Below are 113567 nucleotides of genomic sequence, written 5' to 3' on the forward strand. Positions count from 1 at the left end.
CCGCGGACCCGCGGCGAACGGGATGAACTGCCACCGGTCACGGGTCTTGGCGTTGTCCGGGCTGAACCGGTCGGGGTCGAAGGCCAGCGGGTGGTCCCACAACGTCGGGTCCCGGTGCACGGCACTGATGCCGATGGCCACGATGCTGCCGGCTTCGACGCGGTGGCCGTCCACCACGATGTCCTGCATCGCCGTCCGGCCGACACCCGCCGCCGGCGGGCACAGCCGCAGCGACTCGTTGAGCACCTGGGCGGTGTAGGTGAGCCGGGAAACGTCGTCGGGTGTCAGCTCCCGATCGCCGATCGCGGCGACCTCGGCCGCGACCCGGTCCTGCATCTCGGGATTACGCCCGAGTTGCCACAAGGCGTACGTCAGCGTCGTCGCCGTCGTGTCGTGGCCCGCCAGCATGAAGATGAGCAGGTCGTTGCAGATGTCGTCGTCGGAGAGCTTCTGGCCGGTGTCGGGGTCCGAGGCCGCCAGCAGCGCCTTGACCAGCGGCGCATCGCGGTCGGGGTTCGCGCGGCAGTCCTGCAGGACCGCCATGGTCATCTTGCGCATCCGGGCGACCGCGGCGCGCGCCCGACGGCGTCCCAGCGTCGGGAGCCACTGCGGCGCCTTGACCGGTCGCAGCGCGCGATCAGCCGTGTAGCGCGAGGCCACGTGCATGTTCTCGGCGATGGTGTTGCTGTGCTCGTTGATGTCGAGACCGAGAATCGAGTAGCCGAGGGACCGCATCGCGAGTCGGCGGCATTCGATGTCGAGGTCGACGTCACGAGCGTCGCGCCAGCGGTCGGCGCTCGCCTGCGCGGCCTGGGACATGTGTCCGCCGAAGCGGTCGACGTGCTGCTTGGTGAACACCGGCTGCAGCGCGCGCCGGCGCGGCGGCCAGGCCTTGTTGGGCAGGACGAACAGATTGTCGCCGACCACGTTGCGCACTTCTTCGTGGATCGTGGAGCGCTCGGCGAGGTTGTCGGTGCGGCCCAGCACGTCGCGGATCCCGGCCGGAGACGTGACGAGCACGATGGGCGGCGCGACGCGCTTGGGTACGACGGCGATGCGACTGACGGGCCCGCCGGCTTCGCTCAGCAGAACCAGCCCGGTGTGCAGTTGCCGGGTGGCGAACAACTGCCGTAACGGCAGCGGATTCTTCGGCGCGAGCGGCAGCGTGCCGACGTCGCGGGCGTCGATGGTTGCAGTCATGTCAATAAAGAATTATGCCGCGCCAGGGGCGCGCGGTCGAGTGATTCGGCCGGCCGTTATCGCTGTCGCGGGTATGAATCAGTCATGACCAATCACGTGAACCTCACCCCACAGGAAAACGAGCTGATCGCCGAGAGTCATCCCGAGGCGTTGGCCAGGATGGATTCGAAAGCACTCAAGGAACTGCAGCGCAGGCTTCGGCAAGCGCGGGAGAAGAACTTCAGCCTGTTGCGGCGGCAGGGCGCGGCTCGGGTGGAATCCGAGGGTGGCCGGGGCGCCGCGCAGCCTGCCAACGAAAAGCGTGGCGAGAAGGTCGATGTGTTCGACGAGGCGCTCGCGCGGGTGGGTGAGCGCCTCGAAGCGGTCGGCGACACCGAGTAGTCACCGGAAACGCGCCTCGGCGCGAAGCCTTAGTCCTGGGCTCGGCCGGCGAGTGACTTTTGGCCATAGCACCGGGCAGTCGACGCCCGTACCGTTGAAGGTGTCGGGATTTGCACCTTCGTCTGGAGCGGACATCATGACCGAATTATCTCCTCGCCCATACATTTTGGTCGGCATCGACGGATCAAGATCGTCGCTGGAGGCGTTGCTGTGGGCTATCGGCGAGGCGCAGTTGCGTAACCTGCCGCTGCGGCTGGTCCATGCCGTCGATTACGGCAACTTCGTGATGGGATTCAACCCGGGCGCGTCCGAGAGCTTCTTCAAGTTCGTGGAGACGTCGGGGCAGAACTTCCTCAACGAAGCCAGGGAGCGGGTGCAGGCGCTCGCGCCCGAGGTGGAGGTGTCCATCCACAACCTCGTCGGTCGTCCGGCACAGCTGCTCGAGGAACAGTCGAAGGACGCGTTCCTCACCGTTGTCGGGTCCAGTGGACTGCACGGATTCACCGGGCTGCTCGCCGGGTCGGTGGCGGTGTCGCTGACCGCGCACGGCCACAGCCCCGTTGTCGTGGTGCGCGCGCCGGGCCAACATGCCGGGGGACCCGTCGTCGTCGGCGTCAGCGGTGCCCCCGACAGTGAGGAGGCGATCGGCTGGGCCTTCCAGGAGGCATCGCTGCGCGGTGCGAAACTGCTCGCCGTTCTGGTATCGAGTTATGTCCCAGCCTATTTCGACTATGTTGAACCCACGTGGGAAGAGCTGCCGGGGCCGGCCCGTGAGGACCAGCAGGCGATGCTGCTGGCGGAACGGTTGGCCGGGTGGCAGGAGAAGTTCCCCGAAGTTCTGGTCCGCCGCGTGGTCGCGGCCGGCCACCCGGGACACGTCCTACTGGGCTATGCGCAGCGTGCGCAGTTGATCGTCACCGGAACCCGTGGACATGGAAACGTGGCCGGGTGGTTCCTCGGGTCGACGAGTCACCGGCTGGTTCAGCATGCCGAGTGCCCGGTGCTGGTTGCCCGGCCGCAGGCCCGATAGTCAGATCGTTGCTGAGGTGCAGGTGGCCGTTCGCGGCCACCTGCACCTCAGGTATTTCAGGCCCGTGCGACGAGCACAGAGGGGTTGTCGGAGTTCGCGTCGGCGTGTGAGCCAATAATTTTGACGAGCTTGGCAGCCTCGCGGGCACCGACAACGACGAGGCTGATCGGTTCGGACGTCGTCTGCAGGAACCGGACGAAACTCGTCGTGATGGGTACCGCCGTGATGTACACGTCGGGGTAGAGGTTCTGCCACACCGCACAACGGCGCAGCAGCTCCTGGCGGCCGCTCATTCCGGTCTCGGGCGGACAGACGCCGACCGCCACAACGGGCCGTCCACGCAGTTGCGCTTCGGCGACCGCCGCGGCGAACACATCGTGGTTCTCTTCCCAGTCATTGACCTCGACGACGATCGACCCCGCCGGCGACCGCCGGTGCGGTGCGTAACTGCGGACCACTGCCGCCGGACACGCTGCGCTCTCAGCCACGCCCGCGGCGGTGGATCCCAGCAGCGCTTTTGCGAAACGGCCGATCCCGACGGAGCCGACGCACACCATCGCGGCGTGGCGGGACTCGCTGATCAAAGTTGCCGTCGGGTCCCCGACTACGACGGCGGTCTCGACCTTGACGTGCGCGGCGGTGTCGTCGATGGCGGCGTGAGCCGCACGCAGGGAGGTCCTGGCGTATTCGATGACCATTCGATCCGAGCGTTGCGGTCCTTGTACGCAACTCACCAGCCGCAGCGGGACATCTCGGGCGACGGCTTCGGCGACCGCCCAGTGGGCGGCGTACACGGCAGCTGTCGAACCATCGATGCCGACCACGACAGAGTCACCACTGTGGATTTCGATCATCGTGTCTCCCTGCGCTTTTCGCGTGTTCCGTCGTGGTTTTTCTCGGCGTGCGGAACCGTAGATGTGTCAGCGAATCCTCACCCAGGTACGTAGCCGGGGTCGAGGGCACAAAGGCCTTTGGGGCGGCGCATGAGTCACCACGGATCGAAGGTTCCCGAGCAGTGGCGAGTGATCACTCAACGAGTGACTTTCGGCCATAGCAGCAGAGGAGCCGCGCTCGTACCGTCGTGGGCATCGGACAGTCAGAGCCATCGGAGGATATTGTGACCGAATTATCGCCCCGCCCTTACATTTTGGTCGGCATCGACGGATCGAGCTCATCGCTGATCGCCCTGACCTGGGCCGTCAACGAAGCGCAGTTGCGCAACCTTCCACTCCGGTTGGCGCACGCCGTCGACTTCGAGAGTTTTGCGATGGGGTTCAATCCGGGGGCCTCGGAGAGCTTCTTCAAGTATCTGGAGACCACCGGCCAGCGTTTCCTTGACGAGGCCCTGGATCGGGTCCAGACGTTGGACCCTGAGCTGGAGGTGACGTTGACCAGAAAGGCGGGCCGTCCAGCGCGGGTGTTGATCGACCTGTCGAAGGGCGCATTTCTGACCGTCGTGGGTTCAAGTGGACTGAACGCGTTCACCGGCCTGTTGGCCGGCTCGGTGGCCGTGGCGCTTACCGCGCACGGGCACAGCCCGGTGGTCGTGGTCCGCGCGCCGGGGGTACCGGTGACAGGTCCGGTTGTGGTCGGGATCAGTGGGGCTCCGGACAGTGAGGACGCGATTGGCTGGGCGTTCGAGGAAGCCGCCATGCGCGGGACAGGACTGACCGCGGTCCTGGTCTGGGGCTACTTGCCGGCGCATTTCTACGATGCCCAAGGTCCCTGGAATGACCTGACCGGCCAGGCGCGTGAGGAGCAGCAGGAGATGCTGCTGGCTGAGCGACTGGCTGGGTGGCAGGAGAAATTCCCCGAGGTGGCGGTCCGCCGCGTCGCCGCAATCGGCAATCCTGGGCACGTCCTGCTGAGCCATGCTCAGCGCGCCCAGCTGGTTGTCACGGGAAGTCATGGTCGTGGCGACGCCACCGGACTGCTGCTCGGTTCCACCAGCCACAAACTGATTCACCAGGCGAATTGCCCGGTACTCGTTGCTCGGCCGCATGCTCGCGAGTCCACCCGATGACGAGCGCAACTCGCGAGGTGCGTGAGCCCTTGGCACCGGAGCGGTTGCGATCGGTGGACGCGTACTGGCGGGCTGCCAACTATCTCACCGCCGGCCAGATCTACCTGATGGACAACCCGCTGCTGCGAACGCCTTTGGAACGCAAACACATCAAGCCCCGCCCATTGGGGCACTGGGGAACTTCGCCCGGGCTGAACTTCATCTACGCGCACTTGAATCGCGCCATCATCGACCATGATCTCGACGCGATGTATGTGATCGGCCCGGGGCACGGCGGGCCGGCATTGTTCGCAAATGCGTGGCTTGAGGGCAGCTACAGTCGGACGCGTCCTGATATTGCGCGCGACGCTGACGGCATGGCGACATTGTTCCGCGAATTCTCCTTTCCAGGTGGCGTGCCCAGTCATGTGGCACCCGAGGTCCCGGGCTCCATTCATGAGGGCGGCGAGCTGGGTTACTCATTGGCACACGCCTACGGTGCTGCGCTCGATAATCCGAACCTGTTGGTGGCGTGTGTGGTCGGTGACGGTGAAGCCGAAACCGGCCCGCTCGCTGCCAGCTGGCATTCCAACAAGTTCATCAACCCGGCGACCGACGGTGCGGTGCTGCCCATCCTGCACCTCAACGGGTACAAGATCGCCAATCCGACGGTCCTGGCGCGGATCACCGACGCCGAACTCGATTGTCTGCTACGGGGATACGGACACTATCCGGTCTACGTCAGCGGTGACGATCCGCAACAGTTGCATCAGGACATGGCCGCGGCGATGGATCGCGTCGTGGCGATGATCGACGAAATCCAGACTGCCGCGCGTGCCGCCGCATCCCCAGCAGCGCGCCCGCAGTGGCCCATGATCGTGTTGCGAACACCGAAAGGCTGGACCGGACCGCAGTGGGTCGACGGTCTGCCCGTGGAGGGCACGTGGCGCGCCCATCAGGTGCCCATCGCCGATGTGCGGACTGATCCGGAACATCGTCGACAGTTCATCGATTGGCTGGACTCATATCGCCCCGATGAGCTGTTCGACGAAATGGGTTGCCCCACAGCGCTGGTGACCGACAATGTTCCGTCACCCGACTACCAGATGGGACTGAACCCGAATGCCAACGGCGGCCTGCTGCTCACGCCACTGCATCTGCCCGGTGCCAAGGAATTCGCTGTGTCAACCGTCAAACCGGGGGACACCACCGCAGAGCCGACCAGGGTGCTCGGGCAGTATCTCCGCGAAGTGATGGTGCGTAACGCCTGTTACCGCAATTTCAGACTGTTCGGACCTGATGAGACGGCGTCGAATCGGCTCGGTGCAGTGTACGACGTCACTGACAAGCAGTGGAACTCAGCAGTTCTGCCGAGCGACGAGCATCTGGCTCGCGACGGGCGCGTGCTCGAAGTCCTGTCGGAGCATATGTGCCAGGGCTGGCTCGAAGGCTATCTGCTGACCGGGCGGCATGGTCTGCTCAACAGCTATGAGGCCTTCGCCCACGTCGTCGATTCGATGGTGAACCAGCATGCCAAGTGGCTCAAGGCGAGTCGCGAACTACCGTGGCGAGCACCGATCGCGTCCCTGAACTACCTGATCACGTCACACGTGTGGCGCCAGGACCACAACGGCTTCTCGCACCAGGATCCGGGTTTCATCGACCATGTTGCCAACAAGCGCGCCGATATCGCCCGCATCTACTTGCCGCCGGACGCCAACACGCTGCTGTCGGTAGCGGCGCACTGCCTCGCCAGCCGGAACTACATCAACGTGATCGTCGCCGGGAAGAACGACGCCCCGGTATGGCTCACCGCGGAGCAAGCTGCGGTGCACTGCGCACGCGGCGCGGACATCTTCGAGTGGGCCAGCACCGACAGGGGTTCAGAACCTGATGTGGTGCTGGCCTGTGGCGGCGACGTGCCCACCATCGAGGTGCTGGCTGCCGCGTCGATACTGCGAGAGCACCTGCCGGAGATAAAGATCCGCGTCGTCAACGTCGTCGACCTGTTCCGGCTGCAATCCGACTCCCAACATCCGCACGGCATGACCGATGCGGAGTACGACACGTTGTTCACCACCGACCGACCCGTGATCTTCGCCTACCACGGCTACCCGTCGCTGATTCACCGGTTGACCTACCGCCGAAGCAATCACCGGAACATGCATGTGCGCGGATATCTGGAAGAGGGTTCGACGACAACGCCTTTCGACATGCTGGTGCTGAACAAGATGGACCGCTTCCAGCTGGTGATCGACGCCATCGACCTGATGCCCGGACTCGATGGTCCCGCGGTACGCGCACTGCGCGCAGACATGGTTGCGGCTCATGATCGCCACCGTGAATGGATCCGGACGCACGGTGAGGATCTGCCCGAGGTCACGGACTGGCGTTGGGTGCCGATGAATGACTGATGTAGGACCGCGCCGGGCTGAGCGTAGACCCCAGACTCTCGGCCTGATCTCGAGAAGCCTGGTCAGGCCGCGGGTTCCGGGGTGCGGGCGGCCACATGCGTCGCCTCGGCCCGCTCCTTGATCCCGAGCAGCATTCCGCGCACGGTCAGCGATACCACCGGACCGGCCGCTTCGGTGACGAAGACTTGGCCAGGGTGGCGGAGTCCCGCCCTGGTGCGCACGAGCAGGCGGCATTGGTCATCCCAATGGGGTTCGAGATGGAATGACCACACCGCGTCCCACGGGAATTCCGGTGGCGTCCCACGCAGCACGATCGACCGCTTGTCGACGACGCTCGCAACACGCAGCAGGACACCGTCGCTCCGGCCGAGCCAGCCTGGCGGTGCCAGGCGTATCGGGTCGCCGGGTTCGAGTCGCTGCCATTCCGGGCGGATGGCATGGTCGCCGTGGTAGTCGCGACTGAGCAGGCCCTCAAGCCCCGCATAGGTATAGAAACCGGCGCGGTCTTCGCCGAGTTGCATCAGCCAGGGCCAGACCACACGCACCGGTGCGTCGATCAACACACCCTCGGTCGACTGCAGCGCCGGTGACCCCACGAGCTCGTCGCCCGGCAGTTGTCTTCTGTATTCTTCCTTCGTCGTACCCCAATTGCGGTAGTACCGGCGTGCCGCGTACAGCAGTACCGCACCGCCCGCCGCAGCTGCGGCGATATGTGTCCTCGTCATATGACGACTGTGCGCTCAGGGGGCTTAGGCGACTAGGGTCTAGGGTCCTCAGATTGACCGCCACCGGTGATCCACGCCGTGGCGTCCTCGACCTGAGCCGCGGGAAACTTGCGTATCTCCGCCGCGATGAAGTGGGACACCAGGTGCTGTGCAACGCCCGCGATCGGCGAATCAGTGACGATGGCAATCTTTTTCACGTGTTGGTGATGGTCATGGACAAATCGCAGGTGCGTCACCATCGCCCCGAAACTGTCCCATCCCGGAAAATGCGGAGCATCGATGATGAGGCCGGCAAGGTCGCCGCCCTGCGCGATCTTCGGGTCGACAGTTTGGGTGAGGGCGGCAAAATCGTCGGTACTCAACGGGGATTTCGGATGAATGGTGAGAATCGAATTGTCCGAGTCCCATTGTTGATCGATCATGGTTCACTCCTGTGCTGTCAGGCTGGGCGCAAAGTTGTTGTGCGGCAGCGGGTAATGGTGGTTCTAGCCGCTGAGCAACATGAGGTTGCCCAGCCGGCGGGTGTGCGTCGCAGCCGATGCGACAGTTACCAGGTGAGCGAGCCCGTGCTCGATGCCGCGGGCGAGGTCGTCCGCGACGAGCTCGGCGTCGTAGTCGCCGATGACGCCGAATGTCAGGCGGTCGGCGTAGCTCATGATGGCGATGCCCGTGCGCATGCCCATCGCAATCGGGGGCACCGGCACGAGCGCAGCGATCTGCCGACCCATCAAGCGCATTCGCCGGCTCGGGCCCGGGACGTTCGTCGTCACGGCAACGACGCCGTGTTGCGGAAGCCGGCCCAGTAGCCGTACGGCCGACGCCATGATCGGAAACGGAATGAGGTTGGCCGCGGCGACCACCAGAGAGCCGGCTTGGCGCTGCCCACTGCCTTTCGCCGTTGTCAGCCTCTTGTGGACCAGCCGGAGCTGTTCGAGCGGATCGGGCCGATCGACGGGGAGGTCCGGCAGCAGCACGGAAACCCGGTTGTCGGGCACGTGGAGTAGTTCGGCCGGACGAACGGAGACCGGCACCACGGTGCGGATCGGTCCGGCCGAAGGTTCCATATCATGCTGCAGCATCGCTGACCGGAAACCGTCGGTGATGGCTGCCAGGGCCACATCGTTGACCGTGACGCCGAACCGCTTGGCGACCATCTGGACGTCCTGTAACGAGACCTCGACCGCGCTGAACCGGCGCATGTCGCTGAGCTGCCCATTGAGGGGTTGATTCGATGTGGTGAGCACGCCGGCCACGAGTTGAGCAGCTCCGAATGCCATGCGCACCCCACTGCGCGCGGTCGATCTCACCATCCGCCACGCATCGGTGCCGAGCGTGATCGGATTGAAACCACGCAGCGATTGCCGACCTGACCCCGAAGGGAGGCAGGGGATTTCATCGCGCGCTGCCCACTGGTTGTCGCAGATGCCGGCGAGCATCGCTGTCGCCGCGACGCCGTCGGCGATGCAGTGGTGCAGCTTCACCACGATCGCCCAACGGCCATCGGCCAGGCCGTCCAGCATCCAGGCTTCCCACAGGGGACGCGACCGATCGAGCCGGCGCTCCATCAATTCCGCCACTGCGCGATGAACCGCCGGGTCATCTCCCGGAGCCGTCACGGTGAGCCTGCGAACGTGGTGAGTGATATCGAAATTGTGCGCCGGCACCCATTCTGGAGCGCTGAGGTCGAGCGGATACGAATGCAACACCTGCCGGCAGCGGGGGAGGGTGGCCGACCGCTCGTCGAGCACAGTCTGGAGTTCGGCGAAGTCCGGCGCCGGGCCTTCCATGATCGCCAGCACTGCGACAGCAAGATTGGCATGGCTGTCGGAATCCTCAGCCTGCAGGAAACCGGCATCGAGAGCGGTGAGCTGGTTGTCGTTCATCGGTGTCCTTTACGGGCCGGCCTGCCAATGGTGCGGTGTTCGCGAATGATGTTGCGCCTACCGGCAGTTCACGGGCAGAGCTGATGGACCGCGGTCGTAGGGACCTTCGGCACCTGCTGCACCCGCCGTGACCGGGCCTGTGGCCTTCCGGCTGTCTGCCAGAGGACTTTTGGCCCGTGTGGGCCTCAGCCCAGTGGCGCACCATCGATGGGCTGCCCGCTGAAGTCGTGATTCATAGGGAGGATTTCCCGATGGCCGTATCCACCGATGAGGACGTCCCGTCGTCAGAAGGTCTGGAAAGTGCTTCCCAAGGGCGGTTTCTCGCTCTGATCACCGCTGTCCTGATCGTGGCGGCGACGCTCATCGGTTGGATGTTCGGCGGCTTCTCGCTGGTCCGCCTGGTGCTGCCGGATGACGCGGTGGCGCCGGCGAAAGTTGCTACGGCACAACAACAGGCGCCGCCCACATCGCAACAACTGCACGCGTGGCTTGCGCAACTTGAATCACCGCTGGACGCGCTACTGATTCAGCGGGACAACATCGCCACCGCGGCTGCCAAGTCTGACATGGTGGGAATTCAGCGGGCCTGCGAAGCCGGCCAGATGGTCCTGCCTCAGCTACAGACGTTATTGCCGAGCCCGGAAGCGACACTGACCACCGCCCTGCGGCAGACTCTCGAGGATTTCGGCTCCGGATTCAGCGAGTGCCTGACCGGCATTCGGAGTCAGGACGTCGCAGACATCGAGATGGCCTCGGTCTATCTGTACCGCGCGAACAACGACCTCCGCACGCTGATGGCATTGATCGCGCGTGAACTGAATGACGTCGACTCCGGAAATCAGGACGTCGTACCGATCTGACGTTGCCGGGCGAGTCGAATGCCGTTGGAGCTCATCAGGAGTCGGCGGACACGGTGACGGATGGGGCTGATCGTCGATCTGGGGACCACCCGACCGCGGTGAGATACAGCCCGGCCAGCCCGGTGACGATCACGACGGCCTGCCACCACGGTGCGGCGGCCAGAACGTCGTGTCCCGTCGCCAGGTACGCCCCGGGGAACAGCATCAACGCCACGCCCTTGAGCACAGTCAACCATCCCAGCACCGATACGGTGGCGGCGGCAGCGCCGTGCCAATAGGGGTGCAGTGTGACGACGACCAGTCCCATCGGTAAAACGAATGCGCCTGTGATCCAGGGCCATACAGAGTTGTCACCGAACGTGTGCATCAGTGTCCTGACGTAGTCGGCCCGCGTGACGAGCGAGGCGGCCGCGATGACGAGGTACGGCCCGAGTACCCGAGCGAACATCCGGGTTCGGTGCTGAATGTGCGGTGTTGCGTTCACGATGCGAACTCCATTTCATCGAATCGAGGCGCGGGTCGCTGATCGGACCGGTGCCGGATCATCGATCCGGCACCGCGTCGTCGCCGGCACGTGAACCCGGCACCGGATCCTCGTCGTGCAGAAGGGAAACGACGTCCGTCAGCGCGCGGCGCGGCGTCGCGGGCAGAGGGTCTGCGTTGAGGGGTGCCCAGCCGACGCGGATGAGCATCTGCGGGAACAGTCCGTCGCCGAAAACGTCCGACCGGACGATGGCGCGGCACGCTGGATTTTCCAGTGCCTCCGTGACGGGGCAGGTGGACAGTCCCTGTGCGGTGGCGGTGAGCAGGACTGCGCTGGTTGCCTCGCCCGCCCGCAGCCGATCAATCGGAGCGTCGGTCGAGGTGCCGAGCGCCAACAGCGAACCGTTGTCATCGGTCGCCGTCGTGCCTGCGGCCTGGCCGAGCACGGGTCCGGCGAAGATGCGGCCGGGGAGGGCGGCGCTGTGGTCGGGAGTGGGTGTACTACGAGCAGGTACTCCGGCGACCGATGCGTAGCGCCCGCTCCAGACTGTCAGTTCGGTGAGGTAGTCCAGATCATGCACATGTTGTGAAACCGCCTGCCGCAGTGCGCTTGTGAGGACTTCGTTGAGTTTTACCCGGCGCAGGCCGATGCCGAGGCGCGCCGCGCGGGCGGTCATCAGAGCGATGTCCCCGAGCGGGACGGGCCAGCCGCTGTAGTACCGCCGGTCGGTTCGGCGCCGCGGAATCGCCGCGGCGAGAGCGATATCGGCCTGCTCTGGGACGCAGGGTGTCAATTCGATCGCGGCAAGATGATCAGGCTCGGCCGGGTTGGGGAACCTGCGCACGGTCGCCTGCCAGCCCAGCGCGTGGAAGGCCACGGTCGCGTGGTGCAGCGCCGCACCACAACTGATCAGCAGGTCGCGGCCGTCGGGGTCGGTGTGAATCAGGTGCAGTGACGATTCGGCGTACAAGTGCACACTGTTGGCGCCGATCCGCCACCGCCACGGTTGCGTGTTGTGCACCGAAGGAGCACGCGTTGCCAGCGCCATGGCCGCGCAAATCGTCTGATGGTCGGGGAACGTCTCGGGCATCTGATTCACCTCACTGGACCTGTGATCGAGGTCGACGCGGTGCGATTCAGATCGCGCACACTGCTCGTTTCTCATACAACGATCCTGCAGGTGATCGGGCACGATCGACAGAGCACTACGTCACTTGCTGAAGAGTTCTCTCCCAGACCACATGCCGGCGGAAGCGTGTCTATCGCCATTGGTAGCCAAAGACATTGGACCCTCATCCCGAGTCGCCCCGTCAGGGCAGCGGCGCCCACCACCGCAGGACGGTGCCACCGTCGACGCCGGGTTCGACGGTCATGTCACCGCCGGTTTCTTGCGCCCGTCGGCGAAGGTTCGCCAAGCCACTTTCGGTGATGCCTTCGGGCAATCCCTGGCCGTTGTCGCTGACCTCGATACGCAAATCGTTGTCGACGTTGACGGTGACGCCGACTGCGCTGGCCTTGCCATGACGGACCGCGTTGCTCACCGCTTCGCGGACGACGGCCTCGGCGTGATCGGCCAAGTCGGGCTCGATGACCGAGAGCGGGCCGTCGTAGCGGACCGTGGTGTGCAGTTCGTGGCTGGAGAAAGAGGCGACAGCGGCATCGAGTCGCTGTCGTAACCGGGTGGTGGAGGCGGTGCTGCCGTGCAGATCGAAGATCGCGGTGCGGATTTCGGTGATCACTTCCTGGAGGTCGTCGACGCAGTCGGTGATGCGGCGCTGCACATCGCTGGACTTGGCGCGCGGGATCGCGCCCTGGAGCGTCAGACCAACCGCGAACAGCCGCTGGATGACGTGGTCGTGCAAGTCGCGGGCGATGCGGTCGCGATCGGCCAGTACAGCCAGCTCACGCTTCTGACGCTGGCTGGCGGCAAGCTGCCAGGCGAGTGCGGCCTGGTCGGCGAACGCTGCCATCGTGTCCAGCTGATCCGCGGTGAATTCCTGGCGGCCCGCATTCCGCAGCACGACCAGGACTCCGATGACACTCTCGGTGGTGCGCAGTGGCAGCACCAGTGCTGACGCCACGTCGGCCGCTATCGCCTCAGGTAGCTCCGCTGCCCGGCAGATCGAGGGCGTTCGATCGTGAAAAGCCCGGCCGATGGGTCCGCCGGCCGCCGGCGCCTCCAGCGCTGATGCGCGGGCATCGCCGACGACGTCGATCACCTGGAGTTCGGTGATCTCGCTGGTCGGCGCATCGTCGTCCTCGGGAACCGCGATCAGCGTCGCGTCCGCGTCCGTCAGCGAACGTGCCTCCTCTGCGATCTGGCGGAACACCAGCGACGGTTCGGTGCCGGACAACAGGGCGGTACCGATATCGCGGGTGGCCTCGATCCAGGCCTGGCGTTGCTGCGACTGACGGTAGAGCCGGGCGTTGTCGATGGCGATGCCGGCCGCCGCGGCCAGGGCCTGTGCGAGCACTTCGTCGTCTTCGCTGAATGGCTGTCCGGACGCCTTCTCGGTCAGATACAGGTTGCCGAAGACTTCGTCGCGGATGCGCACCGGCACACCGAGGAACGTTCGCATGGGAGGGTGGTGCTCGGGAAAGCCCACCGAAGCAGGGTGGGTGCGAATGTCTTCCAGCCGAATGGGTTTCGGTTCGTCGATCAGGACGCCCAGCACGCCGCGCCCTTGGGGCAGCGGGCCGATCTTGCAACGGGTCTGCTCGTCGATGCCCTCGTAGACGAATTCGACGAGCTCGTGATCCGTGCCCCGGACCCCGAGGGCGCCGTACCGTGCGTCGATCAGCTCGATCGCGGTGCGCACGATGGTGCGCAGTGTCTCGTCCAGTTCGAGCCCGGACGTGACGGTGAGCATCGCCTCGACCAGACCGTCGAGCCGGTCACGGCCCTCGATGATCTGTTCGACGCGGTCCTGAACTTCACTGAGAAGTTCACGCAGCCGTAGTCCCGATAGCGGCGCTCGCAGCGGATGCTCAGCGCTGCTGTCTTGACGTCTCACATCGGTGATTCTGCCATCGCGGCAGTCGCGCGCCAGGAATTTGACGCCGGCGGCATATCAGTCGTCAGAGCGCCGCGGCCGGTCCAGCTTCGACACGAACACCGCGGCCTGCGTCCGTCGTTCCATACCCAGCTTGGCGAGCAGACGCGACACGTAGTTCTTGACCGTCTTCTCCGCCAGGAACATTCGTGCGGCGATCTGCTTGTTGGTCAATCCTTCGCCGAGCAGATCCAGCAGCACCCGTTCCTGATCGGTCAGCCCCGAAAGCGGGTCCGATCGCTCGGCTTCATTGCGGAGCTTCGCCATCAACGCCGCGGCGGCACGGTTGTCCAGCAGGGACCGTCCGGCGCCCACGGCCTTGATCGCCTCGGCGAGTTCCATGCCTTTGATGTCCTTGATGACATAGCCGCTCGCGCCGGCCAGGACCGCGTCGAGCATGGCCTCGTCAGAGGTGAACGACGTCAACATCAGGCACCGTAGGTCGGGTAGGCGCGACAGCAGATCGCGGCACAGTTCGATGCCGTTGCCGTCCGGCAGACGCACATCGAGGACGGCGACATCGGGCCTGAGCGCAGGAATCTGGGCCATGGCGTGCGCCACGGTTCCAGCCTCGCCGATGACTTCCAGATCCGGGTCCGCACTCAGCAGGTCGATGAGTCCGCGGCGCACGACTTCATGGTCATCGACGAGGAATACTGTGACCATTCGCGTGCCCTTCTGCACGCCGGCGGCGTGCTGGTAAACGTTGACGTCCTGCTCATGACGATAGGCCAGGCTTCGGCTACAAGCGCTGATTATTCTGGCAAATCAGCGCCGTGCAGTTCACCTGGGGCGAGGACGAGCGCGCCGTGCCCACGATCTCGCCCATCCCAGGCCGCCGATGCCTGCCGATCACCAGCAGTTGAATCGAATCAGACTGCCGATCAAGGTAATTCATCGTCGAACCACGGATTGCGACAGGATTGAACTCGACGTCCGGGTTGGACAGGCGGTGCCGGGCGAGACGTTTCTCGAGGCGCGCCCGCACGCTTTCGTCCGGTACTTTGTCGCGACCGTCCGACAGTGTGGTCGGCCGCGTTGCGAGCACCGTCAGGGGCGCTCCGCGCAGCCGGGCTTCGCTGATCCCGGCCTCGAGAACGGCGGCGCTGTCCGGGCTTTCATCGACTTCGACGACGACGTGGCGGGGCCCCATCGTCCCGTGATGGTTCCCGCTGCGAACGATCGCCACCGGACACGGCGCGGAAGTGGCCAATGTGGCCGAGGTGGAACCGAGCCGGTATCCCGTCGCATGCGCGATGCCGAGCGAGCCGAGACACAGCAGGTCAGCAGATCGACTGGCGTCCAGCAGGACCCGAGAGGGATGCCCCTGCAGTACTTCCCATTCCACCTTGACCGGCTTCTCGGTGGATTCGATGGCGACCAACGCGCGCCGCACGGAAACATCGGCGCACGCCAGATCTTGGGCTTCCTGCTGAGGATCGACATCACCGTGGCCGCGTGGCTCGACGACGTAGAGCAGGCGCAGGGGCACATCGCGACTGACGGCTTCATCTACCGCCCACAAGGCAGCGTCGACCGACCATCGCGAGCCGTCGATGCCGACCACGACGGCCGGCGACGGTGAAGCTGACTTGTACATCTCCGCACCCTCCTGACATCACCGAGCTGAGTATTCGTCGACGGTAGGTGCGGTGACCTCGTCCGCGGCAGAGCCATTGGTCCCTAGTGACCTGTCACAGTGACCTCTCGGGTCAGGTCGCTCGGCCGCAACCGTGGGCCCATGTGCCCTAGTGCACGGCTCTGGCGGCCTGCCATCGTCGACGACATGAAGAAGCAGCTGGCAACCGGTATCGCGCTTGCGGCCGCGTTGTGTGGAACGGCCCGACTGACGCAGAAGTGGGGTGCCGCCAGACGCAAATCCAGCGCTCCGCCCTCAATTCCGGTCATCAGGGCGATGTGGCCGGAAGCGGAAGACGTCCGCCAACTGGCGTCGCGGTGTCGGTGGCGGGACATCCTCCAGGGCTGGAGCAGTGCCGATACGGACCAACACCTGGGGCAGAGGGTGGCCGGTGAGCGTACTGATGATGTCGCGGGCCGCCGGGTGTTCCGTTAGATGGGTGAGCGTGCAACTGGCCAGGCCCGCGACGGTGGCCTCCAGCAGCACTGCCGACAACGTCTCGCCACACGTCAGGACGCCCTCGCGGGTATCGCCGAGCGCGGAGATCACCACCACGGTGGCCTGATCGTCGCCGGCGTGCTGACGCCGTTCGCGACCATGGGTCACCGGGAACGTGCGTCCGATGTCCACCCGGTCACTCTCTGGGGCCGACACCAGTGCACTGTGTGGGATGCCGGTCGTGCTGTCAAAAGGTGAAGTCCACCAGTCCAATTCGGCGTGATACGCGGCGTCATACATGCGTAGCGCGTCGGTGAGATGCGAGGCCTCGGCCAGTTGAGTTCGCTGTTGGGCAGCCAGGACGTCCATCCGGGCCGGGCGATTGCCCACTGCAAGCCGCAGCAGTTCGATCAGTGCCGGCTGGTCATCCACGGCGCCGAACGGAAGCCGGTCGGTGCGTCGGCACAGTATCGCGTCTGCTGCCTGTCGTTGCGCCGGAGTGACGCTGCCGGCCGGCTGGAAGTTGATGTCGGCGAGGAGCCGGTGGTTCTCCGGATCGGGAAAACGATCGACCGTGGTGGTCCAGCCGGCCGCGGCCATCGCCACCCGGAGATGATCCAATGCTGCGCCGCAACTCAACAGTGCCTGGCGCCCGGAACCGTCGGTAGTCACCAGCCAGTCGGTATCGAGATACAGCTTCAGCGTGGCGGATTCGAGAACCCATTTCCACGGCTGGCTGTTGTGGATCGATGGCGCTCTGCAGGCCAGAAGTACCGCTCGTTCGATTTCCGCAAGGGCAATGGTGGTTTTCGTCATGACGCGTCCTTCTCGGCAGCATCGAGGGTGCAACTCGAAGACTGCTACGGTCTGGACGCTTGGCCCAGGGTCGGAAGTCATCAGTACCGCAGCCGTTGGCCGTCGGGTCAGCCACAGCCTGCTCGACAGAGCACTTTGGGGCCTCTCGAAGGACCTTCGACACTATGCCCGGCTCGTGCGGCGAGGTCAGATGTCATCGGAGAGCTGCACGACAACTACGGCACAAGGACTTCCGATGAACATCCAAGCCCCGGTCGACCCGGTCGTGGTCGGCATCGACGGTTCCAAACATGCGCTGCACGCTGCGCGCTGGGCTGCACTCGAGGCGGCGAGCCGGGACACCACGTTGCGGCTGGTCTACGTCATCGACTCGGAAGCTGCGGATCGTCAGGAGAGCATCGACCGCGCGCAGCACGCATTGCACAAGGCATGGAAAGCGGTGACCGACACGCACATCGACGTCAAGCTCGAGACGGAGATTCTCTCGGGCAGTCCGATTGAATGCCTTGCCGAAGAGTCCCGGCGCGCAGCGGTGGTCTGCGTCGGCGACCGCGGAACGCACGATGCGCCGGATGCTCCGCGCGGCTCGACGGCTGTCGAGGTGGCCCGGAGCGCGCCAGGCTCGGTCGCGATCATCCGGCGTAAACACCGCGAGTTCGACCATCGCAAGTGGATCGTGGCCGTCCTGGACGAATCAGCCTCGGCCACGGCCGTGTTGGCCGCAGCCGAGGCTGATTCGGCATGGCGTGATGCACCGATTCTGATGTTGGAGCCCTGGTCGCATTCGGGTGCGCCGCTGGATGCCAGACATCCGGTGCACGCCGCCCTGGAGCGGTACCTGAGGGCCGCGGACAACAGCCACCTCGAGTCGGTCACCCTGGCGATGCCGGGGCATCTGAGCAACTTGCTGCGGCAGAGTGCGTGCATCGACCAGCTGGTCATCGTGCCGGGAGACGACCGGGAACTGGTTGCGGAACTGACCGGCCACGAAATGCGCAAAACCTTGAAAGGCTCGGACTGCACCCTGTTGTTCGTCCGGCCCTGCCCCCGCGCATCGGCTGGCAATGGAGTTGCCTGCCAACAGAGTTCGATCGAGCCGTTGATGGTGGGGCAGCCGTGACCCAGGTCCTGCACGAGCCGACCCGGTCCGGCCGTTCGGCGGCAGGTTGGGTCGACGAGGTCGCCGGGAAACTGGCCCGTCGCGAGGGGCGCAACGATAGTGCGCGCGACATGGAGATCCTGGGCTGGTGTCGGGAGGCCGCGACGCAGTTCGCGGACGCCCGCGTTCAAGCATTTGTCCCGCTACTGGTCGAACGCATCGTCGGCGACCGCATCCGGCGCGATCGGGTCGGTCGGGGTTGTGCTCCGGCGGTCATGGAATGCGCCGGTCGCGAGGTGTCGCGGTGACGAGGCCGCGGAGCCGGGTCCTTTCGATCACGTCGAGCAACCGCCGCAGCAGCGGCCGGAACAGGAAGTATCCGGCCGAGCTGACGACGCCGCCGAGGACCAAGCCGGCAAGGACATCGCTCGGATAGTGGGCGCCGACGTAGACGCGCGCGAACGCCATGAGAACCGCTGCCGCGGCGGCCACCATGCCGAGGTAGCGGTTCGCCAGCCACAACCCCGCTGCGACAGCTGCCGCGATCACGGCATGGATGCTGGGAAACCCGCCGTCGGTATTGCAGTGCAAGACGACGATGTCACGTAAGGCGTTGCAGGGACGGGTCTCATTGACGGACACGGCGATCGGGTCATAGACGAGCAGAGCGGCCAAAACGCCCAATGGCGTCCATAGCACAGCCGTCATCGCCATCGGGTTTTTGCTCGAGCGCGCAACCCACCACCCGCTCGTCAACAACGCGACGAAAAGGAGCACGCCGTCGTTGGCGTATGTGGCCATCAATGAATGCAGCCACGGGGTGTTGCGAGCGAAATCGTTGATGACGTGGAAGATTCGCGCATCGAGGTTCATGGCTGGCGCTCTCGGGCCGCTAGTCGGCATCCCGGACGGTCAGCAGCACCTTTCCGACGGTCTTGTCGGAGTCGAGCAGCCGGTGTGCCTCGGGGGCGTCGGTGATCGGCACCTCGGCCGCGACGACCGGCGCCACGGTACCGGCGTCGATCAGTGGCCACAGCTGCTGCCGCAGCGCGCCGATGATCTCGGCTTTGGAACCGGGACCTTCCTCGGGGCGGCGCCGCAGGTTCGTCACATGCACCGATCCTCGTTTGAACAGCAGCGTAGCGAGATTCAGTTCAGCGACGGCCCCGCCTTGCAGCCCGATGATCGTCAGGTGGCCGTTCTCGGCGAGGGCGTCCACGTTCTTGCCGAGGTAACTGCCGCCCATGATGTCGAGAATGACATCGGCGCCGGAGTATTCGGCGTTGACCACCGCGGGGAAGTCCTGGTCGCGGTAGTTGATCAACGTCTGCGCGCCGAGTTCGCGGCAGGCGTCGAGTTTGAACTGCGTGCCGGCCGTCACCGCCACGTTGGCGCCGAGTGCGCGGCCCACTTGTATTGCGTGCGTGCCGATTCCGCTGCCGCCGCCGTGGATCAGCAGCGTCTGCCCGCTCTTCAGGCCACCCGTCATCACCACGTTCGACCACACGGTGGCCGCGGTTTCCGGCAGCGCCGCCGCGGCCGTGACGCTCACGCCCTGAGGCACGGGTAGCACGTGGCTGGCGGCGACGTTGACACGTTCGGCGTACCCACCGCCGGCCAGCAGAGCACACACCGCGTCACCGGGTGCCCAATCCTGAACTCCGGCACCGACTTCGGCGATGTAACCGGAGACCTCGAGGCCCGGGATGTCGCTGGCGCCCGGCGGCGGCGGATAGAAGCCCATGCGCTGCATGACGTCGGCGCGGTTGACACCGGCCGCCACCACGTCGATGGCGACCTGACCGGGTCCAGGCGCGGGCAGGTCGTTGACCTCGGCCCACTCCATCACCTCGGGCTCACCGTGGCCGTTGAAAGTTGTCGCGTACATGCTTATTTGCCTCCGGGGATGGGGAATCGGGGAGCAGACGATCGTAAATCGATCCTAGAAGTGAGCCTCGTGCGGATGAGCGGCTACGCGCGCGGCGAAATCTCGATGGCGAACGAATTCTGCTGACGGCGGGTGAGCCAGACGCCGAACTCGCTGAGGGGCCCGAGGAGCCGGTACTTGCGGTTCATGACCTTCCGGACCTTTGGACTGTCGGCGAAGTCGAGGATGCGCGCCGTACCCTCGACGACCGGCGAACCCGGCGTGAGCTTTCCGCGAACATCGCAGGGCTGCAGCATCACCGACGGATTGCGGCGGATCCGCCTGACCTTGTAGGCCCCGACCTCCGAGAAGAAGTAGAGCTTGCCGTCGGCGGGGGCGATCCAGACTGGCGACGACACCGGGGTGCCGTCTTTGCGGTAGCTCGTGAACGAGACATAGTTCGACCGACCGACCAGGTCCCAATCCGGTGAATTCGCCATCAGCGCAGGGCCGTCCGAGATTCGCGGGGCGATCTGGCCTCGTTCATGAGGTTCTCCCTCTTCCTGCGCACATCGAGGCAATCGCCCCGTCTGACCGAATAGAGTTTCACCTCATGAAGGCGATGGCGCAACGTAGCTGGAACACCGGGGAACCGCTCGAGCTGATCGACCTCCCCACGCCGGAACCGCATCCGGGTGAGGTTCGGGTGCGCGTACAGAGCATCGGACTCAACCCCGCGGACTGCCAAATGCTCATCGCCCCGCCGATGCGGCTGCTCGGCAGGCTGCTCGGACCCAAGCCGCCGGTGGTCCTGGGCCTCGACTTCGCCGGAACCGTCGACGCGGTGGGCGCGAAGGTGAACGACTTCCGGCCCGGTGACCGCGTCGTCGGCAGCACGAACTTCTCGCGCGGCCAGCGAGGCTGCTTCGCGGATGCCGCGGTGGTGCGTACCGACCAGGTCTGTCATGTCCCGGACTCGGTGGACCTCGATACCGCCGTCGCACTGGCCATTCCGGGTGTCACGGCACATCGCACCGTGGTGGACATCGGCCGCGTCCGTCGCGTCGAGCCGGCGCAACGCCGGGTGCTCGTACTCGGCGCCTCTGGCGCGGTGGGGCAGCTCACCGTTCAGCTCGCGAAACACGAAGGCGCCGTCGTCGTCGGAGTGTGTTCGACGAAGAACGTTGAACTGGTCAAGGGGCTGGGCGCCGACGTCGCCCTGGACTACACCCGCGGTGATGTCCTCGAACAGGCCCGGCAGTACGGGCCGTTCCAGATCGTCGCCGACTGCGCCGACGCCTACTCGCGCCGAAAGTGCCTGTCCCTGCTGTCCGCGCAGGGCCGCTACGTCATGGTGTCGATGCACAATCTGGTCGACGCCGTGTACACGCTCATCCCGCCGTTTCAGGCACGGACGATCCTCGGGCGGCCGACTCGCGAACGACTCGCGCCCCTGATGGCCGCCGCGGAGGCCGGACAACTCACGGTGAACATCGCCCAACACCTGCCGTTGACCAGCTTGCAGAAAGCCGTCGATCTCAGCGAAAGCCACCGGATGACCGGAAAGCTGATCCTGCATCCCTGAGTGGAACACGTTGGATGCCAAGGCGTTCAACAGCCGGCATCCAGTACCGACGAGACTGAACTGGTGTGCCAAATTTCGCCAAGATGTGACACACAAGCTCAGTGTCGTCAGTGGAGAGCCGGCGCAGGTACATCAGGTACGGCCCGAGGAGACCGTCGACGTTGTGGTGGACGCGTTCTCGGATACGGGAGTTTCTTCTTGCACCGAGGTCTACCGTCTTGGCTAACCGCCCACCGGAGGAGACCGCGATGCCACTGAACCCCAAGGACTCGTTCAACGCGGTGCGGGACGTTGCGGCGCATTCGGTCGAGAAGGCGTCGGACATCGTCGACAACGCTGCGGATATCATCAGAGGTGATGTAACAGAAGGTATTTCCGGGATTGTCCAGAACTCCGTCGACATCGGCCGGCACGCGGTCGACAAGCTCAAAGAGGTCGTCACCGGAGACAGTGCCGATAGTGACGCCGAAGCGTGATCCGGTTTTCCAGCGAATAGCCGCGGGTCGGCGATAGGGTGCGGGCGGCGACGCGGCCCAGCGGCCATTGCAGGGTCGGCGCCATACCGACAATGGCCGACGAGTCCCTGGGAAGGACGGAAGATGAAGGTTCTGGTGACCGGGGGGACGGGCTTTGTCGGTGCGCATATCGTAACCGCGCTGATCCGTGACGGACACGATGTGCGGATGCTGGTTCGCCGGGCGGAGCAAGTACCGATATCTCTTGAACCGCTGGGTGTTTCGGTGCACGACATCGTCGTCGGTGATGTGCTGGACCCTGAGGTGGTAGCCGCCGGACTCGACGGTGTGGACGCCGTCGTGCACGCGGCTGCCGTGTTCAGCCTCGACGCGCGGCGAGCCGCCGAGATCACCCGAACCAATCTGCGCGCAACGGAATTGGTCGTGGGTGGTGCGGTGGAACGCGGTCTCGACCCCATCGTGCACATCTCGTCGACGGTGGCCCTCACGTGTCGCGACGGCGGCGGACCCGACCTGCCACTGGGTGACGTCGACCGGCCGTACGCCAGGTCGAAACGTGAATCAGAGGAACAGATTCGGGCGTTGCAGTCGACGGGTGCGCCCGTGGTGTCGGTGTATCCCGGTGGCGTGTTGGGGCCGCACGACCCGTACCTGGGGACGCAGGTCGAGCTGTTCACCTGGATCGTGAAGGGCTGGCTTCCCGTGTGGCCGACAGGTGGGGCCCACTACGTCGACGTCCGTGACGCCGCCGACGTCGTCGCCGCGTGCATGGTGCGGGGTAAAGGTCCGCGCCGCTATGTGGTGCCCGGTCATCATCTCACCGGAGACCTGATGCACGGCACGTTGCACAAGATCACCGGACGGTGGCTGCCGTTCGTGACCACGCCGTTCTTCGTGGCCAAGCCCTTCAGTCGCTTCGTGGAGCTGCTCAACAAGGCGTTGCCTGGCAGCGTCCATCTCCCCGCGGACGTCGAGACCGTCGAGCTCGCCGAGCGGGACACCCGCTTCGACACGTCGCCGACCACCGAGGACCTCGGCATCATCGCCCGGCCGTTCGAGGAAACCGCCCGCGACACCCTGCTGTGGCTCATCGAAATCGGCGCCCTGGCAAGCAGATACGCCGGAAACCTGCGTTGAGCTACGTTTTCGCGGCCGCGGCGGCCGCCCGGTCGGTGAGCAGGTCGTAGATGGGTCGCGAGCCGAGCGCGATGGCGACCAGCAGTGCCGTCGCGCACGCACCGAGCATGGGTGGCAGCTGATTCGTGCTGCCGGTGAGTTCGGTGGCGAGGATGAGGCCCGTCACCGGCGCCTGGACCGTGGCGGTGAAGAACGCCGCCATGCCGATGAGGGCGAGTGCGGCCGGGGCGGGCGCCGACTGCGGCGCGACGTGGGTCGCGATCAGTCCGACGATCAGCCCGACGTCGGCGCCGAGGACCAGCATCGGCGCGAACAGACCGCCCGGGGTGCCCGCGGCATACGACACCACACCCAGGACGAATCGCAGCACCAGCACCGCGGTGACGGCGCCGATGGCTCCGTGACCTAGCAGCGCCTCCTGGGTGAGGTGGTCCCCGCCGCCCGCGAGGTTGGGGGAGTACCACACCAGCACCCCGACGGCGGCGCCGATGAGAGCGGCGCGGACCTCGACGGGCCGGCGGCTGGTATCGGCGCTGCGCAGGCCGAACATGATGGCCTTGTTGTAGAGCACGCCCAGCACACCGGTGAGCACGCCGACGGCCAGTACCCACCCGGAGTCGGCCAGCTGCGGATCGGCCAGCGCCGGCACCTGGAATTCACTGCCCGAGCGGACGAACGGGTAGGCCGCCATGAACCCGGACGCGGAGGCGACCAGCGTGGCGACGGTGGTGCGCGGGTCGAAGCGCTTGACGAGCTCCTCCAGGACGAACACCCCGCCGGCGATCGGCGCGTTGAACGCGGTGGCCAGGCCGGCGGCCGCGCCGGCGGCGGCGAGGATGCGCAGATCAGCTTGCGGGCGCCGTGTCGCCGAGGCGACGATGATGGCGATCGACCCGCCCATCTGCACCGACGGCCCCTCGCGTCCGAGGGCGAGGCCGGAGCCGAGGGCCAGCAGTCCACCGACGTACTTGACCGGCAGGATTCTGAACCGGCCCGGCTCGGCGCGGCCGGCGACGACCGCCTCGACGCGCGGGATACCGCTGCCCTCGGCGAACGGTTCGACGCGGCGGACCAGCGATGCCGCCAGCGCGGTGCAGACGGCGCAGATGGCCACGACGACGACAGGGCCCCACCAACTTCCGTGGGACCAGTGCGACAGCGCGGCGCGCCACTGCGTCGCGTAATCGAGCAGTACCCGGAAGCTGCCTGCCGCCAGACCGGTCAGTGCGCCGACTACGGCCGCGGCGAGGACGAACCCGATGACGTTGCCGGCGCGTCCCTTATCCATCACAGCCCACCGCGGGCGACCAATTGCGCGGCGATGACGTTGCGCTGGATTTCGTTGGTGCCTTCGCCGACGATCATCAGCGGGGCGTCGCGGAAGTAGCGTTCGACGTCGTATTCGGTGGAATAGCCGTAACCACCGTGGATTCGGACCGCGTTGAGCGCGATCTCCATGGCGATTTCGGACGCGAACAGCTTGGCCATGCCGGCTTCCATGTCGCAGCGCTCGCCACTGTCGTAGCGTTCGGCGGCATACCGCGTCAGCTGGCGCGCCGCGGTGAGTTTGGTGGCCATGTCCGCCAGGTAATTGCCGACCGACTGGTGCTGCCAGATCGGCCGGCCGAAGCTCTCACGTTCCTGGGCGTACTTGAGCGCGTCCTCCAACGCCGCGGTGGCGACGCCGAGCGCGCGTGAGGCGACCTGAATCCGGCCTGTCTCAAGGCCTTTCATCATCTGGCCGAAACCCTTGCCGGGCTCGCCACCGAGGATCGACGACGCGGGCGTGCGGTAGCCGTCGAACGTCAGCTCGCAAGATTCGACGCCCTTGTAGCCCAGCTTGGGCAGATCGCGTGAGACCGTCAGCCCGGGACCGTGCTCGACGAGTACGACCGAAATGCCTTTGTGCCTTGGCTCGGCGGTGGGATCGGTCTTGCACAGCAGCGCGATCAGCCCCGAGCGGCGCGCGTTGCTGATCCACGTCTTGGACCCGTTGATCACCAGGTCGGTGCCGTCCCGGCGGGCAGTGGTCGACATGTTCTGCAGGTCCGAGCCACCGCCCGGTTCGGTGAGCGCCATGGTCGCGCGCAGTTCGCCGGTGGCCAGGCGCGGCAGATACGTCTGCTTCTGCTCCTCGGTGCCGAACAGACCGATCAGCTTGGCCACCACGGTGTGACCGCCCATGGCGCCGGCGAGGCTCATCCAGCCGCGCGAGAGTTCCTGCGTCACTTCGACATAACACGGCATCGACACCGGCGAACCGCCGTACTCCTCGGGGATGGCCAGCCCGTAGATGCCGATCTGCTTCATCTGCTCGATCCACGCCTCCGGGTACGTATTGGCGTGTTCGACGTCGCGCACCGTGGGCTTGACGTCACGGTCGATGAAGGCGCGCACGGTCTCGACAAGCAGGGCCTCTTCGTCGGTCAGATGAGTGGACACGGCCCCTACCTTGCCAGGGCGATGCCGCTGCCGAAGCCGGTCGGTCTAGGCGAGTTTCCGGTGCGCGGCCTGCTCGACGAAGAGTGGGATGAAGTCCCGCACCGCGTGATCGTGGAAATCGGCGTGAATACGGCGTACGACGGCCGTCACGGTCCGAGGGTCGATGTTCGGGTAGGTGATGGTCAGTTGCGCCACCAGCGCGTCGATGGCGGCGTATTCGGCGGCCCGCGCGGTCGTGAGATCGACCTCGGCCTCGTCGTCGATCTCGGTTCGGTCCGTGCCCTGGTGCTCGATCGCGAACGCGTCGTACGCGGAGACGACGCGTTCGGGCGTGGCGTCCGGGTGCTCGCGGGCCAGTGCGTCGAGCGCAATCCAGCAGGTCGGGCCCAGAATCGTGGTAGGTGGCGGCCGGTCTCCCCGCGTGATGGCCGCGGTGAGCAGATCCCGGAAGGTCTGCTCGGCGAGGCTCGTGGGTGCTTCGGACATGCCAGCGACTGTACGGATCGTTGGTTACCGCCAGGCGACGCGCACGTGAGATCGACTTTTCGCCCCACGGGGTGGGACAGACGCCGTCCGCGAACAGTGGTCCCGCCCACAATCGGCAGCGCCCGTCAACGAAGGAGCGCGAATGTACCTGCACGTCGATCCCACCCAGGTCCCACCGATCGTCGAGGTGCGTGAACCGGACGACTTCACGGCCTTCAAGGTGGTCATCGAAGTGCCCGAGCACGCCTGGATCGCGCCGGACGGGCTGACCGAACTGGCCGGCCGGGGCGATGACGACGAATGGCGGCAGAACCTCGCCGGGATGCTGGCATACGCCGCGAGCAAGGGCTGGTGCGACGAGGCCGGCCGGGTCCGGGCCCATGTCGAGGTGACTAGCGCAGCACCGCACCGGGGTTGAGGATGCCGTGCGGATCCAGAGCGTCTTTGATGCGCCGGGTCAGCGCCATGGCGTCGTCCCCCAGCTGAGTGGGTAGCCAGTCCCGTTTGAGCCGCCCGACGCCGTGCTCGCCGGTGATGGTGCCGCCGAGCCCGATGGCCAGCTCCATGATGCGGGCGAAGGCGCGCTGGGCGCGGTCGGTGGCGTCGGGGTCGGTGGGGTCGTACACGATGATCGGGTGGGTGTTGCCGTCGCCGGCGTGCGCCACCATGTAGATCTGCACGTCGCAGGTATCGGCGATGTCCTCGACCCCGGTGACCAACGCGGGAAGTTGCGGTATCGGGACGCCCACGTCCTCGAGCAGCAAGCTGCCGAGCTTCTCGACCGCGCCGAACATGCCGCGGCGGGCGGCGGTGAACGCGGCGCCCTCGGCCGGATCATCGGTGGCGAAAACTTCGGTGGCACCGCACTTCTCGCAGTTGCGCACGATCGTCGCCACTTCTTCCGCCGCGGCCCCCGGCGCGTCGGACTGCATCAACAACATCGCCCGGGCCGACCGGTCCAGGCCCATCCGCATGTGGTCCTCGGCGGCGTTGATGCTCGCGTGGTCCATGAATTCCAGCATCGCCGGCCGGATTTCGCCGGTGATGGCGACCACCGCGTTGGCGGCATCCTCGACGGAGTCGAACAGGGCCACCACGGTCGACGCGGGCGGCTGTGCCGGGATCAACCGCAGCGTGAGCTCGGTGATGACCCCCAGAATGCCCTCGGATCCGATGAACAGTTTCGTCAACGACAGTCCCGCAACGTCTTTCAGTAACGGACCACCCAGCCGCAACGCCGTGCCGTCGGCCAGCACGACCTCCATGCCGAGCACATAATCACCGGTGACGCCGTACTTCACGCAGCACAGGCCGCCCGCGTTGGTCGCGGCATTGCCGCCGATCGACGAGATGTCGATGGACGACGGGTCCGGCGGGTACCACAGACCGTGTTCGGCGGCCGCACGCTTGACCTCGGTGTTGGTCAGGCCCGGCTGCACCACCGCAGTCCGGGTGGCCGGATCGATCCGGACGTCCCGCATCCGTTCGGTGCTGAGCACCACGCAGCCGTCGACGGCGTCGGCCCCGCCGGACAGGCCCGATCCGGCGCCGCGCGGTACCACGGCGATGCGATGTTCGGCGGCCCACCGCAACACCTGCTGCACGTCCGCTGTACCGGAGGGACGCACCACGACGAGCGGGGTGCCGGCGTTCGGGTCGGCCGCCGAATCGCGGCGGTAGCGCTCGATGATGTCGGGATCGGTGATCAGCGCGCCGTCGGGCAGCACATCGGCAAGACGGTTCAGCGCGTCGGCGTGCATCGTCGGACTGTATCGAGATCGCGACCGCGATGGACCACACTGGTCCGCTGGGCGGATTTGTCGACGTTGCCTGCGCGGGCCCCACGGCGGGCCTACGATTTGCCCGTGTTGCTCACCGAGGGTCAGGTTTTCGCCGGATACACCATCCGGCGGAAATTGGGCGCGGGCGGAATGGGCAGCGTGTACCTCGCCTCGCATCCGCGGCTGCCGCGGCTGGATGCGGTGAAGGTGCTGTCGGCCGATCTGACGTCCGATCCGGAGTACGGACCGCGGTTCCTCCGCGAAGCGGACCTGGTGTCCACGCTGTCGCATCCCAACATCCTCGGCGTCCATGACCGGGGCGAGTGCGACGGCCAGCTCTGGATTTCGATGGACTACGTGGCCGGGACCGATGCCGCGCAGCTGCTGCGTGAGCACTATCCCGCCGGCATGCCGCCCGAGGTGGCGCTGCCGATCATCCAGGCCGTGGCGTCTGCACTCGACCACGCGCACCGGCGCGGACTACTGCACCGAGATGTGAAGCCGGCCAACATCTTGCTGGACGCCGAGACGTCCCGCATCTACCTCGCCGACTTCGGGATCGCCCGGCCGATGAACGACTCGGCAGGGCTGACCGCGACCAACATGGCGGTGGGAACGGTCGCGTACGCGGCACCCGAGCAGCTCCGGGGCGAGGGGATGGACGGCCGCACCGATCAATATGCGTTGGCCTGCACGGCATTCCAGCTCCTGACCGGGAATCCGCCGTACGCGGACAGCAATCCGGCGGTGGTCATCACCAAACACGTCACCGCACCGGCGCCGTCGCTGGGGGAGCACCGCCCCGAACTTCGCGGCCTGGATCCGGTCCTGGCCCGTGCCATGTCAAAGTCGCCCGCGGCCCGTTTCGCCAGCTGCGGGGAGTTCGCGCACGCCCTCGAGCAGCAGTCGCGGCAGCCAATGCCGATGGTGTCCAACGACTTTCGCAACCAGCCGACCATGGCCGCGCCGGTGCCGCCACCGCCCACGGGGTACGCCCCGCCGCTTCCGAACCCGCCGCAAGCGTTCCCCTCGCCACCGGCGCGGTCGTCACGCTCCGGTGTGCTCATCGCGGTCCTGGCGGTGATCGCACTGCTCGTCGTCGCCGGTGGCGTGTTCGCCGGAGTGAAGCTGCTGGGACGGGACGATCGCCCCACCGCGAAGCCCGCGGCGCCGAGCCCGACCGCCACCGCGGCAGGCAGCGGCTTCAGCGGCAGGTACCGCGCCGAATACGGTCCGGCCACCGATCTGCAGGGCACGGCGATTCCCGGCGGGCCGGCGATCACGGGCCAGTGGGACGTGCGGTCGTCGTGTGGCGCCAACGGGTGCATCGCCAACGCGTCGTACACCGGCAAGAGCGCCGTGCCCGTGGTGTCGAACATGACGTTCGACCAGATATCCGGTGACTGGGTGGCCGTCGGCACTGGGGCCGTGAAATGCACCGACGCACCCAACGAGGCGCCCACCGAAGTCTGGGTGGTCTTCACCTTGACCCCCAAGCCCGACGGCACCTTGGCAGGTGAGACCACACGAAGCGCCGTCAACGGGTGCAGCAGCATGAAACGGACCGTCACGTTCACCCGCACCGGTGACGGCGAGTTGAGCGCCGTGGCCGACCCCGCCGGCCTGCCGCCGCGCACCACGTCGCCGGCCTCGACACTGCACGGCCGCTACCACGAGAACATCGTGTACACGGTCGGCGGCTTCGGCCCCGGTGCGGCCGATTTGCAGGTGCGCACGCAGTGCTTGCGCACCGGGGATCGGTGCATCAGCGCGTTCCACGCGGTGGACGGTGTGGTCACGTTGATCTTCGCCGGCGGCAAGTGGACCCGCACGGAGGAAGGGACCGTCCCGTGCGCGCTCGGCGGGACCACGCACGTGAAGATCAGCGCTGAATATCCGCTGCCGACCGACCTTCAGGATCCGATTCCGACGCTGGAAGGCCGCGGCACCAATACGTCGACGGGCGGCGAATGCAAGGGCGGCGAGTTCACCGACAAGTTCATCCGCACCGGCGACTGACGGCTGCGCGCCGGAAAGCGCGGATCGCACAGCAGACCGAGGCCGACCGACTTAAGCTGACCACCAGCGATTTCGCCCAGATCATCCGGGCGCTGCGTGGTGACGAGTTCTCGGGGAGCTGACCATGGCCGAGCCGCCGGTGATCGAGATCCGCGAATGGGGCCGGCCGGCCCGCCGCATGACGCTCAGCAGGCCGGTGCAGTTCGGCCGCGAGTGTGATGGCGTCAACCTCGCCGACAATGAGGTGTCCCGCCGCCATCTGCGCCTGGTTCCGACCCCGACGGCGCTGTCGGTCGTCGACCTCGGCAGCAGCAACGGCAGCACCGTCAACGGGGTGCCACTCACCGGACGGGGCACGCTGTCGACCGGCGACGTGATCCGGCTGGGCCGCACCGAGATCATCGTCGTACACGCCCCGAAACTGTCGAGCGGGGAGCCGGCGCCGGTCGCCGCGGCCGCCCACGACCCCACGCGGACGATGCAGGTGATCAAGCTCGTCGATGTCCCGGTCCCGGCGGCTGCGACAGCCGAGGTCCGGCCGGCGGGGCTGCGGCTGGCCGAGCGGGCCCTGGGCATCGATCCGACCGGAACCCGGGACCTGTTCCCGTCGTACACCGAACTGCCACACAAGATTTCGCGCCAGGTCTGGCTCGCGGTCCGGGCCGGTAGCGTGCTGGCGTATCTCGCGGTGGTGGTGACGCTGTTCGTCCGGCCGGCCGCGGGTCTCTTCGTCTTCTTCCGCGTGATCGTGCCGCTGTGGCCGGCGTTGTTCTTCATCGCGCCCGGTGTGTGGCGCAACATCTGCCCGCTCTCGGCGTCGAATCAACTGCCTCGGGTGGCCGGGTTCAGCCGGGCCGCTACCGCGCCCGGCTGGTGGACGCGCAACAGTTTCCTGATCGCCGCCGCCCTGTTCTTCGGCATCGCGGGAGCGCGGCTGGCCGGCCTGGACCGCAGCGGACCGGCGATGGGCGTGGTGCTGGCCGTGATCATCGCGTCGGCGTTCGCCGGTGGGTTCCTGCTCAAAGGCAAGAGCGGCTGGTGTTCCAGCATCTGCCCGCTGCTACCGCTGCAGCGCACGTACGGGCAGACGCCGTACGTCACCTCGCCGAACAGTCACTGTGAGTCCTGCCTGGGCTGCGCCAAGAACTGTTACGACTTCAAGCCCCGGGCGGCCTGGCAGGCCGACATGGCCGACCCCGAACCGCGATGGAGTGCGCCGCGCGTGTTGTTCGCCGCCGCGTTACCGGGATTCATCATCGGGTTCTTCACGGTGCATGCCCAGCAGGGCGGAACGACGACCGAAAAGTACGGTGTGCTGGCGCTTTTCGTGTTGGTGAGCGTCGGGCTCTGCTATGTGCTGCAGGCGGTCACACCGCTGAGCCAGGCGATGGTGACGGCGATCTTCGCCGCGGTGGCGATCAACGCGTACTACTGGTTCTCCGGTCCCATCATCGTCGACTCGGTGCGACAGATCACCGGTCTCGACGCCCCCTGGTTGCGGTGGCTGATCACCTCGGCAATCGGTGTGTTGACGCTGTGGTGGCTGGCCCGAACCCGGGTCAGTGAGCTGCAATTCGCGTACGTCACCGGAGCGCGGCCCGAACCGGTGCTGCTCAACCAGCCGAAGGTGCCGGCGCGCGCGGACGGCGCCGGCGGCGAAACCGCCGCGGTGCGAGTGCGTTTCGAATCAGATGCCGAGCCGGTCGGGGCCGACATCGGCATGAGTCTGCTCGACGTCGCGGAAAGCAGTGGACAGCCGATCGAGGCGGGCTGCCGGATGGGGGTGTGCGGCGCCGACCCCGTGTCGATCGTCGACGGCATGAGCTGTCTGTCGCCGGCAGAGGCCGACGAGCTCAAGACGCTGAACCGGCTGGGTCTGGGCAAGTCCAGCCGGATGGCGTGCTGCGCCCGGATCCAAGGTGGCGACGTCACGGTGTCGCTGACACCTGAGCGCGCCGACACCACCGCGAGCAGGCCCGTCGGCTACGACCGCTCGATCGTCAGCATCGTGGTGATCGGCAACGGCATCGCGGGCGTGACGGCCGCGGACTTCCTGCGCCGCGGCCATCCCGACTGCGAAATCCATTTGGTGGGAGCCGAACCGCACGGTCTGTACAACCGGATGGGCATCTCGCGCCTGGTGTACGGCCGGTCAGCGATGCAGGGGCTGTACCTGCTGCCCGAACAGTGGTACGACGACCACGGTGTCACCGCCTGGCTGAACACGTGGGCATCCGGCATCCATCTGCGCTCGCGGGTGGTACGCCTGGGCACTGGCGAGACGCTGCCCTACGACAGGCTGATCCTGGCGATGGGGTCCAGCGCCTCGGTCCCTGACATTCCCGGACTGAACCGGCCCGGAAGCGTCGTGCTGCGCTCGGCTGCCGATGCGATGCGGATCCGCGCTTACGTGCAGGAACGGCGGGCCCGACACGCAGTGGTGGCCGGCGGTGGGCTCCTGGGGCTCGAGGCCGCGTACTGCCTGCATCAGCTGGGGCTGCACGTGACGGTGCTGGAACGCGGTACCCGGCTGCTGAGCAAACAGATCGACGCGCGCTGCTCGCAGCTCGTGGCCGAGCATTTCGCCCGCGCGGGAATCACCATCGCGCACAAGGCGGAAACCGCGGAAGTGCGTGGCGACCCCGCCGTCACGGGCGTGCGGTTCAAGGACGGCCGGATCCTGTCGTGCGAGCTGTTCCTGGCCGCCACTGGTATCCGGCCCAACATCGAATTGGCCAGGGATGCAGGACTTCCCGTCGGTAAGGGCGTTCTGGTCGACGATCGCATGCAGACCCGCGTGCCCGGCGTCTACGCCGCCGGCGACGTGGCCGAGCACGGCGGCCGGGTGCTCGGCCTGTGGCCGGTGGCCACCGAACAGGCCGAAGCGGCGGCGGTGAACGCGCTCGGCGGTGACCGGACGGTGCCGGTCGAGACCCCACCGACCATCCTCAAAGGTGTTGAACTGGAGCTGTTTTCGATCGGCCCGGTGGACCCCGGCGCCGGCGACGAGGTGGTCGTCATCGACCGGCCGGCGGTGCCGTCCTATCGCAGGCTGGTGGTGTCGAAGGGCCGCGCAGTCGGGGCGACGGTGCTGGGGCACCATCCGGCCGACCTCGCGGCCGCACAGAAAGCGGTCCGCGAGCAGCGACGTGTCGGTCCGGTGGCACTGGGGGTGTTGCGGACGGGGAACTGGGACATTCTGTCCGACACCGAAAGGCTTGCCTACTGACTCTGGGCCGGCACCTGGTAGGTGAGGATCTTCTGGCCGATCCGCAGGTAGCAGCCGGGGAGCAACTCGACGGGCTGGTCGCCGATCTGCGTCCAGGTCTGGTCTCCCGGCGACGCGATGTGCGTGCCGCCGACGGTCTGCGCGTCGCGGACCAGGACCATGCCGCCGTTGACCGTGACATACGCGTGCACGCGCGACACCTGCGGATCGTCGGGCAGGCTGATCGGCGACGCCGCCCCGCTGACCACCGCGGGATCGATCATCGGATTGCGGCCGATGATGTACGCGCGGTCCAACGGGTAGACGGCGCCGTCGTCGGCGGTCAGGTTTCCGGTGACGGGACGGGCGCGCGTGGTCGCGGGCGCGGGCTGTGGTGCTTGCTGGGCGGTGGACCGCGCCAGTCGCGACTGCAGTACGAAGCCGCCGCCGGGCACCACGCCGGCGACCAGATCGGTGTCCGCGCAGGGCACGAATGTCGTTGTGGTGCCGCAGATTGTGATCCGGTCGAACCAGGGGGCGACGGGCTCGTCGACCAACGGCCGGCCGCCGCTGCTGAGGCGCTGCTGACCGCCCCCGGCCTCGACGTCGGCGATCACGTCGCCGCGCACGATGAGGTGCAGGCAGTCGCCGGCCGGTACCAGCGCGCCGAAGGGCGGCACCGTGTCGGATTCCGGCCCGTACGCGAGCGCGGCGAGCGCCTGGGGCAATGCCGGCGGCGCGACGGTGGTCAGCAAGCGCAGAAGCGGGCGGGCTCTGGCGCCGTCGGCCACATATGTCAGTACGTCACCGAATCGGGCGACCAGACCTTCTCCGCGGCCGATGGCCACGTAGTGCCGCTTCTGTTCCACCTTGTCGCCGCCTCGGTAGTTTGCCGCAGATGCTGATGATAAGTCAGCGTCCGACCCCGTGCCATGTGGCGAATGGGCCTTCGGCGGCGGGGATCACCACTCGCATGGGGCACTGACAGCGAGGCGGTGTGCCTGATGGTGGGATGGGCATGTTCAGCAAAATTCGATTGTCCGCCAGCGGACGGTGCACCTACCGTCGAGGCTATGCCAGCAGATGCACCCACCATTCTCGCGACCAGCGGCGGAATAGGAACAGGTCAGCGCACGCGGTTCGAGTTCACCGCCCTGACCGACTACGCGGTCGAACTCTCCGGTGTCACCGGGCGGCCCCCGCGCGTCTGCCTGCTGGCGACGGCGATGGGTGACGACAAGGCATTACTGCACCACCTCACGGAAGCGGCGCAGATCCGCGGCTTCATCCCGTCACACCTGGCGCTATTTCCGATGCCCACACACGACGACGTCACCGCGCACCTGCTGTCGCAGGATGTGGTGTGGGTGTTCGGCGGAAGCGTTGCGGGGCTCCTGGCGATGTGGCGGTTGCATGGTGTGGATGAAGCCCTACGTGCAGCGTGGCAGGCCGGAGTAGTACTGACCGGAATCTCTGCCGGCTCGATCTGCTGGCACGCTGGCGGCACCACCGACTCGTTTGGCCCGCAACTGCAGCCTCTCACCAACGGACTGGGATTCCTGCCTTACGCCAACGGTGTGCACTACGACTCAGAAGCGCAGCGTCGGCCGCTGCTGCATGAACTAGTCGGTACCGGAATTCTCCCATCCGCGTTTGCCACCGATGACGGTGCAGGCCTGGTGTACCGCGGCACGCAGCTCGTGGAAGCTGTCGCCGAAAATGGCACCGCCGGAGCGTATTTCATCGATCAACGTGGCACTGAGGTGATCGAGACCGCCCTCGACGTCCGACGACTACACCGCTGAAGCCTTGGTGGACTACGCCGGTTCCATCGCAGCGGCATCTCGGGCAAGATGCCGATCAATCTGTGATGTGCAGTGACCGCTGATAGCGCACCTCGTCGACGAGATGGTCGCCGATGGAGTCGGTGCGTTGTGTCCCGTCGTAGTACCAACCCGCCGATTCATAGAAGTGTCGGGCTCGGTCGTTCGCCGATAGAACCCACAGTGACGCCATGTTGTAGCCGCGACTCCGCAGGTGCGCGCAACCAGCGGTGATGAGGCGATGCCCGATTCCGCAGCCCCAGTTGTGCGGGTCGACGTAGATTGCCCAGATCTCGCCACCGCCTTGGAGGTCGTCGTCTCTGCAACGACCTGTGGTGACGTGACCGCAGATCGTGTCCCCGTCAATAGCGACCTGAGTGAAGGGACCCTCGGGGTTCATCTGTTCGAAGGAGTACCGGCTGGCCCTGTCTTCGGGTCGCAAGGCATCAAGGTACGGAGCTGGAAGCAGACCGCGGTAGCCGATTTGCCATGACCGGACATGAGCCTCTGCAACAGCCATTGCGTCCGCAGCAACGGCTTCCCTGATGTTGACGGGCATGAGCAATCGTGACAGCACGGCTCCACTGGACTCAAAGGATTTTCATCGACACCCGCTACTCCCACGTGGACGACGTCAGGAATCGGAGCATCTTCCAGCTAGCTGCAACGCGGGAACGGGTGCTCGCCGGAGCGACAAACGTGCAGGTCAGGACCGACGATGGAAGCACTCCGGAACTCCGGCTGTCGACGTGAAAGCGAGGACCGACCATGAAGATCACCGTCAAGCACTTCGCGCCCTGGCTGGCCGCTGTCGCCGCCATCGGAGCGTTAACCCTGGCACCTGTCGCCGGCGCAGACAGCGACGAGACCAACCAGTCTGCCGGCGCGCTGGATCAGCCTCTCTGATCGCGTCCGGCGACCGGCCCGGCTCCACCAGACCAGTGTTTCTGCCTTCCAAGGGTTTTCGATGAGAAGGCGGTATCGAGGGGTGACATTGGTGGGGAGCCGGGCCGTTTCGGCTGTGTGGCGCGGCCCCGTGCGGCCCAGCGCAACTCGGGCCGTCAGGCGATGAGGGCGCGGATGGCGTCACCCGACAGATCGAGTTTCGGCAGGAACCTCGGGGGCGAGTCGGTCAACTCTGCGACGGGCAGTTCGGTCAAGGTCGAAGTCAGGATGGCCATGACGGTGGCGGTGCCCGCGTGGGAGTTCAGTTGGGCGACAAGGTCGAATCCGCTCTCCTCGCCGAGGTTCACGTCCACCAGCGCGATGTCCGGCCGGAGCCGTTCGACGGTGTGCATCCCGTCCGAGAGCGACCGCGCCGTACCGACGACGTCGATGCCGCCCTGTTCCAGGAGTGCCGTCGCCGCGGCGAGGTAGTCGGCGTTGTCGTCGACGATGACGCATCGCAAAGATTGGGCGTTCGTCATGTACTGCATTGTCGCGCGGGTGATGCCGTCGGGGCATTCCTGCTAGCTGCTATCTGTGCCGACGGCGACGGCTTCTTCCAGCGGCATCTCGGCGACCAGTGTGGTGCCGGCGCCCGCGATGCTGGACACACGGAGCTTGCCGCCGAGCGCGGCCACCCGGTCCTCGAGCCCGAGCAGGCCGCTGCCGGCGTCGAGGTTCGCACCGCCGACCCCGTCGTCGGCGACGGCGATGCGCAACGATGTCGCGTCGGTATCGACGTTCACGGTGACCACGGACGCCTGCGCGTGCTTGGCGGCGTTCGTGAGGGCTTCGGCGACGGTGTAGTACGCGGCGATCTCGACGGCCTGCGGCAGCCTTACCGGGACGTCGACATTGACCTCGACGGGCAGCGGCGCGCGCCGGCCGAGGTCGCGCAGTGCCGGACGTAGTCCGCCGCGCGACAGGATCGCGGGATGGACCCCGTGCGCGAGTTCGCGCAGCTCGTCGCTGGCGGTGCGCAGGCCGTCGCCGATGCCGGCAATCCGGGATTGCAGTTCGGCGGGATCCTCTGGGATAGCCATCTGGAGCGTGCGAACCTGCAGGGCCAGGGTGACCAGACGCTGCTGGGCGCCGTCGTGCAGGTCGCGTTCGATGCCACGCCGTGCGTTGTCCGAGGCGGTGACGATGCGGGCGCGGGATGCCACGAGCTCGGCGCGCGCATGCGCGTTCGCGATGGCCGTGGCGATGAGTTCGGCGAAGTCCTTCAGACAGTCTTCGGTGTCGTCTGGTAGTGCGTCCGGACCGGAGGTGCCGACAACCATTGCGCCCCAGAGCTCTCCATCGACCGTGATGGGCACGCCGACGCACGCGCGCAGCCCGAGGTCGCGGGCGAGCGCCGCCGTCGAACCATCGGCGTCGTCGTGGGTGTCCATGCGCGCTGGGCGGCCGGTCGAGCGCACCGTCGCGATGACGCCGTCGCCGTCGAGGGGGAAGGTGGTCCCGACGGAGATTGCTGTGAGTCCCGGCTCGTTGTGTGCGGCAACAAGAGTCGCGGTGCCGCCGGATTCGTAGCGGACGAGCCCGGCGTTGCGGACGTGCAGTACCGCGGCGACTTCGTCGGCCACGCCGGACAGGACGTCAGATGGTGACCTGCCTTCGGCGATCTGTGTCGCGACCCGTCGCAGCGCCCCCTGTTGATCGGCCAGTTCACGCACGCGCTCGGTGGCCTCGGTGGCGACCTGCCAGCTCTGGTACGCGTCGCGTGCGCGGTTACGCAGTTGCCAGCCAAGGACATTCGCGATCCCGGCAATGGGCAGGAACACCGAGACGGTGAGAATGTCGATGGGCTTGAGGGGCAGGAGCGGGCCGCTGTCCAGATGCACCCACAGATAGGCGACGGTGCTGGCGACGGTGGTGAGCAGTGACAGGCCCAGGCCCCAGCCCGCGCTCATGACCAGCACGCCGAACATGAAGACGATGGCGTAGGTGCTGTGCGGCGGCGGATCGCGCAACAGCTGCACCACTCCGACCTCGGCGGCGATCAGTCCCGCCGCGACCAGCAGCCCGACGTACCACGGCGGGGTGGAGACAGCCGGATTCCATCGTGCCGGGTCCATGGGCCGCCTCCCGCCTGGTCGCCTGATCTCGTCACGACCCTAACCGTGGTCAGGACGGCGCAGACGGCGACTTGGCCGAAGCGTCAGAACGACTGATCGATGTGACCTGCCGGCGCGTTCGTGTTGTGTTCGCCGTTCTGGTACTGGCTGTAGGTGTCGGTGCCGGAGGGGACGGTCGGGTTGGTGTCCGCGGCGGCGACGGGTGCCACCACGAGTGCCCCGGCGACCGCGGCGATGGACAACCAGACAGTGGCGCGCTTCAGGGAGTTCTTCATGATCGGGGCTCGCTTTCGGTCGGACGGGAGGGTTCGGGATCAGGTCAGTGGTTGTGGAACAGCAGGAAGCCGTAGTCGCCGCCGAACGGCTGCTGCAACTGGCCGGCTTCCTGGGCTGCCGGGCCCGGGGTCGCCACGACCTGGGCGTTGCCGTTGCTCTGGGTGACGGTGGATCCGGTGGGCAGGGTGGCGGCCGCCGCGGTCGGGGCGACGACGATGGCCAGGGCCGCCGCGGCGGTCGCGGCCAGCGGGATGATCCGGGTGCGGGTGATATGCATTGTCCTCTACCAGCTTTCGGTGTTCTGAATTCTTCGGTTGGCCGTGTCCGGCTGGTATTCAGAATGCTCCGCGGCGTCGTCGGTGTCGTCGATGCCAGCGCCCAAATAGGGGGTAGGGCTAGCTGCAATACGAGCCCGCTGTCAGCGGGTCCGGGGCCGATTCACAGGACCGCGAGCGATGCGGGACCGCGGCCAGGCAAGATGAACGCAATGAGCGGCACGTCCGGCGTCTGATGGCACGGCGGCCATGGGTCGAGACGAACAGGACATAAGTGGACGCAGTGGAGGGGACGCGCGTCGTTGTCGCCGACGACGACGTGCTGCTTCGGGAAGGCGTGGCGAGCCTGCTGACCGGCGCGGGCTTCACCGTCGTCGGGCAGGCCGGTGACAGCGGCGAGCTGCTCGCCTTGGTCCGGGACACCGTCCCCGACCTGGTGGTGACCGATATCCGGATGCCGCCGACGCACACCACCGAGGGCCTGGACGCCGCCAAGATGATCCGCGGCGAACTGCCGAACGTCGCGATCCTGGTCCTGTCGGCGCACGTCGACGTCGAGCATGCGATGGAACTGCTCAGCGGCGGCCAGCGCATCGGCTACCTGCTCAAGAGCCGCGTCATCGATGTGACCGATTTCCTCGAGACGCTGCACCGCATCACCGGTGGCGCATCGGTGGTCGACCCCGCCCTCGTGCAGGAACTCTTCGCGGCGCAGCGGCGGGAGGACCCGCTGGCGGTGTTGACCGAACGCGAGCACGAAGTGCTGGCCCTGATGGCGGAGGGCCGGTCGAACGCCGGCATCGCGCATCAGCTCTGGGTGACCGAAGGCACCGTCGAGAAGCACGTGCGCAGCATTCTCAGCAAGCTGAACCTGCCCGACACCGGTGAAGATCACCGCCGGGTGCTGGCCGTCATCACCTTCCTGGATTCGCGCTGACCTGCGGGCGGGAGACGCCGCCCAGCGCCCAGATGGTCACGTAGGCCAACCCGAAGAACGCGGCGACCGCCAGCCCGACCCCGGTGGACTGCACGTACGACAGCGGCGCGCGCACCCACTCGAACGTGGCGGCCACGACGGCGTGGGGCCGGGTGACCAGGTCCCAGGAGTTCCACCGCTGAAAGCGGCCGATCACCACGCCGATCGCGCAGAGCCCCACGGACGTGACCACGGTCAGCCAGCCCCAGACCGGCCCGAACTCGCGATCGATGCGTTTGTGCACCAGTAACAGGGACACGGTGCCCAGCAGGATGCCGGTCCACGCGGCGAACCCGTACTGCAGGACGTGGCGCCACAGCTCGTCCTGCTCACCCAGATGCACCAGGTCGGTGACGAGGTACGGCGCATTCGGCAGGAACGCGAGCCAGGCCAGACCCAGCGGAAGCAGCCAGCGGCGGCGGGTCACTACCGAGAACGCGGCGGCAAAGCACATCGGGATCCAGGCCAGGAACATGTTCCAGACCAGGAACCGAGTCGGGTAGGACAGCGGTGCCTCGGGATCGGTGATCCCGAGGACCAGCGTCAGGGCGGTCGTGGCGAGCAGGGCGGCGACCAGCAGGTACCCGCGGAAATCGATCACCTGACCAGTGTGCCTGCGATTTCGACGAGTTTGCGGCTTCGAGGTTTCACCCGGCCCGTGCCCGGGTATGTGAGCCCCAGGGCAGCGCCTGCCCTGAGCTGATCGAGCGAAGCCATGGAGGGGAGCAGTCCTTGACGGACGCGAGCGACAACTCAATACGGTCGATTCGACGCGTGGCGGCGATCGGTACGAAGGCGCCGACGGCAGCGGGCGCAATTGCGTGGTCCGCGCGCGTATCCCACTGCCCAATGAGGTAGTGGCACAGACATTTTGACGAGGTTAGTCGGCTACCGCGCAAGGCGGTAGCCGGCTAACCGGACTCCGCATCACGAAATCGATTGGAAATCAATAGGAAACTCCAGATGAAGCCGACGGAGCGCGGTCTGCGGGACGGGTGCTTTCGTCGCCGTAAATCGGATCGCTGACAACTCCGCGAGCAAACATACTGCAGCAGAACAAATTTGAATCATCCGCACGTCGACGGTGCACATCGGGTACGGTGGAGCCGGAGACGTCCACCAAGGGAGCTGACTTCCACCATGTGCGGCATTGCCGGCGAAATCGCCTGGGGCCGTGGTGCTGATCTGGCGGCGGTTGCTGCCATGACCGACCGCATGGCACCGCGGGGCCCGGACAGTAGCGGATTGTGGGTGCGGGACGGGGTGGCGTTGGGCCACCGGCGTCTGGCAATCATCGATCTGTCCAGTCACGGACACCAACCCATGCACGATCCGGAGCTGGGCCTCACCGTCGTCTTCAACGGGTGTATCTACAACTATCCCCAACTGCGCCAGGAACTTTCGAGTAAGGGATACCGATTCTTCTCCCACAGTGACACCGAGGTGGTGTTGAAGGGATACCAGGAGTGGGGCGAGCGCGTCGTCGAGCATCTCTACGGGATGTTCGCCTTCGCGGTCGCGGAGATCGAATCGGGCCGCGTGCTGCTGGCGCGCGACCGCCTCGGCGTCAAGCCCCTGTACTGGTGTGAGGCCGCCGGGGGAGCGCTGCGCTTCGCGTCGTCGCTACCGGCCCTGGTTGCCGGCGGCGGCGTCGATACCGAACTCGATCCTGTTGCCCTGCAACACTATCTGAGCTTCCACTCGGTCGTGCCCGCCCCGCGCACCATCCTGCGTGGGGTGCAGAAGCTGCCGCCGGGCACCGTCATGCGCATCGAACGCGATGGCAAGCGCACGGAAACGACCTACTGGGAACCGATTTTCGAGCGGTCGCTCGAGCGGGCCGACTGGACCGAGAACGACTGGCGGGACGCCGTGCTGGCGGCACTGCGCACCGCGGTCGAGCGTCGGCTGGTGGCCGACGTGCCGGTGGGCTGCCTGCTGTCCGGCGGCCTGGACTCCAGCTTGATCGTCGGTCTGCTCGCCGAAGCCGGCCAGCACGGCCTGGCCACCTTCTCCATCGGGTTCGAATCCGCCGGTGGCGAGGAGGGCGACGAGTTCAAGTACTCGGACATCATCGCCCGTCAATTCGACACCGATCACCACCAGATCCGTATCGACTCGTCACGCATGCTGCCTGCGCTCTCCGGTGCCGTCGAAGCCATGAGCGAGCCCATGATGAGCCACGACTGTGTGGCGTTCTACCTGCTGTCGCAGGAGGTCAGCCAGCATGTGAAGGTCGTGCAGTCCGGGCAGGGCGCCGACGAGATCTTCGCCGGCTATCACTGGTACCCACCGATGGCGCAGGCGATCGACAACGATCCAGCCGACGCGTTGCAGCGCTACCGCGCCGCGTTCTTCGACCGCAGTCACGATGCGGTCAACCGCCTGCTGCAGCCGAGGTGGCGGCTCGAGCACGATTCCGCGGGCGCGTTCGCGCTGCAGAACTTCACCCATCCCGGGGCGGGCACCGCGACCGACCGCGCATTGCGGCTCGACACCACCGTCATGCTCGTCGACGACCCGGTCAAACGCGTCGACAACATGACCATGGCCTGGGGTCTGGAGGGGCGCGTGCCCTTCCTCGACCACGAGCTGGTGGAGCTCGCGGCGACATGCCCGCCGGAACTCAAGACCGCCCAGGACGGTAAAGGTGTGCTGAAAGACGCTGCGCGCAAGGTCATTCCGGCCGACGTCATCGACCGGCCCAAGGGCTATTTCCCGGTGCCCGCGCTCAAGCACCTCGCCGGCCCGTACCTCGACCTGGTCCGCGATGCGCTGCACAGCCAGGCCGCGCGTGATCGTGGTCTGTTCGCCCCCGATGTGGTCGCGCAGATGCTGGACGACCCCAACGGCAACCTCACCCCACTGCGCGGGAATCCGTTGTGGCAGATCGGATTGCTGGAACTCTGGCTCGCCAACCACGTCGACGGAGCAGCCCGATGATGACAACGCAGAGCGGCGAGATGGCCGAGGGTGTCGTACAGGATATGGGTTGGGGGCGGCTGGTTTTCGGTCAGACGTTCCACGATCCCGACGAGTTCGGGACGGCGCTGCGGGAGGAGGGCAGCGGCCGCCGCGACATCGGGATGTATCTCGATGCGCCACACGTCTTCGTGGCGCTGCACGCCCACGAATTCTTCATCGACCCGAGCTTCACCTACCGGCTCGACCTGACGAAGCCCATGCAATATCGTCCGCCCGATGTCCCGGGATTGACGGTCCGCCAGGTGAATTCGATCGAGGACTGCATCGCGATCAATCACATCTACGTGCGGTGCCACATGGTGCCGGCCGACAGCGACCTCATGTGGACCAACAGTCAGACCGCGCCGCACGTGGTGTATCTGGTCGCCGTGGACGACGAGACCGGGCAGGTGGTCGGCACGGTCACCGGCATCGATCACTGCCAGTTGTTCGGGGACCGGGAGAACGGATCCAGCCTGTGGTGCCTGGCGGTCGAGCCGACCGGCACCCGGCCCGGCACCGGCGGCCTGCTGGTGCGCTCGCTGATCGAGGAGTTCAGCCGGCGGGGACGGTCCCAGATGGACCTGTCGGTGATGCACAACAACGACGGCGCGATCGCGCTCTATGAGCGCATCGGCTTCACTCGGGTGCCCGCCGCGCTCGGGATCAAACGCAAGAACGCCATCAACGAACCGTTGTTCGCCCCGGTGAAACCGGAGGAAGAACTGGGACAACTAAACCCGTATGCCCGGATCATCGCCGACGAGGCGATCCTGCGGGGCATCGCGGTGGACGTGCTCGACGCTCAGGGCGGCTACCTCCGGCTCACCCACGGTGGCACCAGCATCGTCACCCGTGAATCGCTGTCCGAGCTGACCAGCGCGGTGGCGATGAGCCGGTGTGACGACAAGCGTGTCGCCCGGGCCGTCGTCGCGGAGGCGGGCATCCGCGTGCCGGAGGGCTGCACCGCGACGTTCACCGACGAGGACTGCCGCTTCCTGGAGAAGGTGGGGACAGCCGTCGTCAAACCGGCCCGGGGCGAACAGGGCGCGGGCATCACCGTCGGCGTCACCAACCCCGATGATCTGAACCGTGCCATCGGCCTGGCCATGCAGCACTGCCCCGACGTCCTCATCGAAGAACGTTGTGAGGGTGAGGATCTACGCATCGTCGTCATCGACGGGAAGGTCATCGCGGCGGCCATCCGCCGGCCGCCCGAGGTGATCGGCACCGGCACCCACACCATCCGCCAGCTGATCGAAGCACAGAGCCGGCGCCGGTCGGTGGCCACCCACGGGGAATCGGTGATCCCGCTGGACAGCGTCACCGATGACACCGTGCACAAGGCTGGTTGGCAGTTGGACGACGTGCTGCCCGCCAACGAACGACTGATCGTGCGTCACACCGCCAACCTGCACACCGGCGGGACCATTCACGACGTCACCGACGAACTCAACCCCATGCTGGCGAAAGTGGCGGTCGACGCGGCGGCTGCGATCGAGATTCCGGTGACCGGGATCGATCTGATCGTGCCGTCGGTGGGCGGCGAGGAGTACGTGTTCATCGAAGCCAACGAGCGGCCGGGCCTGGCCAATCACGAGCCGCGGCCGACTGCACAGGCGTTCATTGATCTGCTGTTCCCGCGAACCGCGGCGACGCCGTGGGCCTGGCATCCAGACCCGATCGAGCAACACTGACAATTGGAGAGATGATGGCTGAGCCCGACGATGCCGAGAACGTACGGATGTCGCCGGACGACCGAGGCTGGATGGTCGACACCCTGTTGGCGCTGCTGCAGACGCCGAGCCCGTCGGGTCGCACCGATGCCGTGATGCAACTGATCGGCCAGACCCTGACCAAACTCGGCGTGCCGTTCACGCTGACCCGGCGCGGTGCACTCATCGCCGAACTGCCGGGGCGGTCGCAGACCACCGACCGCGCCATCGTGGTGCACGCCGACACCATCGGCTGTATGGTGCGCGAACTCAAGGACAACGGCCGGCTCGCGCTCGTGCCCGTCGGCACCTTCTCGGCGCGATTCGCCACCGGCGCCCGGGTCCGCATCCTGCCCGACGACAACGACAAGTTCTTCACCGGAACCGTGATGCCGCTCAAGGCGAGTGGTCATGCGTTCGGCGACGAGATCGACACCCAGCCGACCAGTTGGGACGACGTCGAGGTCCGTGTCGACCGCAGCGTGTCGTCGCGCGCGGATCTCGAGCAGCTGGGGCTCAACGTCGGCGATTTCGTCGCGCTGGTCGCCAGCCCGGAGCTGACGGAAGACGGCTTCGTCGTCTCCCGCCACCTCGACGGCAAGGCCGGCGTGGCCGTCGCACTGACACTGGCCAAGGTCGTCGCCGAGCGCAACATCGTGCTGCCGCACCGCACCACGCTCATGGTGACGATCACCGAGGAGGTCGGCCACGGTGCCAGTCACGGCCTGCCGCCCGACGTCGCGGAACTGGTGTCGGTCGACAACGCGGTCTGCGCGCCCGGCCAGCAGTCGCTCGAACACGGCGTCACCATCCCGATGGCCGACATGCACGGACCGTTCGACTATTACCTCACCCGCAAGTTGTGCAAGCTGGCCCAGGAAAAGGGAATCACCCACGCCCGCGACATCTTTCGCTACTACCGCTCGGATGTGGCGGCGGCCATCGAAGCCGGCGCCGCGACCCGGGCAGCTCTCGTGGGATTCGGGCTCGACGGCAGTCACGGCTGGGAACGCACCCACCTCGATTCGCTCGAGGCGACGTATCTGCTGCTGTACAGCTGGCTCCGGACGCCGCTGACGTTCGCGATGTGGGATGCGCAGCCGTTCGGCGATCTGGAAGATTTCCCCGCCGAGCAGGCCGCGGCCAGCGAGCAGTGGGTGCCGCTGTCGCGCGGCGACTTCCACGACCCGGGCGCCGCGTCTCAGGGGCACCACTGGCCACCCGAGGAGGGCAGCGCCGACGTCTCGCCGCAGTAGTTCGGGCGTAATTGGAGGGTTTACTTCGCCGCGGATTGGGTCACAGAAGCTGGAAAACCGGCCGGACCAACCTTGGAGGGATTTTGATGAGAACTGTGTCGACGACCGCCACCGATGACGTCATCGACTACGTCAAGGCCCGGCACCTCATGGCGCGTGAGTTGTTCCGAAAGACGTTGCACGCGGCCGACGCCGCCGCGCGCCGGCAGCGCTTCGCGGAGCTGCGCGCCGCGCTGACCGCGCAGGAAGTGAGCGGGGAACTGCTGGTCCACCCGAGGGTGCGGCGGGGGCTGGTGGTCGAGTCGCTCCGCGGCGAGACGGACGACACCAAGGAACGGCTGGACCGCATGGCACGGTTGGATCCGGCCTCGGCAGAATTCGAGACGGCGCTGACCGACTTGCAGCAGGCCACCGAAGACCACACCCAGCGCGTCGAAGCCGAGGAGTTTCCGCTTTTGACCGACCGCCGCTGATCAGCGCGGCGCGGACTGTTCGACGCGGGGTTGCGCCGGGGAGTGACTGAGCTTGCCCATGACGAATTGTGCTGCCTGGTCGGCCATTCCGTTGTCGGAGTACTCCACGTGGGCGGCATTGTCGCCGCCGCCGTTCGAACACACCGGGTCATCGGCGATGCACAGATCGAGGGTCTTCGACACGTAGCGCGAACCGACCGTGATCGGGGGCGCGCCCGTGTAGACCATCTGCAGGAAGCCGGACGACGGCTTGCCGAACAGGACGACCGCCGCGACGTGGTCTGCCACGAATGCCGGCATCGGCCCGGTGATACCCATGGGCAGGGTGACGCCGGCGGGGACGGCGTCTTCGGTGATGTAGGCGGCCACCGCCGCGCCCTGGGAATACCCGCCCGGCACGATCTTGGTGGTGGGGCAGACGGATGCGGCGCTCTGAACCCGGTTCGTCGCGTCGACGACCCCATCCGCGGCGGTCGCGAAGTCGAGCGACGCGGGGTAATCCACCGGGGCCACATCGACCGTCCGGCCCGCGGCCCGTGCGGTGAGGGCGTCGACGAAGGCCTGGCCGGCTTTACCCACGCCCGGCGGTTCCATCGTGCCGCGCGCGAAAATCACTTGAATATCAGGGCAGGGCTGCGCAGGCGCCGGAACGCTGCCCGCCGGCGCGGCCAGCATCAGGGACGTCAGGGGCACCGCCGCTGCGATGCAACGTGTGATGGTCTTCATGACGGAATCCACCGATCCTCGGCTCACCGGTCGGATCGCTCCATTGCGGTCGACGAATACGGCGGGTTTACCCCGCGAGCCGTCGCTTAAACCATCGGTCGCGTCACAAGTCCGAGTCGGGTCTGCGAACCACTATCCGAATTGCCAGCGATCAGTGTTCGCCGCTGGCCTGGCCGAGTGGTCGCCGGCCTGAGCACAATGGTCACAGCAATACTGGCGGCCGTCGAGCCGTAACCCGTGTCCCAAGATTCGGCATCCGCAGTGGCGGCACATCGGGGCCACCATGGTGGCCATGCATTCGATGCAGTCGAAGCTCGCGCTGCGCCCGTTCCAATTGACGGTGAACGACTCGTCGCAATCGGTTCCGCAGGTAATACATACCGCCATCGAAAAGAGCCGTTCCTGTCGAGGTTTTCAACTGTTGCGCAATACCGACCCCATGCATACCCGGGGTCATTCCCGGCCAAACCTGTTCTGGCAGAAAAGTTTTTTGCCGTCTGACCAGCTGTGATGGCTGGTCGGCGCAGCGTCGCGGTGGTGCCCCGGTGGCTTCGGCGGTATGGTCGGTTGCAGCGTCAAGATGGCGCAGTTGCTTAGACCGAAGCGACAGCAGCTGAGCGCCACCTGTCCGGTATGCGGCCGCGGTCCAGATCAGGGCACGGCTGTTTGGGATGCCGAAGGTGGCGGTCGGCGACGGCAGATTGCCGGTCCACCTGGATGGTGGAAACAACACGCATGCCACGGCGCCGAGTCGATACTCGGGGAGCCGAATCTCCCGATGCGTGTTGTGGGCCTGGGGAAGGCACGTCATGTCAACTTCGTTGTTGGAGAAGCGTTTACCTGCAGGAGCCCGCTACGCCGACGAGTATGCGGACGTACCGGAATTGGTGGCGGAGCTCCGCGCCCTGCCGGCCGAATCCGACGAATTCGCTCGGCAGCGCGAGCAGATCGTGTTGCGGTGCTGCCCGTTGGCGGACCGGCTGGCGCGGCATTTCGATGGCAGAGGAGAGAACCTTGACGACCTGGTCCAGGTGGCCCGACTCGGCCTGATCCAGGCGATCAACCGCTTCGACCCGGACAACGGCGCGGGGTTCGTCGCGTTCGCTGTCCCGACGATCATGGGGGAGTTGCGTCGCCATTTTCGTGACTACGGCTGGAAAGTCCATGTGCCGAGGAGCATTCGCGACATCCGTCAGCAAATCAAGGGCGCGACAACGGAATTGACACAGCGGCTAGGGCGCACACCGACCGCCAGTGAACTGGCGGAGGCGTTGTCCGTCTCGCCGGAACAGATCGTCGAAGGCTTGCTGGCGGCCAATGCCTATCAGCCGCAATCGCTCGACACGCCCGTCGTCGACAATGAGGACAATGCGCAGTCGCTCTCCGACCTGCTCGGTGACGTAGACGAGGGGTTCGAGCGCATCACCGACCGCGAGTCGGTGAAACCGGTGCTGCAAGCGCTGCCGGTGCGCGAACAGCGGATCCTGTACCTGCGGTTCTTCGCGGCCAAGACGCAGCGCCAGATCGCGGAAGGCATCGGTGTCTCGCAGATGCACGTCTCGCGCATCCTGGAGCGCACCCTGCGGGACATCCGGGAGCAGGTCGCGCAGGCCTGACGGCGCTCTGGCGTAACGGGTTACGATGAATCAGGTCCGGTTCGCCGGCCGGATCGACGACCATGCCCGAGCACCGAGCGACGGATATGACGGATACGCCTGTCGACAGTCAGGAGTCGTGGGATGTCGCCGCCGTCTTCAGCGGCGGGGAGAATCAGCGAGTCGGCACATTCCAGTACTACGTCGCCGACCAGCGCTGGGTGTGGTCTGATCAGGTGGCCCGGATGCACGGCTACGAGCCGGGGGTGGTCGAGCCGACGACCGAATTGTTGTTGAGCCACCAGCATCCTGACGATCGCGCGAAAGTGGCGGAGATCCTGGACCGGGTCAAGACGGGTGGGCAGTTCAGCAGCCGCCACCGGATCATCGATGCCGCGGGCTGCACCCGCTGGATGGTCGTGGTCGGTGATCGGATTCTCGACGAGTCCGGTCACGTGATCGGCACCGAAGGCTTCTATGTCGACGTCACCGACAGTGTGCAATCTGATGTCACGAAGGCCATGTCCGGCGTCGTCGAGGCCCGTGCGCTGATCGAGCAGGCCAAGGGTGTGCTCATGGTGGCCTACGGCGTCGACGCGGACCGCGCCTTCGACATCCTGAAGTGGCGGTCCCAGACGACCCAGGTGAAGCTGAAGACCGTCGCAGCTCAATTGCTCGACGCGCTGATGCGCCAAGGCCTTTCGCCTGAGAGCACCAGCGTCGTCGATCGTCTGTTGGTCGCTGAAACGGGCCTCACGGACGTCTAGCCGTGGCCGCCGCCGCAACCCACTCCGGGAATGCAGCCGCTGCCGCCCGGAATGCCACCCGGGCCGGCATTCACGCCGCCGGAACCGCAGGCCGTGCCCCATTGGGTGGGCACGCAGCCGGCACCTCCCGGGCCGCCTCCGGGTCCACCGTTCACGCCGCCGGAACCACACTGGCCGTTGACACAGCCGCCACCGCCCGGGCCGGGGCCGGGATCATCGACGGGCTGCAGGGGGTAGCTGGTGAGGACCGGATGGGCGCCCACGGTGCTCGGCACGATATCGGCTGACACGAACGAGGCGGCCACGCCAGCCGATGCGAACGCTCCGGCCGCCAGCAGGGGAATCAACTTGTTGGTGAACATATCTGGTTCATTGCCGTCTGACGGGGCGGTCAAACATCGGGGCCGTCGGATTCGCAGATCGGTCGTTCTGAGGCAACAGCCAATAGCTACTACGTTGTGTCGTAGGTCACGCTCGGTAATACTTGCATCGATCATGCTTATTTAAATAGCCTGGCAGGCAGGTGGAGGACGGGCATCGGCGAGTCGTCGATCCAGGTCGCGCCCACGCATTCACGACGAAGTGAGAGGTCCTGCCATGTTGTCCACGTCCACGTTGTCGCCGGCCCATGCCGAGGTTGTCAAAGCCACGTTGCCTGTCGTCGGCGGTGCCATCGGCGAGATCACGCCCGTCTTCTACCGCCGGCTGTTCGCGGCGCACCCCGAGTTGGAGCGGGACCTGTTCAATCGCGGCAACCAGGCCAACGGGTCGCAGCAGAAGGCATTGGCCGGATCGGTCGCGATGTACGCCACGCTGCTCGTCCACCCTGACGCCCGCGGGGCGGACGTCATCGAGCGGATCGCCCACAAGCACGCGTCGCTCGGCGTGGCGCCGGAACAGTACCCGGTGGTCTATGAACATCTGTTCGCGGCGATCGTCGAGGTGCTCGGCGCCGACGTCGTCACCGCGGAGGTGGCCGAGGCGTGGACCGCGGTGTACTGGTCGATGGCCGACATGCTGATCGGCCGGGAACGGGAGCTGTACGCGGCGGCCGGAACCAGTCCGGAACATGTCTGGATGCCGGTTCGGGTGGTCGAACGGGTGCAGCAGTCGCCGCTCACCGTCGCCTTTGGGCTCGCCGCCGTCGATGGTGCCGAACTTCCGGATTTTGCTCCTGGACAATACATTTCGGTCGCCGTGCAGCTGCCCGACGGGGCGCGGCAGATTCGTCAGTACAGTCTGTCGCACGCCGGTGTCGACGACCGGTGGCGCATCTCGGTGCGCCGCGACGGCGCGGTGTCGTCGTACCTGCACGAGTACGTGTTCGAAGGGGACGTGCTGCAGGTGTCGCACCCCTTCGGCGATATCACCCTGGACAGTCCGGCAGAGACGCCACTGCTGCTGATCTCGGCGGGCATCGGGATCACGCCGGTACTCGGCATGCTGTATTTCATCGCGGCCGAGCAGCCGGGACGCCGGGTGACCGTCGTGCACTGCGACCGCACCCGCGCCAGTCACGCCCACCGTGCCGAGTTGGCCGATCTGGTCGCGCAGATTCCCGGTGCCGCGCTGCACACGTGGTACGACGGACTGCCTGACGGCTATCCGCTGACGGAACCCGACCGGCGCGGTCGAATTGACCTGAGCGCCATCGCATTTCCGCCGGATGTCAACGTCTACATCTGTGGTCCGACGCCCTTCATGGAAGCGGCGGTCCGGCAGCTCGGGACGGCCGGCGTGGCGCGTGACCGTATCTGGTTCGAAGCGTTCAGCCCGCTGGCCGTCTAGCCTCGCCGCTGATGAGTACGCCGACTGCGATCCAGATCGCCATCACCTTCGTCTGGTTGGGGATGGTGCTCGCCATCTCCTTCCTCGAGGCGCCGCTCAAATTTCGCGCGCCGAACGTCACCCTGCCGATCGGTCTCGGTATCGGGCGTCTGGTGTTCCGGGCGCTGAACACCGTCGAGCTGGTGTTCGCTGCGGCAATTGTTTTGGCGGCCTTGATGAATCGGCCGTCGGTGACTGTCATGGTCGCGTTCGCCGTGGCCGTGGGGGCGCTGGCGGTGCAGCTGATTGCCGTGCGGCCGGGGCTCAACCGCCGGTCCGACGAGGTGCTGGCCGGGCGCGAAGGGCCGCGCTCCCGCGGTCACTACGCCTATGTGGTGCTGGAGTTGGTCAAGGTCGTCGCGCTCCTGGTCGCCGGCGTGGGTTTGCTCTAGTCGAGCCGTGCGAGCAGTGTCGGTCGGGCTACGTAGCCTGGGGCCATGAAGCAGCAAGTGCACTTCTTCACGCTGGCCACGGTCGATCTCGATGCCACCCGGCAGTTCTACGGTGCGCTCGGCTGGACGCCGACGCTCGATGTGCCGGGGGAGATCATCTTCTACCAGACGGCGCCGGGCCAACTGCTCGGGTTCTTCCTCGCGGAAAAGTTCAACGCCGACCTCGCGCAGGCTGCCGACCACTCACAGGTCAGCGGAATCACGTTGGCACACAACGTCGACAGCCAGGACGAAGTCATCGCGCTGGCGGCTGCCATGATCGCCGCGGGCGGCACCACGCTCAAGCCGCCACAACCCGGGCAGTTCGGTGGCGTGTTCCACGCGCATGTGCAGGATCCGAACGGCGTGATCTGGGAGATCGCCCATAATCCGAACTGGCGCATCAACCCGGACGGCACCGTCAGCCTGGGGTAGAAACCCTTACATCTTGATGGCAGGCAAGAGTCGGATCAGGTTCCAGGTCCGGTTGCGGCGGGCGCACAGACTCGAAATGCCCAGTGCGCCGAGCCAGATGCACACCAACACGATGATGGCCTGCCACAGTCGGCCGTCGATACCGCCCAAGATCAACTGGCGAAGTCCGTTGACGCCGAACGTCATCGGATCGAACTTGTGCATGACCTGGAACGGCCGGGACGTCGTCTCGACCGGATACATGCCGCCAGCGCTGACCATCTGCAGCATCAGCAGCGCCATGATCAGCACGCGACCGACGGCGGGCCCGACCAGCGCGTTGATGGCCTGCGTCGCGGCGACGAAGGCCAGCGAGATCAGCATCATGAAGCCGAGCATCGCCACGGGATGCGCCACCTGCATGCCGAGGGCGAACCGCACCACGCAGTACAGGATGATCGACTGGCCCAGTGCGAGAACCGCCGCGGGCAGATAGCTGGCGAACACCACACGGATGGCCAGCACCTCGGCCGCGATAGGACGGTTCTGCAAGGGCCGCAACACCATCCACAGCACGAGCGCGCCGAAGAACAGGGCCAGCGTCAGGAAGAACGGGGCCATGCCGGTGGCGAAGTTGGGGGCGCCGTTCTCGTGCGAGGACTCCAGATTCACCGGACCACCGATGGTGTCGGCGATGGCCTGCTTCTGCTGCTCGGTCCACGTCGGCACCTGCTTGGCGCCGTCGGCCAGCTTGGTGGCCAGTTCGTGGTTGCCGTCCTTGAGCTGAACGGTGCCGGACTTCAACTGGCGCGCCCCGTCATCGAGTTGCACGATGCCGCTGGCCAATTGCGCATTTCCGGTGGCCAGTTGCTGGGCGCCGTTGCGCAACTGGTTCAGCTTGTCGGTGAGCTGCTGGCCGCTGCTGCCCACCTGGTCGAGAGCCGTCCGGAGTGGGCTGCCGGGAGACCGCAGTGTCTCGGTCATCGAGATCGCGGCATTGCGGCCATCGGTGATCTGCTGACGGATCTGTGGCGTGAACTGATGGCCGTTCAACTGGTCCTGGACGCCACGCAGCGTGTTGACCGCACCGACCGAAACCGGGTCCTGGTTCACCGAAAGTTGTTGGATCACCGAACCGATCGCCGCTGCCGCGGTGTCCTGTGCGGTGGCGAGCGCACCGGCCTGATCGGCGGCCTGCTCCAGCGCCGTCGCGCTCTGCTGCAACTGCTCGGTGCTCCCGCCGACCTGGGACAGGGCCTTGGTGACCTTCAACAGGGGGTCGGTGGCCTGGGTGATGCCCGAGGAGAGTTGTTTGGCTCCGGAGGACAGCTTGGCCGAGCCGTTGCGGGCGTTGTCGAGACCGCTGACCAACTTGCCCGCGCCGGTGTCGACCTGCGCTGCACCGTCGGCCAGTTTCTGCGCCCCGTCGGCCGCCTGCTTGATGCCGGTTCCGGACGAAACCACCACGGACAGAATCTGATTGACGGCCTGGCCGGAGATGCGGGTCGACACCGCGTTGAGAACCTGGCTCGTGGCAGTGCGCCCGATGGTCGAGGAGATGTAGTTGTTGGCGTCGTTGTACACCGCGATCAGCTGGGCCTTCTCGGGATTGCCCGTGACCGGTGAGGCGATGGCCTCGCTGAAGTTCTCCGGCAGCTCCAGCATGAAATAGAACTTGCCGTGCTCGACGCCGTCCCGCGCCTCCTTGTCGCTCACCACGTGCCAGTCCAGGCTGTGGTCGGCGGTCAGGCTCCGGGCGATCTCGTCGCCGGCGTTGACGTGGACGCCCTCGACGACTGCGCCGCGGTCGGCGTTCACCAGGGCCACCGGCATCTTGTTGACCTGGCCGAAAGGATCCCAGAACGCCCACAGGTACAGCGCGCCGTACACCAGGGGCAGCAGCATCAGCACCACGATGGCGGCACGCGTCATGCGGCTGCGGCCGAATCGCTTGATCTCCGAGCCGAATGCGAGTCCAGCAAGCATGGTCAGGCCTTTCCGGTCTGCATACGGCGGTCATGCAGAACGTGGTCGGGGGCGTCGTCGCCCAGCGGGTTGGTCACACCGACGACGACGGTGCGGTGTTCGGCGAGGGCGCCGAGCCGCTGGACCGCGAGGGCGCGGCGTTCGTTGTCGCGGACCTGCTCGAGGTCGCCGACGACCAGCACCGGCCGGTCGGACATCAGCGCCAGGGTGATGCGCAGCAGGAAGAGCTCAAGATCGGACAGCCCGATGATGAAGGTCTTCGGCGACAACAGGGGAATGTCGTCGCCGAACACCGCCGCCATCTCCGGGACGTCCGACTGGACCGGGACCCACGCCGGGAACGGCGACACCCAGCGGCGCTGCTCGGTGATCACCGTCTGCACCGTCACCATTTCTTCGAGGTCGTCGATGTCCGCGAATGCGGCGATGGCACAGTGCTTCCGGATGCCGCGGGGCCCCGTCGCACCATTGACGGTGACGGTGCCGCGCGTCGGCTTGAGCCGGCCCGCGAGCGACAGCAACAACGTGTGCTGAGCGGGACCGCCCGGCATCTGGATGGCGTGGAACCCCGGCTGCAGTTCGAGATGGACATCAGAGAAGAGCGCGCCGTGTTCGCCGATGACAGCGAGCCCCTGCGCGGTGATCACCGGCGGGCTGTCCGTTGTCTCGGGGGCGGCCGTCGTCTCGTCGTCCATTGCTGCTCATCTCCGGGGTCGAAGTAACGATGGCCAGTAAATCAGCGCGCAAGGGCAGAAACTCCGATAGCGGCGTTCTCGCAGGTGTGATGTCACGCGGGATTGGTGGCGATATGCCGTGGCGGACACAGCGGTCTCGCTGACGTCGCGCGTCGCTTGCAGGTAATCTCTGTGCGGCCCATCACTCGACGTCTGTCAAGAACAAAATTCTCGATTTCGGGCAGCAATGATTTCGTGTACGAGAGTCCCATTGTTATCGTGCTGTTATGCATCGCTTCGGGGGAGTTCTGGCCGCATGTGTGCTCATCGGTTCATTGCTTGCGGGACCGCCCGCGGCCCACGCGGACGGCGACGAGCCGCAGTATGCCGAGTTCTACCTGCCGCCCGATCCGCTGCCGCCAGGCCGGCCCGGCGACCTGATCCGCACCGAACCCTCGCGCCTGGTACTCGAGCCGTCCGGCCAGCTCGGCGCCATCATGGCCACCGGCACGCGCATCATGTACCGCAGCACCGATGCCCGCGGAAACCCGGTCGCCGTGACCGGCACCTACTTCGAGCCGTACAACGACTGGCCGGGTAAGGGGCCGCGGCCACTGATCAGCTACGCGGTGGGCACGCAGGGCCAGGGCAACCAGTGCGCACCGTCGCGGCAGTTCAACCAGGGCATCCACTATTCGGGTGGCTGGGACATCATGGTCAACTACGAAGAGGCGTTCATCGCCACGATGGTCGCGCGTGGTTTCGCGATCGTGATGACCGACTACGAGGGCCTCGGCACTCCCGGGATGCACACGTACGTCAACCGCGTCGCCGAGGCCGCCGCGGTGCTCGACGCAGCGCGCGCCGCCAAGAAGCTGCCGGGCACCTCACTGGACCCCGATGGGCCCGTTGCCTTCTGGGGTTACTCGCAAGGGGGCGGTGCCGCGGCGTCGGCGGCCGAGTTGGCGTCGTCCTACGCGCCTGAGCTGCATGTCGTCGGCACATACGCCGGGGCTCCGGTGGCCGACCTCAAGGAATTGTTCCCGTACACCGACGGCAGCGCGCTGGTCGGGGTCGTCGGTTACGCGCTCAACGGCGAGATCTACGCCTACCCGGAGTTCGCCGACCTGATCCGCTCCAAGCTCACCCAGCGCGGCAAGGACATGCTCGAGAGTGTCTCGCGGCAGTGCGTCGGGCAGACCATCGTCGACTTCATGTTCCGGCACCTGCAGCCGTACTTCACCGAGGACATCAACGTGCTGGTCGAGGAAGAGCCCTTCAAGACACTTTTCGAGATGCAGAAGCTCGGCAAGTACAAGCCCAACGCGCCGGTTCTCATCAACAGCAATCGATACGACCCGCTGGTGCCGTGGACCGCGGCCAATCAGCTCGGCCGGGACTGGTGCGACAAGGGCGCCGACGTCGAATTCCGCACCAACGAGGAACCGCCGTTCCTGAACAAGCTGGTGATCAACCATGCCTTGCCGATGCTGGTCGACGGCGAGCCGGCGATGCAGTGGATCGCGGCGCGGTTCAACGGTGAGCCCACGTCGCCGAACTGCGGGACGTACTGAGCCGACGGCTCAGTCTCTGCCCGCTGCGGAGGCGCGGATCACGCGGTCGCGGCCCCGGCTCTTCGCTTCGTACATCGCCACGTCGGCGCGGCGGATCGCCGATCGCAACCCCGCCTTGTGCCCCAGCTGGGAGACCCCGATGCTCACCGTTCCGGCGAGCACGGCGTCGTTGTGGCTGAATGTCGCGGCGGCGAACGCCACCCGCAGCCGGTCGGCGATGACCGCAGCCTGACTTTCGTCCACGCCCGGCAGCATCGCGCAGAACTCCTCGCCGCCGATGCGGGCCAGCAGGTCGCCGCTGCGCAGGTTCGACCGCGCCACGCACGCGAATTCGGTCAGCAGCCGGTCGCCGGCCTCGTGCCCGAAGACGTCGTTGACGGCCTTGAACTCATCTAGATCCATCACGATGACCGAGCACCGCAGCTGCCGTGCCACGCATTCCTCGGCCAGGCGCTGCGCCTGAATCATGAAACCGGCGCGGTTCAGCGTGCTGGTGAGCGAGTCGAGCATCGCGGCATCGGCCAATTGATCCTCGAGCCGTTCCCACCCCATCAGCGACAGGCACAGGTTGATGGCCATGACGGCGAACGCGAAGAAGAGCATCGGAACCGACACGACCGCGCTGGTCGTGGCGAACTGGACGGCGCCGGCGTCGAGATGCAGGCTCACCGAGCGGGCGACGGTCGCCGCGGCCGCGACGACATACAGGCCGATCAGGATGCGCCGTGATGCCAGACGCTCGACGCGCTGGGCCTTGACGCCGTCGACGACGCTCAGCGTGAAATACCCGGCCAGGACGAGGGCCGTCAGGGACACCCGGGCCGGGATGCTGACGGTGAACGGCGGTATCAACTGAAATGCGGCCAGTACCGCCAGCGGTCCCGCAGCCATCACGCGGCCGCGGACCGGCTGGCCGTTGAAGGCGCACAGGCCACCCCAGATCAACGACCAGCAGGTGATGATCAAGACGTTGGCGACCGTCACCGACAACGCCTCGGGGACGAACCCGCGCGCGCTCAGCAGCCCGGCGCCGAGGGCGCCGGCGAAGTTGCCCGCGCCCCACAGCTGGACCGCCGGATGCCGCCGCTTACCGGCCCCCACCCAGACGTGCAGCAACCCGAAAATCAGGGCGGTCATCGAGACGACCATCCACAGGGTGCGCACGTCGGGATTCATGTCGCGCTACCGGGTGCGCCCAGGGGCGTGCGGCGTCGGGATCGGCTGAGGCATAGCGCAAACTTACTCGCCGCTGCCGACGACTGTCGGCAGCATTGGGTAGGGTCCAGCCCGTGAATTTGAGCGTCAAGTCCGTCGTCAAGTCTGTGAACGCCCGCCTGGCCGAAGAGTTGGCCGTCGCCGAAGGTCAGGTCGACGCCGCGGTACGGCTGCTGGACGAAGGCGCGACCGTGCCGTTCATCGCCCGGTACCGCAAGGAAGTCACCGGCAGCTTGGACGACGGTCAGCTCCGCACCCTCGAGGAGCGGCTCCGGTACCTGCGCGAACTGGATCAGCGGCGCGACGCCGTGCTGGCCTCGATCGAAGAACAGGGCAAGCTCACCGACGACCTGAAGGCCGCGCTGCTGGCCGCCGACACCAAGGCTCGCGTGGAGGACATCTACCTCCCGTACAAGCCGAAGCGCCGCACCAAAGCCCAGATCGCCCGCGAGGCCGGTCTGGAGCCGCTGGCGGACCGGCTGCTCGCCGACCCGACGCTCAACCCCGATGACGTGGCCGCCGAGTTCCTGGGTGAGGAGGTGGCCGACGTCGCCGCCGCGCTCGACGGGGCCCGCCACATCCTGGTGGAGCGGGTGTCCGAGGACGCCGAACTGGTCGGCGCGGTGCGCGAGAAGTTCTGGTCCGACGGCACCCTGACCACCAAGCCGTGGTCGGAGGAAGCGGCGAAAAGCCCTGCCGCGCAGAAGTTCCGCGACTACTTCGAGTACTCCGAGCCGCTGGAGGACATGCCCTCGCACCGCGTGCTGGCAGTACTGCGCGGTGAGAAGGAAGAAGCGCTGTCGCTGAACTTCGACGGTGGCGACGAGACGCTGTACCAGGCCATGATCGCCCAGTCGCTGGGTGTCGACATGGCCGCCGGCGGCGCCGCCACGCCGTGGCTGACCGCGACGGTCGGCTGGGCCTGGCGTACCAAGCTGATGTTCTCGGCCGCCGTCGACGCCCGGATCCGGCTGCGGCAGCGCGCCGAGGAGGACGCCGTCGCGGTGTTCGCCAAGAACCTCAAGGACCTGCTGCTGGCCGCGCCGGCCGGCACCCGCGCCACGCTCGGGCTCGATCCCGGGTTCCGCACGGGCGTGAAGGTCGCGGTGGTGGACGGCACCGGCAAGGTCGTCGACACCTGCGCCATCTACCCGCATCAGCCGCAGAACAAGTGGAACGACGCCAAGGCGACGCTGGCCGCCCTCGTCGCGCGGCACAACGTCGAGCTGATCGCCATCGGCAACGGCACCGCATCGCGCGAAACCGATGCGCTGGCAACCGAACTCATCGCCGACCTGAAGGCGGCCGGCGCGTCCGGTCCCAAGCGGCTGCCGACCAAGGCCATGGTCAGCGAAGCCGGGGCGTCGGTGTACTCGGCGTCGGCCTACGCCGCCCACGAACTGCCCGAGTTGGACGTGACGCTGCGCGGCGCGGTCTCGATCGCCCGTCGCCTGCAGGACCCGCTCGCCGAACTGGTCAAGATCGAGCCGAAGTCGATCGGTGTCGGGCAGTACCAGCACGACGTGACGCCCGGAACCCTGGCCCGCAGCCTCGACGCGGTGGTCGAGGACGCGGTGAACGCCGTCGGCGTCGACCTCAACACGGCCTCGGTGCCGCTGCTGGCCAAGGTCTCCGGCGTGACCGAATCGCTCGCCGAGTCGATCGTGTCGTATCGCGACAAGACCGGACCGTTCCGCAGCCGCAGCGGCCTGCTCGACGTTCCGCGCCTGGGCCCCAAGGCCTTTGAGCAGTGCGCGGGCTTCCTGCGTATCCGCGAAGGCGACGACCCGCTGGACGCCTCGGGCGTGCACCCCGAGGCCTACCCGGTGGTGCGGCGCATCCTGGACCGCGCCGGCGTCACCCTCGCCGAACTGATCGGCGATGAGCGCAAGCTGCGGGCGCTCAAGCCGGGCGATTTCGCCGACGAACGCTTCGGCATCCCGACCGTGACCGACATCCTGGGCGAACTGGAGAAGCCGGGCCGCGACCCGCGCCCCGCGTTCTCCACCGCGACCTTCGCGGCCGGCGTCGAGAAGGTCTCCGACCTCAAGGTCGGCATGGTGCTCGAGGGCGTCGTGACGAACGTGGCCGCGTTCGGCGCGTTCGTGGATGTCGGCGTGCACCAGGACGGCCTCGTGCACGTGTCGGCGATGGCCGACCGCTTCGTCTCCGACCCGCACGAGGTGGTCAAGTCCGGCCAGGTCGTCAAGGTCAAGGTGCTCGAGGTCGATGTCGAGCGGCAGCGCATCGGGCTGAGCCTGCGGCTGAACGACGACCCGCAGCGCGCCCGCGACGGCAAGCGGCCCGAGCAGGGTGGCGCGTCCCGGCGCGACGGTGGCGGTCAGCCGCGACGCGATGGCGGCAATCGCGGCGGCGGTGGTGGCAACGGCGGCGGCCAGAACCGCGGCAACCAGGATCGTGGACGTAATCCGCAGCGCGGCAACGGCGGTGGCCGCCGCGAGTCGGCGCCGTCCGGCTCGATGGCCGACGCCCTGCGCAAGGCAGGCTTCGGTAAGTAGCGGTGTTCTCGCGAGAAGACATAAAACTGTCGATACCCCAGTGATTTTCGACAGTTTTATGTCTGCTCGCGAGCGGGAGCTGCCCCCAGCTCCGCGAGAAGAGATCAGGAATCGAGAAGCACGGCCGATCGGCGCCCGATTAGCGTGTGGGTATGCCCAGCAGAACGCATGCCGCTGACAGCCATGACCTCATCCGCGTAGTCGGTGCCCGGGAGAACAACCTCAAGGACATCAGCGTCGAGATCCCCAAGCGGCGGCTGACGGTCTTCACCGGGGTGTCCGGCTCCGGCAAGAGCTCGCTGGTATTCGACACCATCGCCGCCGAGTCTCAGCGGCTGATCAACGAGACGTACAGCGCGTTCGTCCAGGGCTTCATGCCGTCACAGGCCCGCCCCGACGTCGACGTGCTGGAGGGCTTGACCACCGCGATCATCGTCGATCAGGAACGGATGGGCTCCGACCCACGTTCCACGGTCGGCACCGCCACCGACACCGGGGCGCTGCTGCGGATCCTGTTCAGCCGGATCGGGGAACCGAACATCGGCTCGCCGCAGGCGTTTTCGTTCAACGTCGCTTCGATCAGTGGGGCCGGCGCCGTGACCATGGAACGCGCCGGCCGCACCGTCAAGGAACGTCGCGACTTCAACATCGTCGGCGGCATGTGTCTGCGGTGCGAGGGCCGCGGCGCGGTCAACGACATCGACCTCACCGCACTGTATGACGACAGCAAGTCGATCAACGAGGGCGCCATCACCATTCCCGGCTTCAGCACGGAGGGCTGGTACGGCCGAATCTTCAACGGCTGCGGCTTCTTCGACCCCGACAAGCCGATCCGGAAGTTCACCAAGAAGGAACTGGACTCCCTGCTGCACAAGGAGGCGACCAAGATCAAGGTCGACGGCGTCAACCTCACCTACCTGGGTCTGATCCCGCAGATCAAGAAGTCGTTCCTGAGCAAGGACGTCGAGGCGATGCAGCCCCATATCCGGGCGTTCGTCGAGCGGGCGGTGACGTTCACGACATGCCCCGAGTGCGAGGGCACCCGGCTGTCGGAGCTGGCACGCTCATCAAAGATCAAGGGCGTCAACATCGCTGAGGCCTGCGCCATGCAGATCACCGATCTGGCCGAGTGGGTCGGCGCGCTGGCCGACGACAAGCGCCTCGGCGCCGGCGTGGCTCCGCTGTTGGCGACGTTGCGGCACACGCTCGATTCGTTCGTCGGGATCGGGCTGGGCTATCTGTCCCTGGCTCGGCCCGCCGGCACACTCTCCGGCGGAGAAGCCCAGCGGGTCAAGATGATTCGTCATCTCGGCTCGGCGCTGACCGACGTCACCTACGTGTTCGACGAGCCGACCATCGGACTGCACCCGCACGACATCACCCGCATGAACGAACTGCTGATCCAGTTGCGGGACAAGGGAAACACCGTGCTGGTCGTCGAACACAAGCCGGAAGTGATCGCCATCGCCGACCATGTGGTGGACCTCGGTCCCGAGGCGGGCTCGCGCGGCGGTGAGGTGGTCTACGAAGGCACGGTGAAAGGGTTGCGTGGCAGCGGCAGCATCACCGGCCGGCATCTCGACGACCGGGCGGCGCTGAAGGATTCGGTGCGAGAGGCCAACGGGGCGTTGGAGATTCGCGGTGCCAACACCAACAATCTTCAGGACGTCGACGTGGACATCCCGCTCGGCGTGCTCGCCGTGATCACGGGCGTGGCGGGCTCGGGCAAGAGCTCCCTGATCGACGGTTCGGTGGCCGGCCGCGACGGCGTCGTCACCATCGACCAGGCACCGATCCGGGGATCACGACGGAGCAACCCGGCCACCTATACCGGACTGCTCGACCACATCCGCAAGGCGTTCGCGAAGGCCAACGACGTCAAACCCGCACTGTTCAGCTCGAATTCGGAAGGCGCCTGCCCGGCGTGCAACGGTGCCGGTGTCATCTACACCGACCTCGGAGTGATGGCGACCGTCGAGTCCCGCTGTGAAGAGTGTGAAGGCCGCCGGTTCGGTGCCTCGGTACTCGAATACACCCTGGGCGGGCAGAACATCGCCGAAGTACTGGCCATGCCTGTCGCCGAGGCCGCGCAGTTCTTCTCCGACGGCGATGCGAAAGTGCCGGCCGCAGAAAAGATCCTCGCTCGGATGGTGGACGTCGGGCTGGGCTACCTGACGCTCGGGCAGCCGTTGACCACGCTGTCCGGCGGGGAGCGGCAACGACTCAAGCTCGCCACGCAGATGGGGGAGAAGGGCGACGTCTACATCCTCGACGAGCCGACCACCGGCCTGCACCTGGCGGACGTCGAGCAGCTGCTGGCGCTGTTGGACCGGATCGTCGACAGCGGCAAGTCCGTGATCGTCATCGAACATCACCAGGCTGTCATGGCCCATGCCGACTGGATCATCGATCTGGGTCCCGGTGCAGGTCACGACGGCGGGCGGGTGATCTTCGAGGGCTCTCCTGCAGACCTGGTCGCAGACGGCAACACGTTGACCGGGTCCCACCTGGCCGAGTACGTCAAATAGCAGTCAGGGCTGCCACCGCTGAGCGGTGGCAGCCCTGACTGTGAAACAGAGGGGTCGTCGAACGGTTAGACGGGCATCTCCGGGCCCTCAGGAGCCGGGGCCGGCGCCTCGGGAGCCGGGGCCGGGGCCGGGGCCTCGGGGGCAGGCGCGAAGTTGGCCGCCTCGATGATCTCCGGGGCCGGGAGGTCGGCCGGACCTGCGGGAGGAGCCAGCGGCGCGTCCAGCGGGCCGTCGAGGGGCAGATCGGCGGGGATGTCCTCACCCGGGGCGATGGGCAGGTGCATGTGGTGGGTGAACTGGCGCTGGAAGGCGCCGCCGCCACCGATGCGGACGCCGCCGCCCTCGCCGCTGGACACCGGGGTGCCGTCCGGCAGCGTCACGGCCGTGTGGCCGCCGTTCCAGCCGATGTTCAGGGCGCCGGGCGCGGTGCCGGGCAGGAAGCCACGAGCCCGCAGAGCGGCCTCTTCGTTGCCGGTGTTGAACCGGTTGCCGTAAACGGGGCGGCCGGTGGCCGCGTTGGCCACCCAGGAGGCCAGTCCGGAGCAGTCAGTGCCGCGTGCCGTGTCTCCGCCGGAGATGTACGGCGTACCCGAAACCTGGTTGACCAAAGCCAGCAGCGATGCGGTCGCAATAGCAAACATGGCGATGAACGCTAGCAACGGAAAATCGACAGCGTCAAAATTCCGTGTCCGCCATCACGTTTCGCGAATCCTGTGGTGTGCGTTACATCCACGTTTATTCGCGTCTTGTTGGGGCAGAGGCGATTTCACGTATTCGCAGGTGAATGCACAAAACATACTGCCATACACAGCTTTTGCGCAAATGCAAGGTCGTCGCGGTCGTTGCGAGGTCGTGACCAGCTAATTCCGAAACGGCCCTGCGAGGCCTTTGTGCGGTTTTGGCGCCGATTTCGACGCCCGGCCGGGCAGCTCGTGCCGCCGATCCGGCGGATACTGGCTGACCATCTGAAACGGTCAAGTTACGGTGGGTCGATGTGGCTGTCGCGGTCCCGGTTCGAGCTGACGGAAGAGGTGCCCGGGGCGCCCGATGACGTCCGCACCTTCTATACAGATCTGGCGAACATGAAGCTGGTGCATCCGCTCGTCGTCGCGGTGGACTGTCTCGGCGATCAGCAGGATGCGCGGGGCCGCCGTCGTGACTATCGGGTGCGGGATCGCATCCCATTCGGCCCACTCAGTCTGCGCGTGACCTACCGGGCCACGGTGCTGATCGCGCCCGACGGCGTCGTGCACACCGAGGCGCGCCAATTTCCGTCAGTGCGACTCAGTGGCACGGTTACCTTCGCACCTGCCGGCGCCGGCACCACTGTCACCGAGGCGGTGGATATAGAGGCGCCTTTTCCGCTCGTGGCCGTCACTGCCGCGCAAGCGGAGAAAGCGCACGCGGCGATGCTCGCGGCTATCCGGCGTCATTTTGGGGAAAGCTCGGGCTGATCCAGGCTGCTGGATGGGGATGCCGCGCTGGATGGCTGTATATACCTGCCTCGCCGGCGACGTTCTGGAAAAAAACTTTGGTCACTTTGTTAGCGCTGGTCACAATGGGTAACTAGCGTCACATTCCCGGTGATGTCTTGTCGGTGGTTCGAACTAGTGTTCGATGCGTGGGATTGACCGATCCGGCCGCTGTCGAGGAGGCGTACGCCGCCTACGAGGCTGCGCACGCTCGGCTCGCGGCCCTGGATTACAGCGGTCTGGATGTGCGAACGTTGTTGGAGGTGCAGTCCCGCCGCGAAACCCTGAAGTGCGCCGCCGAAGCGGTCGACCATCAGATTCTGGCTGCGGCACAGACGCAGGCGACGGCGAAGGAGATCGGGGCCAAGGATTGGCCGGAGGTGTTGCATGTGCGGCACCGCATCAGCCGGGAGGAGGCCCGCCGCCGGGTGCGGGACTGCGATCACCTGGGCCCGCGCTCGGCGATCACCGGGGAGGCGTTGGGCCCGGTGTGGGAGCTGGTCGCCGCCGCTCTCGCTGAGGGGGCGATCAATAGTGAGCACGTCGCGGTGATCACCTGGTTTTTCGGCAAGGTCCCGTTGTGGGCGGCCGACCCGGTCACCCTGGCCCAGTGCGAGACGGATCTGGTGGCCGATGCCCGGGTCAAGACCCCCGAGGACCTACGCAAAGTCGCGGCGGATTTGTTGTACCGGCTCGATCAGGACGGGCCCGAACCCGACGACTCTGAACCCGACCCGAAACGCGCCATCAACCATGGCAAGCAGCGCTCCGATGGCACCTCCGAGGTCAGCGGCACCATCGAGGCCGAGACCCGTGCTTACTGGGATGCGATCAATGACAAATGGGCCGCCCCCGGCATGTGCAACCCCGCCGACCCGGTGCCCTGCATCTCGGGTACACCGACCCAGGAACAGATCGACAACGACACCCGTACCGCCGCCCAGCGCCGCCATGATGCGTACAAGATGGTCGGCCGCATGATCCTGAAGACCGGCATGCTCGGCGAACACAACGGATTCCCCGTCGCGGTGGTCGCCACCTGCACCGTCGCCGACCTCGAGAAGCGCACCGGGGTGGCGCTCACTCACACCGGTACCAAGCTGCCGGTCAAGGATCTGGTTCAGATGGCCGCCGCCGGAGCCGACCATTACCTCGTCGTCTTTGACGACCACACCGAACAACCGCTGTACATGGGCCGAGCGCGTCGTACCGCCACTGTCGCCCAACGTTTCGCTTTGTTCGCCCGAGACCTGGGCTGCACCAAACCCAACTGCACCGCCCCCGCATCCCGGTCTCAGGCCCATCACGTCAACACCAATTGGCGCGATGACGGCCCCACCGACATCACCAACCTCACCCTGGCCTGCGGACCCGACAACCGCCTCGCCGACACCGGCGGCTGGACCACCACCATGGGCCCGGACGGCAGAACCCAATGGACCCCACCACCCCTGCTCGATGTCGGCCAGCCAAGGACAAATCACTACCACCACCCCACGCTGTATCCGACAGAGGGTGAGGACGCCGACGGCGAAAGTGATAGTCCCGCAAGGTGATACGGCGCACTGAGCTGGTCGCGTCGGGTCGGCGCGCGCCTTGGGTGGGATCGACGGCCCCGCCGTGTGAGCCGTGGGGCTGCGGGGCTATGGCAACCACGCTGCGCGGCGCCACCGACTACCCACGGATGACGACAACCACGAGAGGCGAAGATGTTGCGTTGCAGCCGAATCGGCTACTCACTACCGCCAGGGGTAGGAGGCAGCCGGCAGGCTACCAGCGCTGATTGCGCGGTGTGGCGATCAGGCGGGTGGCGTGGTCAGGCCGGGAGACGGTCAGCTCGGGAAGAACCCGTCGCCGGTCTTGAAGCCGGGCTGCCAGCCGGCGGGGCCCAGGCACAGCAGCGGGCGGCCGTCGGGGGCCTGCGCCGCGGTCTGCGGGCCCGGGCACGGAGAACCGATGTCCTTCACGCCCTGGATCGCATAGGAGTAGCCCCAGAACCCGGTGTCGACCGGCGGCCACTGGTTGGGGATCCAGTGACAGGCCATGGAGGCGCCGCCCGGGCCGCGGCCGAAGATGAAGATGTCGTGGTTGTCGCACGGCGCGCCGTTGACAGCCTGGTAGTTCATGCCGGGGACGTCGGTGGGGTAGCGGCCGGGATCGTCGCTGCCGCCCAGGGCCGGATCGGCATTCGCGAAAGGTGCCAGCCCGATGGCGGTTCCGGCGATCGCTGCGGCCACCGTCAGTACCCGAAACATCCTGGTCATCTCCCCTCGCACTACTGCCACACGACAATGTGGCAAAGCGTAGCGTGTCAGCCGCGTCGCCGGGGATATTGTCGGCAGGTCAATATCAGTGGGGTTCGTGCCGCGGCGTCTGATCGTCGTCATGCGGCGGCGGACCGGCCTGCTCGGGCGCGTCCAGCACGCTCACTCCGATGCCGTAGGGCAGGAACCTGACCTTGCGGGAGGGATCGATGTTGTTCTTGTTGGCCCGCAGGGCTTCCAGTTCGGAGGGGTAGACCTCCTCGACGTGCGCTCCGCCGTCGGCGGCCACGGTGTACACCACCCACACGCCGTCGCCCGTGTCGCCGGTGGTCTCGGGCTGCGTCGCGTGCCGCGGCGTGCGGGTCAGATCGTTGACCACATTGGCCCAGGCGGCACCGCGGCCGAGGCGGTCGAACACGCCCCGGATGCCCTCGCCCGTCTCGCGCAGGACGCGATCGAACTCTTCCGGATCGATGCCGAACGGGCCGTTGTTGCTCATACCGACCAGTGTGCGCGACATCGGCGACATCTGCCACGACCATCTGGCCGGCCATCCGCTCGCAGCGGAACTCGGCGGTGGTGGACGATGGAGACATGTCCGTACCGCAATCGCCGACCCGCGACGACCTCCTGGCCACCGTCGAGCGCTCGCCCGCCGCCACGGCCGCGCATGACAAGGCCGCCTGGGTGGGGCTGTTCAGCGCCGACGGACGCGTCGAGGACCCGGTCGGCTCGCGGCCGCACGTCGGGCGCCGCGCTATCGCGCAGTTCTACGACACCTTCATCGGGCCCCGCACCGTCATGTTCCACCGGGACGCCGACATCGTGCTGGGCAATACCGTGGTGCGTGACCTGGAGCTCGAAGTGCACATGGGCTCGAAGGTGCAGCTGCGCATTCCGGTCTATCTGCAGTACGACGTGGTGACCGAGGGCTCGGACCCGTCGCTGAAAATTTCTCGGCTGCAAGCATTTTGGGAGCTGCCGGGCATGGTCGCGCAGTTCGTGCGGTGCGGCGCCGCGGCGCTGCCGGCCGGATTGGGGCTCTCGGGAGCGCTGCTGCGTAACCAGGGTCCCGGCGGCGCGCTCGGTTTCCTTGCTGGCCTGCGCACCGGTGGTACGCGGGCAAAACGGTCGCTCACCGGGCTGTTGGCCGATGCGGCGAACGGAGACGAACTCGCGGTGAAGCGCCGGCTCAGCGAGCCGGTGCAGATCACCCGCGGCCTCGACACCCGGCTCAGTGTCTCCGAACTGGTCGAGGAGCTGACCGGCAGCCGCGTCGCGAAGGTGATAGCCGCGGGCCGGTACGTCCTGGCCGGCGTCCGACGGGACGGCTACCGCGGTGTGGTCATCGCGGAGCAGGGCCTCGGCGGCCGGGGCATCATCGGCCTGCGACTCTTTGCCGAATGAAGCCGTCAGTTGCCGCGGCTTCCGTCCCCGACATGAGAACGTAGTTACACCATGCCAGTGCAACCACAACACGAATACATGTCCTACGAGGAATTCGGTCGACGATTCTTCGAGGTCGCCGTCAGTGAGGAACGTGTCGCGGACGCGATCGGCGGTATCGCCGGTGAAGCCTTCGACATGGGTCCCATTGCCCAGGGCCCCGGCGGGCTCGCGAAGGTCACCGCGCGCGTGCAGATCAAACACCCCGTGGTGGCCAGGACGCTGGGTGAGGAGATCACCTTTGCGATCCGCATCCCGCTGGAAATCGACATGACGCTCGACCTGCGCATCGACCGGCCCCGATTCATGGTGTTCGGCGAGATCAATCTGACCGCGACCGCGCGGGCCGCTCATCCGCTGCTGCTCGTCATCGACGTCAAGACGCCGCGGTCGTCGGACATCGCCATCCACGTCACGTCGTCGTCGATCCGCGCCGAGCTGCTGCGCATCGTCGGCAACGTCGACGGCGAGATTCGGCGGTTCATCGCCCACCACGTGGCAGGCGAGATCAACAGCGCAGATGCCAAGGTCATCGACATCGGAACCCGGATCGCGAGCGCCTGGACGGGTGTCTGAGACGGCCGCGAGGCGGCATCGGCAACATGCTTCCCTTATGATGAGGGCATCATGAAGAGCACATTCGGTACCGCTATCGCAATCGCAGCTACCACGGCCGGCATCGTGGGCAGCCTCGTCACGGCCGGTCCGGCCAGCGCCGATGCGGGTGTCGACGCCTTCAACAACGCGCTCAGCAACGCCGACATGATGCTGCCGAACGGCTCTGATCCGGTCGCGCTCGGCCAGTCGGTGTGCCCGATGCTGGCTCAGCCCGGCCAGAGCCTGGCTGACGCGGCGGCCAAGGTCGCCGACTCATCCGGCATGTCGCTGGGCCCGGCCACGATGTTCACCGGCTTCGCGATCTCGTCGTTCTGCCCGGGGGTTGTCGGTGCGCTCGGCCGCGGCGAGTCGCCGCTGCCTTTGGGTCTACTCGGCCTCGGATAACGCAGGGCTGGCGTCGAGCGGCGCCATGACCGGGCGCTTCGGCTCGAGCCCCTTGCCCCGCGAACTGCCCAGCGTGTGCCGCCAGACCCAGGGCATCAGCATGTTCTGCGCCCACATCAGCTGCGAATACATCCGCTCGCGCAGTCGCGGCAGCACGAGTTCACCCTCTACCTCTGCCCAGCGGTGATCGCTGCCGGGCAAACCCAGCGCCTCGGCAGCGGCGTCGGCGAACAGCTGATGGCCGTGCGGGGAGCCGTGCACCCGGTCGACGGCCCAGGTCGCGGGGTCCAACATGGAGGTGGCCGTCGACAGATCGACCAGCCGGAAGCCGAAGTGGGCCGAGTCGGACCGGATGACCTCGTTGATCCGGCGCAGCCGGCCGCTCAGTACCCGCCCGACCGGCAGGATGCGGGCGATGTCGGGAAACGTCGTCGTGACCACGGTCGCGCCGGTGGCGGCGAGTTCGGTATGCACGTGCCGCATGTCCTCGAGCGCCTTGTCGAAGCTGCGCACCGGCCGCGTGACGTCGTTCATCCCGATGCAGCTGGTGATCAGGTCGGGGTTCATGTCCCGGGCCAGCGGCAGCTGCCGGTCCAGCACGTCACTGATGCGACGGCCCCGCACTGCGAGGTTCGCGTACTGAAGTCCGGGCTGTAATGCGTTGAGTCGCCAGGCCAGGCGGTCGGCGAAGCCTCGAACGGCGCTGTCGTCCGTACCGTCCATGTCCAACAGGCCCTCGGTCTGGCTGTCGCCGAGCGCGACATATCGGGAATAGCCGATGGTCACGACCGTGACTGTAATGAAGGATCGGCAAATCTTCAGCGCGGCGGGTCAGCCCGGCCAGATCACGTCGAGCGGACGGCCCACCACACTGAGTTGGTTGATCAGCTCGTCCAGTACGGCGCGTGGCAGGTCGAACCGCCATTCCGGCAGCGTCGCACCGACCCGTACCACCCCCGGACCGAGCTCCACCGAGGTCAGGGTCATGCCGTACGGCAGCTCGGGCAACCGCACCGGGTACGCCGGGGCGAGTCCGGGCACCGGCACCCGGGCGGTACCCAGCGTCAGGCCACGGGGCTTGAGCCACAAGGTGTTGCCGTGCAGGTGGGGATCGACCTCGACGACGCCGGAGCGGAAGCGCGACAACCGGACTCGGGCGACGCCGTCCTCGCCGATCTCGGTGCTGATGCGCGGTTCGGCGGCCCGGATCAGCTCGTCGAGCGAGTCGGACGGCACCTCCACCGTCAACTCGACGGGTGCGGCGGCCAGCATCGGTGGCACCGACGGCCGGATGTGCAGGTTGTTCAGCTTTGCCGAGATCGTATTCAGCACGGTGCCAGCCCATTTCACCTTGTGGGCGGTGATGTTGACGGTACCGATGTGGCCGACGGCGAAGATGCTGGCATCCCAGCGGGAATCGAACTCGGCCACCGTGAGGGCCAGGTCGCTGGTACGCAGGCGGACGGTGATCCGGCGCCCGATCACCAGCGGTCGCACCGTGAGCAACGCCGTCCGATAGGCGGCGGCCGCCCCGGTGCTCATCGGCAGCACCGCGGCGGTCGACACCACCGAGGTGAACAGATCGAGCGGTCGGAGCGGGTCCCACCGGCGCGGCGGACGCGTCATGGGCTCCAGCATGCCTGGATCTGCCGCCCGTGCACCACTCGGTGCCCGGGGAACGGGCTCCCGGTAGCGTCGAGTCGTGGCTGAGTCTGATGAGCTGTACCGGCAGCGCGACCGAGCTGATTCCTTCGGTGGCGCCGCCCGGTCATATGACCAACACCGGCCCCGCTATCCGGAGGCCATGCTCGACGAACTGGTCGGGACGGGCTCGGTCCGGGTGCTCGACGTCGGCGCCGGCACCGGGATCGCGTCCCGCCAACTGATCGCTCACGGTGCGGAACTGGTTGCGCTGGAACCGGATCCGAGGATGGCCGAGATCGCCGCCGAGCACGGCGTCACAGTCGAGGTGGACACCTTCGAGGACTGGGACGACGCCGGCCGGACCTTCGACGTGGTCCTGTTCGCCCAGTCGTTCCACTGGGTCGACCCGGCGGCGGCACTGCCGAAGATTCGCCGGCTCCTCGTGCCGGGCGGCCGGCTGGCGCTGGCGTGGAACCGGCTGTTCCCGGTCCAACCGTCGCGCGCGGACTTCGCGGAGGTGTACCGCGACTTCCTCGATGCCGCTTCACCTTTGGTGACCGGGACCCCCACGGGCGGGACGGGATCGGGGATGGACAGCGGCGACGTGGTGGCTGACCTGGAGGCCGCCGGATTCGCCGTGCAACAGCTGACCTACCCCCGTGGTGAGCAGTACAGCCGCGACCAGTGGCTGGACCTGGTGTTCACCTACTCCAACCACCTGGTACTGCCCGCCGACCGGGCCGCGGAGCTGCGGGCGCGGCTGGGAGCGGTGATCGGCGACGGCGGCGTGCAGGTCGGCGGCGATACGCTGCTGATCGTGGCGCAGCCGACGTAGACGGCGGCTAGTCCCGGAGGCGGCGGATTGGCCGCGTCTCGATGGCGTTGAGCGTCAGGGCACGGCGCCGGATGCGCCAGCCGTCGCCAGTCCGGGCGTACTCGTCGTCGTACCTCAGATGCCACACCAGATCGGTGACGGCGGAGTCGGCGTCGCGGGTCCAGTGGTGGGCGACGCACGTGATGCGCCCACGGGCGTGGTCGGAAGCGTCGGTGTAGACCTCGCCGACGATCTCGTGCTGGGTACGGGCAACACCCGCCAGGGTGGCCATCGCGGCCCGCACCCCGTCTGGCCCGTGTTCGGTCCGTACCGGGTCGAGGGATCGGGGCGGGTCCGGAAGGACCAATTCCGCTGTGCTGGTGAAGAGTTCGACGACGTCGTCGAACCGGCGGTCGTCGACGGCCGCGGCGTAGCGGTGCACCAGGTCCGTCAGCGCCAGCCGGTCGGCCACTGTCAGCGGCACGGCGTGAGCCCCAGCCGTTCGGCGCACGCCGACAACATGTCCTTGGCCTCGTCGATGTCGGTGACGGGTGGCATCGCCAGCACGATGCGGTCGGCGCCGAGCTCCGCGAGCCGGCCCGCGCGATCGGCGTCGACCTTGGGGACCAGGTGTCCGAGGGACAGCTCGAGGGCCCCCGGGTCGCGGCCGGCGCGCTCGGCCGATTCCCGCATCAGCGCGATCAACCCCGATAGTTCCGCGCCGGCGACGCCGAGCGGCTGCAGACCGTCACCGCGCCGGCCGGCCCGGCGGGCCGCAGCCCGGCTGTGCCCACCGATGTGGATCGGGATCGGCGAAACCGGCTTGGGATAGCAAGCGGCGTTGGCGAATTCGAAGAACTCACCGGAATGGGTGGCGCCCTCGGGCTGGTCCGACCACAGCAGCCGCAGGACGTCGATCTGCTCGTCGGCCCGGCGGCCGCGGGCATCGAACGGGGCCCCGCACGCCTCGATCTCCTCGCGCAGCCAACCCATGCCCACGGCCAGGCGAATACGCCCGCCGGACAACGCATTCAGGGTCGCGACACGTTTGGCCAGCACCACCGGGTGGTGGTTCGGCAGCACCAGCACGCCGGTCGCCAGGCCCAGTGTGCTCGTCTGCCCGGCCAGGAACGTCAGCAGCTCCAGGGGATCCGGGACGGCGCAGTCAGCGGGGATGTCCACCCGGCCCGAGGCGTCGTAGGGATACACGCTCGAGTACTCGGTCAGCAGCACTGTATGTTCCACGGCCACAATGGATTCGAAGCCGCAGCTCTCCAGGTGGCGGGCGAACTGCGTCATCCAGACCGGGTCGGCGGTGACGCTGGCCGCGACCGGCGCGACCACGGCGAACGTGGGCGACATCAGCGCCTCCGCTCGCTGCGGCGAATCTCTTCCCAGCACTGCAGCCGCGTCATCCCGGTCCGGTCCATGCATTCACGGATCGGCGTTTCCTGTTCGGGCGCAGGTGTTTCGGTGGTGGTCGGGGTCGTCGGCGGCGGTGGCGCGGTGGTGGTCTCGACCGTCACCGTGCTGGTGACCGTCGCCTCGGTCGGCTCGGCGGGAGACTCGGTGGGCGCGACGGCCGATGTCGGGCTCGGCGGCGCCTCGGTGGTCGACGGCGAGGGGGTCACCGGGGGAGCCGTGGTGGTCGTCGCGGCGGGACGGGGCAGTGCCGGCTGCTCGTCTTTGGCGCGGGTGAACTCGATGGCCGCGAAGACGAGTGCGGCGATCAACAGCACCGTGAGCACGACGGGGAGAATCAGCGACCGGCGCGACCGGGTGGTCTTGTCGGGCTGCAGGACCTGCGTGCGGCCCGCCGCGGCGGGAGCCAGGATGGTGGCGTCGGCGCCCGGCATGCCGAGGCCGTGCTGAAGGGCGCGGGCGAAATCGGCGCACTTGTCGTACCGGGCCTTGGGATCCTTGGCAAGTGCCTTGGCCAGCACCGGGTCCAGGGCAGCGAGATCGGGCCGGCTCTGGGACAGTGACGGCGGGGGAGCGCTGAGGTGCTTGCCGATGATCACCGCGGCATTGGAGTTCTCGAACGGCGGCGCCCCGGTGAAGAGCTGAAACGCGGTGGCCGCCAACGCATATTGGTCGGCACGACCGTCGATGATGCTGCCGGTCAGCTGCTCCGGCGCGGCATAGAACACGGTGCCGACGGTCATGTTCGTCGCGGTCAGTCCGGCGGAGTCATTGGCGCACCGCGCAATGCCGAAGTCGGCCAACTTGATTCGCCGGCTCGCCGGATCGGTGTCGCTGATCAGGATGTTGGCGGGCTTGACGTCGCGGTGCAGCAGATCGTGCTGGTGCGCGTAGTCGAGCGCGCCGGCCACGGCGCTGATGATCGCGACCGCCTGATCATCGGATACGCCGCCGGCGCCCCGGAGCAGCCGGCTGACGTCGGTGCCGTCGACGTACTCCATCGAGATCCACAACTGGCCGTCGAACTCGCCGCGGTCGTAAACCCCGACGATATTCGGATGCGACAGTGCAGCGGTCAGATCCGCCTCGCGCAGGAACCGCTCGCGGAACTCCTGGTTGGTGGACATCTCGGGACGCAGGACCTTGAGCGCGTCCTGCCGGGGAAGTCGCGGGTGCTGGGCTACGTAGACCTCGCCCATGCCGCCGGAACCCAGGCACCGGACGATGGTGTACCCGGCGAAATCCGTCCCCTCGGCCATTGGCATTGGGGCATCGTAAACCGATGGTCGATGGCATCGGCCGTTGGCTTGTGTTCGAGAATCGGTGAAACTCCCGAACACAAGCCAAGACTGACGGCTACAGGTCCAGTGTCAGGGGGCCGTCGCCCTGTGCCCGCGACACACAGATCAGCGCCTGACCGGCCTCGCGTTCGGTCTCGGTCAGCAGGCCGTCACGGTGGTCGACCGCACCGGCGAGCACCTTCACCCGGCACGTGCCGCAGAAGCCCTGCTGACACGAATACGGTGCGTGCACACCGGCTTTGATCAGGGCCGTCAGCAAGGTTTCGTCGGCCGCGACGGCGACGGTCTGGCCCGTCGAGGCGACCTCGACCTTGAACTCGTGGCCATCGGTCACCGGCGGCGCGGCGAAGCGCTCGAAGTGCAGCTCGATGTCGTCCGCCCCGACCAGCCGCGCGCGGATGGCATTGAGCATCGGCGCCGGACCACACGTGTACACCGAGGTCCCCGGCCGGCAGTCGCCCAGCAGGTCGTCGGCCGTCGGCAGGCCGTCGACGTCGTCGGTGCGGATTTGCACCCGGTCGCCGAACCGCGTCAGCTCGTCGAGAAACGGCAGACTGTCGCGGCTGCGGCCGACGTACAGCATCGACCAGTCGATGCCGAACTGCTCGGCGCGCGCCAGCATGGGCAGGATCGGCGTGATGCCGATACCACCGGCGATGAACCGGAGCGTGCGGGTCGGCGAGCCGAAGCCGGGCACCGCCAGCGGGAAGGCGTTGCGCGGCCCGTTGGTGGTGATCACGTCCCCGACCGCAAGCTCATGCGCCTCGATGGAGCCACCGCCGCCATCGGGTATGCGCCGCACGGCAATTCGGTATGCGCCCTGTTCATCGGGATCGCCGCACAGTGAGTACTGGCGGACCAGGCCGCTGGGCAGGTGGATGTCCAGGTGTGAACCGGGATGCCAGCGGGGGAGCTCCGCACCGCCGGCGCTGACGAACGTCAACGCCACCACGTCCTGATCGTGCGCGACCACCTGACGGTCGGCGATCCGCAACCGGATGGTGCGTTCGACGACCTCGGGTACGGGCGGTTTCCGCAGTCGCGTCGACGCCCAGAACGTGCTGCTGACGACGGCGTCGGCCACCGTCACGAGCAGGTCGTGCGGCAACAGACCCATCACGCTGGGCGGCGCCAGACGTGGCTGGAAGCGGCGCGCCCTCACAGGTGTGCGGCGCGGGCGGCGGGCGAGGCGGCCAGATACGCCACGGCCTGCGCGGTCGAGCCCATGGATTCCGGGCTGTAGTTCGGCTTGAAGTACACCAGCGTCTGGGTGAGCAGCAGCTTCCGGTACTTCGGCAGGAGCCCCAGCTTGGAGTCGCGCATGCGCAGGCGCTGCGACTTCCACCAGCCGAGCTTCAGCTGCGGGTCGCTCTTGACCAGGAACCGCATGCCGCGCTGGAAGAACACGTACATCAGGATCGCCACCACGCTCATCGCGCGGATGCGGTCGAAATAGCTGTTCCGGAAGTACATGGCGACCTCGTGGGCCACCGAGCGGTGCTCGACCTCTTCGGCGCCGTGCCAGCGGAACAGGTCAACCATGACGGGGTCGGCGTCGTAGTTGTCCCACGTGCAGTTCAGGACGAAGTCGCCGAGGACGGCGGTGTAGTGCTCGACGGCCGCGATGAACCACAGCCGCTCGATGAGGTTGTTCATCTTGCGGCGCGGGTCGGTCGTCTTGGCCGGGGCCAGGATCTCCTCGAAGACGAACTCGACCTGATCCAGCAGCGGCGTGACGTTCATGCCGCTGTTCACCAGGTAGTCGTTCATGACGGTGTCGTGGGCCTCGGCGTGCATGGCCTCCTGGCCGATGAAGCCGCGGACGTCGTCGGCGAGCTTCGGATCCTTGATGAGCGGCAGCGCCTCGTTGAACGTCTCGATGAACCAGCGCTCACCCGCCGGAAGCAGGATGTTCAGCAGGTTCACCACATGCGAGGCGACAGGGTGGCCGGGAATCCAGGACATCGGCTTGTCCGCGGTCTCGAAAGCCACGTTGCGGGCCTGGATCTGCACCGGACCCGGGTCTACCTCGTGAGTGAAACGTTGTGGTCGCAGCATGGAACAGCTACCTCCGGATCCTCAAGCATCGTTGCGAGTGGATTCAGTGTAAGCGTTTTATGTGGGAACGGCGGTACTGGGTTTTGCCGTGATACGCCGAAGCGGCATCCCAGCAGCCAAAAACTATGTCTTGACCTGCTGGAATGCCGCTTCTGCAAACAGTTACATACCGGGGACCGACATGCCCGGCTGCGGGCCGACCGGCGTCGCCTGGACCGTCGTCACGCCGTTGGCGCCGACGTGCGGGCCCTGCGGAGCGCCCGGAGCGCCGCCGGCGGCACCAGCCGATGCGGGCGCACCGGCCTGGGCGTTCTCGACGGCCTTGGTGGTGCAGTTCAGCATCAGGATGACGCGGCCATGGCTGCCCATCTTCTCCTGATCGACGATGCATTGCGCCTGCGGCACGTCGCTGCCGACCGATCCACCGAACGTGGCCTTCACGCCCTGGCTCTTGAGAATCGAGACGGCGCGGGCGTAGGACTCACCCACCACATTCATCGAACCGGCACCACCGGGATCCGACGCGGCCACCGACGAGCCGAACATCGCGGTGGCACCCACCGCCACCGCACCTGCTGCCACGGCGCTTGCCGTCAGCATCTTCAGCTTCTTCACCTGACCTCCTCGAGTACAGCGAAGATAGCGCAGATGCCGGGGTGGAGAAACTCGAATCAACTCAATCCCGGTGTCACGGCGTCGGCCATCACCTGCGCCAACGCGGCCGCACGAGCATCGGAAAACAGGTCTTCGAGGAGGATTTTCCGGCCGTCCGGACCCGCCAGCGGCACCCGCCAGTTCGGATATTCGTCGGTGGTGCCCGGCTGATTCTGGGTCCGCACGTCGCCGACCGCATCGGGCAGGGCCAGCGCCAGCAGCCGCGACGGGGTGCGGGTGAGATAGCGGTACAGGGCCAGGACGGTCTGGTCGGCGTCGATCGCCTCGGGCGCGTTCGGTGGCAACAATCCCGCCGCCCGCAGGACGTCCAACCAGCGCTGCTGGTCGGCGCGATCGGCCGCGACCTCTTCCTTGTACGGACGGGTCAGCAGCCCGAGGTCGCGGCGCAGCCGCAGATGCGCACCGGCGAGGTAACCCGCCGTCGGTGGCAGGTCATGCGTCGTCACCGCCGACAGGCAGTACTCGCGCCACCGCGGCGCGGGCAGCGGTCCGCCGTCCTGATCGGCCTCAAACCACAGGATCGAGGTGCCGAGCAGACCGCGGTCGCGTAGGTAGTCGCGAACCCACGGTTCGACGGTGCCGAGGTCCTCGCCGACCACGACCGCACCGGACCGGTACGCCTCGAGCGCCAGGACGCCGATCATCGCCTCATGGTCGTAGTGGACGTAGGTACCGTCGACGGGCGTCGCACCGTCCGGAATCCACCACAGCCGGAACAGACCGATGATGTGGTCGATGCGGACACCGCCCGCGTGCCGCAGCACCGCCCTGACGACGGCGCGGAACGGCTCGTACGCCCGCTCCACGAGTTCGTCCGGACGCCACGGTGGCTGTGACCAGTCCTGCCCGAGCTGGTTGAACTCGTCCGGCGGCGCCCCCGCTGAGACCCCGGTCGCCAGCACATCCTGCAGTGCCCACGCGTCGGCGCCGCCCGGGTGCACGCCGACCGCCAGATCGTGGACGATGCCAAGGGACATGCCCGTCTGGACCGCGGTGGCCTGGGCGGCGGTCAGCTGGTCATCGAGCTGCCACTGCAGCCATCGATGGAAATCGATACGGCTGCTGTGCTTTTCGGCGAATGCCCGCACCGCCGGATGGTCGGGGTGCTGAAACTCCGCCGGCCAGTCGCGCCAGTCGTCGCCGTGCTTCTCGGCCAGCACGCACCACGTCGCGAAGTCGTCGAGCGTGCGGCCGGTCCGCTGCCGGTAGCCGTCGTACGCGAGGGCCCGCCCCGCCGAGCGGCGGGCCCGGTACACCTCCTTGAGTGCGTTGCGCTTGGACTTCCACGCGGCGTCGCGATCGATGAACTCGTTCTTGTCGGCGCGGGACTGCGCGTCGGCCCGCGCCTTGCGCAGCGTGGCCGGGGTGCGGACGGCGGTGTATTCGGGGATGGCCTGCACCCGCAGATAGAGCGGGTTGGCGAACTGGCGCGACGTCGGCAGATAGGGCGACGGCTCCATCGGGGCCACCGGACCGGCGGCGTGCAACGGGTTCACCAGGATGAAATCGGCATGATGCCGGGCGGCCGACCACACGGCGAGGTCGGTGAGGTCCGTGAGGTCGCCCGTACCCCAGGAGTTCTGCGAACGCACGCTGTAGAGCTGGGTGGCCAGGCCCCAGGCCCGGCCGCTGCCCAGGCGGCTCGGGAGCGTCAGTGCATCGGGGGTGACGATCAGGACGGCATCGGCGTCCGCGGCGGCGCCGGCCTGGACGTGCAGCCGGTGGTAGCCCAGTGGGAGATCGGCGGGCAGCTCGAAGGTCGCCTCGCCGACCAGGCGGCCATCGAGATCGAAAGGCGGCCGGTTGTTCTCCAGCTGGCGCAGCCCGGCCCGCACCGAACCGTCTTCCAGCCGGATCCACACGCCGACGGGTGCGCCGTGGGTGACGTGCACCCAGAAACTCGTCGGCTGGCCCGACCGGGCGACGATGGTGGGGTACAGGGTGCGCTGCCAGTACGCGCGCTCGTGGTCGGCCAGGGCCGCCGCGCGCGCCTCCTCGGAATCCGCCGGTACGCCGAGCGCCGCGAGCACGGCGACCAGTGTGGACGCGGCGACGGCGTGTTGGGCGCCGCTCCAGTCGACGTACTCGGTGGCCACACCGTGGCGTCGGGCGAGCTCGACGAGCGACGCGGTGCGATCAGTCATGGGCGCCATCTTGCCGCGATTCGGAGCACCATGGGAGCTGAGCACGGGCCGTCCGGAAGACGAGGTTGCGGGCGCATTTCCGGCCGGCGGACGGTGTGCGTCCAGATACGCTGCGCGCGGAGGTGTCGACGTGAGTTCCGATCTGCTGTCCGACGTGCTGCCCACCATGCTGCACGACCCGGTCTCGTACGCCATTCCGTTCTTCGTGGTGGCGCTGCTGCTGGAGTGGGGCGCGGCCCGCAAGCTGGCGTACGACGAGCAGCGGCCGCCGTCCGGCGCCTATCTGCGCGCCGACGCCTGGGCCAGCATCTGGATGGGCGCGGTGTCGCTGTTCACCAGCGGTGTGCTGAATTTCCTCGCGCTGGTCGGCTACGCGGCGCTGTACGTGTACGTCGCGCCGTGGCACCTGCCGGGCGACGCCTGGTACACGTGGGTGATCGCGATCCTCGGCGTCGACCTGATCTATTACACCTATCACCGCATGGCCCACCGGGTGCGGCTGTTCTGGGCCACGCACCAGGCGCACCACTCCAGCGAGTACTTCAACCTGTCCACCGCGCTGCGGCAGAAGTGGAATCCCTCCGGCGACCTGGCGATGAAGGCGGTCTTGCCGGCGCTGGGCGTGCCGCCGTGGATCGTGTTCGCCAGTTTCTCGCTGAACCTGGTGTACCAGTACTGGATTCACACCGAACGTATCGGGAAGCTCTGGCGGCCAATCGAATACGTCTTCAACACGCCGTCGCATCACCGCGTGCACCACGGCCGGGACCAGCAGTACCTCGACAAGAACTACGGCGGCATCCTGATCATCTGGGACCGGCTGTTCGGCAGCTTCGCGCCCGAGACCGCCCGGCCGAACTACGGATTGACCAAACCTGTTGGCACGTATGACATCTGGAAACTACAGACGCACGAGTACGTCTCGATGGTCCGAGATGTGCGCCAGGCCAACGGATTCGGTGACCGAGTGGGTTACGTGTTCGGCCCGCCGGGATGGCAGCCGGCGGGACCGGGGTCTGCGCCGGTTCGCTGACAGGGGCGTAAACGCTATCAGAACGCTGTGAATCCTTCGCGATAACTCATTGTTTGCCAACTGTTTTGATTTGGGCGAGCGCAAACGCTGGCGTTCCCCGGAACCGCCGGTACTGTCGATGAGCGACAGGGTGAATCGAACCAAAAGGAGCTGGACTTCATGGGTGACACACTTCAGAAGGGCGAGAAGCTCGAGGTCGGCCAGTCGCTGACGTCGAACAACGGTGCGTACCGGCTGGTGCTGCAGGACGACGGCAATCTGGTTCTGTACGCAGGGGAGCAGTCCGTGTGGGCCACCGCAACCGACGGCCAGGACGTGAAGCGCGCCGAGGTGCAGGAGGACGGCAACTTCGTGCTGTACACCCCGGACAAGCCGGTGTGGGCCAGCCAGACCGCCGGCGCCGACAACGTCCGTCTCGTGCTGCAGGACGATCGCAATCTCGTGCTCTACAGCGGTGACGACGCCAAGTGGTCGTCCGAGACCCACACCGACGAGGCGCCCCCGGCGCCGGTCGAGGCGGCCCCGGAGCCCGCCCCCGCGCCCGAGCCTGAGGTGGCTGCCGAGCCGGTCGCTGAGGTCGTTGCCGAGCCCGAGCCCGCCCCGGTGCCCGAGGCCCCCGCCGCACGCACCTACACCGTGCAGTCGGGTGACACCCTGTGGGCCATCGCCGAGCAGTTCTACGGCGACGGCAGCCGCTACCCGGAGATTGCCGGCGCCAGCGGAATCGACAACCCGGACCTGATTCAGCCCGGTCAGCTCCTGACCATTCCCTGACCTGGTCGGACCCTGGCGGCCCGGATCGAAAGATCCGGGCCGCCAGCGCATTTCAGGGGCAGCTTGTTTGCTGGTGCCAGGCGGGCGCCGGCCGCCCGGGGCGGGGGCTTTCCCGTCCCGTGTTCGGGTTTGCGGGGTAGGCTGGCGCGACGTCCGTCCCGAGGTGATGGGAGCAAGGTCATGTTTGTGGGGGGTATGCGGGCCGTGGCAGTAGCCGCGGTCGCTGTGCCGATGTTCGCTGTGGGCGGCCCGGCGCCGGTCGCGTCGGCTGATTCCGGAGTGCTCGTCTACCCGGGCATGGAGATTCACCAGGGCACCACGCGCTGCACGCTGGGTTATGTGGACCCGGTCGCGCGGACGGGCTACACCGCAGGTCACTGCCGTGGCAACGGCCCCGTCACCGACAAGGACGGCCGCTTCATCGGCACCATGATCACGTTCCGGGACAACACGCCGGACGGCGCCACCATCGCGACCGACCATCAGATCTCCGACTGGGAGTCCATCAACATCGCCGGCGACGTCATGGTGAACAACATCCTGCCGGGCGGCCGGATGCTCGTCACCGATCCCGCGGTGAATCCGCAGCGCGGCGCACCCGTCTGCCACTTCGGCGTCGTCACCGGTGAGACGTGCGGCACCGTCGACGCGGTGAACAACGGCTGGTTCACCATGTCCAACGGCATCGTCAGCCAGAAGGGCGACTCCGGCGGGCCGGTGTACACCGTCACCCCCGACAACCGGGCCGTCCTCGTCGGCGTCTTCAACAGCACGTGGGGGCATTTCCCCGCGGCCGTCTCGTGGAGCGCGACCGACCAGCAGACCAATGACGCCGTCGTGCAGCAGGCTGCCGCCGGCAACTGACCGGGCGCTGCCCGTGTCGATCCCGCGCTGAAGGCGTGAACGTGCCAGTGGGCGTGGGTCCGCGTCACATCCAGATATGTAACCCTTGACTTATATAAGTCACGGCTATAACTTTGCGATGTGCACGCCTTCGATGTCCTGGGGGACCCGGTTCGCCGACGGATCCTGGAACTGCTGGCGAACGGTGAACTGACCGCGGGCGCCATCGGGGCGACGATTCAAGCCGAGTTCTCGATCAGTCAACCGGCGGTGTCGCAGCATCTGAAGGTATTGCGCGACAACGGTTTTGCCAGTGTGCGCCCGGACGGTCAGCGGCGGCTGTATGCCGTGGACGGCCGGGGTATGCAGGACATCGACAACTGGCTGGCCGGGTTCCGCCAGTTCTGGCGGCCACATCTGGACGCGCTGGCCACCGAGGTGGCGCGCGGCAAACGCAACCGCAAGGGGGAGTGATGATCGACGTCACCGCACAGATCAACGCCGTGCAACGCACGGTCGGCACGCGAACGTGGCAGGCGGGCGAGGTCCGTGTCGTCACGATCAGTCAGTCGTATCCGACCGATGGGGCAGATCTGTGGGACGCGTGTACCAATCGGGAACGGATTCCGCGATGGTTCCTGCCGGTCACCGGCGACCTCGTGCTCGGCGGCACATTCCAGATCGAGGGCAACGCCGGCGGCACCGTGCTGACGTGCGATCCGCCGCACACCTTCACCGCCACCTGGGAGTGCAACGGTCAGACCAGCTGGATCGAGCTGCGCATCGTCGACGAGGGCGACCGTTCGGCACGTCTGGAACTCGACCACATCGCCCCGACCGACGACGAGGAGTTCTGGGCTCAGTACGGACCCAGTGCGGTGGGCATGGGCTGGGACGGCGCGCTTCTCGGACTCGCCATCCACACGTCGACGGGGCAGGACATCGATCCGTCGTTCGGTCCCCAGTGGACCGTCAGCGACGACGGCCGCCGGTTCACCCGCGAATCCGGCGCGGCCTGGTGCGCGGCGGATATCGCCGGCGGCGCCGACCCCGAGCAGGCGCGCGCCGCGTCGGCCCGGTGCATCGCGGCCTACCTCGGCATCGACGAAAACGAGTAGAGAACTAGAACACGTTCTAGCCATGGTCTCGTCTCGACGTTATTGTCTAGTCGATCACTGATCAGACACGTGTCCAGATTGCCTGAATCGACCGCCCTGGACACCACCGAGACCGGCCCAGGAGAGACGATGCAAACAGTTCCCGAGACCGTCAACGCCGCCGACGTCACCGAATGGTCCGACGAGGCCGACGTCGTCGTGATCGGCTTCGGCATCGCCGGTGGCTGCGCCGCGGTCAGCGCCGCCGCTGCGGGCGCCAAGGTCCTGGTGCTGGAGAAGGCGGCCGGCGCGGGCGGCACGACGTCCATGGCCGGCGGCCACTTCTACCTGGGTGGCGGCACGGCGGTGCAGCAGGCCACCGGCCACGACGACACCGCCGACGAGATGTACAAGTACCTGGTCGCCGTCGCCCACGACCCCGAGCACGACAAGATCCGGGCCTACTGCGACGGCAGCGTCGAGCACTTCAACTGGTTGGAGGACTTGGGTTTTCAGTTCGAGCGCAGCTACTACCCGGGCAAGGTGGTGGTGCCGCCGGGCACCGAGGGCCTGTCCTACACCGGCAACGAGAAGGTATGGCCGTTCTGCGAGCAGGCCAAGGCCGCACCCCGTGGGCACTCCGTCCCGGTGCCGGGTGAGCTGGGCGGCGCGGACATGGTCATCAAGCTGCTGCTGAAACGGGCGGACGAACTCGGCGTCGAGATGCGCTACGAGACCGGCGCGACGAACCTCGTGCTCGACGACACCGGTGCTGTCGCCGGGGTGGCATGGAAGAACTTCGGCGTGACGGGCACCGTCAAGGCCGGTGCGGTGATCATCGCCGCGGGCGGTTTCGCGATGAACCCCGAGATGGTGGCCGAGCACACGCCGGCGCTGGGCCAGAAGCGAAAGACCAAGCACCACGGCGAAGTCGAGCCCTACATCCTGGGCAACCCGAACGACGACGGGCTGGGCATCAAGCTCGGCGTCTCGGCCGGTGGCGTGGCCAAGAACCTGGACCAGCTGTTCATCACCGCTGCCGCCTACCCGCCGGAGATCCTGCTCACCGGCGTCATCGTCAACCAGAACGGCCAGCGCTTCGTCAACGAGGACTCCTACCATTCGCGCACATCGGCTTTCGTGCTCGAGCAGCCCGACCAGGTGGCCTACCTGATCGTCGACGAAGCGCACACCGAGATGCCGGCGATGCCGTTGATCCGGTTCATCGACGGCTGGGAGACGATCGCGGAAATGGAAGAGGCGCTGGGCATTCCGGCCGGGAACCTGGCGGCGACATTGGAGCGCTACAACGCCAACGCCGCGGCCGGCGCCGACCCCGACTTCCACAAGCAGCCGGATTACGTTGCGGCCCAGGACAATGGGCCGTGGGCGGCATTCGACCTGTCGCTCGGCCGGGCCCTGTACTCCGGATTCACCATGGGCGGCCTGTCGGTCAGCATCGACGGCCAAGTGCTGCGCGCGGACGGCAGCGCGGTGCCGGGGCTGTACGCGGCGGGCGCCTGCGCGTCCAACATCGCGCAGGACGGCAAGGGCTACGCCAGTGGCACCCAGCTGGGCGAGGGATCGTTCTTCGGCCGCCGGGCCGGCACCCACGCCGCCACGCGGTGATCAGACGCCGGCGGGCACGCCGTCGTCTTCGATCCGGGTGAGCCGCCAGTTGCCGTCGCCCAGCAGCTCCAGCTCCTGCTGGTGGTGCTGTTCGACGGTGCTGCGGTGGCTGACGCTGACCACGGTGGTGTCGGGCAGTTCGTTTCGAACCAGTTGGTACAGCATCATTTCCAAACCTTCGTCGAGTGCCGAGGTGGACTCGTCGAAGAACACGGCCTTGGGCCGGGTCAGCAGCACGCGGGCGAAGGCGACGCGCTGCTGCTCGCCGGGCGAGAGGACCTTGGCCCAGTCGTCGACCTCGTCGAGGCGGTTCGCCAGGTGGGGCAGTGCGACCTTGCGCAGGACCTCCTGCAGCTGCTCGTCGGTGTGGGCGCCCACCTTGCTCGGGTAGGACACCACCGCGCGCAGATCACCCAGTGGCACATATGGGAGCTGCGACAGGAACAGCGTCTCGTTCTCCTCCATCGGGAAGTGCATGGCGCCGTGGCAGAAGGGCCACAGCTTGGCCAGGCTGCGCAGCAGGGTCGTCTTGCCGCTGCCGGACGGGCCGGTGACCACCAGTGCCTCGCCCGGGTACAGGCACAGATCCAGCGGCGCGATGAGCTCGCGGCCGTCCGGCGTGCTCACCGTGACCTGCTCCAGCGTGATGGTGTCGTCGGGGCAGTCCTCGGTGGCGAGCTCGGGCAGGTGCCGTGCCGCGTCGTTGGCCGTCACCAGGCCGTGCAGACGGATGATGGCGGCGCGGTAGCCGGCGAACTGGTCGTACACGTTACGGAAGAAGGACAACCCGTCCTGGATGCTGCCGAACGCCGACGCCGTCTGGTTCATGTCGCCGAGCTTGATCTCGCCGGCGAGGAAGCGCGGGAACTGCAGGACGTACGGCAACGGCACGATGATCTGGCTCATCGACAGGTTCCAGCCGTTGAGGCCGATCATCCGGTTGACGTACCGCTTGTAGTTGTCGACGACGGGCGCGAACAACCGGCGCAGACCCGTCCGCTCGGCGAGCTCACCGTGGTAGAAGGCGACGGCCTCGGCCGCATCGCGCATCCGCACGAGCGCGTAGCGGAAGGCGGCGTTGAAGCGTTCGTTGTCGAACGACAGCCAGATGATGGGACGGCCGATCCAGAAGGCCACCACCGAGGCGATCAGGACGTAACCGAGTCCGATCCAGAACATCGCCTTGGGGATGGTCAGCCCGGCGATGGTCAGCGTGCCGGACAGGTTCCACAGAATCGCGGTGAACGAAAGCATCGATGCGATGGCGTTGATGGCGCCGAACAACAACGTGGAGGTGGTCATGTTGTTGGGCGTGTTGGGCAGCGGGCCCACGCCGGCGGTGAAGATGTCGATATCGCTCTGGATGCGCTGGTCCGGGTTGTCGATGGTGTCGTCGATGAACCGCGACCGGTAGTACGCCTTGCCGTCCAGCCAGTCGCCCGTGAGCCGGTCGGTCAGCCAGGCGCGCCACCGCAGGATGAACCGCTGCGTCATGAACAGGTCGAGCATGATGCGGCAGACGTGCAGCACGGCCAGCAGCGAGAAGATGCCGATCGACATCCAGAACCCGTGTGCGCCAGAGTCCTTCACGGCCTGGTCATGGCCGGCCAGGCCAGAGGCCACCACCTGGAAACTGGTCATCAGGTCGTTGCTCTGATAGCTGAAGAGCACCGTGAGCCGGACGCCGGTGATCACCGACAGCAGCAGCGCCGCCAGCCACAGCCACACGATGATGCTGTCGCGGCCGACGAAGTACGCGCCGGTGATGCGCCAGAACTGCCGTCCCCAGACCGTGAACCGGCCGATGGCGGTCACCACCACCAGCGTCGATACCGCGGCGATCAGCCAGGCTTTCGCGATCCACCACAGCGAGGTAGTGAGCTCACTGCCCCATTCGAGGGTCGGGGTGAACAAATCCATCCCCGCAAGGTACCCGTGACCTATTGACGTTCGCGCTGCGACAGGCAATGACGTGAGACGCCGGTCACCTTCCGCGGGTCTCCGGCAGGTGGACGGCTGCAGCAGAGCGGCCGGACGGGACCGGTACCTTTGACCTGTGGCGAAAACCAGCACCGCGAAATCCGGCCGGCTGAGCAGCAAGTTCTGGAAGCTGCTCGGTGCTTCCACCGACAAGAACCAGAACCGATCGATGAATCAGGTTCGGGCGTCGGCCGAATTCGACGACAAGGCCGCGGGGCTGGACGACGAGCAGATCACCAAGGCCGCCAAGCTGCTCGAGCTGTCCGAGCTCGCCGACGCCGCCGACATCCCGCAGTTCCTCGCCATCGCCCGCGAAGCGGCCGAACGCACCACGGGCCTGCGGCCGTTCGATGTCCAGCTCCTCGGCGCGCTGCGCATGATGGCCGGCGACGTCGTCGAGATGGCCACCGGTGAGGGCAAGACCCTGGCCGGCGCGATCGCGGCTGCCGGCTACGCGCTGGCCGGCCGGCACGTGCACGTCATCTCCGTCAACGACTACCTGGCCCGCCGCGACGCCGAATGGATGGGACCGCTGCTGGCGGCCATGGGCCTGACGGTCGGCTGGATCACCGCCGAGTCGACGGCCGACGAACGGCGCGCCGCCTACGAATGCGACGTCACCTACGCCTCGGTCAACGAGATCGGGTTCGACGTGCTGCGTGACCAGCTGGTCACCCACGTCGACGACCTGGTGTCGCCGCGGCCCGACGTCGCGCTGATCGACGAGGCCGACTCGGTGCTCGTCGACGAGGCGCTGGTGCCGCTGGTCCTCGCCGGCACCACCCACCGCGAGACCCCGCGCATGGAGATCATCCGGCTGGTCGGGGAGATGACCTCCGAGAACCGGGTCGACGACTCGCTGCAGTACTACGACACCGACGCCGACCGCCGCAACGTGCACCTGACCGACGCCGGGGCGCGCAAGCTCGAGAAGGCGCTCGGCGGCATCGACCTGTACTCCGAGGAGCACATCGGCACGACCCTGACCGAGGTCAACGTGGCCCTGCACGCGCATGTGCTGCTGCAGCGCGACGTGCACTACATCGTGCGGGACAACGCCGTTCACCTCATCAACGCCTCGCGCGGCCGCATCGCGTCGCTGCAGCGCTGGCCCGACGGCCTGCAGGCAGCCGTCGAGGCCAAGGAAGGCATCGAGACCACCGAGACCGGCGAGGTGCTCGACACCATCACCGTCCAGGCCCTCATCGGCCGCTACCCGACGGTGTGCGGCATGACCGGCACCGCGCTGGCCGCCGGTGAGCAGCTGCGCCAGTTCTACCGGCTCGGGGTGTCGCCGATTCCGCCGAACACGCCGAACATCCGCGAGGACGAGACCGACCGCGTCTACATCACCGCGGCCGCCAAGAACCAGGCCGTCATCGAGCACATCCAGGAGATCCACGCGACCGGTCAGCCGGTGCTGGTCGGTACCCGCGATGTCGCCGAATCCGAAGAGCTGCACGCGAAACTGGTCAAGGCCGGAGTGCCCGCCGTCGTGCTGAACGCCAAGAACGACGAGGAAGAAGCCGCCGTCATCGCCGAGGCGGGCAAGCTCGCCACCGTCACCGTCTCCACGCAGATGGCCGGCCGCGGCACCGACATCCGCCTCGGCGGATCCGACGAAGCCGACCACGACGCCGTCGCCGAACTCGGTGGCCTGCACGTCATCGGCACCGGCCGGCACCACACCGAACGCCTCGACAACCAGCTGCGCGGCCGCGCCGGCCGCCAGGGCGACCCGGGCTCGTCGGTGTTCTTCTCCAGCTGGGAGGACGACGTCGTCGTCTCGCACCTGGAGCCCGAGAAGCTCCCGATGCAGACCGACGAGGACGGCCGCATCATCAGCGACCGCGCCGGCCAGATGCTCGAGCACGCGCAGCGCGTCGCCGAGGGCCGGCTGCTGGACGTGCACGCCAACACCTGGCGCTACAACCAGCTCACCGCGCAGCAGCGCGCGATCATCGTGGAACGCCGCGAGACCCTGCTGCGCACCACCACCGCGCGCGACGAGCTCAAGGAGCTGTCGCCGGACCGGTACCAGGAACTGGTCAGCCAGATTGGGGAAGAGGGCGCCGAGGACGAGCTCGAGCGCATCTGCCGGCTGATCATGCTGTACCACCTGGACCGCGGTTGGGCCGACCACCTGGCGTACCTGTCCGACATCCGCGAGAGCATCCACCTGCGCGCGCTGGGACGCCAGGATCCGCTCGACGAGTTCCACCGCATGGCGGTCGACGCGTTCGCGTCGCTGGCGGCCGACGCCATCGAGGCCGCGCAGCAGACCTTCGAGACCGCCAACGTGCTGGAGGACGAGCCCGGCCTGGATCTGTCCAAGCTGGCCCGCCCGACGTCGACGTGGACGTACATGATTCACGACAACCCGCTGGCCGACGACACGATGGCAGCGCTGAGCCTGCCCGGGGTATTCCGTTAGGTTTAGCCCTATGGACCCCCAGCGAGAAGCCGGAGGCGGATCGCATACAGACGTGGAAGCCGAGTCGGGCGACCGCGTGCTGACGATTCCCAACGCGCTCAGCGCGTTGCGGTTGCTGCTGGTCCCGGTGTTCCTCTACCTGCTGCTGTCGGCGCATGCCAACGGCTGGGCCGTCGCGACCCTGATGTTCAGCGGCTTCTCCGACTGGGCGGACGGCAAGATCGCGCGCCTGGTACCGAACCAGTCGTCGCGGCTGGGCGAGCTGCTGGACCCATTGGTCGACCGGATCTACATGCTCGTCGTGCCGGTTGCGCTGGCGATCGCGCACGTCGTGCCCTGGTGGTTCGTCCTGACCCTGATCGGCCGCGACGTCGTGCTGGCGGCCACGCTGCCGCTGCTGCGCGGCCGCGGGCTGACGGCGCTGCCCGTCACCTATATCGGCAAGGCCGCGACGTTCGCGCTGATGTCCGGCTTCCCGCTCGTGCTGCTGGGACAGTGGCCCGACGCCTGGAGCCGCGTGGTGCTGGCCTGTGGTTGGGCGTTCCTCGTCTGGGGGATCGCCATGTATCTGTGGTCGGCGGTGCTGTACCTGATCCAGGTGGCCATGGTGCGCAGGGAGCTGCCGCCGGTCGCGAGGTCGGCGGCGTGACGGAAGCCGGGACGCCCCGGGACCGGGCGCTGGGCGGCTACTGGCCGGAGGCCGGCCGTAACAGCCACGTCGCCGACGAGCCGGTCCGGATTCCGGTGCCGTCACTGCTGCGCTCGCTGCTGACCGACCATCTCGATCCGGGCTACGCCGCCGCGGCCGAGCGCCGCGAGGCGGCCGGTGACGGTGCCCGCCGCGGCTCCCGGCGGTTCGTCGACGGCGCCTGGCTGCTGGTCGGCGTCGCCGCGGTGTCGGTGGTGTTCGTGACGGCGGCACAGCACGCGGTGTCGATGGCCCCGGCCAACGACCAGACCCAGCATGTCCTGTCGGCCAACGCGCGCACCGCCGAAGAGCGGACCCGCGACAGCACCGCCACCCGCGACGCCCTCGCGGGCCAGGTGGAGGCCGCGCGCCGCAGCCGGCTGGCCGGCGACGAGAAAGGCCGTGAGCTGCTGGCCGCCCTCGAGCAGGCCGAGTTCGGCGCGGGCGTGACCGCGGTGACCGGCCCCGGCCTCACCGTCACCGTCACCGAGCCGCCGCCGAGCCCGAACCTGTCCGATGTGTCGAAGCAGCGCGTTGCCGGCAGCCCGCAGATCATCCTGGACCGCGACCTGCAGCTGGCCGTCAACTCGTTGTGGGCGGCCGGTGCCGAGGCGGTCTCCGTCGGCGGCGTGCGGATCGGGCCGAACGTGACCATGCGGCAGGCCGGCGGTGGCATCCTCGTCGACAACCAGCCGGTGGCCAGCCCGTACGTCGTCGTCGCCATCGGGCCGCCGCACGCCATGCAGGAGGTGTTCGAGCAGACCCCTGCCATGCAGCGGCTGATGCTGCTCGCCCAGTCGTACGGCGTGGGAATCAGCGTCCAGACCCGCGACCGGCTGACGGTGTCGGCCGCGTCGGTACGAGATGTCAACTTCGCCAAGGAGATTGGACCAAAGTGAGCAGGGCTACATGATCGGGATCGCGGCACTGGTGGTCGGCATCGTGCTGGGGTTGATCTTTCACCCCAGCGTGCCCGAGGCGGTCCAGCCGTATCTGCCGATCGCCGTGGTGGCGGCGCTGGACGCGGTGTTCGGGGGACTGCGGGCCTACCTGGAACGCATCTTCGATGCGAAGGTCTTCGTGATCTCGTTCGTCTTCAACGTCCTGGTCGCCGCCGTGATCGTCTACGTGGGCGACCAGCTGGGCGTGGGCACGCAGTTGTCCACCGCGATCATCGTCGTGCTCGGTATCCGGATCTTCGGCAACGCGGCGGCGCTGCGCCGAAGGTTGTTCGGGGCGTGACGGTGCGACATGGCTGACGACGAACAGCACGCGGAAGAACACCACGGCCGGCACGAGCTGCCCGACGGCGTCCCGGCCCGGCTGCCGCGCACCCGGTCGCAGTTGATGTTCGGCGCGCTGGCCGTACTGCTCTGTGTGCTGCTCGGGGTGGCCATCGCGACGCAGGTGCGCCAGACCGAATCCGGTGACGCCCTCGACACCGCGCGGCCTGCAGACCTGCTGGTGCTGCTCGACTCGCTGCAACAGCGCGAGGCGTCTCTCAACACCGAGGTGGCCGACCTGCAGAAGACGCTGTCGTCGTTGCAGGCGTCGGGCAACAGCGACCAGGCCGCCATCGAGAACGCGCAGGCGCGCCTGCGCGCCCTGTCGATCCTGATCGGCACCGTCGCGGCCACCGGCCCGGGCGTCACCATCACCATCGAGGACATCGCACCCGGCGTGTCGCCCGAGACCTTGCTCGACGTCATCAACGAGTTGCGCGCCGCCGGCGCCGAGGCCATGGAGATCCGGTCGGGACGCGGTGACCAGCAGACCGCGGTACGGGTCGGTGTCGACACCTGGGTGACCGGCACCGCGGGCGCGCTGGTCGTCGACAACGTGACCATGAACCCGCCCTATTCCATTCTCGCCATTGGGGATCCGCCGACGCTCGCGGCCGCGATGAACATCCCGGGCGGGGCGATGGACAGTGTGAAACGGGTTGGCGGCACAATGACCGTGCAACAGGCCGACACGATCGACGTGAGTGCCTTGCGGCAACCGAAACCGCGCCAATACGCTCAGCCCGTCAAGTAGACGCCGGGCCTGATCGTCGAGCCGTATCGTATGTACCCCACCAACACTCAAGGAGCGTCGTGAGCGAAACGCCAGCCGATCTGCTGTACACCACCGAGCACGAATGGGTGCGCCGCACCGGCGAGGGCACCGTACGGGTCGGAATCACCGATTTCGCGCAGGGCGCGCTGGGCGACGTCGTCTACGTCGATCTGCCCGAGGTCGGCATCACCGTCGCCGCCGGCGACGTGTTCGGTGAGGTCGAATCGCCCAAGACGACGTCGGAGCTGTACGCCCCGATCGCCGCGAAAATCGTTGCGGTCAATGGTGATCTGGAAGGCTCGCCCGACCTGGTCAACTCCGATCCGTATGACGCCGGCTGGCTCATCGAACTGCAGGCCGACGTGGCCGAACTGGACAGCCAGCTCGCCGGTCTGCTGGACGCGGACGGCTACCGGGCGACCCTGGACGAGTAACCCTTTTGTTAGGGTGCTGCGGTCCGGTTCGGCCGTGGCGACACCAAAGTCGGCTCGGCGGATCCGGTGGTGGCGGGCACACTGGCCCGCGCCGCGCGGTACGGTCAATAGTGAGACGTATGCGACATTCGATGACTGCTGGCAGCACCTGCCGGCTGGTCGTGCAAAAGAGCGCCACAGCAGCCAGTAGAGGAGCAGCGCGTGACGGATAACGACAGCGGTTCGGGGACCGATTTCGGCTCCGAGGAGGCAACGGTGGAGACCACATCGGTCTTCCGGGCGGACTTCCTCAATGAGCTCGACGCCCCGGCTTCGACGAGCGGCACCAGTGCCGTTTCCGGAGTTGAAGGACTGCCGGTGGGCTCGGCCCTCCTGGTGGTCAAGCGGGGGCCGAATGCCGGCTCGCGATTCCTGCTGGATCAGCCGAGCACCTCGGCGGGCCGTCATCCTGACAGCGACATCTTCCTCGACGATGTGACGGTGAGCCGTCGCCACGCCGAGTTCCGGCTCGAGTCCGGTGAGTTCCAGGTGGTCGACGTCGGCAGCCTCAACGGCACCTACGTCAACCGCGAGCCCGTCGACTCGGCGGTGCTGGCCAACGGTGACGAGGTCCAGATCGGCAAGTTCCGCCTCGTGTTCCTGACCGGCCCCAAGACCGACGACAGCTCGGCTGGTTAGACCGGCGGTCAGTTCATGACGCAGCCCGACCGCAGTGCAGTGGCCGGGATGTCGATCGGAGCGGTGTTCGATCTGCTCCGGCCAGACTTCCCGGATGTGACCATCTCCAAGATCCGGTTCCTGGAGGAACAGGGTCTGGTCACGCCCGAACGCACTGGGTCGGGCTACCGTCGTTTTACGGCCTATGACTGCGCGCGGCTGCGGTTCATCCTGTCCGCGCAGCGGGATCAGTACCTGCCGCTCAAGGTCATCAAGGCCCAGCTGGACGCCCAGCCCGACGGCGCGCTGCCGTCGAACGGATCCGCTTACGGCGTACCGAAATTGGTTCCGGATCCGGACAGCGACCAGGCCGGTGTCCCGGCTGACGTCGCGCCCGCCCAGGTCCGGCTCAGCCGAGAGGACCTGCTGCAGCGCTCCGGCATCAAGCCGGAGCTGTTGGCCGCGCTGGTCAAGAGCGGCGTGATCATCCCCGGCCCGGCGGGGTTCTTCGACGAACATGCCGTGGTCATCGCACAATGTGCCCATGCGCTGGGCGAATACGGTGTCGAACCGCGGCACCTGCGGGCCTTCCGGTCCGCCGCTGACCGGCAGTCTGACCTGATCGCCCAGATCGCCGGCCCCATCGGTAAAGCCGGCAACGCCGGGGCCCGTGACCGGGCCGACGAACTGGCCCGCGAGGTCGCGGCGCTCGCCATCACGCTGCACACGTCGCTGATCAAGTCTGCCGTGCGCGACGTTCTCGATCGCTGAGGACTAGACTCGAATTCGTTGATGGCACACGGATTGCGGAGGGCAGACGCAGATGGGCGAGGTTCGTGTGGTCGGCATTCGGGTGGAACAGCCGCAGAACCAACCCGTGCTCTTGCTGCGCGAATCCGACGGTGACCGCTACCTGCCGATCTGGATCGGGCAGTCCGAGGCGGCTGCCATCGCGCTCGAGCAGCAGGGCGTCTCACCGGCTCGTCCCCTGACGCACGACCTGATCAAGGATCTGATTGCCGCACTTGGTCATTCGCTGCGCGAGGTGCGCATCGTGGACCTGCAGGAAGGCACCTTCTACGCCGACCTGGTGTTCGACCGCGACATCACGGTGTCGGCGCGGCCGTCGGACTCGGTGGCCATCGCGCTGCGGGTCGGCGTACCGATCTACGTCGAGGAAGCGGTACTCGCCGAAGCCGGTCTGCTGATCCCGGACGAGGGTGACGAGGAGTCGTCCGGCCCCGTGCGCGAGGACGAGGTCGAGAAGTTCAAGGAGTTCCTCGACAGCATTTCTCCGGACGATTTCAAGGCGACTTAGGCGCAGAGTGCGCTGTCCCGGAGGGCCCTTGTTACGGATGCATCTCAGTTAGGTCAGCGCGTGTCGACACTCGGTGCGCCGTTTGCGGATTCGCCGAATCCGCGCCACATACTTTCCTCGTTCTGGTGACAGGCTGAAGTGGCCCGGCGGGAAGCGTATGCTCGACACATTCGAGCAGCGGACATGCCCGCCGAGCAGCAGTGGCCGCCAGGCAGGGTTAGTTCGATCGGCGAGAGGATCAGGCAGTGGGCGACGAGACGCCACGTCAAGAGCAGTTGGACCTGACGACCAACGGCGCGCCTGAGCAGGCCGCCCCGACACCGGCTCCCGTGCCGGTGCAGGCAGGCCTGTTCCCTGATGAGTCTGTTCCCGACGAACTGGTCGGCTACCGCGGGCCGAGCGCCTGCCAGATCGCCGGCATCACCTACCGCCAGCTCGACTACTGGGCCCGCACCTCGCTGGTCGTCCCGTCGATCCGCGGCGCCGCCGGCTCCGGCAGCCAGCGCCTGTACTCGTTCAAGGACATCCTGGTCCTCAAGATCGTCAAGCGACTGCTCGACACCGGCATCTCGCTGCACAACATCCGCGTCGCGGTCGACCACCTGCGCCAGCGCGGCGTCCACGACCTGGCCAACATCACGCTGTTCTCCGACGGCACCACGGTGTACGAGTGCACGTCCGCCGAAGAGGTCGTCGACCTGCTGCAGGGCGGTCAGGGCGTATTCGGCATCGCGGTCTCCGGCGCCATGCGTGAGCTGACCGGCGCCATCGCCGACTTCCCGGGCGAACGCGCCGACGGCGGCGAATCCATCGCCGCACCCGAGGACGAGCTCGCCTCGCGTCGCAAGCAGCGCGACCGCAAGATCGGCTGAGTCCCGCCTCCCAAAGCACGAGCAACGGCCCCTTCTCCCAGGCGAGAAGGGGCCGTTTGCTGTCTATTCGCGGGCTTATGTGACCGACCGGTAGACTGGCGCGCGCATCGTCCCGACGCGGGAGAGTTCTGTGGCCGCCAGCCATGGACGCCGAAGGAGCAATACCTCTCCATCAACCTCTCAGGCCCCCGGACCGCGCCGGAGCCCGATGCCTCTGGAAAGCGGCGAGCTGCGACTCGCCCGCCCATGGGGAAAGGCCGACCATCGTCGGGCCGAATCTCTCAGGCACCGACGACAGAGGGGGAGGAACCCCTAGCGGTTCCGTGGCAAGCCTGCCCCGAGCCTGAACGTCTGGAGAGGCCGTCATGACCGACAGCACGTCCCGTTCCTCTGCCGAGCACCACCAGCTTCGCTTCGTCGACCGGCACATCGGTCCGGATGGCGACGCGGTGGCCACCATGCTCGGGATCATCGGCGTCGACTCGCTGGAAGAACTCGCCGCCAAGGCGCTGCCCGCGGGCATCCTCGACGCGCTGTCCAGCGCCGGCCTGGCCCCCGGCCTCGACGAACTGCCCGCCCCGGCGTCCGAAGAGCAGTCGCTGGCCGAGCTGCGCGCGCTCGCCGAGACCAACACCGTCGCGGTGTCGATGATCGGCCAGGGCTACTTCGACACCCTGACCCCGGCCGTGCTGCGCCGCAACATTCTCGAGAACCCGGCCTGGTACACGGCCTACACGCCGTACCAGCCCGAGATCAGCCAGGGTCGTCTGGAGGCCCTGCTCAACTTCCAGACCATGGTCACCGACCTGACCGGCATGGAGATCGCCAACGCCTCCATGCTCGACGAGGCCACCGCCGCGGCCGAGGCCATGACGCTGATGCACCGCGCCGTCAAGGGCGACTGCCGCCGCCTCGCCGTCGACGTCGACATCTACCCGCAGACCGCGGCCGTGCTGGCCACCCGCGCCGAACCGCTGAACATCGAGATCGTCACCGCCGACCTGCGTGACGGCCTGCCCGAGGGCGAGTTCTTCGGCGTCATCGCCCAGGTGCCCGGCGCCAGTGGCGCCGTCAACGACTGGTCCGCGCTGATCGCGCAGGCCCATGAGCGCGGTGCGCTGGTCGCCATCGGCGCGGATCTGCTGGCGCTGACGCTCGTCACCCCGCCCGGCGAGATCGGCGCCGACGTCGCCTTCGGCACCACGCAGCGTTTCGGCGTGCCGATGGGCTTCGGCGGCCCGCACGCCGGTTACCTGGCCGTGCACGGCAAGCACGCCCGGCAGCTGCCCGGCCGTCTGGTCGGTGTGTCGGTCGACGCCGACGGCGCCAAGGCCTACCGGCTGAGCCTGCAGACCCGCGAACAGCACATCCGCCGCGACCGGGCCACCAGCAACATCTGTACCGCCCAGGTGCTGCTCGCGGTGATCGCCGCGATGTACGCCAGCTACCACGGGCCGCGCGGGCTGACCGCCATCGCGCACCGGGTGCACGGCCACGCCCTCGCGGTGGCCATGGGCCTGAAGGAGGCCGGCGTCGAGGTCGTCCACTCCGGATTCTTCGACACCGTCTTGGCCCGCGTTCCCGGCAAGGCCGAGCAGGTGCAGGCGGCTGCCAAGGAGCGCGGCATCAACGTCTGGCTCGTCGATGCCGATCACATCTCGGTGTCCTGCGACGAGGCGACCACCGCCGACCACGTCGACGCGGTGCTCGCGGCGTTCGGCGCGACGCGCGGCGGCCACCACTGGGACGGCCCGGAAATCCATACGCGCACTTCGGAGTTCCTCACCCACCCGGCGTTCTCGCGGTACCGCACCGAGACCGAGATGATGCGCTACCTGCGCTCGCTCGCCGACAAGGACATCGCGCTGGACCGCAGCATGATCCCGCTGGGCTCGTGCACCATGAAGCTCAACGCGGCCGCCGAGATGGAACCCATCACGTGGACCGAGTTCGCACAGCAGCACCCGTTCGCCCCGGCCTCGGACACCCCGGGCCTGCGCAAGCTGATCGCCGACGTGGAGTCGTGGCTCGTCAGCATCACCGGCTACGACTCGGTGTCGCTGCAGCCCAACGCCGGGTCGCAGGGCGAGTACGCCGGTCTGCTCGCCATCCGCGCCTACCACGAGGCCCGCGGTGAAGCCGGCCGCAACATCTGCCTGATCCCGTCCAGCGCGCACGGCACCAACGCCGCGTCGGCCGCCATGGTCGGCATGAAGGTCGTCGTCGTGGCATGCCGGGAGAACGGTGACGTCGACCTGGACGACCTGCGCGCCAAGATCGCCGAACACGCCAGCGATCTGGCCGCGCTGATGATCACCTACCCGTCCACGCACGGCGTGTACGAGCACGACGTCGCCGACATCTGCGCCGCGGTGCACGACGCCGGCGGTCAGGTGTACGTCGACGGCGCCAACCTCAACGCGATCGTCGGCCTGGCCCGTCCCGGCAAGTTCGGGGGCGACGTCAGCCACCTGAACCTGCACAAGACGTTCTGCATCCCGCACGGCGGTGGCGGTCCGGGCGTCGGCCCGGTGGCGGTCCGGTCGCACCTCGCGCCGTACCTGCCCGGCCACCCACTGGCCGCCGAGCTCGCCGACGACCACACCGTGTCGGCGGCGCCGTACGGCTCGGCGTCCATCCTGCCGATCACCTGGGCGTACATCCGGATGATGGGCGCGGCGGGTCTGCGGGCCGCGACGCTGACCGCGATCGCGTCGGCCAACTACATCGCTCGTCGTCTCGACGAGCACTACCCGGTGCTCTACACCGGCGAGAACGGCATGGTCGCGCACGAGTGCATCCTGGACCTGCGGGCCATCACCAAGGCCACCGGCGTCACCGTCGACGACGTGGCAAAGCGCTTGGCGGACTACGGTTTCCACGCACCGACCATGAGCTTCCCGGTTGCGGGAACGCTGATGGTCGAGCCCACCGAGAGCGAGAGCCTGGCCGAGGTCGACGCCTTCATCGCCGCGATGATCGCGATCAAGGCCGAGATCGACCAGGTCGGCTCCGGTGAGTGGCCGGCCGATGACAACCCGCTGCACAACGCACCGCACACCGCCGAGTGCCTGCTGGTCGACGAGTGGAAGCACCCGTACACCCGCGAACATGCCGCCTACCCGCTGGGCAAGGGTTTCCGGCCGAAGGTGTGGCCGCCCGTGCGTCGTATCGACGGCGCCTTCGGCGACCGCAACCTGGTCTGTTCCTGCCCGCCGATCGAGGCGTTCGCCTAGGTCCGCGCAAAAACGTCCCGCTCAGAGCTTCTGAGCGGGACGTTTTTGTACGTAAGTGGCGGCGTGTCGCGCGCAGACACGGCCGCTCGCGGGAAAAGAACTAGCTAGGGCAGGGCAGCGGCGACGGCGTTGACCAGCTCAGGCGCCGCCGAGGTGGGCATGCCGGTGAACGTGCCGCCGGTGAGCTGTGCGACGGCCTGCCACGTCGGGTTGTCCGAGTCCGACCCGATGTCGATGACGTTGATCGCCACCGGGCGGGCCGGATCGAACGCCGACTTGATGTAGTCCTGCAGGCCCTGGCCGTCCAGTGACTGGTCGGTGTGCGGGCCGGACGTGATCAGCAGGATCGAATTCGCCTGGCCGTCGACATACTTCGACATCGCGTCGCCGTAGAGCATGCGCAGCGTCGTGAACGAGACGTGACCGCCGCCCGACGAGCTCTGGTTGTTCAGGTTCGAGATCAACTGCGTCGCGTGCGCCTGCTCGCTCAGCGGCGCCGCCGGAATCTCGCTGCGCCCCGAGACGCCGTCGAACGTCCACAGACCCACCGAACTGTTCGGCGACATCGCCTTGAGCCGGTCCATCAACGCGGTGGTCACGTTGCCCAGCCGGGTCTTGGCGCCGTCGCTGCTCGGCATCGACTGGTCCAGCAAGATGGTCACAACGCCGCTCTTCGACGTGCCACCGACGGCGTTCGCCAGCGTGGCGCGCGTGCCCGTGTCGCCGACCGCGAGGGCGTCGGGCAGGGAGCCCAGGTTCACCACATCGTTCTTCGGGGGATTGCCGCCGCTGACGCGGAAGCCGGCCTTGGACAGCTCGGCGAGCTGTTCGGGCTTGCGCAGGAAGCGTTCGAACTCGCTCGCTGCGGTCACCTCCTCGTGCGACAGGCCGTCGCCGCCGAGCAGCACCGCGGGGTAGTCGGCCACCGCCGGTGCGCCGGGCGGCAGCCAGGCCGCCAGCTTGCCCTTGGCGTTGTCGGTGTGTTCCGACCGCTGATAAAGCTGCTGTTCGGTGGTGACGACGGCGTGTACCGGCGCCGTGGCCGGGTCGCTCGCGGAGATCAGCGCGTCCAGCGCCGTCGAGGCCTTGGGGTCGGCGAGCTTGGGCTGCGCGGCCGTCAACCGGTGCACGGCACCGGCACCGGCGTTGACCGGCCCGCCGTTGGCCGCGGCGGACGCGACGGCTTCGGCCGCCAGATAGGCCGCGTCACTGTTGTCGACGGTCGGTACGGCCAGCCGCAGCGAACCCCAGCCCGGCAGGCTCAGGCCGTCCAGCGCCGTCGGGTTCGTCTGCAGCGCGGGCAGCGTGCCCCAATTCTGCTGGGCCAGAGCATCTTTGAGCTGCGGCCGGACTGCCAGCAGCACCGGCGAGGTCGCCAGCGACTTGGCTTCACCGCTGACGGCCTGCTCACCGGCGCCGGCCACCAGCCGGGCCGCCGACACCGAGCTGGCCGGAACCCACAACGCGGGCCGCGGGCCCAGGTTCGTCGGCCACTTGTTCACCACACCGTCGACGACGGTGGTCGGGTCGCTCGCCTTGACCTCGACCTTGACGCACTTGTCGCCGATGGGTGCGGCGGTCTGGCTGTACTTGCCGGCCAGCGAATTGAGCTGGTCGGAGATCGACGGGTCGGCCAGCACGGGCACGCTGACCGAGCCGGACACGCACCGCGCCGAGGCCTCCCGGCTGCGGTCGGACAGCACGCTGCCGAAGAACCGCCAGAGGATCACCGCGGCGACGACGACCACGACGGTGACGAGCGCGGCGATCACGCCGACGCTGACGCCGCGCCGCTTGGTCTGGATGGCCCGGTGGCTACCGGTCCATTCGCCGCCCTCCCAGTCGCCGCCGTGCGAGCGGACCGAGGCCCGGCGCGGGACGGACGGGAACGCCTGGGTGATGCTGTCGGCGGTGAGGTCGGGCTGGTCCGAATAGTCGGTGTCGCCGTAGTCGGGCTCGTCGGTGCCGTACCGATCGCCGTTGTCGGCCGGCGGTGTGGCGGGGGGTGGGGTGGCAGCACGCGGGGTTTCTGCAGCAGGCATCCCGTGCATCTCGGCCCAGTCGTCCGGCACCCGGAATCCCAGAGCGCTGGTCGCGGTGTCGTCGGCCTCCGGGATGTCCGGCGACAACGCGTCGTAGTCAGAGATCGCGTCGTCGCGTGACTCGTCGGCGTTCGATTCGTCGTCGTCGGGAGCTCTGTGCCTACCCATTGGTGTCTGCTCCTGGTGTCGGCGTGCAATCGGCGGACCCGTGTCGAGTGACGCGGGCCCGCCGAATTTTAATCAACGATGATGGGGGAGTTGACCGTTCACGAACCGGCGTGTGCGGCCTTGAACTCCCGCCGGCGCCGATGCAGGATCGGCTCGGTGTAGCCGTTGGGCTGGCTGCAGCCCTCGAGGATCAGCTCCTGCGCGGCCTGGAAAGCGATGCTGCCCTCCGGATCGGGCGCCATCGGCAGGTACGCCGGGTCGCCGGCGTTCTGCTCGTCGACCACCGCGGCCATCCGGCGCAGGCTCGCCTTCACGTCATCCTCGGTGATGACGCCGTGCCGCAGCCAGTTGGCCAGCAGCTGGCTGGAGATGCGCAGCGTGGCGCGGTCCTCCATGAGGGCGACGTTGTGGATGTCCGGCACCTTGGAGCAGCCGACACCCTGGTCGATCCAGCGCACCACGTAGCCGAGGATCGACTGGCAGTTGTTGTCGACCTCTTCGTGGATCTCCTCGGGCGCCCAGGCGAGTTCCTTGGCCAGCGGGATGGTCAGCAGCTCCGTGCGCGTGGTGCGCTTCTTGCCGGCCAGCTCTTCCTGCACCTCGCGGACGTCCACCTGGTGGTAGTGCATGGCGTGCAGCGTCGCGCCGGTGGGCGAGGGCACCCACGCGGTGGTGGCGCCGGCTTTGGGCTGACCGATCTTCTGCTCGACCATGTCGGCCATCAGGTCGGTCATGGCCCACATGCCCTTACCGATCTGTGCACGGCCGGCCAGACCGTCGGCCAGACCGGCGTCGACGTTGGCGTCCTCATAGGCCTTGATCCAGGTCTGGCTCTTCATGGCGCCCTTGCGGACCATCGGGCCGGCTTCCATCGAGGTGTGGATCTCGTCGCCGGTGCGGTCCAGGAAGCCGGTATTGATGAAGACGACGCGGTCCTCGGCGGCCTTGATACAGGCGTTGAGGTTGACCGTGGTGCGGCGCTCCTCGTCCATGATGCCGACCTTGAGGGTGGCTGCGGGCAGGCCCAGCACATCCTCGACGCGGCTGAAGAGCTCGCAGGTGAACGCGACCTCTTCGGGGCCGTGCATCTTGGGCTTCACGATGTAGATGGAACCGGTGCGGCTGTTGGTCAGCTCGCCGTTCTCCGGCGTCGACTTCAGGCCGTGGATGGCGATCAGACCGGTGAACAGCGCGTCCTGGATGCCTTCGGGAATCTCGTTGCCGTCGGCGTCCACGATGGCATCGTTGGTCATCAGGTGGCCGACGTTGCGGACGAACAGCAGGCTGCGGCCCGGCAGCACCAGTTCGCCCTCGCCGTCCGGCGTGGTGAAGACGCGGTCGGGGTTCAGGGTGCGGGTGAAGGTCTTGCCGCCCTTGCTGACCTCTTCGGACAGGTCACCCTTGTTCAGCCCCAGCCAGTTGCGGTAGCCCAGCACCTTGTCGTCGGCGTCGACGGCCGCGACCGAGTCCTCGAAGTCCATGATCGTGGTGATCGCCGACTCCAGCACGACGTCCTTGATGCCGGCCTTGTCGGTCGAACCGATCGGCGACTCGGGGTCGATCAAGATCTCGATGTGCAGGCCATGGTGGACCAGCAGCACTGACCAGGCCGGGTCACCGAGCTTGCCGGTGTAGCCGACGAATTCCTCGGGGCTGGCCAGTCCGGTCGACAGCCCGTCGCCGAGTTCGGCCTGCAGCTGGTGCTCGTCGTCGATCTTGAGGCCGGTGATGTCGGCCCACGAGCCGGTCGCCAGCGGGACGGCCTGGTCCAGGAAGTTACGGGCGTAGGCGATCACCTTGTCGCCGCGCACCTGGTTGTAGCCACCCTTTCCGGCCTCGGCGCCACCCTCGTCGGAGATGACGTCGGTGCCGTACAGCGCGTCGTACAGCGAGCCCCAGCGGGCGTTGGCGGCGTTGATCGCGAACCGGGCGTTCAGGATCGGCACCACCAGCTGCGGTCCCGCGGTGCTGGTGATCTCCGGGTCGACGCCCGAGGTGCGGATGCAGAACTCTTCCGGCTCCGGCTGCAGGTAGCCGATCTCGGTGAGGAACTCCTCGTACGAAGTCTTGAACTCGTCGGTGTCGACGGGATCGATGACGCGGGCGCGGTGCCACTTGTCGATCTGCGCCTGCAGATCGTCACGGCGGGCCAGCAGCTCCTTGTTCTTCGGGGTCAGGTCGGTGATGACCTTGTCCACTCCGGCCCAGAAGCTGTCCGGGTCGACCCCGGTGCCGGGCAGAGCCTCGTTGGTGATGAAGTCGTGCAGTACGCGGGCCACCCGCAGATTTCCCACCGTCACACGATCAGTCATTTTCTTCTTCCTCCTAAGCAGCCCACGCGGCGACCATCCACTTTACCCGTGGGTAACCGCAGCTCACCGGCGTGTCGGCCATTGAGAACCCGGTCACACCGTCAGTGCGGTGTCGCGCCGGGCAAACCGATGGCCGGCACACCCGGCGTGTGCAGGCGTCCGGCCAGCCATGGCAGGGCCGCGGCGAATACCTCTGCGGCACTGGGGAACGTGTGGTCACCGCCGTGCGGGACCACCGAGCACTCGATACCGGCGGCGCTGACCAACGCACACATGTAGGTCGCGACAGCGGTGTGGCTCTCCGGGTTGTCCGGCGGTTGCACGTTCGTCGGCGTGCCGGCCTGAGCCGGTTGGTACACCACCGGCCCGTTCTCCGACACCGCGAACCAGCCGGCGACGCCGGTGTACGGGCCGTGCGTGCGGACCACCGTCGCCGGATCGAAATGGGCGAATGCCGCAGCGTCACCGCCGAAGAGCCGCGCGATGGTCTGCGGTTCGGAACCGGCGTTGGGCCCGACCTGGCCGTCCATGTCGACGAAGGTCTGGAACAGCTCGGGGTGCATGACGGTCGTCATCACCGCGCACGTGCCGCCGGCCGACCAGCCGACGATGCCCCACCGCGACGGGTCGGGACTGGCCGAGAACGTCGAAGTGACAAATGGCACAACATCTTTGGTGAGGTGGTCGGCGGCCATGCCGCGCGGCCCGTTGACGCACTCGGTGTCGTTGGAGAACTGGCCGCTGGTGTCGACGAACACCAGGATCGGCGCGTTGCCGCCGTGGGCGGCCGCGAAATCGTCGGCGGTGCGCTGCGCGCCGCCGGCCGTCGGCCAGTCGGCGGGCCACCCGAACTCGCCGCCCACCATGACCACCGCCGGTAGCTGTGGGGCATCGTGGGCGAACCAGGCGGGCGGCAGGTAGACCAGCTCCGGACGGGCGCGGAAGCCCGACGCGGTGGTGGGAATCTGCACCGACACCAGGACGCCGCGGTCGGGGCGCTCGCCGGAGCGGCGCATGTTCAGTGCGGTCGCGAGATCGGTCTCGCCGCGTAACTCGGCGCCGGTGGCGCGCTGCCACAGGGCCTCGACGGTCGGCAGGTAGCCGGTCCAGGTGTTCACCGCCAGACCCGCGCAGACCGCGCAGAGCGGCACCACGGCCACGGCCACCGCCCGCCGCCACCAGTGCAGGCCCGGCCACCCCGCGACGGCGACGACGAGCGCCACCCCGGTCAGCACGATCCACACCCACAGGGACGTCGGGGCCGGCCCGCCCGCGAGGCCCTGATCGGAGATGAACCAGCTGCAGGCCAGCGCCAGGACGACACCGGTCGCGACGGCCACCGGCAGCCACAGCCGCAGCCAGCGCGGCGACCGCCGCCCGACGGCGACGACGAGCGCGAGCACCGTCACCACCTGGATCAGCGTCGGGAGCCAGCCGTCGAGAAGGCCGATGTTCATTCGGCGTTCCCGGGGTCCGCCGGCGGCGGGGGCGCGGGTTGCTGGTGGTGTGGCGCCTCGGTCTCGGCCGTGGTCTGTTCGGCGGTCGGGGTCACCTCGTCGCTGCCCGAGCCGGACTGGTCGGTGTCGGATTCATCCGAGCGCGAACTGGCCGTCGACGTCGGTGTGGCGGAGGTCGGGGTGGCGCCGGGGCACGTGTTCGGCGCGGGCACCCCGTTGAACCGGTCGGTGATCCAGCCGAGCGCGTCGGCTTCGTCGGGCTGCACGTAGTCGATGACGTCGCCCATGGCGCAGGCCCGTTCGACGGCGGCGGCGGTCTGCTCCGGCGGCACCAGGCCGTCGGGCGGCCCCGGCGTGATCAGCATCGGCGCCGCGGCGGGTGCCTGCGGCAGCGTCGCCTTGCGCAGGTAACCGCGCAAGGCGTCGGCGGCGGTCGGCGTCGTCGGGCCGAGGTCGTTCGGGCCCAGCGAATCCAGCACGCCGCTGCGGTCGGCGACCGCCGGGCCGCGGCATGCCGACAGGGTGTCCCAGTGGTCGCGGGCGGCGCCGCGACGGTAATCCTCGATGGGGAATCCGGGGTAGGCCTGCGGCATGATCGCCAGGTACTGCTGCAGCATCAGCTGCTGGTCGCGGTTCAGGTTCCCGCCCTCCGAGGCATCGGCCAGCCACTCGAGCGCCGCGGTCGGAGCCAGCGCGACCGCGCCCTGCGGGCGGAGCCCGCCGCCGTAGTCGGTGGCCAGCTCAGCGGCCGCCCAGGCCGCCTGTCCGCCCTGCCCGGTGCCCACGGCGACCCAGTTGGTCGACGCGGCGGACACCAGTTTGCGCGTCGCCCGCGCCAGGTCGATGAGGTTGAAGCCCTCGGTCGTGGAGTCCAGGTACGGGTGATAGGTCTCGTCGAGCCCGATGCCCTGATAGTCGGTGATCGCCACCAGATAGCCGGCGCCGACCATGAGCCGCACGGTCGGCAGCAGGCCCAGCAGGCTCGGCGACGACGACGGCGCGCAGTCGGACTTGATGCCGCTGCCCGGGTTGGCCAGCGCGATGATGCGCCAGCCGCCCTCGGGTGGTTTGCCCTTCGGCAGGAACACCGAGCCCGTCACCTTGGGGTGGCTGTCGTTGATGCCCGACGTGGAGACGTACGTGATGCGTGCGGAGATCGCGGTGAGCCCGGCCAGTTCGGGGTCGACGGTCGTCAGCGGCTGTGCGGCGACGAGCGTGCCGGGGCCGGCGCCGCTGTAGTCGCCCGGCAACACCTGACCGCTGCGCTGCGTACTGCGCCCGGACGAGTCGTCGGAGCAGCCGGCGACGGTCAGCACGGCGGCCAGGGCCGCGGCGGCGACCCGCAGCGCCGTCCGGGCCGTCACAGCGTGCCGCCGTCGGCGTCTGATGTGAGCAGCGCCCGGCACGCCGACAGCAGCGAGTCCCGCAGCGGCACAGCGAGATTGGCGATGTCCTGCTGGCGGCGCACATACTCGGCGCGGCCCGACGGGTCCTCGATGGCGATCGGCTCGATGCCGTAGTCGCTCAGGTCGTACGGGCTGGCCTGCATGTCGAGGACGCGTGCGTCCGCCGCGAGGTCAAGGCAATCCATCAAAAGATTCGACTCCAGCAAAGGTCCGAGCTTGTAACTCCATTTGTACAAGTCCATATTTGCGTGCACACAGCCCGGCTGCTCGGTGGCCGACTGGGTGTGTCGGGTGAGGGCTTCGCCGTTGCGCGGTGCGGCCGAGTCGGTGAAGAACCGGAAAGCGTCGAAATGCGTGCACCGCAGCGGCATCGACTCGACCACGGCATCGGTGTCGGAGGGGCTCAGGCGCAGCGGTACCTGGGCGTGCCGTACCTCGGGAGCGCGGTAGACCATGGCCCATTCGTGCAGGCCGAAGCAGTTCAGCCGTGCCGGACGGGCCGCCGTCGCAGCCAACAGTTCGGCCACGAAAGCGACGGTCTCGCGACGGCCGGCGAGGTACTCGGGCGTCACCGTCACGGCGTCGCCGCGCCGGCCGTACCCGGTCCGGTCCGCGAACCGCATCGCGTCGGGACCGGTCAGGGCCCGGCCGAACCCCGGATGCCAGCGCCGCAGCTGTCGGGGCTTGAGGCTGTAGTACGTGAACAGGAAGTCCCACACCGGGTGCGGCTCGCCGGCACGCATCCGCCGTTCATGCGGGGTCAGGAAGGCGTCGACGCGGTCGAGGTAGCGCTGTTCGCGCGGGGCCCAGTCGTCCTCGCTCAGGACCCGCAGCGGCGCGCACACCGTCTCAGACACGGTGGGTACCGTCACGCACCACGCCGACGAGGTCCTCGACCAGGTCTTCCAGCGCCACCATCGCGGTCACGTAGCCGTCGGTGGTCACCAGGGACAGGTGACTGTTGTTGCGGCGCAGCCACGACAGCGCGTCGGCCACCGGCAGCGTCGAGGCGACCATGGGCAGCGGGCGCACCATGGACCGGTCCAGCACCGCGTCGTTGTCGTCCATGCACGGCAGCACGTCCTTGATGTGCAGGTAGCCGAGGTAGGCGCTGTGCCCGTCGGTGACCGGGAACCGGGAGTAGCCCGTCTCGCGCAGCGCCTGGGCCACCGCACCGACCGTCGGGCCGGTACCGGGTGCGGCGATGGGCACCGCGCGGATGTCCTGCAGCGGTATCGCGACGTCCTTGACGGTGCGGGTGCGGATGTCCAGCGCGCGCTTGAGCCGGACGTGTTCCTCGGCGTCGAGCAGCCCCTCCGACAGGGACTCCGTCAGCATCTCGGACAGTTCGACAGACGAGACCGTGACGTCCAGTTCGTCCTTGGGCTCGACCCCGAGCAGCCGCAGCGTGCTGTTGGCGCACCAGTTGTAGAAGATGACGAACGGCCGGGCGATGCTCATGTACACCAGGTACGGCGGGATCAGCAGCATGGCGGCCTTCTCGGGCCCGGCGATGGCGATGTTCTTGGGCACCATCTCGCCGAGGAGCACGTGCACCGTCACCACGATCGCCAGCGAGACGGCGAACGCCACGGTGTGCAGCACCGTCTCGGGCACGCCGAGCGCGTCGAAGGGCTCCTCGAGCAGGTGCGCGACGGCCGGTTCGCCGACGCGGCCCAGCAGGATCGAGCAGATGGTGATGCCGAGCTGGGCACCGGCCAGCATCATCGACAGCCGCTCACCGGCCCGCAGCACGGTGACGGCGCTGCGCTTGCCCTGCTCGGCCAGCGCCTGCAACCGGTCGCGCCGCGCCGAGATGAGCGCGAACTCGGCGCCGACGAAGAACGCGTTGGCGCCCAGCAGCACCATGGTCAGCAGGATGCCGAGCACGTCATTCATGGTCGGCTCCCGACTCGTGCGGGTCCAGCTGCGTCAGCTCGAGCTGGTCGATGCGCCGGCCGTCCATCCGGATCACCGTGGCCTTCCAGTGCACCGGGTCCAGTTCGGGGTTGTCCGGGTCGAATTCGGTGAGGACGACGGTGTCGCCGACGTCCGGGATGTGGCCGAGCTCCTTGAGCACCAGGCCGCCGATGGTCTCGTAATCGCCTTCGGGCGCGCGGAACGGGGTCTCGGTGTCCACTTCGTCGATCCGCATCAGACCCGACACCAGCCAGCCGTCGCGCACCTCGACGACGTCGGGGGTGGCGTCGTCGTGTTCGTCGCGGACGTCGCCGACGATCTCCTCGATGAGGTCCTCGACGGTGACCATGCCGGCGGTGCCGCCGTATTCGTCGACCACGAGGGCGGTCTGGACGCCGTTGGCCCGGATCTGGGTCATCACCGCGTCACCGTCCAGGGTCGACGGCACCGTCGGGACGGGCCGCGCCAGCTGCGCCAGCCGGGTGCCGGCCCGCAGTTCGACGGGTATCGCGAAGACCTGTTTGACGTGCACGATGCCGACGGTCTCGTCGAGGTCGCCGGCGACGATCGGGAAGCGCGAGAACCCGGTGCGGATGGCCGTCTCGATGAGGTCGGCGACGGTGTCGGTGACCTCCAGCGACTCGATCATGGACCGCGGCGTCATGAGTTCCTCGGCGGTGCGGCCGCCGAATTGCAGTGAGCGGTCGATCAATTCGGCCGTCTGCGGGTCCAGCGATCCGCTCTCGGCAGAGTTGCGCACCAGTGCCAGCAGTTCCTGCGCGGACCGCGCCGAGCGCAGTTCCTCGGCGGGCTCGACCCCGAGCCGGCGCAGCACCCAGTTGGCGCAGCCGTTGGTCAGCTTGATCACGGGGGAGAACACCAGGGAGAAGAACCACTGCAGTGGCACCGTCGCACGCGCGGTCGGCACGGGCTTGGCCACCGCGAGGTTCTTGGGCACCAGCTCGCCGAACACCATCGAGACCGACGTCGCGATGAGCAACGCCAGCGTCAGGGCCACCCCGTCGGTGAACCGGTCCGGCAGGCCGACGGCATGCAGCGGGCCGCGCAGCAGTCGCGCCACCACGGGCTCGGCGAGATAACCGGTGATCAGCGTGGTGATCGAGATGCCGATCTGGGCACCCGAGAGCTGGAACGACAGGTTGCGGTGCGCGGTGCGGATGATGCGGTCGCGGCGGCCGCCGTCGCGGGCGTTGGCCTCGACCGTGCTGCGCTCGAGCGCCGTCAGGGAGAACTCGGCGGCGACGAAGATCGCCGTCCCGAGGGTGAGCAGGATGAACGCGGCCAGGCTCGCGATGGTCAGCGCGGTGGTCACTGTGCACCACCGCTCGGGGCGCCGGGCCGACGGCCCGGCTCGCTACTGGGAGGTTCGGCGTCCATTGACTCGAGGCCCAGTTCCGGGAGCGCTTGATCGGCCTGGCACGCTCCCGTCTGGCTCGGGACGGTCAACGCCCCAACGGGTGCCTGCGGCACGTGCTGCCTTTCGCTGAATCGATATCGATGGCCGTCCGACGCCTGCTGCGTCCTCGGCCGTACGGCAATGGTAGCTGGTCGGCCCTCTCGGACCGGCTCACCAACCCGTCGGCAGTGGGTGCCCTTCGGCGAATCCGGCGGCCGACTGCACCCCGAGCACCACCTTCTCGTGCAGCTCGGCCAGGTTTGCCGCGCCGACGTACGTACAGGTGCTGCGGACGCCCGAGGTGATGTGGTCGATCAGGTCCTCGACGCCGCCGCGCACCGGGTCCAGCGCCATCTTCGACGACGAGATGCCCTCCTCGAACAGGGCCTTGCGGGCCCGGTCGAACGCGCCGTCGCCGGCGGTACGGGCCGCCACCGCGCGCTTGGAGGCCATGCCGAAGCTCTCCTTGTAGACGCGGCCCTCGCGGTCCATCAGCAGGTCACCCGGGGACTCGTACGTGCCGGCGAACCACGAGCCGATCATCACGTTCGACGCGCCCGCGGCCAGCGCCAGTGCCACGTCGCGCGGGTGCCGGACGCCGCCGTCGGCCCAGACGTGGCCGCCGAGTTCCTTTGCCGCCGCGGCACATTCGACGACGGCCGAGAACTGCGGCCGGCCCACGCCGGTCATCATGCGGGTGGTGCACATGGCACCGGGGCCGACGCCCACCTTGACGATGGACGCACCCGCGTTGATCAGGTCCCGGGTGCCGGCGCCCGACACGACGTTGCCGGCCGCCAGCGGCAGGCCGAGATCCAGTGCGGCCACCGCGGACAGCGCGTCGAGCATCTTGGACTGGTGCCCGTGGGCGGTGTCGACGACCAGGACGTCGACACCGGCTTCGGCCAGGGCCCGGGCCTTGGCGGCGACGTCGCCGTTGATGCCGACGGCGGCCGCGATCCGGAGCCGGCCCTGCGCGTCGACGGCGGGGGCGTAGATACCGGCGCGGATGGCCCCGGTGCGGGTCAGCACGCCGGCCAGCGAGCCGTCGGCGTTGGTCAGGACCGCCATGCCCGTCGGGGAGTGCTCGAGCAGGTCGAACACCTTGCGCGGCTCGGTGCCCGCGGGCGCGGACACGAAGTCGGTGGTGGCCACGTCGCGGACGCGCGCGAAGCGGTCCACGCCGGCGCAGCCGGCCTCGGTGACCAGGCCCAGCGGACGGCCCGCGTCGACGACCACCGCCGCGCCGTGGGCACGCTTGTGGATCAGGGCCAGCGCGTCCGAGACGGAGTCGTCGGGAGCGAGCACGACCGGGGTGTCGACCACGAGGTCGCGGCTCTTGACGAAGTCGACGGTGCCCCGGACCGCGTCGATGGGCAGGTCCTGCGGCAGCACCACGATGCCGCCGCGGCGGGCCACGGTCTCGGCCATCCGGCGGCCGGCGACCGCGGTCATGTTGGCGACGACGATCGGGATGGTGGTGCCCGTGCCGTCGGTGGTCGCCAGGTCGACGTCGAAGCGCGACGTCAGTTCCGACCGTCCCGGAACCACGAAGACGTCGTTGTAGGTCAGGTCGTACGGGGGCCGGTGGCCGTCGAGAAACTGCACGCCTTCAGCCTAATGGCCGCGCCTGACAATGCCGAGCGGACGCAAAACTGCCCCGCTGCGGTGCAGAGGGGCAGTTTCGTGCGTGCCGAGCGAAGCTACGCCTCGACCTCGGTGCGGTCACCGCTCCAGAGGGTGTGGAACTTCTTGCCCTCCGGGGCGTCGGTGCGGCCGTACGTGTGGGCGCCGAAGAAGTCGCGCAGGCCCTGCGTCAGCGCGGCGGGCAGCCGTTCGGTGCGCAGCGCGTCGTAGTACGACAGCGACGACGCGAAGCCCGGGACCGGGATGCCCAGCTCGGTGGCGGTCACCACGACGCGGCGCCAGCTGTCGATGCCCGACTCGACCGCGCTGCGGAAGTACGGCGCCGCCAGCAGGGTGGCGAGCTCCGGTTCGGCGTCGAACGCCTCCTTGATCCGGTTCAGGAACTTGGCGCGGATGATGCAGCCGCCGCGCCAGATGGTGGCCAGGTCGCCGGGCTTGACGTTCCAGCCGTATTCGGCGCTGCCGGCCTCGATCTGGTTGAAGCCCTGCGCGTACGCGACGATCTTGGAGGCGTACAGCGCCTGCCGCACGTCCTCGATGAATTTCGTGGCGTCGCTGGGCTTTTCGCCGAGGTGGCCCGACGCCAGGCCGACCGTCGCGCGCCGCTGCGGCACTGAGCCCGACAGGGCGCGAGCGAACACGGCTTCGGCGATGCCGGTGATCGGGATGCCGAGGTCCAGCGCGGACTTGACGGTCCAGCGACCGGTGCCCTTCTGCTCGGCCTCGTCGACGATGACGTCGACCAGCGGCTTGCCGGTCTTGGCGTCGACCTGCTTGAGCACCTCGGCGGTGATCTCGATCAGGTAGCTGTCGAGGTCGCCCTTGTTCCATTCGGCGAAGACGTCGGCGATCTGGCCGGCTGCCATGCCGAGGCCGTCGCGCAGCAGCTGGTAGGCCTCGCCGATGAGCTGCATGTCGGAGTACTCGATGCCGTTGTGCACCATCTTGACGAAGTGGCCGGCGCCGTCGGGCCCGATGTGCGTGCAGCACGGCACGCCGTCGACATGCGCGGAGATCTCTTCGAGCAGGGGCCCGAGCGAGACGTACGACTCGGCGGGCCCGCCCGGCATGATCGACGGGCCGTTGAGGGCGCCCTCCTCGCCACCGGAGATGCCGGCGCCGACGAAGTGCAGGCCGCGCTCGCGGATCGCCTTCTCGCGGCGGATGGTGTCGGTGTACAGCGCGTTGCCACCGTCGATGATGATGTCGCCGGGCTCCATGGCGTCGGCGAGCTCGTTGATGACGGCGTCGGTCGGATCGCCGGCCTTGACCATGATGATCACGCGGCGCGGCTTCTCCAGCGCGTCCAGGAACTCGGCGATGGTCTCGCTGCGGACGAACTTGCCCTCCGTGCCGTGCTCGGCCAGCAGCGCGTCGGTCTTGGCGACGGAGCGGTTGTGCAGCGCGACGGTGTAGCCGTGGCGGGCGAAGTTACGGGCGAGATTGGAGCCCATGACGGCCAGGCCGGTGACCCCGATCTGGGCGGTAGCGGTGGTTGATTCCGGGTTTCCCGACGAGCTCACGGCTGGCCCTTTCGTTGTTTGGTTGTGGCGCAAAGCATTTCGGACCGGCCGGGGCCGGTGCGGCGTCGTCCGCCACGGAAGCTGATGCTGCCAGTCGCAAAGTCTACGAGAAGAACAACCGGTGCAATTCAGTGAGCCAGGGCACAGCCACTGCGACGGTCGGGACGACCAGGACGGAGGCGGCGGCCAGGTACGCGCCCGCGGCCACCCAGGAGCTGTTGGGTTCACCGGCCAGACGCTGCACCCGCAGGACGGTCGTCGGGCCGCCTGCGGCGAGAGCGCCCTTGGGTGCCCGGCCGGACGCGCAGGCCACGAGGGCCCGGGCCAGCGGTGTCGGGCCGGTGGCCCGGACGGCGGCATCGTCGGCGAGCAGTTCGATCAGGAAGCGGACCGCGTCGAGGGCGCTGGCGCTCCGGACGAAGCGGGGAAAAGCGGCGTGTACGGCGATGAACATCTCGAGCACCAGGTCGTGCCGGGCGCGCAGGTGGGCGTGTTCGTGGCTGAGGATGGCGGCGATCTCGCTGTCGTCGAGGTGCTTGAGCGCACCTTCGCTGAGGACGACGCGGCTGCGCACGCCGGGCAGGCAGTAGGCGAGGGGCTGCTGGACGTCGAGGATGCGCAGGCCGTGGCCGATGAGATGACGGGCCTGGGGTGCGGGTGCGGTGTCGCGCGAACAGTCGAGCAGGTCGACGATCATCCGGTGGTGGGCGCGCCGGCGTCGTGTCGCAATGGCGACCTGGACGAAGGCGATGAGCAGACGGGCGCCGACGACGAGGGTCAGCGCGAAGACCGCGACATGGGTGATCCACAACGGCCAGCCCAGGACGCTGATCTCGCTGGTCGCGGTGGTCGTGGGACGACCGTCAGGGCCGGGCGCGAAAAGCCTGCTGGCGACGGCGATACCGGCGCTGAAGGCGGACAGTACGGCGGCGATGGCGACGGACTGCCACAACACGATCGCGGCCCGGGGGGCCCGCTGTGGCCACGATGCGCGCGCCAGCAAGGCGGGTACCGGCCCGACCAGCAGTAGCGCGACGAGAGTGAAGGCCAGGGCGGACACGCGCTAAGTGTCTCTCAGTCGGTGCCGGAATTGCCAGTCGCCGGTGGGATTCGGTGCTTGGCTTCCAGCTCATCGAGGGCGCGCCGGAGCGCATCGGCCTCGTCGACGCCGACGCGTTCGACGAAATGAACCAGCGCCGCAACGCGGCTGCCGGAGTCTGCGGCCTGGTCGAGGGCGTCGACCATGAGCCCGGCGACCAGCTCGTCGCGGCCGTGGGTCGGTGCGTAGCGGTGCGCGCGGTCGTCACGATGCTGGACGACCAGATTCTTCTTCGCCAGGCGCTGCAGCACCGTCATGATCGTGGTGTAGGCCAGATCCCGGCGCGTCGCGAGTGCTTCATGCACCTGACGCACGGTTTGCGGCTCGCGGGACGACCACAGGTGGTCCATCACCTCGCGCTCCAGCTCGCCAAGTCGCGTCAATTTCGCCATGTCCTATTTCACTCTTTCCGCAGTCTTCTCAGGGTACTACGCATTTACTACCGTGCGTCGTATCCATTTCGGATGTTCTCCCCAACGCCCCGGCGGCGCGTCGTGGTTCCCGGTCAGGGCTGTTTTTGTGCTGCTTGTGAGTCCCGTCACAGCGGTTTACATCTCGCGGGTCGTCACTATAGTAAGGCTAACCTAACTTAAGGATGTGTTCATGCCCTCCGCTGTGATTGACCCGCTGATCGCCACGATGGACATCCGCCGGATGCTCCCGCTGCACGAGTCGAGCCGTCGGCTGCGCGAGTTGTGCCCCAGCGATCCCCGGGTCTACGGCGTCGCGGTGATGGACGACCTCTCCCGTCGCCGGTGGTGGCCGCTCGCGGAAGCTGTGACGGGCGACCGCATGCAGGCGATGTTCGACACGGCGATGGGCGACACCGGCAGTGCGGCGGTGGCCGCCCAGCAGGTGGCCGCGATGCTGGCGCACGTCGTCGTCGGCCGCGTCGTGCCGCTGCTGGTGCTGGAGGGCCGCGCCTGGGACCCCGGCCTGGAGAACCTGTGGGTCCACGTCGACTCGGAGGGCGGCATCGACTGGGTCGGTGTCGCGGACCCGACATTGCGGGTGCTGCCCGGAGATCCGGTGTTCGGCGGCCGGGGAGTGCCGGCGACCCGCCGGATCGGGGAGGGTGTCGTCGCCTTCCCGGGTGAGGAGGCGCTCGCGACCTGGCTGGCGCATCGCTGCCATCGCGCGCTGAATCCGCTGTTCGCGAAGCTCTTCGATGTCAGTGGCGGCATCCTCGCGGTACCGGCGATGTGGCACATCGTCGGTG

The 113567-nt window shown here is 67.5% G+C and carries 108 protein-coding genes and 1 riboswitch (2 of these 109 cut by a window edge); of the genes, 53 read left to right on the forward strand and 55 right to left on the reverse strand.

Annotation, left to right across the window (positions count from 1 at the left end; translation table 11 throughout):
* Positions 1–1200 carry the 5' portion of a cytochrome P450 gene (locus H289_RS0107080; protein ID WP_020100066.1) on the reverse strand. The gene continues 165 nt to the left of window position 1, outside the view, so 1200 of the gene's 1365 nt are visible here — the first part of the coding sequence; it begins with the start codon at positions 1198–1200; its stop codon lies off the left edge, out of view.
* Positions 1201–1284: 84 nt separating this feature from the next.
* On the opposite strand from H289_RS0107080, the gene H289_RS0107085 reads away from it, so the two are divergent.
* Positions 1285–1581, forward strand: a complete 297-nt coding sequence (locus H289_RS0107085; protein ID WP_020100067.1) for a hypothetical protein — start codon at positions 1285–1287, stop codon at positions 1579–1581.
* Positions 1582–1717: 136 nt separating this feature from the next.
* Positions 1718–2611, forward strand: coding sequence for a universal stress protein (locus H289_RS0107090; protein ID WP_029104888.1), 894 nt, complete (start codon positions 1718–1720; stop codon positions 2609–2611).
* Between the two features lie 56 nt (positions 2612–2667).
* On the opposite strand, the gene H289_RS0107095 is transcribed toward H289_RS0107090, so the two are convergent.
* Positions 2668–3465, reverse strand: coding sequence for a universal stress protein (locus H289_RS0107095; protein WP_029104889.1), 798 nt, complete (start codon positions 3463–3465; stop codon positions 2668–2670).
* A gap of 263 nt (positions 3466–3728) precedes the next feature.
* Here H289_RS0107095 and H289_RS0107100 point away from each other — a divergent pair, with 263 nt between their 5' ends.
* Both H289_RS0107100 and H289_RS0107105 read left to right on the forward strand, forming a co-directional pair.
* Positions 3729–4634, forward strand: coding sequence for a universal stress protein (locus H289_RS0107100; protein WP_029104890.1), 906 nt, complete (start codon positions 3729–3731; stop codon positions 4632–4634).
* Entirely contained in the window at positions 4631–7027 is a 2397-nt protein-coding gene (locus tag H289_RS0107105; RefSeq protein ID WP_036420305.1) for a phosphoketolase family protein, read from the forward strand. The genes H289_RS0107100 and H289_RS0107105 overlap by 4 nt, the downstream gene beginning before the upstream one ends.
* Positions 7028–7089: 62 nt before the next feature.
* On the opposite strand, the gene H289_RS0107110 is transcribed toward H289_RS0107105, so the two are convergent.
* From H289_RS0107110 to H289_RS0107120, 3 genes are all read right to left on the reverse strand, one after another.
* Complete coding sequence (locus tag H289_RS0107110) at positions 7090–7752, reverse strand: hypothetical protein (protein WP_020100072.1); 663 nt, start codon at positions 7750–7752, stop codon at positions 7090–7092.
* A 32-nt stretch (positions 7753–7784) separates the two neighbouring features.
* The gene (locus tag H289_RS0107115; protein ID WP_020100073.1) at positions 7785–8174 is read right to left on the reverse strand and encodes a SpoIIAA family protein; all 390 of its coding nucleotides are present in this window, start codon (positions 8172–8174) and stop codon (positions 7785–7787) included.
* Positions 8175–8237: 63 nt separating this feature from the next.
* The gene (locus tag H289_RS0107120; protein ID WP_020100074.1) at positions 8238–9635 is read right to left on the reverse strand and encodes a wax ester/triacylglycerol synthase family O-acyltransferase; all 1398 of its coding nucleotides are present in this window, start codon (positions 9633–9635) and stop codon (positions 8238–8240) included.
* A gap of 251 nt (positions 9636–9886) precedes the next feature.
* On the opposite strand from H289_RS0107120, the gene H289_RS0107125 reads away from it, so the two are divergent.
* Positions 9887–10495, forward strand: a complete 609-nt coding sequence (locus tag H289_RS0107125; protein ID WP_020100075.1) for a hypothetical protein — start codon at positions 9887–9889, stop codon at positions 10493–10495.
* Positions 10496–10529: 34 nt separating this feature from the next.
* Here the strand turns inward: H289_RS0107125 and H289_RS0107130 are convergent, their stop codons facing one another.
* The 6 genes from H289_RS0107130 to H289_RS0107155 all read right to left on the reverse strand — a co-directional run bounded on the left by H289_RS0107130 (position 10530) and on the right by H289_RS0107155 (position 16925).
* On the reverse strand, positions 10530–10943 hold the full coding sequence (locus tag H289_RS0107130; protein ID WP_051128431.1) for a hypothetical protein: 414 nt from the start codon (positions 10941–10943) through the stop codon (positions 10530–10532).
* A gap of 94 nt (positions 10944–11037) precedes the next feature.
* Complete coding sequence (locus tag H289_RS29965) at positions 11038–12069, reverse strand: Acg family FMN-binding oxidoreductase (protein ID WP_036420335.1); 1032 nt, start codon at positions 12067–12069, stop codon at positions 11038–11040.
* A gap of 220 nt (positions 12070–12289) precedes the next feature.
* Positions 12290–14002 carry a GAF domain-containing sensor histidine kinase gene (locus tag H289_RS0107140; protein WP_051128419.1) on the reverse strand — a complete coding sequence of 571 codons (1713 nt, stop codon included), beginning with the start codon at positions 14000–14002 and terminating at the stop codon, positions 12290–12292.
* Between the two features lie 48 nt (positions 14003–14050).
* Positions 14051–14698, reverse strand: coding sequence for a hypoxia response regulator transcription factor DosR/DevR (gene dosR, locus H289_RS0107145; protein ID WP_029104893.1), 648 nt, complete (start codon positions 14696–14698; stop codon positions 14051–14053).
* A gap of 76 nt (positions 14699–14774) precedes the next feature.
* Positions 14775–15632, reverse strand: coding sequence for a universal stress protein (locus H289_RS0107150; protein WP_020100080.1), 858 nt, complete (start codon positions 15630–15632; stop codon positions 14775–14777).
* A 294-nt stretch (positions 15633–15926) separates the two neighbouring features.
* Complete coding sequence (locus tag H289_RS0107155) at positions 15927–16925, reverse strand: Acg family FMN-binding oxidoreductase (RefSeq protein WP_020100081.1); 999 nt, start codon at positions 16923–16925, stop codon at positions 15927–15929.
* A gap of 265 nt (positions 16926–17190) precedes the next feature.
* On the opposite strand from H289_RS0107155, the gene H289_RS29970 reads away from it, so the two are divergent.
* Both H289_RS29970 and H289_RS29975 read left to right on the forward strand, forming a co-directional pair.
* Positions 17191–18045: a universal stress protein gene (locus tag H289_RS29970; RefSeq protein WP_231387969.1), complete on the forward strand. Its 855-nt coding sequence runs from the start codon at positions 17191–17193 to the stop codon at positions 18043–18045.
* Positions 18042–18332, forward strand: a complete 291-nt coding sequence (locus H289_RS29975; protein ID WP_020100083.1) for a three-helix bundle dimerization domain-containing protein — start codon at positions 18042–18044, stop codon at positions 18330–18332. The genes H289_RS29970 and H289_RS29975 overlap by 4 nt, the downstream gene beginning before the upstream one ends.
* On the opposite strand, the gene H289_RS0107170 is transcribed toward H289_RS29975, so the two are convergent.
* The 3 genes from H289_RS0107170 to H289_RS0107180 form a co-directional block, all read right to left on the reverse strand.
* Complete coding sequence (locus H289_RS0107170; protein ID WP_020100084.1) at positions 18298–18897, reverse strand: phosphatase PAP2 family protein; 600 nt, start codon at positions 18895–18897, stop codon at positions 18298–18300. The genes H289_RS29975 and H289_RS0107170 overlap by 35 nt on opposite strands.
* 19 nt (positions 18898–18916) lie before the next feature.
* Entirely contained in the window at positions 18917–19912 is a 996-nt protein-coding gene (locus H289_RS0107175; protein ID WP_020100085.1) for an NAD(P)H-quinone oxidoreductase, read from the reverse strand.
* Between the two features lie 83 nt (positions 19913–19995).
* Positions 19996–20391: a PPOX class F420-dependent oxidoreductase gene (locus tag H289_RS0107180; RefSeq protein ID WP_020100086.1), complete on the reverse strand. Its 396-nt coding sequence runs from the start codon at positions 20389–20391 to the stop codon at positions 19996–19998.
* 113 nt (positions 20392–20504) lie between these two features.
* Between H289_RS0107180 and H289_RS0107185 the strand changes: the two genes are divergently transcribed.
* From H289_RS0107185 to H289_RS0107195, 3 genes are all read left to right on the forward strand, one after another.
* Positions 20505–21476, forward strand: a complete 972-nt coding sequence (locus H289_RS0107185) for an NAD(P)-dependent alcohol dehydrogenase (RefSeq protein WP_020100087.1) — start codon at positions 20505–20507, stop codon at positions 21474–21476.
* 248 nt (positions 21477–21724) lie between these two features.
* A complete protein-coding gene (locus tag H289_RS0107190) occupies positions 21725–21952 on the forward strand; it encodes an Rv1893 family protein (protein WP_020100088.1) in 228 nt (75 codons plus the stop codon).
* A gap of 123 nt (positions 21953–22075) precedes the next feature.
* Positions 22076–23089 (forward strand): NAD-dependent epimerase/dehydratase family protein, encoded by a 1014-nt coding sequence (locus H289_RS0107195; RefSeq protein WP_020100089.1) that lies wholly within the window; start codon positions 22076–22078, stop codon positions 23087–23089.
* 1 nt (position 23090) lies between these two features.
* Here H289_RS0107195 and H289_RS0107200 read toward each other — a convergent pair whose 3' ends face one another.
* The 3 genes from H289_RS0107200 to H289_RS0107210 are packed head-to-tail and all read right to left on the reverse strand — an operon-like array spanning position 23091 to position 26017.
* The gene (locus H289_RS0107200; RefSeq protein WP_020100090.1) at positions 23091–24377 is read right to left on the reverse strand and encodes a ClC family H(+)/Cl(-) exchange transporter; all 1287 of its coding nucleotides are present in this window, start codon (positions 24375–24377) and stop codon (positions 23091–23093) included.
* Entirely contained in the window at positions 24377–25531 is a 1155-nt protein-coding gene (locus tag H289_RS0107205) for an acyl-CoA dehydrogenase family protein (protein ID WP_020100091.1), read from the reverse strand. Before H289_RS0107205 ends, H289_RS0107200 begins: the two co-directional genes overlap by 1 nt.
* Positions 25532–25576: 45 nt before the next feature.
* A complete protein-coding gene (locus tag H289_RS0107210; protein WP_020100092.1) occupies positions 25577–26017 on the reverse strand; it encodes a three-helix bundle dimerization domain-containing protein in 441 nt (146 codons plus the stop codon).
* A gap of 142 nt (positions 26018–26159) precedes the next feature.
* Here H289_RS0107210 and H289_RS29980 point away from each other — a divergent pair, with 142 nt between their 5' ends.
* Positions 26160–26435, forward strand: a complete 276-nt coding sequence (locus tag H289_RS29980; protein ID WP_020100093.1) for a hypothetical protein — start codon at positions 26160–26162, stop codon at positions 26433–26435.
* On the opposite strand, the gene H289_RS0107220 is transcribed toward H289_RS29980, so the two are convergent.
* Positions 26410–27777, reverse strand: a complete 1368-nt coding sequence (locus tag H289_RS0107220) for an FAD-binding oxidoreductase (protein ID WP_020100094.1) — start codon at positions 27775–27777, stop codon at positions 26410–26412. The two genes, H289_RS29980 and H289_RS0107220, sit on opposite strands and share 26 nt — an antisense overlap.
* 105 nt (positions 27778–27882) lie before the next feature.
* On the opposite strand from H289_RS0107220, the gene H289_RS0107225 reads away from it, so the two are divergent.
* Together H289_RS0107225 and H289_RS0107230 are read left to right on the forward strand one after the other, a co-directional pair.
* Positions 27883–29817: a serine/threonine-protein kinase gene (locus H289_RS0107225; RefSeq protein WP_020100095.1), complete on the forward strand. Its 1935-nt coding sequence runs from the start codon at positions 27883–27885 to the stop codon at positions 29815–29817.
* A 124-nt stretch (positions 29818–29941) separates the two neighbouring features.
* Positions 29942–33046: an FAD-dependent oxidoreductase gene (locus H289_RS0107230; RefSeq protein ID WP_020100096.1), complete on the forward strand. Its 3105-nt coding sequence runs from the start codon at positions 29942–29944 to the stop codon at positions 33044–33046.
* On the opposite strand, the gene H289_RS0107235 is transcribed toward H289_RS0107230, so the two are convergent.
* Complete coding sequence (locus H289_RS0107235; RefSeq protein WP_020100097.1) at positions 33040–33894, reverse strand: FHA domain-containing protein; 855 nt, start codon at positions 33892–33894, stop codon at positions 33040–33042. The genes H289_RS0107230 and H289_RS0107235 overlap by 7 nt on opposite strands.
* Positions 33895–34098: 204 nt before the next feature.
* Between H289_RS0107235 and H289_RS0107240 the strand changes: the two genes are divergently transcribed.
* Entirely contained in the window at positions 34099–34830 is a 732-nt protein-coding gene (locus tag H289_RS0107240) for a Type 1 glutamine amidotransferase-like domain-containing protein (protein WP_020100098.1), read from the forward strand.
* A 55-nt stretch (positions 34831–34885) separates the two neighbouring features.
* Here the strand turns inward: H289_RS0107240 and H289_RS0107245 are convergent, their stop codons facing one another.
* Positions 34886–35407, reverse strand: coding sequence for a GNAT family N-acetyltransferase (locus H289_RS0107245; RefSeq protein ID WP_036420338.1), 522 nt, complete (start codon positions 35405–35407; stop codon positions 34886–34888).
* 209 nt (positions 35408–35616) lie between these two features.
* Between H289_RS0107245 and H289_RS33345 the strand changes: the two genes are divergently transcribed.
* Complete coding sequence (locus H289_RS33345; RefSeq protein ID WP_020100101.1) at positions 35617–35754, forward strand: hypothetical protein; 138 nt, start codon at positions 35617–35619, stop codon at positions 35752–35754.
* 155 nt (positions 35755–35909) lie between these two features.
* On the opposite strand, the gene H289_RS0107260 is transcribed toward H289_RS33345, so the two are convergent.
* The 4 genes from H289_RS0107260 to H289_RS0107275 form a co-directional block, all read right to left on the reverse strand.
* Positions 35910–36275, reverse strand: a complete 366-nt coding sequence (locus H289_RS0107260) for a response regulator (RefSeq protein ID WP_053856708.1) — start codon at positions 36273–36275, stop codon at positions 35910–35912.
* Positions 36276–36317: 42 nt separating this feature from the next.
* Positions 36318–37871 carry a GAF domain-containing sensor histidine kinase gene (locus H289_RS0107265; RefSeq protein ID WP_020100103.1) on the reverse strand — a complete coding sequence of 518 codons (1554 nt, stop codon included), beginning with the start codon at positions 37869–37871 and terminating at the stop codon, positions 36318–36320.
* An 83-nt stretch (positions 37872–37954) separates the two neighbouring features.
* Complete coding sequence (locus tag H289_RS0107270) at positions 37955–38146, reverse strand: hypothetical protein (RefSeq protein WP_020100104.1); 192 nt, start codon at positions 38144–38146, stop codon at positions 37955–37957.
* 44 nt (positions 38147–38190) lie between these two features.
* The gene (locus H289_RS0107275; protein WP_020100105.1) at positions 38191–38424 is read right to left on the reverse strand and encodes a hypothetical protein; all 234 of its coding nucleotides are present in this window, start codon (positions 38422–38424) and stop codon (positions 38191–38193) included.
* 281 nt (positions 38425–38705) lie between these two features.
* Between H289_RS0107275 and H289_RS0107285 the strand changes: the two genes are divergently transcribed.
* Positions 38706–39359: a response regulator gene (locus H289_RS0107285; RefSeq protein ID WP_020100107.1), complete on the forward strand. Its 654-nt coding sequence runs from the start codon at positions 38706–38708 to the stop codon at positions 39357–39359.
* On the opposite strand, the gene H289_RS0107290 is transcribed toward H289_RS0107285, so the two are convergent.
* Positions 39337–39999 (reverse strand): DUF1361 domain-containing protein, encoded by a 663-nt coding sequence (locus tag H289_RS0107290; protein WP_020100108.1) that lies wholly within the window; start codon positions 39997–39999, stop codon positions 39337–39339. The genes H289_RS0107285 and H289_RS0107290 overlap by 23 nt on opposite strands.
* A 539-nt stretch (positions 40000–40538) precedes the next feature.
* Between H289_RS0107290 and H289_RS0107295 the strand changes: the two genes are divergently transcribed.
* The 4 genes from H289_RS0107295 to H289_RS29985 all read left to right on the forward strand — a co-directional run bounded on the left by H289_RS0107295 (position 40539) and on the right by H289_RS29985 (position 45806).
* Positions 40539–42341, forward strand: a complete 1803-nt coding sequence (locus H289_RS0107295) for an N-acetylglutaminylglutamine amidotransferase (protein WP_020100109.1) — start codon at positions 40539–40541, stop codon at positions 42339–42341.
* Entirely contained in the window at positions 42341–44059 is a 1719-nt protein-coding gene (gene ngg, locus H289_RS0107300) for an N-acetylglutaminylglutamine synthetase (protein WP_020100110.1), read from the forward strand. The genes H289_RS0107295 and ngg overlap by 1 nt, the downstream gene beginning before the upstream one ends.
* A gap of 11 nt (positions 44060–44070) precedes the next feature.
* On the forward strand, positions 44071–45333 hold the full coding sequence (locus H289_RS0107305) for an osmoprotectant NAGGN system M42 family peptidase (RefSeq protein WP_020100111.1): 1263 nt from the start codon (positions 44071–44073) through the stop codon (positions 45331–45333).
* A gap of 86 nt (positions 45334–45419) precedes the next feature.
* The gene (locus tag H289_RS29985) at positions 45420–45806 is read left to right on the forward strand and encodes a hemerythrin domain-containing protein (protein WP_110772279.1); all 387 of its coding nucleotides are present in this window, start codon (positions 45420–45422) and stop codon (positions 45804–45806) included.
* Here H289_RS29985 and H289_RS29990 read toward each other — a convergent pair whose 3' ends face one another.
* Together H289_RS29990 and H289_RS33595 are read right to left on the reverse strand one after the other, a co-directional pair.
* Positions 45807–46532 (reverse strand): cutinase family protein, encoded by a 726-nt coding sequence (locus tag H289_RS29990; RefSeq protein ID WP_036420340.1) that lies wholly within the window; start codon positions 46530–46532, stop codon positions 45807–45809.
* Positions 46533–46664: 132 nt separating this feature from the next.
* The gene (locus H289_RS33595) at positions 46665–46919 is read right to left on the reverse strand and encodes a metallothionein (RefSeq protein WP_081633341.1); all 255 of its coding nucleotides are present in this window, start codon (positions 46917–46919) and stop codon (positions 46665–46667) included.
* Here H289_RS33595 and H289_RS32900 point away from each other — a divergent pair.
* From H289_RS32900 to H289_RS0107325, 3 genes are all read left to right on the forward strand, one after another.
* Complete coding sequence (locus H289_RS32900; protein WP_155944070.1) at positions 46825–47043, forward strand: hypothetical protein; 219 nt, start codon at positions 46825–46827, stop codon at positions 47041–47043. The genes H289_RS33595 and H289_RS32900 overlap by 95 nt on opposite strands.
* A 298-nt stretch (positions 47044–47341) precedes the next feature.
* A complete protein-coding gene (locus tag H289_RS0107320) occupies positions 47342–48148 on the forward strand; it encodes a SigB/SigF/SigG family RNA polymerase sigma factor (protein WP_051128420.1) in 807 nt (268 codons plus the stop codon).
* An 86-nt stretch (positions 48149–48234) separates the two neighbouring features.
* Positions 48235–48894 (forward strand): PAS and ANTAR domain-containing protein, encoded by a 660-nt coding sequence (locus H289_RS0107325; RefSeq protein ID WP_020100115.1) that lies wholly within the window; start codon positions 48235–48237, stop codon positions 48892–48894.
* Here the strand turns inward: H289_RS0107325 and H289_RS0107330 are convergent.
* Positions 48891–49256, reverse strand: coding sequence for a hypothetical protein (locus tag H289_RS0107330; RefSeq protein WP_020100116.1), 366 nt, complete (start codon positions 49254–49256; stop codon positions 48891–48893). The genes H289_RS0107325 and H289_RS0107330 overlap by 4 nt on opposite strands.
* Positions 49257–49491: 235 nt before the next feature.
* Between H289_RS0107330 and H289_RS0107335 the strand changes: the two genes are divergently transcribed.
* From H289_RS0107335 to H289_RS0107345, 3 genes are read left to right on the forward strand one after another with little or no spacing between them, the layout of a single operon-like run.
* Complete coding sequence (locus H289_RS0107335) at positions 49492–50682, forward strand: globin domain-containing protein (RefSeq protein ID WP_020100117.1); 1191 nt, start codon at positions 49492–49494, stop codon at positions 50680–50682.
* Positions 50683–50693: 11 nt separating this feature from the next.
* On the forward strand, positions 50694–51113 hold the full coding sequence (locus H289_RS0107340) for a hypothetical protein (protein ID WP_020100118.1): 420 nt from the start codon (positions 50694–50696) through the stop codon (positions 51111–51113).
* 45 nt (positions 51114–51158) lie between these two features.
* Positions 51159–51587: a VOC family protein gene (locus tag H289_RS0107345; RefSeq protein WP_020100119.1), complete on the forward strand. Its 429-nt coding sequence runs from the start codon at positions 51159–51161 to the stop codon at positions 51585–51587.
* A gap of 6 nt (positions 51588–51593) precedes the next feature.
* On the opposite strand, the gene H289_RS0107350 is transcribed toward H289_RS0107345, so the two are convergent.
* Together H289_RS0107350 and H289_RS0107355 are read right to left on the reverse strand one after the other, a co-directional pair.
* Positions 51594–53552 (reverse strand): YhgE/Pip domain-containing protein, encoded by a 1959-nt coding sequence (locus H289_RS0107350; protein WP_020100120.1) that lies wholly within the window; start codon positions 53550–53552, stop codon positions 51594–51596.
* 2 nt (positions 53553–53554) lie between these two features.
* Positions 53555–54247 carry an ATP-binding cassette domain-containing protein gene (locus tag H289_RS0107355; RefSeq protein ID WP_020100121.1) on the reverse strand — a complete coding sequence of 231 codons (693 nt, stop codon included), beginning with the start codon at positions 54245–54247 and terminating at the stop codon, positions 53555–53557.
* Positions 54248–54513: 266 nt separating this feature from the next.
* Here H289_RS0107355 and H289_RS0107360 point away from each other — a divergent pair, with 266 nt between their 5' ends.
* Complete coding sequence (locus H289_RS0107360; RefSeq protein ID WP_029104900.1) at positions 54514–55800, forward strand: lipase family protein; 1287 nt, start codon at positions 54514–54516, stop codon at positions 55798–55800.
* A 9-nt stretch (positions 55801–55809) separates the two neighbouring features.
* Here the strand turns inward: H289_RS0107360 and H289_RS31745 are convergent, their stop codons facing one another.
* Positions 55810–56976 (reverse strand): GGDEF domain-containing protein, encoded by a 1167-nt coding sequence (locus H289_RS31745; RefSeq protein ID WP_020100123.1) that lies wholly within the window; start codon positions 56974–56976, stop codon positions 55810–55812.
* Between the two features lie 113 nt (positions 56977–57089).
* On the opposite strand from H289_RS31745, the gene H289_RS0107370 reads away from it, so the two are divergent.
* A complete protein-coding gene (locus H289_RS0107370; RefSeq protein WP_020100124.1) occupies positions 57090–59534 on the forward strand; it encodes a Tex family protein in 2445 nt (814 codons plus the stop codon).
* Positions 59535–59686: 152 nt separating this feature from the next.
* Positions 59687–62062 carry an ATP-binding cassette domain-containing protein gene (locus H289_RS0107375; RefSeq protein ID WP_020100125.1) on the forward strand — a complete coding sequence of 792 codons (2376 nt, stop codon included), beginning with the start codon at positions 59687–59689 and terminating at the stop codon, positions 62060–62062.
* Between the two features lie 65 nt (positions 62063–62127).
* Here the strand turns inward: H289_RS0107375 and H289_RS0107380 are convergent, their stop codons facing one another.
* Complete coding sequence (locus tag H289_RS0107380) at positions 62128–62703, reverse strand: hypothetical protein (protein ID WP_020100126.1); 576 nt, start codon at positions 62701–62703, stop codon at positions 62128–62130.
* Positions 62704–63054: 351 nt separating this feature from the next.
* On the opposite strand from H289_RS0107380, the gene H289_RS0107385 reads away from it, so the two are divergent.
* Complete coding sequence (locus H289_RS0107385; RefSeq protein ID WP_020100127.1) at positions 63055–63516, forward strand: SRPBCC family protein; 462 nt, start codon at positions 63055–63057, stop codon at positions 63514–63516.
* Between the two features lie 167 nt (positions 63517–63683).
* A complete protein-coding gene (locus H289_RS0107390) occupies positions 63684–65090 on the forward strand; it encodes an HNH endonuclease signature motif containing protein (protein WP_020100128.1) in 1407 nt (468 codons plus the stop codon).
* Between the two features lie 276 nt (positions 65091–65366).
* Here the strand turns inward: H289_RS0107390 and H289_RS0107395 are convergent, their stop codons facing one another.
* The gene (locus H289_RS0107395) at positions 65367–65789 is read right to left on the reverse strand and encodes a hypothetical protein (RefSeq protein WP_020100129.1); all 423 of its coding nucleotides are present in this window, start codon (positions 65787–65789) and stop codon (positions 65367–65369) included.
* Positions 65790–65883: 94 nt separating this feature from the next.
* A complete protein-coding gene (locus H289_RS0107400) occupies positions 65884–66297 on the reverse strand; it encodes an Rv0313 family protein (RefSeq protein WP_036420344.1) in 414 nt (137 codons plus the stop codon).
* 95 nt (positions 66298–66392) lie between these two features.
* On the opposite strand from H289_RS0107400, the gene H289_RS0107405 reads away from it, so the two are divergent.
* From H289_RS0107405 to H289_RS0107415, 3 genes are read left to right on the forward strand one after another with little or no spacing between them, the layout of a single operon-like run.
* Positions 66393–67205, forward strand: a complete 813-nt coding sequence (locus tag H289_RS0107405) for a nuclear transport factor 2 family protein (protein ID WP_036420345.1) — start codon at positions 66393–66395, stop codon at positions 67203–67205.
* Positions 67206–67256: 51 nt separating this feature from the next.
* Complete coding sequence (locus H289_RS0107410; protein WP_036420306.1) at positions 67257–67820, forward strand: hypothetical protein; 564 nt, start codon at positions 67257–67259, stop codon at positions 67818–67820.
* Between the two features lie 51 nt (positions 67821–67871).
* Positions 67872–68246 (forward strand): DUF732 domain-containing protein, encoded by a 375-nt coding sequence (locus H289_RS0107415; protein ID WP_020100133.1) that lies wholly within the window; start codon positions 67872–67874, stop codon positions 68244–68246.
* Here H289_RS0107415 and H289_RS0107420 read toward each other — a convergent pair.
* Positions 68229–69032, reverse strand: coding sequence for an SGNH/GDSL hydrolase family protein (locus tag H289_RS0107420; protein ID WP_020100134.1), 804 nt, complete (start codon positions 69030–69032; stop codon positions 68229–68231). The two genes, H289_RS0107415 and H289_RS0107420, sit on opposite strands and share 18 nt — an antisense overlap.
* 45 nt (positions 69033–69077) lie before the next feature.
* Positions 69078–69872 carry a hypothetical protein gene (locus tag H289_RS0107425; RefSeq protein ID WP_155944072.1) on the reverse strand — a complete coding sequence of 265 codons (795 nt, stop codon included), beginning with the start codon at positions 69870–69872 and terminating at the stop codon, positions 69078–69080.
* A gap of 94 nt (positions 69873–69966) precedes the next feature.
* Here H289_RS0107425 and H289_RS0107430 point away from each other — a divergent pair, with 94 nt between their 5' ends.
* Complete coding sequence (locus H289_RS0107430) at positions 69967–70725, forward strand: class I SAM-dependent methyltransferase (protein WP_029104902.1); 759 nt, start codon at positions 69967–69969, stop codon at positions 70723–70725.
* A gap of 7 nt (positions 70726–70732) precedes the next feature.
* Here H289_RS0107430 and H289_RS0107435 read toward each other — a convergent pair whose 3' ends face one another.
* The 7 genes from H289_RS0107435 to malQ all read right to left on the reverse strand — a co-directional run bounded on the left by H289_RS0107435 (position 70733) and on the right by malQ (position 78304).
* On the reverse strand, positions 70733–71188 hold the full coding sequence (locus tag H289_RS0107435; RefSeq protein WP_020100137.1) for a nuclear transport factor 2 family protein: 456 nt from the start codon (positions 71186–71188) through the stop codon (positions 70733–70735).
* Positions 71179–72066, reverse strand: coding sequence for an LLM class F420-dependent oxidoreductase (locus tag H289_RS0107440; protein WP_020100138.1), 888 nt, complete (start codon positions 72064–72066; stop codon positions 71179–71181). The genes H289_RS0107435 and H289_RS0107440 overlap by 10 nt, the downstream gene beginning before the upstream one ends.
* On the reverse strand, positions 72066–73391 hold the full coding sequence (locus tag H289_RS0107445) for a serine/threonine-protein kinase (RefSeq protein WP_029104903.1): 1326 nt from the start codon (positions 73389–73391) through the stop codon (positions 72066–72068). Before H289_RS0107445 ends, H289_RS0107440 begins: the two co-directional genes overlap by 1 nt.
* Positions 73392–73482: 91 nt before the next feature.
* Complete coding sequence (locus tag H289_RS0107450) at positions 73483–74544, reverse strand: PDR/VanB family oxidoreductase (RefSeq protein ID WP_020100140.1); 1062 nt, start codon at positions 74542–74544, stop codon at positions 73483–73485.
* A 41-nt stretch (positions 74545–74585) separates the two neighbouring features.
* On the reverse strand, positions 74586–75485 hold the full coding sequence (locus H289_RS0107455; protein WP_020100141.1) for a metal-dependent hydrolase: 900 nt from the start codon (positions 75483–75485) through the stop codon (positions 74586–74588).
* A gap of 162 nt (positions 75486–75647) precedes the next feature.
* Entirely contained in the window at positions 75648–76100 is a 453-nt protein-coding gene (locus tag H289_RS0107460; RefSeq protein ID WP_020100142.1) for a hypothetical protein, read from the reverse strand.
* A 56-nt stretch (positions 76101–76156) separates the two neighbouring features.
* Positions 76157–78304, reverse strand: a complete 2148-nt coding sequence (malQ, locus tag H289_RS0107465) for a 4-alpha-glucanotransferase (RefSeq protein WP_029104905.1) — start codon at positions 78302–78304, stop codon at positions 76157–76159.
* 166 nt (positions 78305–78470) lie between these two features.
* Here malQ and H289_RS0107470 point away from each other — a divergent pair, with 166 nt between their 5' ends.
* From H289_RS0107470 to H289_RS0107495, 6 genes are all read left to right on the forward strand, one after another.
* Positions 78471–79337 (forward strand): sterol desaturase family protein, encoded by an 867-nt coding sequence (locus H289_RS0107470; protein WP_051128435.1) that lies wholly within the window; start codon positions 78471–78473, stop codon positions 79335–79337.
* A 159-nt stretch (positions 79338–79496) separates the two neighbouring features.
* On the forward strand, positions 79497–80111 hold the full coding sequence (locus H289_RS0107475; RefSeq protein ID WP_020100145.1) for a LysM peptidoglycan-binding domain-containing protein: 615 nt from the start codon (positions 79497–79499) through the stop codon (positions 80109–80111).
* A gap of 180 nt (positions 80112–80291) precedes the next feature.
* Entirely contained in the window at positions 80292–80975 is a 684-nt protein-coding gene (locus H289_RS0107480; RefSeq protein WP_051128422.1) for an Rv1815 family serine proteinase, read from the forward strand.
* Positions 80976–81095: 120 nt separating this feature from the next.
* A complete protein-coding gene (locus H289_RS0107485) occupies positions 81096–81428 on the forward strand; it encodes an ArsR/SmtB family transcription factor (RefSeq protein WP_020100147.1) in 333 nt (110 codons plus the stop codon).
* Positions 81428–82072 carry an SRPBCC domain-containing protein gene (locus H289_RS0107490; protein ID WP_020100148.1) on the forward strand — a complete coding sequence of 215 codons (645 nt, stop codon included), beginning with the start codon at positions 81428–81430 and terminating at the stop codon, positions 82070–82072. The genes H289_RS0107485 and H289_RS0107490 overlap by 1 nt, the downstream gene beginning before the upstream one ends.
* A gap of 129 nt (positions 82073–82201) precedes the next feature.
* Positions 82202–83680 (forward strand): FAD-binding protein, encoded by a 1479-nt coding sequence (locus tag H289_RS0107495; RefSeq protein WP_029104907.1) that lies wholly within the window; start codon positions 82202–82204, stop codon positions 83678–83680.
* On the opposite strand, the gene H289_RS0107500 is transcribed toward H289_RS0107495, so the two are convergent.
* Positions 83681–85600, reverse strand: coding sequence for an ABC transporter ATP-binding protein/permease (locus H289_RS0107500; protein WP_020100150.1), 1920 nt, complete (start codon positions 85598–85600; stop codon positions 83681–83683). It abuts the gene before it with no gap.
* Positions 85601–85736: 136 nt separating this feature from the next.
* Here H289_RS0107500 and secA2 point away from each other — a divergent pair, with 136 nt between their 5' ends.
* The 11 genes from secA2 to gcvP all read left to right on the forward strand — a co-directional run bounded on the left by secA2 (position 85737) and on the right by gcvP (position 97357).
* Positions 85737–88094 carry an accessory Sec system translocase SecA2 gene (gene secA2, locus H289_RS0107505; RefSeq protein ID WP_020100151.1) on the forward strand — a complete coding sequence of 786 codons (2358 nt, stop codon included), beginning with the start codon at positions 85737–85739 and terminating at the stop codon, positions 88092–88094.
* A gap of 10 nt (positions 88095–88104) precedes the next feature.
* Positions 88105–88743 carry a CDP-alcohol phosphatidyltransferase family protein gene (locus tag H289_RS0107510; RefSeq protein WP_036420309.1) on the forward strand — a complete coding sequence of 213 codons (639 nt, stop codon included), beginning with the start codon at positions 88105–88107 and terminating at the stop codon, positions 88741–88743.
* Positions 88740–89681 carry a DUF881 domain-containing protein gene (locus H289_RS0107515; RefSeq protein ID WP_020100153.1) on the forward strand — a complete coding sequence of 314 codons (942 nt, stop codon included), beginning with the start codon at positions 88740–88742 and terminating at the stop codon, positions 89679–89681. Before H289_RS0107510 ends, H289_RS0107515 begins: the two co-directional genes overlap by 4 nt.
* A 10-nt stretch (positions 89682–89691) precedes the next feature.
* Positions 89692–90024, forward strand: a complete 333-nt coding sequence (locus H289_RS0107520) for a small basic family protein (RefSeq protein WP_020100154.1) — start codon at positions 89692–89694, stop codon at positions 90022–90024.
* A 9-nt stretch (positions 90025–90033) separates the two neighbouring features.
* Positions 90034–90819, forward strand: a complete 786-nt coding sequence (locus H289_RS0107525; protein ID WP_020100155.1) for a DUF881 domain-containing protein — start codon at positions 90034–90036, stop codon at positions 90817–90819.
* 59 nt (positions 90820–90878) lie between these two features.
* Complete coding sequence (gene gcvH / locus H289_RS0107530; RefSeq protein WP_020100156.1) at positions 90879–91274, forward strand: glycine cleavage system protein GcvH; 396 nt, start codon at positions 90879–90881, stop codon at positions 91272–91274.
* A 201-nt stretch (positions 91275–91475) separates the two neighbouring features.
* Positions 91476–91952 carry a glycogen accumulation regulator GarA gene (garA, locus tag H289_RS0107535; RefSeq protein WP_020100157.1) on the forward strand — a complete coding sequence of 159 codons (477 nt, stop codon included), beginning with the start codon at positions 91476–91478 and terminating at the stop codon, positions 91950–91952.
* Positions 91953–91967: 15 nt separating this feature from the next.
* Positions 91968–92702 (forward strand): transcriptional regulator FtsR, encoded by a 735-nt coding sequence (gene ftsR / locus H289_RS0107540; protein WP_020100158.1) that lies wholly within the window; start codon positions 91968–91970, stop codon positions 92700–92702.
* Between the two features lie 52 nt (positions 92703–92754).
* Positions 92755–93249, forward strand: coding sequence for a bifunctional nuclease family protein (locus H289_RS0107545; RefSeq protein ID WP_020100159.1), 495 nt, complete (start codon positions 92755–92757; stop codon positions 93247–93249).
* A 245-nt stretch (positions 93250–93494) separates the two neighbouring features.
* Complete coding sequence (locus H289_RS0107550; RefSeq protein ID WP_020100160.1) at positions 93495–94121, forward strand: MerR family transcriptional regulator; 627 nt, start codon at positions 93495–93497, stop codon at positions 94119–94121.
* 108 nt (positions 94122–94229) lie between these two features.
* Positions 94230–94327: riboswitch (glycine riboswitch) on the forward strand.
* Between the two features lie 159 nt (positions 94328–94486).
* Entirely contained in the window at positions 94487–97357 is a 2871-nt protein-coding gene (gene gcvP, locus H289_RS0107555; RefSeq protein ID WP_020100161.1) for an aminomethyl-transferring glycine dehydrogenase, read from the forward strand.
* A gap of 104 nt (positions 97358–97461) precedes the next feature.
* Here gcvP and H289_RS0107560 read toward each other — a convergent pair whose 3' ends face one another.
* The 11 genes from H289_RS0107560 to H289_RS0107610 all read right to left on the reverse strand — a co-directional run bounded on the left by H289_RS0107560 (position 97462) and on the right by H289_RS0107610 (position 112740).
* A complete protein-coding gene (locus H289_RS0107560; protein ID WP_020100162.1) occupies positions 97462–99567 on the reverse strand; it encodes a substrate-binding domain-containing protein in 2106 nt (701 codons plus the stop codon).
* Positions 99568–99665: 98 nt separating this feature from the next.
* Positions 99666–101879 (reverse strand): malate synthase G, encoded by a 2214-nt coding sequence (locus tag H289_RS0107565; protein WP_029104908.1) that lies wholly within the window; start codon positions 101877–101879, stop codon positions 99666–99668.
* A gap of 101 nt (positions 101880–101980) precedes the next feature.
* The gene (locus H289_RS0107570; protein WP_020100164.1) at positions 101981–103336 is read right to left on the reverse strand and encodes an alpha/beta hydrolase-fold protein; all 1356 of its coding nucleotides are present in this window, start codon (positions 103334–103336) and stop codon (positions 101981–101983) included.
* The gene (locus H289_RS30000; RefSeq protein WP_020100165.1) at positions 103333–104700 is read right to left on the reverse strand and encodes a lipase family protein; all 1368 of its coding nucleotides are present in this window, start codon (positions 104698–104700) and stop codon (positions 103333–103335) included. The genes H289_RS0107570 and H289_RS30000 overlap by 4 nt, the downstream gene beginning before the upstream one ends.
* Positions 104697–105599, reverse strand: coding sequence for a hypothetical protein (locus H289_RS0107580; RefSeq protein WP_029104909.1), 903 nt, complete (start codon positions 105597–105599; stop codon positions 104697–104699). Before H289_RS0107580 ends, H289_RS30000 begins: the two co-directional genes overlap by 4 nt.
* On the reverse strand, positions 105592–106641 hold the full coding sequence (locus tag H289_RS0107585) for a hemolysin family protein (protein ID WP_020100167.1): 1050 nt from the start codon (positions 106639–106641) through the stop codon (positions 105592–105594). The genes H289_RS0107580 and H289_RS0107585 overlap by 8 nt, the downstream gene beginning before the upstream one ends.
* Positions 106634–107995: a hemolysin family protein gene (locus tag H289_RS0107590; protein WP_020100168.1), complete on the reverse strand. Its 1362-nt coding sequence runs from the start codon at positions 107993–107995 to the stop codon at positions 106634–106636. The genes H289_RS0107585 and H289_RS0107590 overlap by 8 nt, the downstream gene beginning before the upstream one ends.
* Before the next feature lie 255 nt (positions 107996–108250).
* Positions 108251–109687: a GuaB1 family IMP dehydrogenase-related protein gene (locus H289_RS0107595; RefSeq protein ID WP_020100169.1), complete on the reverse strand. Its 1437-nt coding sequence runs from the start codon at positions 109685–109687 to the stop codon at positions 108251–108253.
* Between the two features lie 95 nt (positions 109688–109782).
* Complete coding sequence (gnd, locus tag H289_RS0107600; RefSeq protein WP_020100170.1) at positions 109783–111249, reverse strand: NADP-dependent phosphogluconate dehydrogenase; 1467 nt, start codon at positions 111247–111249, stop codon at positions 109783–109785.
* Between the two features lie 103 nt (positions 111250–111352).
* Entirely contained in the window at positions 111353–112309 is a 957-nt protein-coding gene (locus tag H289_RS0107605) for a M56 family metallopeptidase (protein WP_020100171.1), read from the reverse strand.
* A 14-nt stretch (positions 112310–112323) separates the two neighbouring features.
* Positions 112324–112740, reverse strand: coding sequence for a BlaI/MecI/CopY family transcriptional regulator (locus H289_RS0107610; protein ID WP_029104910.1), 417 nt, complete (start codon positions 112738–112740; stop codon positions 112324–112326).
* 211 nt (positions 112741–112951) lie between these two features.
* Here H289_RS0107610 and H289_RS0107615 point away from each other — a divergent pair, with 211 nt between their 5' ends.
* On the forward strand, positions 112952–113567 hold the 5' portion of the coding sequence (locus tag H289_RS0107615; protein ID WP_029104911.1) for a hypothetical protein. 155 nt of this gene lie beyond the right edge of the window; the window shows 616 of its 771 coding nt (coding positions 1–616); the start codon lies at positions 112952–112954; its stop codon lies off the right edge, out of view.

The organism is Mycobacterium sp. 360MFTsu5.1, assembly GCF_000383495.1.
Classification (GTDB): Bacteria; Actinomycetota; Actinomycetes; order Mycobacteriales; family Mycobacteriaceae; genus Mycobacterium; species Mycobacterium mucogenicum_B.

Bases quoted from the DNA above. Each gene is read 5' to 3' on its own strand.
- H289_RS0107085 (WP_020100067.1), top strand. From the start codon at position 1,285: ATGACCAATCACGTGAACCTCACCCCACAGGAAAACGAGCTGATCGCC.
- H289_RS0107090 (WP_029104888.1), top strand. From the start codon at position 1,718: ATGACCGAATTATCTCCTCGCCCATACATTTTGGTCGGCATCGACGGA.
- H289_RS0107095 (WP_029104889.1), bottom strand. From the start codon at position 3,465: ATGATCGAAATCCACAGTGGTGACTCTGTCGTGGTCGGCATCGATGGT.
- H289_RS0107105 (WP_036420305.1), top strand. From the start codon at position 4,631: ATGACGAGCGCAACTCGCGAGGTGCGTGAGCCCTTGGCACCGGAGCGG.
- H289_RS0107110 (WP_020100072.1), bottom strand. From the start codon at position 7,752: ATGACGAGGACACATATCGCCGCAGCTGCGGCGGGCGGTGCGGTACTG.
- H289_RS0107115 (WP_020100073.1), bottom strand. From the start codon at position 8,174: ATGATCGATCAACAATGGGACTCGGACAATTCGATTCTCACCATTCAT.
- H289_RS0107120 (WP_020100074.1), bottom strand. From the start codon at position 9,635: ATGAACGACAACCAGCTCACCGCTCTCGATGCCGGTTTCCTGCAGGCT.
- H289_RS0107125 (WP_020100075.1), top strand. From the start codon at position 9,887: ATGGCCGTATCCACCGATGAGGACGTCCCGTCGTCAGAAGGTCTGGAA.
- H289_RS0107130 (WP_051128431.1), bottom strand. From the start codon at position 10,943: ATGTTCGCTCGGGTACTCGGGCCGTACCTCGTCATCGCGGCCGCCTCG.
- H289_RS29965 (WP_036420335.1), bottom strand. From the start codon at position 12,069: ATGCCCGAGACGTTCCCCGACCATCAGACGATTTGCGCGGCCATGGCG.
- dosR (WP_029104893.1), bottom strand. From the start codon at position 14,698: ATGGTCACAGTATTCCTCGTCGATGACCATGAAGTCGTGCGCCGCGGA.
- H289_RS0107150 (WP_020100080.1), bottom strand. From the start codon at position 15,632: ATGTACAAGTCAGCTTCACCGTCGCCGGCCGTCGTGGTCGGCATCGAC.
- H289_RS0107155 (WP_020100081.1), bottom strand. From the start codon at position 16,925: ATGACGAAAACCACCATTGCCCTTGCGGAAATCGAACGAGCGGTACTT.
- H289_RS0107170 (WP_020100084.1), bottom strand. From the start codon at position 18,897: ATGAACCTCGATGCGCGAATCTTCCACGTCATCAACGATTTCGCTCGC.
- H289_RS0107175 (WP_020100085.1), bottom strand. From the start codon at position 19,912: ATGTACGCGACAACTTTCAACGGCCACGGTGAGCCCGAGGTGATGGAG.
- H289_RS0107180 (WP_020100086.1), bottom strand. From the start codon at position 20,391: ATGGCGAATTCACCGGATTGGGACCTGGTCGGTCGGTCGAACTATGTC.
- H289_RS0107185 (WP_020100087.1), top strand. From the start codon at position 20,505: ATGAAGGCGATGGCGCAACGTAGCTGGAACACCGGGGAACCGCTCGAG.
- H289_RS0107190 (WP_020100088.1), top strand. From the start codon at position 21,725: ATGCCACTGAACCCCAAGGACTCGTTCAACGCGGTGCGGGACGTTGCG.
- H289_RS0107195 (WP_020100089.1), top strand. From the start codon at position 22,076: ATGAAGGTTCTGGTGACCGGGGGGACGGGCTTTGTCGGTGCGCATATC.
- H289_RS0107200 (WP_020100090.1), bottom strand. From the start codon at position 24,377: ATGGATAAGGGACGCGCCGGCAACGTCATCGGGTTCGTCCTCGCCGCG.
- H289_RS0107210 (WP_020100092.1), bottom strand. From the start codon at position 26,017: ATGTCCGAAGCACCCACGAGCCTCGCCGAGCAGACCTTCCGGGATCTG.
- H289_RS29980 (WP_020100093.1), top strand. From the start codon at position 26,160: ATGTACCTGCACGTCGATCCCACCCAGGTCCCACCGATCGTCGAGGTG.
- H289_RS0107220 (WP_020100094.1), bottom strand. From the start codon at position 27,777: ATGCACGCCGACGCGCTGAACCGTCTTGCCGATGTGCTGCCCGACGGC.
- H289_RS0107230 (WP_020100096.1), top strand. From the start codon at position 29,942: ATGGCCGAGCCGCCGGTGATCGAGATCCGCGAATGGGGCCGGCCGGCC.
- H289_RS0107240 (WP_020100098.1), top strand. From the start codon at position 34,099: ATGCCAGCAGATGCACCCACCATTCTCGCGACCAGCGGCGGAATAGGA.
- H289_RS0107245 (WP_036420338.1), bottom strand. From the start codon at position 35,407: ATGCCCGTCAACATCAGGGAAGCCGTTGCTGCGGACGCAATGGCTGTT.
- H289_RS33345 (WP_020100101.1), top strand. From the start codon at position 35,617: ATGAAGATCACCGTCAAGCACTTCGCGCCCTGGCTGGCCGCTGTCGCC.
- H289_RS0107260 (WP_053856708.1), bottom strand. From the start codon at position 36,275: ATGACGAACGCCCAATCTTTGCGATGCGTCATCGTCGACGACAACGCC.
- H289_RS0107265 (WP_020100103.1), bottom strand. From the start codon at position 37,871: ATGGACCCGGCACGATGGAATCCGGCTGTCTCCACCCCGCCGTGGTAC.
- H289_RS0107270 (WP_020100104.1), bottom strand. From the start codon at position 38,146: ATGAAGAACTCCCTGAAGCGCGCCACTGTCTGGTTGTCCATCGCCGCG.
- H289_RS0107275 (WP_020100105.1), bottom strand. From the start codon at position 38,424: ATGCATATCACCCGCACCCGGATCATCCCGCTGGCCGCGACCGCCGCG.
- H289_RS0107295 (WP_020100109.1), top strand. From the start codon at position 40,539: ATGTGCGGCATTGCCGGCGAAATCGCCTGGGGCCGTGGTGCTGATCTG.
- ngg (WP_020100110.1), top strand. From the start codon at position 42,341: ATGACAACGCAGAGCGGCGAGATGGCCGAGGGTGTCGTACAGGATATG.
- H289_RS0107305 (WP_020100111.1), top strand. From the start codon at position 44,071: ATGATGGCTGAGCCCGACGATGCCGAGAACGTACGGATGTCGCCGGAC.
- H289_RS29985 (WP_110772279.1), top strand. From the start codon at position 45,420: ATGAGAACTGTGTCGACGACCGCCACCGATGACGTCATCGACTACGTC.
- H289_RS29990 (WP_036420340.1), bottom strand. From the start codon at position 46,532: ATGAAGACCATCACACGTTGCATCGCAGCGGCGGTGCCCCTGACGTCC.
- H289_RS32900 (WP_155944070.1), top strand. From the start codon at position 46,825: ATGCATTCGATGCAGTCGAAGCTCGCGCTGCGCCCGTTCCAATTGACG.
- H289_RS33595 (WP_081633341.1), bottom strand. From the start codon at position 46,919: ATGGCGGTATGTATTACCTGCGGAACCGATTGCGACGAGTCGTTCACC.
- H289_RS0107320 (WP_051128420.1), top strand. From the start codon at position 47,342: ATGTCAACTTCGTTGTTGGAGAAGCGTTTACCTGCAGGAGCCCGCTAC.
- H289_RS0107325 (WP_020100115.1), top strand. From the start codon at position 48,235: ATGACGGATACGCCTGTCGACAGTCAGGAGTCGTGGGATGTCGCCGCC.
- H289_RS0107330 (WP_020100116.1), bottom strand. From the start codon at position 49,256: ATGTTCACCAACAAGTTGATTCCCCTGCTGGCGGCCGGAGCGTTCGCA.
- H289_RS0107335 (WP_020100117.1), top strand. From the start codon at position 49,492: ATGTTGTCCACGTCCACGTTGTCGCCGGCCCATGCCGAGGTTGTCAAA.
- H289_RS0107340 (WP_020100118.1), top strand. From the start codon at position 50,694: ATGAGTACGCCGACTGCGATCCAGATCGCCATCACCTTCGTCTGGTTG.
- H289_RS0107345 (WP_020100119.1), top strand. From the start codon at position 51,159: ATGAAGCAGCAAGTGCACTTCTTCACGCTGGCCACGGTCGATCTCGAT.
- H289_RS0107350 (WP_020100120.1), bottom strand. From the start codon at position 53,552: ATGCTTGCTGGACTCGCATTCGGCTCGGAGATCAAGCGATTCGGCCGC.
- H289_RS0107355 (WP_020100121.1), bottom strand. From the start codon at position 54,247: ATGGACGACGAGACGACGGCCGCCCCCGAGACAACGGACAGCCCGCCG.
- H289_RS0107360 (WP_029104900.1), top strand. From the start codon at position 54,514: ATGCATCGCTTCGGGGGAGTTCTGGCCGCATGTGTGCTCATCGGTTCA.
- H289_RS31745 (WP_020100123.1), bottom strand. From the start codon at position 56,976: ATGAATCCCGACGTGCGCACCCTGTGGATGGTCGTCTCGATGACCGCC.
- H289_RS0107375 (WP_020100125.1), top strand. From the start codon at position 59,687: ATGCCCAGCAGAACGCATGCCGCTGACAGCCATGACCTCATCCGCGTA.
- H289_RS0107380 (WP_020100126.1), bottom strand. From the start codon at position 62,703: ATGTTTGCTATTGCGACCGCATCGCTGCTGGCTTTGGTCAACCAGGTT.
- H289_RS0107385 (WP_020100127.1), top strand. From the start codon at position 63,055: ATGTGGCTGTCGCGGTCCCGGTTCGAGCTGACGGAAGAGGTGCCCGGG.
- H289_RS0107395 (WP_020100129.1), bottom strand. From the start codon at position 65,789: ATGTTTCGGGTACTGACGGTGGCCGCAGCGATCGCCGGAACCGCCATC.
- H289_RS0107400 (WP_036420344.1), bottom strand. From the start codon at position 66,297: ATGAGCAACAACGGCCCGTTCGGCATCGATCCGGAAGAGTTCGATCGC.
- H289_RS0107405 (WP_036420345.1), top strand. From the start codon at position 66,393: ATGTCCGTACCGCAATCGCCGACCCGCGACGACCTCCTGGCCACCGTC.
- H289_RS0107410 (WP_036420306.1), top strand. From the start codon at position 67,257: ATGCCAGTGCAACCACAACACGAATACATGTCCTACGAGGAATTCGGT.
- H289_RS0107415 (WP_020100133.1), top strand. From the start codon at position 67,872: ATGAAGAGCACATTCGGTACCGCTATCGCAATCGCAGCTACCACGGCC.
- H289_RS0107425 (WP_155944072.1), bottom strand. From the start codon at position 69,872: ATGACGCGTCCGCCGCGCCGGTGGGACCCGCTCCGACCGCTCGATCTG.
- H289_RS0107440 (WP_020100138.1), bottom strand. From the start codon at position 72,066: ATGTCGCCCACGTTCGCCGTGGTCGCGCCGGTCGCGGCCAGCGTCACC.
- H289_RS0107445 (WP_029104903.1), bottom strand. From the start codon at position 73,391: ATGCCAATGGCCGAGGGGACGGATTTCGCCGGGTACACCATCGTCCGG.
- H289_RS0107450 (WP_020100140.1), bottom strand. From the start codon at position 74,544: ATGGGTCTGTTGCCGCACGACCTGCTCGTGACGGTGGCCGACGCCGTC.
- H289_RS0107455 (WP_020100141.1), bottom strand. From the start codon at position 75,485: ATGCTGCGACCACAACGTTTCACTCACGAGGTAGACCCGGGTCCGGTG.
- malQ (WP_029104905.1), bottom strand. From the start codon at position 78,304: ATGACTGATCGCACCGCGTCGCTCGTCGAGCTCGCCCGACGCCACGGT.
- H289_RS0107470 (WP_051128435.1), top strand. From the start codon at position 78,471: ATGCTGCACGACCCGGTCTCGTACGCCATTCCGTTCTTCGTGGTGGCG.
- H289_RS0107475 (WP_020100145.1), top strand. From the start codon at position 79,497: ATGGGTGACACACTTCAGAAGGGCGAGAAGCTCGAGGTCGGCCAGTCG.
- H289_RS0107480 (WP_051128422.1), top strand. From the start codon at position 80,292: ATGTTTGTGGGGGGTATGCGGGCCGTGGCAGTAGCCGCGGTCGCTGTG.
- H289_RS0107490 (WP_020100148.1), top strand. From the start codon at position 81,428: ATGATCGACGTCACCGCACAGATCAACGCCGTGCAACGCACGGTCGGC.
- H289_RS0107495 (WP_029104907.1), top strand. From the start codon at position 82,202: ATGCAAACAGTTCCCGAGACCGTCAACGCCGCCGACGTCACCGAATGG.
- H289_RS0107500 (WP_020100150.1), bottom strand. From the start codon at position 85,600: ATGGATTTGTTCACCCCGACCCTCGAATGGGGCAGTGAGCTCACTACC.
- H289_RS0107510 (WP_036420309.1), top strand. From the start codon at position 88,105: ATGGACCCCCAGCGAGAAGCCGGAGGCGGATCGCATACAGACGTGGAA.
- H289_RS0107520 (WP_020100154.1), top strand. From the start codon at position 89,692: ATGATCGGGATCGCGGCACTGGTGGTCGGCATCGTGCTGGGGTTGATC.
- H289_RS0107525 (WP_020100155.1), top strand. From the start codon at position 90,034: ATGGCTGACGACGAACAGCACGCGGAAGAACACCACGGCCGGCACGAG.
- ftsR (WP_020100158.1), top strand. From the start codon at position 91,968: ATGACGCAGCCCGACCGCAGTGCAGTGGCCGGGATGTCGATCGGAGCG.
- H289_RS0107545 (WP_020100159.1), top strand. From the start codon at position 92,755: ATGGGCGAGGTTCGTGTGGTCGGCATTCGGGTGGAACAGCCGCAGAAC.
- gcvP (WP_020100161.1), top strand. From the start codon at position 94,487: ATGACCGACAGCACGTCCCGTTCCTCTGCCGAGCACCACCAGCTTCGC.
- H289_RS0107560 (WP_020100162.1), bottom strand. From the start codon at position 99,567: ATGGGTAGGCACAGAGCTCCCGACGACGACGAATCGAACGCCGACGAG.
- H289_RS0107565 (WP_029104908.1), bottom strand. From the start codon at position 101,879: ATGACTGATCGTGTGACGGTGGGAAATCTGCGGGTGGCCCGCGTACTG.
- H289_RS0107570 (WP_020100164.1), bottom strand. From the start codon at position 103,336: ATGAACATCGGCCTTCTCGACGGCTGGCTCCCGACGCTGATCCAGGTG.
- H289_RS0107585 (WP_020100167.1), bottom strand. From the start codon at position 106,641: ATGAATGACGTGCTCGGCATCCTGCTGACCATGGTGCTGCTGGGCGCC.
- H289_RS0107610 (WP_029104910.1), bottom strand. From the start codon at position 112,740: ATGGCGAAATTGACGCGACTTGGCGAGCTGGAGCGCGAGGTGATGGAC.